General features: G+C 35.4%; 106 protein-coding genes, 4 tRNA genes and 11 pseudogenes (2 of these 121 cut by a window edge). 74 read left to right on the top strand and 47 right to left on the bottom strand.

The features are described from left to right. From ACQH3L_RS04585 to ACQH3L_RS04570, 4 genes are all read right to left on the bottom strand, one after another. A protein-coding gene (locus ACQH3L_RS04585) for an EVE domain-containing protein (RefSeq protein ID WP_007549395.1) crosses the window boundary here: on the bottom strand, nucleotides 1-12 show its 5' portion. It extends 387 nt beyond the left edge of the window; only the first 12 of its 399 coding nucleotides appear in the window; it begins with the start codon at nucleotides 10-12; its stop codon lies off the left edge, out of view. After that, nucleotides 12-1,208: a cell division protein FtsZ gene (gene ftsZ / locus ACQH3L_RS04580; protein ID WP_010962790.1), complete on the bottom strand. Its 1,197-nt coding sequence runs from the start codon at nucleotides 1,206-1,208 to the stop codon at nucleotides 12-14. Before ftsZ ends, ACQH3L_RS04585 begins: the two co-directional genes overlap by 1 nt. 248 nt (nucleotides 1,209-1,456) lie before the next feature. Next, nucleotides 1,457-1,906, bottom strand: a complete 450-nt coding sequence (locus tag ACQH3L_RS04575) for a hypothetical protein (RefSeq protein ID WP_425384664.1) — start codon at nucleotides 1,904-1,906, stop codon at nucleotides 1,457-1,459. An 82-nt stretch (nucleotides 1,907-1,988) separates the two neighbouring features. Beyond that, nucleotides 1,989-3,497 (bottom strand): YifB family Mg chelatase-like AAA ATPase, encoded by a 1,509-nt coding sequence (locus ACQH3L_RS04570; RefSeq protein ID WP_425384663.1) that lies wholly within the window; start codon nucleotides 3,495-3,497, stop codon nucleotides 1,989-1,991. A 122-nt stretch (nucleotides 3,498-3,619) separates the two neighbouring features. On the opposite strand from ACQH3L_RS04570, the gene ACQH3L_RS04565 reads away from it, so the two are divergent. The 5 genes from ACQH3L_RS04565 (at nucleotide 3,620) to topA (ending at nucleotide 10,824) form a co-directional block, all read left to right on the top strand. Beyond that, nucleotides 3,620-4,459, top strand: coding sequence for a polysaccharide deacetylase family protein (locus tag ACQH3L_RS04565; protein WP_010962787.1), 840 nt, complete (start codon nucleotides 3,620-3,622; stop codon nucleotides 4,457-4,459). Next, the gene (locus ACQH3L_RS04560; protein ID WP_425384662.1) at nucleotides 4,414-5,988 is read left to right on the top strand and encodes a penicillin-binding transpeptidase domain-containing protein; all 1,575 of its coding nucleotides are present in this window, start codon (nucleotides 4,414-4,416) and stop codon (nucleotides 5,986-5,988) included. The genes ACQH3L_RS04565 and ACQH3L_RS04560 overlap by 46 nt, the downstream gene beginning before the upstream one ends. Before the next feature lie 657 nt (nucleotides 5,989-6,645). Continuing rightward, entirely contained in the window at nucleotides 6,646-8,097 is a 1,452-nt protein-coding gene (gene terL, locus ACQH3L_RS04555; protein ID WP_264374293.1) for a phage terminase large subunit, read from the top strand. Between the two features lie 99 nt (nucleotides 8,098-8,196). Continuing rightward, nucleotides 8,197-8,286, top strand: coding sequence for a hypothetical protein (locus ACQH3L_RS04550; RefSeq protein WP_419198969.1), 90 nt, complete (start codon nucleotides 8,197-8,199; stop codon nucleotides 8,284-8,286). An 87-nt stretch (nucleotides 8,287-8,373) separates the two neighbouring features. Next, a complete protein-coding gene (gene topA, locus ACQH3L_RS04545; protein WP_010963054.1) occupies nucleotides 8,374-10,824 on the top strand; it encodes a type I DNA topoisomerase in 2,451 nt (816 codons plus the stop codon). 164 nt (nucleotides 10,825-10,988) lie between these two features. Here the strand turns inward: topA and ACQH3L_RS04540 are convergent, their stop codons facing one another. After that, a complete protein-coding gene (locus tag ACQH3L_RS04540; protein ID WP_425384661.1) occupies nucleotides 10,989-11,816 on the bottom strand; it encodes a rhodanese-related sulfurtransferase in 828 nt (275 codons plus the stop codon). Nucleotides 11,817-11,945: 129 nt separating this feature from the next. Between ACQH3L_RS04540 and ACQH3L_RS04535 the strand changes: the two genes are divergently transcribed. Further along, complete coding sequence (locus ACQH3L_RS04535) at nucleotides 11,946-13,544, top strand: ABC transporter permease (RefSeq protein ID WP_425384660.1); 1,599 nt, start codon at nucleotides 11,946-11,948, stop codon at nucleotides 13,542-13,544. Nucleotides 13,545-13,546: 2 nt separating this feature from the next. Here the strand turns inward: ACQH3L_RS04535 and ACQH3L_RS04530 are convergent. From ACQH3L_RS04530 to ACQH3L_RS04515, 4 genes and pseudogenes are all read right to left on the bottom strand, one after another. Next, nucleotides 13,547-14,341, bottom strand: a pseudogene (locus ACQH3L_RS04530) (Rpn family recombination-promoting nuclease/putative transposase); the annotation flags it as partial. Beyond that, the gene (ltrA, locus tag ACQH3L_RS04525; RefSeq protein ID WP_006280223.1) at nucleotides 14,338-15,885 is read right to left on the bottom strand and encodes a group II intron reverse transcriptase/maturase; all 1,548 of its coding nucleotides are present in this window, start codon (nucleotides 15,883-15,885) and stop codon (nucleotides 14,338-14,340) included. The gene ltrA and the pseudogene ACQH3L_RS04530, both read right to left, overlap by 4 nt. A gap of 37 nt (nucleotides 15,886-15,922) precedes the next feature. Continuing rightward, nucleotides 15,923-16,066 carry a hypothetical protein gene (locus tag ACQH3L_RS04520; RefSeq protein ID WP_173862902.1) on the bottom strand — a complete coding sequence of 48 codons (144 nt, stop codon included), beginning with the start codon at nucleotides 16,064-16,066 and terminating at the stop codon, nucleotides 15,923-15,925. 438 nt (nucleotides 16,067-16,504) lie between these two features. After that, nucleotides 16,505-16,750: pseudogene (locus tag ACQH3L_RS04515) on the bottom strand (PD-(D/E)XK nuclease family transposase); the annotation flags it as partial. A 210-nt stretch (nucleotides 16,751-16,960) separates the two neighbouring features. Here ACQH3L_RS04515 and ppdK point away from each other — a divergent pair. Next, on the top strand, nucleotides 16,961-19,696 hold the full coding sequence (gene ppdK / locus ACQH3L_RS04510) for a pyruvate, phosphate dikinase (RefSeq protein WP_425384659.1): 2,736 nt from the start codon (nucleotides 16,961-16,963) through the stop codon (nucleotides 19,694-19,696). A gap of 84 nt (nucleotides 19,697-19,780) precedes the next feature. Here ppdK and ACQH3L_RS04505 read toward each other — a convergent pair whose 3' ends face one another. Then, nucleotides 19,781-20,581: an ankyrin repeat domain-containing protein gene (locus ACQH3L_RS04505; RefSeq protein ID WP_245683341.1), complete on the bottom strand. Its 801-nt coding sequence runs from the start codon at nucleotides 20,579-20,581 to the stop codon at nucleotides 19,781-19,783. A gap of 50 nt (nucleotides 20,582-20,631) precedes the next feature. Then, nucleotides 20,632-21,069, bottom strand: a complete 438-nt coding sequence (locus ACQH3L_RS04500; RefSeq protein WP_425384658.1) for a hypothetical protein — start codon at nucleotides 21,067-21,069, stop codon at nucleotides 20,632-20,634. 123 nt (nucleotides 21,070-21,192) lie between these two features. Here ACQH3L_RS04500 and glpX point away from each other — a divergent pair, with 123 nt between their 5' ends. The 3 genes from glpX (at nucleotide 21,193) to ACQH3L_RS04485 (ending at nucleotide 23,565) form a co-directional block, all read left to right on the top strand. After that, nucleotides 21,193-22,110 carry a class II fructose-bisphosphatase gene (glpX, locus tag ACQH3L_RS04495; protein ID WP_425385016.1) on the top strand — a complete coding sequence of 306 codons (918 nt, stop codon included), beginning with the start codon at nucleotides 21,193-21,195 and terminating at the stop codon, nucleotides 22,108-22,110. 81 nt (nucleotides 22,111-22,191) lie between these two features. After that, nucleotides 22,192-22,950, top strand: a complete 759-nt coding sequence (locus ACQH3L_RS04490; protein WP_425384657.1) for a hypothetical protein — start codon at nucleotides 22,192-22,194, stop codon at nucleotides 22,948-22,950. A 123-nt stretch (nucleotides 22,951-23,073) separates the two neighbouring features. Next, nucleotides 23,074-23,565: a hypothetical protein gene (locus ACQH3L_RS04485; protein ID WP_425384656.1), complete on the top strand. Its 492-nt coding sequence runs from the start codon at nucleotides 23,074-23,076 to the stop codon at nucleotides 23,563-23,565. Nucleotides 23,566-23,985: 420 nt separating this feature from the next. On the opposite strand, the gene ACQH3L_RS04480 is transcribed toward ACQH3L_RS04485, so the two are convergent. Then, entirely contained in the window at nucleotides 23,986-24,450 is a 465-nt protein-coding gene (locus tag ACQH3L_RS04480; RefSeq protein ID WP_316659172.1) for a hypothetical protein, read from the bottom strand. Nucleotides 24,451-24,685: 235 nt separating this feature from the next. Between ACQH3L_RS04480 and carA the strand changes: the two genes are divergently transcribed. The 36 genes and pseudogenes from carA to ACQH3L_RS04300 all read left to right on the top strand — a co-directional run bounded on the left by carA (nucleotide 24,686) and on the right by ACQH3L_RS04300 (nucleotide 45,644). Continuing rightward, the gene (gene carA / locus ACQH3L_RS04475) at nucleotides 24,686-25,885 is read left to right on the top strand and encodes a glutamine-hydrolyzing carbamoyl-phosphate synthase small subunit (RefSeq protein ID WP_010962760.1); all 1,200 of its coding nucleotides are present in this window, start codon (nucleotides 24,686-24,688) and stop codon (nucleotides 25,883-25,885) included. A gap of 114 nt (nucleotides 25,886-25,999) precedes the next feature. Further along, a tRNA-Tyr gene (locus tag ACQH3L_RS04470) sits at nucleotides 26,000-26,082 on the top strand. Between the two features lie 4 nt (nucleotides 26,083-26,086). Beyond that, nucleotides 26,087-26,157 (top strand) — tRNA-Gly (locus ACQH3L_RS04465). Between the two features lie 78 nt (nucleotides 26,158-26,235). Beyond that, on the top strand, nucleotides 26,236-27,408 hold the full coding sequence (gene tuf / locus ACQH3L_RS04460) for an elongation factor Tu (protein WP_010962759.1): 1,173 nt from the start codon (nucleotides 26,236-26,238) through the stop codon (nucleotides 27,406-27,408). A gap of 14 nt (nucleotides 27,409-27,422) precedes the next feature. Continuing rightward, nucleotides 27,423-27,743: a 30S ribosomal protein S10 gene (rpsJ, locus tag ACQH3L_RS04455; RefSeq protein WP_012673184.1), complete on the top strand. Its 321-nt coding sequence runs from the start codon at nucleotides 27,423-27,425 to the stop codon at nucleotides 27,741-27,743. A gap of 9 nt (nucleotides 27,744-27,752) precedes the next feature. Next, nucleotides 27,753-28,475 (top strand): 50S ribosomal protein L3, encoded by a 723-nt coding sequence (rplC, locus tag ACQH3L_RS04450; protein ID WP_010962757.1) that lies wholly within the window; start codon nucleotides 27,753-27,755, stop codon nucleotides 28,473-28,475. 2 nt (nucleotides 28,476-28,477) lie between these two features. Continuing rightward, on the top strand, nucleotides 28,478-29,092 hold the full coding sequence (rplD, locus tag ACQH3L_RS04445) for a 50S ribosomal protein L4 (protein WP_012673183.1): 615 nt from the start codon (nucleotides 28,478-28,480) through the stop codon (nucleotides 29,090-29,092). Then, entirely contained in the window at nucleotides 29,089-29,376 is a 288-nt protein-coding gene (locus ACQH3L_RS04440; protein WP_010962755.1) for a 50S ribosomal protein L23, read from the top strand. Before rplD ends, ACQH3L_RS04440 begins: the two co-directional genes overlap by 4 nt. A gap of 1 nt (nucleotide 29,377) precedes the next feature. Next, nucleotides 29,378-30,202 carry a 50S ribosomal protein L2 gene (gene rplB / locus ACQH3L_RS04435; protein WP_015589143.1) on the top strand — a complete coding sequence of 275 codons (825 nt, stop codon included), beginning with the start codon at nucleotides 29,378-29,380 and terminating at the stop codon, nucleotides 30,200-30,202. 3 nt (nucleotides 30,203-30,205) lie between these two features. Beyond that, nucleotides 30,206-30,490, top strand: coding sequence for a 30S ribosomal protein S19 (rpsS, locus tag ACQH3L_RS04430; RefSeq protein WP_006279181.1), 285 nt, complete (start codon nucleotides 30,206-30,208; stop codon nucleotides 30,488-30,490). Nucleotides 30,491-30,495: 5 nt separating this feature from the next. Beyond that, on the top strand, nucleotides 30,496-30,843 hold the full coding sequence (rplV, locus tag ACQH3L_RS04425; protein WP_007549821.1) for a 50S ribosomal protein L22: 348 nt from the start codon (nucleotides 30,496-30,498) through the stop codon (nucleotides 30,841-30,843). Nucleotides 30,844-30,882: 39 nt separating this feature from the next. Next, entirely contained in the window at nucleotides 30,883-31,497 is a 615-nt protein-coding gene (gene rpsC, locus ACQH3L_RS04420) for a 30S ribosomal protein S3 (RefSeq protein WP_010962753.1), read from the top strand. A gap of 14 nt (nucleotides 31,498-31,511) precedes the next feature. Further along, nucleotides 31,512-31,925 (top strand): 50S ribosomal protein L16, encoded by a 414-nt coding sequence (gene rplP, locus ACQH3L_RS04415; RefSeq protein ID WP_010962752.1) that lies wholly within the window; start codon nucleotides 31,512-31,514, stop codon nucleotides 31,923-31,925. An 11-nt stretch (nucleotides 31,926-31,936) separates the two neighbouring features. Next, entirely contained in the window at nucleotides 31,937-32,140 is a 204-nt protein-coding gene (rpmC, locus tag ACQH3L_RS04410) for a 50S ribosomal protein L29 (protein WP_006279350.1), read from the top strand. Beyond that, on the top strand, nucleotides 32,133-32,369 hold the full coding sequence (rpsQ, locus tag ACQH3L_RS04405) for a 30S ribosomal protein S17 (RefSeq protein ID WP_007549925.1): 237 nt from the start codon (nucleotides 32,133-32,135) through the stop codon (nucleotides 32,367-32,369). The genes rpmC and rpsQ overlap by 8 nt, the downstream gene beginning before the upstream one ends. Nucleotides 32,370-32,382: 13 nt before the next feature. Continuing rightward, nucleotides 32,383-32,742 (top strand): 50S ribosomal protein L14, encoded by a 360-nt coding sequence (rplN, locus tag ACQH3L_RS04400; RefSeq protein ID WP_006279348.1) that lies wholly within the window; start codon nucleotides 32,383-32,385, stop codon nucleotides 32,740-32,742. Then, nucleotides 32,742-33,059 (top strand): 50S ribosomal protein L24, encoded by a 318-nt coding sequence (gene rplX / locus ACQH3L_RS04395; protein ID WP_006279347.1) that lies wholly within the window; start codon nucleotides 32,742-32,744, stop codon nucleotides 33,057-33,059. The genes rplN and rplX overlap by 1 nt, the downstream gene beginning before the upstream one ends. Nucleotides 33,060-33,065: 6 nt before the next feature. Then, nucleotides 33,066-33,599, top strand: coding sequence for a 50S ribosomal protein L5 (gene rplE / locus ACQH3L_RS04390; RefSeq protein WP_010962750.1), 534 nt, complete (start codon nucleotides 33,066-33,068; stop codon nucleotides 33,597-33,599). Nucleotides 33,600-33,615: 16 nt separating this feature from the next. Next, nucleotides 33,616-33,924 (top strand): 30S ribosomal protein S14, encoded by a 309-nt coding sequence (gene rpsN / locus ACQH3L_RS04385; RefSeq protein ID WP_006279345.1) that lies wholly within the window; start codon nucleotides 33,616-33,618, stop codon nucleotides 33,922-33,924. 21 nt (nucleotides 33,925-33,945) lie between these two features. Next, on the top strand, nucleotides 33,946-34,341 hold the full coding sequence (gene rpsH, locus ACQH3L_RS04380; protein WP_007551150.1) for a 30S ribosomal protein S8: 396 nt from the start codon (nucleotides 33,946-33,948) through the stop codon (nucleotides 34,339-34,341). Between the two features lie 16 nt (nucleotides 34,342-34,357). Continuing rightward, the gene (gene rplF / locus ACQH3L_RS04375) at nucleotides 34,358-34,903 is read left to right on the top strand and encodes a 50S ribosomal protein L6 (RefSeq protein ID WP_007551152.1); all 546 of its coding nucleotides are present in this window, start codon (nucleotides 34,358-34,360) and stop codon (nucleotides 34,901-34,903) included. Nucleotides 34,904-34,908: 5 nt separating this feature from the next. After that, on the top strand, nucleotides 34,909-35,280 hold the full coding sequence (gene rplR, locus ACQH3L_RS04370; protein WP_006279867.1) for a 50S ribosomal protein L18: 372 nt from the start codon (nucleotides 34,909-34,911) through the stop codon (nucleotides 35,278-35,280). 12 nt (nucleotides 35,281-35,292) lie between these two features. Further along, nucleotides 35,293-35,805 (top strand): 30S ribosomal protein S5, encoded by a 513-nt coding sequence (gene rpsE, locus ACQH3L_RS04365; protein ID WP_010962748.1) that lies wholly within the window; start codon nucleotides 35,293-35,295, stop codon nucleotides 35,803-35,805. A 3-nt stretch (nucleotides 35,806-35,808) separates the two neighbouring features. After that, the gene (gene rplO / locus ACQH3L_RS04360; RefSeq protein ID WP_006279863.1) at nucleotides 35,809-36,279 is read left to right on the top strand and encodes a 50S ribosomal protein L15; all 471 of its coding nucleotides are present in this window, start codon (nucleotides 35,809-35,811) and stop codon (nucleotides 36,277-36,279) included. A gap of 3 nt (nucleotides 36,280-36,282) precedes the next feature. Then, nucleotides 36,283-37,611 (top strand): preprotein translocase subunit SecY, encoded by a 1,329-nt coding sequence (gene secY, locus ACQH3L_RS04355; RefSeq protein WP_425384655.1) that lies wholly within the window; start codon nucleotides 36,283-36,285, stop codon nucleotides 37,609-37,611. Continuing rightward, entirely contained in the window at nucleotides 37,608-38,249 is a 642-nt protein-coding gene (locus ACQH3L_RS04350; protein ID WP_007550178.1) for an adenylate kinase family protein, read from the top strand. Before secY ends, ACQH3L_RS04350 begins: the two co-directional genes overlap by 4 nt. 59 nt (nucleotides 38,250-38,308) lie before the next feature. Further along, on the top strand, nucleotides 38,309-38,677 hold the full coding sequence (gene rpsM, locus ACQH3L_RS04345) for a 30S ribosomal protein S13 (protein ID WP_010962745.1): 369 nt from the start codon (nucleotides 38,309-38,311) through the stop codon (nucleotides 38,675-38,677). A gap of 24 nt (nucleotides 38,678-38,701) precedes the next feature. After that, nucleotides 38,702-39,088 (top strand): 30S ribosomal protein S11, encoded by a 387-nt coding sequence (rpsK, locus tag ACQH3L_RS04340; RefSeq protein WP_015589137.1) that lies wholly within the window; start codon nucleotides 38,702-38,704, stop codon nucleotides 39,086-39,088. Between the two features lie 21 nt (nucleotides 39,089-39,109). Next, on the top strand, nucleotides 39,110-40,177 hold the full coding sequence (locus tag ACQH3L_RS04335; protein ID WP_425384654.1) for a DNA-directed RNA polymerase subunit alpha: 1,068 nt from the start codon (nucleotides 39,110-39,112) through the stop codon (nucleotides 40,175-40,177). A 7-nt stretch (nucleotides 40,178-40,184) separates the two neighbouring features. Further along, nucleotides 40,185-40,613 carry a 50S ribosomal protein L17 gene (gene rplQ / locus ACQH3L_RS04330; RefSeq protein WP_007550873.1) on the top strand — a complete coding sequence of 143 codons (429 nt, stop codon included), beginning with the start codon at nucleotides 40,185-40,187 and terminating at the stop codon, nucleotides 40,611-40,613. Nucleotides 40,614-40,636: 23 nt separating this feature from the next. Beyond that, a pseudogene (locus ACQH3L_RS04325) lies at nucleotides 40,637-40,988 on the top strand (YraN family protein). Nucleotides 40,989-41,029: 41 nt separating this feature from the next. After that, nucleotides 41,030-41,590, top strand: coding sequence for an ATP synthase F1 subunit delta (atpH, locus tag ACQH3L_RS04320; protein ID WP_010962742.1), 561 nt, complete (start codon nucleotides 41,030-41,032; stop codon nucleotides 41,588-41,590). Beyond that, the gene (gene atpA, locus ACQH3L_RS04315) at nucleotides 41,587-43,128 is read left to right on the top strand and encodes a F0F1 ATP synthase subunit alpha (RefSeq protein WP_038198926.1); all 1,542 of its coding nucleotides are present in this window, start codon (nucleotides 41,587-41,589) and stop codon (nucleotides 43,126-43,128) included. Before atpH ends, atpA begins: the two co-directional genes overlap by 4 nt. A 9-nt stretch (nucleotides 43,129-43,137) precedes the next feature. Continuing rightward, nucleotides 43,138-43,632: a transcription elongation factor GreA gene (greA, locus tag ACQH3L_RS04310; protein ID WP_010962740.1), complete on the top strand. Its 495-nt coding sequence runs from the start codon at nucleotides 43,138-43,140 to the stop codon at nucleotides 43,630-43,632. A 6-nt stretch (nucleotides 43,633-43,638) separates the two neighbouring features. Then, a complete protein-coding gene (ribB, locus tag ACQH3L_RS04305; protein ID WP_425384653.1) occupies nucleotides 43,639-44,292 on the top strand; it encodes a 3,4-dihydroxy-2-butanone-4-phosphate synthase in 654 nt (217 codons plus the stop codon). Between the two features lie 71 nt (nucleotides 44,293-44,363). Then, nucleotides 44,364-45,644 carry a M48 family metalloprotease gene (locus tag ACQH3L_RS04300; protein ID WP_182282544.1) on the top strand — a complete coding sequence of 427 codons (1,281 nt, stop codon included), beginning with the start codon at nucleotides 44,364-44,366 and terminating at the stop codon, nucleotides 45,642-45,644. A gap of 21 nt (nucleotides 45,645-45,665) precedes the next feature. Here ACQH3L_RS04300 and ACQH3L_RS04295 read toward each other — a convergent pair whose 3' ends face one another. Both ACQH3L_RS04295 and fabG read right to left on the bottom strand, forming a co-directional pair. Next, entirely contained in the window at nucleotides 45,666-46,001 is a 336-nt protein-coding gene (locus ACQH3L_RS04295; protein WP_425384652.1) for a TrbC/VirB2 family protein, read from the bottom strand. 95 nt (nucleotides 46,002-46,096) lie between these two features. Next, on the bottom strand, nucleotides 46,097-46,831 hold the full coding sequence (gene fabG / locus ACQH3L_RS04290) for a 3-oxoacyl-[acyl-carrier-protein] reductase (RefSeq protein ID WP_010962736.1): 735 nt from the start codon (nucleotides 46,829-46,831) through the stop codon (nucleotides 46,097-46,099). 265 nt (nucleotides 46,832-47,096) lie between these two features. Between fabG and ACQH3L_RS04285 the strand changes: the two genes are divergently transcribed. The 8 genes and pseudogenes from ACQH3L_RS04285 to ACQH3L_RS04250 all read left to right on the top strand — a co-directional run bounded on the left by ACQH3L_RS04285 (nucleotide 47,097) and on the right by ACQH3L_RS04250 (nucleotide 57,786). Further along, entirely contained in the window at nucleotides 47,097-48,617 is a 1,521-nt protein-coding gene (locus ACQH3L_RS04285; RefSeq protein ID WP_010962735.1) for an HlyD family type I secretion periplasmic adaptor subunit, read from the top strand. Between the two features lie 142 nt (nucleotides 48,618-48,759). Beyond that, nucleotides 48,760-49,845, top strand: a pseudogene (locus tag ACQH3L_RS04280) (IS3 family transposase). A gap of 654 nt (nucleotides 49,846-50,499) precedes the next feature. Continuing rightward, on the top strand, nucleotides 50,500-51,264 hold the full coding sequence (gene coxB, locus ACQH3L_RS04275) for a cytochrome c oxidase subunit II (protein ID WP_425384651.1): 765 nt from the start codon (nucleotides 50,500-50,502) through the stop codon (nucleotides 51,262-51,264). A gap of 15 nt (nucleotides 51,265-51,279) precedes the next feature. Further along, nucleotides 51,280-52,830, top strand: coding sequence for a cytochrome c oxidase subunit I (gene ctaD, locus ACQH3L_RS04270; protein ID WP_010962499.1), 1,551 nt, complete (start codon nucleotides 51,280-51,282; stop codon nucleotides 52,828-52,830). Between the two features lies 1 nt (nucleotide 52,831). Then, on the top strand, nucleotides 52,832-53,719 hold the full coding sequence (locus tag ACQH3L_RS04265) for a heme o synthase (protein ID WP_425384650.1): 888 nt from the start codon (nucleotides 52,832-52,834) through the stop codon (nucleotides 53,717-53,719). Nucleotides 53,720-53,894: 175 nt separating this feature from the next. Then, complete coding sequence (gene rnhA, locus ACQH3L_RS04260) at nucleotides 53,895-54,332, top strand: ribonuclease HI (protein ID WP_010082655.1); 438 nt, start codon at nucleotides 53,895-53,897, stop codon at nucleotides 54,330-54,332. Beyond that, the gene (locus tag ACQH3L_RS04255) at nucleotides 54,325-57,447 is read left to right on the top strand and encodes an AsmA-like C-terminal domain-containing protein (protein ID WP_425384649.1); all 3,123 of its coding nucleotides are present in this window, start codon (nucleotides 54,325-54,327) and stop codon (nucleotides 57,445-57,447) included. Before rnhA ends, ACQH3L_RS04255 begins: the two co-directional genes overlap by 8 nt. A 216-nt stretch (nucleotides 57,448-57,663) precedes the next feature. Beyond that, a complete protein-coding gene (locus ACQH3L_RS04250) occupies nucleotides 57,664-57,786 on the top strand; it encodes a hypothetical protein (protein ID WP_255703183.1) in 123 nt (40 codons plus the stop codon). A gap of 223 nt (nucleotides 57,787-58,009) precedes the next feature. On the opposite strand, the gene groL is transcribed toward ACQH3L_RS04250, so the two are convergent. Beyond that, the gene (gene groL, locus ACQH3L_RS04245; RefSeq protein WP_425384648.1) at nucleotides 58,010-59,659 is read right to left on the bottom strand and encodes a chaperonin GroEL; all 1,650 of its coding nucleotides are present in this window, start codon (nucleotides 59,657-59,659) and stop codon (nucleotides 58,010-58,012) included. Between the two features lie 100 nt (nucleotides 59,660-59,759). After that, nucleotides 59,760-60,041, bottom strand: coding sequence for a co-chaperone GroES (locus ACQH3L_RS04240; RefSeq protein WP_173862895.1), 282 nt, complete (start codon nucleotides 60,039-60,041; stop codon nucleotides 59,760-59,762). A 186-nt stretch (nucleotides 60,042-60,227) separates the two neighbouring features. On the opposite strand from ACQH3L_RS04240, the gene ACQH3L_RS04235 reads away from it, so the two are divergent. Continuing rightward, nucleotides 60,228-61,034, top strand: coding sequence for a YgfZ/GcvT domain-containing protein (locus tag ACQH3L_RS04235; RefSeq protein WP_010962504.1), 807 nt, complete (start codon nucleotides 60,228-60,230; stop codon nucleotides 61,032-61,034). Between the two features lie 892 nt (nucleotides 61,035-61,926). Here the strand turns inward: ACQH3L_RS04235 and recJ are convergent. The 10 genes from recJ to ACQH3L_RS04185 all read right to left on the bottom strand — a co-directional run bounded on the left by recJ (nucleotide 61,927) and on the right by ACQH3L_RS04185 (nucleotide 73,569). After that, nucleotides 61,927-63,666 carry a single-stranded-DNA-specific exonuclease RecJ gene (recJ, locus tag ACQH3L_RS04230; protein WP_425384647.1) on the bottom strand — a complete coding sequence of 580 codons (1,740 nt, stop codon included), beginning with the start codon at nucleotides 63,664-63,666 and terminating at the stop codon, nucleotides 61,927-61,929. Nucleotides 63,667-63,726: 60 nt separating this feature from the next. Then, on the bottom strand, nucleotides 63,727-63,960 hold the full coding sequence (locus tag ACQH3L_RS04225; protein WP_010962507.1) for a hypothetical protein: 234 nt from the start codon (nucleotides 63,958-63,960) through the stop codon (nucleotides 63,727-63,729). Then, nucleotides 63,957-64,079 carry a hypothetical protein gene (locus ACQH3L_RS04220; RefSeq protein ID WP_425384646.1) on the bottom strand — a complete coding sequence of 41 codons (123 nt, stop codon included), beginning with the start codon at nucleotides 64,077-64,079 and terminating at the stop codon, nucleotides 63,957-63,959. The genes ACQH3L_RS04225 and ACQH3L_RS04220 overlap by 4 nt, the downstream gene beginning before the upstream one ends. Before the next feature lie 652 nt (nucleotides 64,080-64,731). Continuing rightward, the gene (locus tag ACQH3L_RS04215; RefSeq protein ID WP_010962509.1) at nucleotides 64,732-65,991 is read right to left on the bottom strand and encodes a cbb3-type cytochrome c oxidase subunit I; all 1,260 of its coding nucleotides are present in this window, start codon (nucleotides 65,989-65,991) and stop codon (nucleotides 64,732-64,734) included. A 34-nt stretch (nucleotides 65,992-66,025) separates the two neighbouring features. Beyond that, nucleotides 66,026-67,321, bottom strand: a complete 1,296-nt coding sequence (locus ACQH3L_RS04210) for a Na+/H+ antiporter NhaC family protein (protein ID WP_425384645.1) — start codon at nucleotides 67,319-67,321, stop codon at nucleotides 66,026-66,028. A gap of 289 nt (nucleotides 67,322-67,610) precedes the next feature. Continuing rightward, nucleotides 67,611-70,064 carry an endopeptidase La gene (gene lon, locus ACQH3L_RS04205; RefSeq protein ID WP_138264758.1) on the bottom strand — a complete coding sequence of 818 codons (2,454 nt, stop codon included), beginning with the start codon at nucleotides 70,062-70,064 and terminating at the stop codon, nucleotides 67,611-67,613. A 15-nt stretch (nucleotides 70,065-70,079) separates the two neighbouring features. After that, a complete protein-coding gene (gene clpX, locus ACQH3L_RS04200; protein WP_425384644.1) occupies nucleotides 70,080-71,357 on the bottom strand; it encodes an ATP-dependent Clp protease ATP-binding subunit ClpX in 1,278 nt (425 codons plus the stop codon). Next, on the bottom strand, nucleotides 71,357-71,983 hold the full coding sequence (gene clpP / locus ACQH3L_RS04195; RefSeq protein ID WP_006280254.1) for an ATP-dependent Clp endopeptidase proteolytic subunit ClpP: 627 nt from the start codon (nucleotides 71,981-71,983) through the stop codon (nucleotides 71,357-71,359). Before clpP ends, clpX begins: the two co-directional genes overlap by 1 nt. Nucleotides 71,984-71,994: 11 nt before the next feature. Continuing rightward, nucleotides 71,995-73,329 (bottom strand): trigger factor, encoded by a 1,335-nt coding sequence (gene tig, locus ACQH3L_RS04190; protein ID WP_010962514.1) that lies wholly within the window; start codon nucleotides 73,327-73,329, stop codon nucleotides 71,995-71,997. A 158-nt stretch (nucleotides 73,330-73,487) separates the two neighbouring features. After that, a tRNA-Leu gene (locus tag ACQH3L_RS04185) sits at nucleotides 73,488-73,569 on the bottom strand. A 140-nt stretch (nucleotides 73,570-73,709) separates the two neighbouring features. Here ACQH3L_RS04185 and ACQH3L_RS04180 point away from each other — a divergent pair. Both ACQH3L_RS04180 and gshB read left to right on the top strand, forming a co-directional pair. Next, nucleotides 73,710-74,306, top strand: a complete 597-nt coding sequence (locus ACQH3L_RS04180) for a BON domain-containing protein (protein WP_010962515.1) — start codon at nucleotides 73,710-73,712, stop codon at nucleotides 74,304-74,306. Nucleotides 74,307-74,366: 60 nt separating this feature from the next. Beyond that, nucleotides 74,367-75,296: a glutathione synthase gene (gshB, locus tag ACQH3L_RS04175; protein WP_038198626.1), complete on the top strand. Its 930-nt coding sequence runs from the start codon at nucleotides 74,367-74,369 to the stop codon at nucleotides 75,294-75,296. Here gshB and murG read toward each other — a convergent pair. Next, on the bottom strand, nucleotides 75,281-76,312 hold the full coding sequence (gene murG, locus ACQH3L_RS04170) for an undecaprenyldiphospho-muramoylpentapeptide beta-N-acetylglucosaminyltransferase (protein ID WP_007549072.1): 1,032 nt from the start codon (nucleotides 76,310-76,312) through the stop codon (nucleotides 75,281-75,283). The genes gshB and murG overlap by 16 nt on opposite strands. Before the next feature lie 69 nt (nucleotides 76,313-76,381). Between murG and ACQH3L_RS04165 the strand changes: the two genes are divergently transcribed. Beyond that, complete coding sequence (locus ACQH3L_RS04165; protein ID WP_006279962.1) at nucleotides 76,382-76,774, top strand: hypothetical protein; 393 nt, start codon at nucleotides 76,382-76,384, stop codon at nucleotides 76,772-76,774. A gap of 5 nt (nucleotides 76,775-76,779) precedes the next feature. Here the strand turns inward: ACQH3L_RS04165 and lpdA are convergent, their stop codons facing one another. From lpdA to ACQH3L_RS04150, 3 genes and pseudogenes are all read right to left on the bottom strand, one after another. Continuing rightward, the gene (lpdA, locus tag ACQH3L_RS04160) at nucleotides 76,780-78,153 is read right to left on the bottom strand and encodes a dihydrolipoyl dehydrogenase (protein WP_010962518.1); all 1,374 of its coding nucleotides are present in this window, start codon (nucleotides 78,151-78,153) and stop codon (nucleotides 76,780-76,782) included. A 75-nt stretch (nucleotides 78,154-78,228) separates the two neighbouring features. Then, nucleotides 78,229-79,142 (bottom strand): annotated as a pseudogene (locus ACQH3L_RS04155) (IS110 family transposase). Nucleotides 79,143-79,626: 484 nt separating this feature from the next. Then, nucleotides 79,627-80,459, bottom strand: a protein-coding gene (locus tag ACQH3L_RS04150) for an IS5-like element ISWpi1 family transposase (RefSeq protein WP_425384643.1) whose coding sequence is annotated in 2 segments (ribosomal slippage) — nucleotides 79,627-80,090 and nucleotides 80,090-80,459 — 834 coding nt in all. Because the reading frame shifts where the segments join, the coding sequence is not laid out codon by codon here. A gap of 57 nt (nucleotides 80,460-80,516) precedes the next feature. Between ACQH3L_RS04150 and ACQH3L_RS04145 the strand changes: the two are divergent. Both ACQH3L_RS04145 and ACQH3L_RS04140 read left to right on the top strand, forming a co-directional pair. Then, nucleotides 80,517-81,117, top strand: a pseudogene (locus ACQH3L_RS04145) (transposase); the annotation flags it as partial. Nucleotides 81,118-81,421: 304 nt separating this feature from the next. Next, the gene (locus ACQH3L_RS04140) at nucleotides 81,422-81,925 is read left to right on the top strand and encodes a protein-disulfide reductase DsbD domain-containing protein (RefSeq protein WP_015589109.1); all 504 of its coding nucleotides are present in this window, start codon (nucleotides 81,422-81,424) and stop codon (nucleotides 81,923-81,925) included. Nucleotides 81,926-82,081: 156 nt separating this feature from the next. Here ACQH3L_RS04140 and ACQH3L_RS04135 read toward each other — a convergent pair. Continuing rightward, nucleotides 82,082-83,042, bottom strand: a pseudogene (locus ACQH3L_RS04135) (IS110 family transposase). 333 nt (nucleotides 83,043-83,375) lie between these two features. Next, nucleotides 83,376-84,308: pseudogene (locus tag ACQH3L_RS04130) on the bottom strand (IS5 family transposase). A 375-nt stretch (nucleotides 84,309-84,683) separates the two neighbouring features. On the opposite strand from ACQH3L_RS04130, the gene ACQH3L_RS04125 reads away from it, so the two are divergent. The 3 genes from ACQH3L_RS04125 to ACQH3L_RS04115 all read left to right on the top strand — a co-directional run bounded on the left by ACQH3L_RS04125 (nucleotide 84,684) and on the right by ACQH3L_RS04115 (nucleotide 89,052). Further along, nucleotides 84,684-86,027, top strand: coding sequence for an alanine:cation symporter family protein (locus ACQH3L_RS04125; protein WP_317585998.1), 1,344 nt, complete (start codon nucleotides 84,684-84,686; stop codon nucleotides 86,025-86,027). 35 nt (nucleotides 86,028-86,062) lie between these two features. Then, nucleotides 86,063-86,221, top strand: a complete 159-nt coding sequence (locus ACQH3L_RS04120; RefSeq protein ID WP_153296804.1) for a hypothetical protein — start codon at nucleotides 86,063-86,065, stop codon at nucleotides 86,219-86,221. A gap of 152 nt (nucleotides 86,222-86,373) precedes the next feature. After that, nucleotides 86,374-89,052, top strand: coding sequence for a hypothetical protein (locus ACQH3L_RS04115; protein ID WP_095742669.1), 2,679 nt, complete (start codon nucleotides 86,374-86,376; stop codon nucleotides 89,050-89,052). On the opposite strand, the gene ACQH3L_RS04110 is transcribed toward ACQH3L_RS04115, so the two are convergent. From ACQH3L_RS04110 to ACQH3L_RS04090, 5 genes and pseudogenes are all read right to left on the bottom strand, one after another. Continuing rightward, the gene (locus ACQH3L_RS04110; protein WP_010082554.1) at nucleotides 89,044-89,640 is read right to left on the bottom strand and encodes a Maf family nucleotide pyrophosphatase; all 597 of its coding nucleotides are present in this window, start codon (nucleotides 89,638-89,640) and stop codon (nucleotides 89,044-89,046) included. The genes ACQH3L_RS04115 and ACQH3L_RS04110 overlap by 9 nt on opposite strands. Continuing rightward, nucleotides 89,618-89,881, bottom strand: a complete 264-nt coding sequence (gene infA / locus ACQH3L_RS04105) for a translation initiation factor IF-1 (protein ID WP_007550159.1) — start codon at nucleotides 89,879-89,881, stop codon at nucleotides 89,618-89,620. Before infA ends, ACQH3L_RS04110 begins: the two co-directional genes overlap by 23 nt. A gap of 112 nt (nucleotides 89,882-89,993) precedes the next feature. Next, nucleotides 89,994-92,471 (bottom strand): hypothetical protein, encoded by a 2,478-nt coding sequence (locus ACQH3L_RS04100; RefSeq protein WP_208571758.1) that lies wholly within the window; start codon nucleotides 92,469-92,471, stop codon nucleotides 89,994-89,996. A gap of 251 nt (nucleotides 92,472-92,722) precedes the next feature. Next, nucleotides 92,723-93,451 (bottom strand): annotated as a pseudogene (locus tag ACQH3L_RS04095) (IS5 family transposase). A gap of 103 nt (nucleotides 93,452-93,554) precedes the next feature. After that, entirely contained in the window at nucleotides 93,555-94,832 is a 1,278-nt protein-coding gene (locus tag ACQH3L_RS04090) for an adenylosuccinate synthase (protein WP_425384642.1), read from the bottom strand. A 180-nt stretch (nucleotides 94,833-95,012) separates the two neighbouring features. Between ACQH3L_RS04090 and ACQH3L_RS04085 the strand changes: the two genes are divergently transcribed. After that, complete coding sequence (locus ACQH3L_RS04085; protein ID WP_174515883.1) at nucleotides 95,013-96,617, top strand: hypothetical protein; 1,605 nt, start codon at nucleotides 95,013-95,015, stop codon at nucleotides 96,615-96,617. A 51-nt stretch (nucleotides 96,618-96,668) separates the two neighbouring features. Here the strand turns inward: ACQH3L_RS04085 and ACQH3L_RS04080 are convergent, their stop codons facing one another. Together ACQH3L_RS04080 and ccmC are read right to left on the bottom strand one after the other, a co-directional pair. After that, nucleotides 96,669-97,085 carry a GNAT family N-acetyltransferase gene (locus tag ACQH3L_RS04080; protein WP_083250453.1) on the bottom strand — a complete coding sequence of 139 codons (417 nt, stop codon included), beginning with the start codon at nucleotides 97,083-97,085 and terminating at the stop codon, nucleotides 96,669-96,671. Between the two features lie 8 nt (nucleotides 97,086-97,093). Then, nucleotides 97,094-97,804, bottom strand: a complete 711-nt coding sequence (gene ccmC / locus ACQH3L_RS04075; protein ID WP_010962525.1) for a heme ABC transporter permease CcmC — start codon at nucleotides 97,802-97,804, stop codon at nucleotides 97,094-97,096. Nucleotides 97,805-97,939: 135 nt separating this feature from the next. Between ccmC and ACQH3L_RS04070 the strand changes: the two genes are divergently transcribed. The 4 genes and pseudogenes from ACQH3L_RS04070 to ACQH3L_RS04055 all read left to right on the top strand — a co-directional run bounded on the left by ACQH3L_RS04070 (nucleotide 97,940) and on the right by ACQH3L_RS04055 (nucleotide 100,478). After that, a complete protein-coding gene (locus tag ACQH3L_RS04070) occupies nucleotides 97,940-98,770 on the top strand; it encodes a pyruvate, water dikinase regulatory protein (protein WP_425384641.1) in 831 nt (276 codons plus the stop codon). Between the two features lie 49 nt (nucleotides 98,771-98,819). Beyond that, on the top strand, nucleotides 98,820-98,948 hold the full coding sequence (gene ykgO / locus ACQH3L_RS04065; protein WP_006279631.1) for a type B 50S ribosomal protein L36: 129 nt from the start codon (nucleotides 98,820-98,822) through the stop codon (nucleotides 98,946-98,948). 49 nt (nucleotides 98,949-98,997) lie between these two features. After that, nucleotides 98,998-99,312 carry an FtsB family cell division protein gene (locus ACQH3L_RS04060; RefSeq protein ID WP_425384640.1) on the top strand — a complete coding sequence of 105 codons (315 nt, stop codon included), beginning with the start codon at nucleotides 98,998-99,000 and terminating at the stop codon, nucleotides 99,310-99,312. 79 nt (nucleotides 99,313-99,391) lie between these two features. Then, nucleotides 99,392-100,478: pseudogene (locus tag ACQH3L_RS04055) on the top strand (IS3 family transposase). Between the two features lie 57 nt (nucleotides 100,479-100,535). Here the strand turns inward: ACQH3L_RS04055 and ACQH3L_RS04050 are convergent. From ACQH3L_RS04050 to ACQH3L_RS04035, 4 genes and pseudogenes are all read right to left on the bottom strand, one after another. Beyond that, complete coding sequence (locus tag ACQH3L_RS04050) at nucleotides 100,536-101,618, bottom strand: efflux RND transporter periplasmic adaptor subunit (protein WP_425384639.1); 1,083 nt, start codon at nucleotides 101,616-101,618, stop codon at nucleotides 100,536-100,538. Nucleotides 101,619-101,819: 201 nt separating this feature from the next. Continuing rightward, the gene (locus ACQH3L_RS04045; RefSeq protein WP_010082532.1) at nucleotides 101,820-102,902 is read right to left on the bottom strand and encodes a Fic family protein; all 1,083 of its coding nucleotides are present in this window, start codon (nucleotides 102,900-102,902) and stop codon (nucleotides 101,820-101,822) included. A gap of 237 nt (nucleotides 102,903-103,139) precedes the next feature. Further along, complete coding sequence (gene dnaG / locus ACQH3L_RS04040) at nucleotides 103,140-104,888, bottom strand: DNA primase (protein ID WP_010082533.1); 1,749 nt, start codon at nucleotides 104,886-104,888, stop codon at nucleotides 103,140-103,142. Between the two features lie 615 nt (nucleotides 104,889-105,503). Continuing rightward, nucleotides 105,504-105,593, bottom strand: a pseudogene (locus ACQH3L_RS04035) (WPE palindromic element domain-containing protein); the annotation flags it as partial. 195 nt (nucleotides 105,594-105,788) lie between these two features. Here ACQH3L_RS04035 and ubiG point away from each other — a divergent pair. Next, a complete protein-coding gene (gene ubiG / locus ACQH3L_RS04030) occupies nucleotides 105,789-106,964 on the top strand; it encodes a bifunctional 2-polyprenyl-6-hydroxyphenol methylase/3-demethylubiquinol 3-O-methyltransferase UbiG (protein WP_425384638.1) in 1,176 nt (391 codons plus the stop codon). A gap of 11 nt (nucleotides 106,965-106,975) precedes the next feature. Here ubiG and ACQH3L_RS04025 read toward each other — a convergent pair whose 3' ends face one another. After that, the gene (locus ACQH3L_RS04025) at nucleotides 106,976-107,398 is read right to left on the bottom strand and encodes a TrbC/VirB2 family protein (RefSeq protein ID WP_233395601.1); all 423 of its coding nucleotides are present in this window, start codon (nucleotides 107,396-107,398) and stop codon (nucleotides 106,976-106,978) included. A 157-nt stretch (nucleotides 107,399-107,555) separates the two neighbouring features. On the opposite strand from ACQH3L_RS04025, the gene metG reads away from it, so the two are divergent. Continuing rightward, nucleotides 107,556-109,193: a methionine--tRNA ligase gene (gene metG / locus ACQH3L_RS04020; RefSeq protein ID WP_425384637.1), complete on the top strand. Its 1,638-nt coding sequence runs from the start codon at nucleotides 107,556-107,558 to the stop codon at nucleotides 109,191-109,193. Nucleotides 109,194-109,266: 73 nt separating this feature from the next. Here metG and ACQH3L_RS04015 read toward each other — a convergent pair whose 3' ends face one another. Both ACQH3L_RS04015 and ACQH3L_RS04010 read right to left on the bottom strand, forming a co-directional pair. Next, nucleotides 109,267-110,451, bottom strand: coding sequence for a hypothetical protein (locus tag ACQH3L_RS04015; RefSeq protein ID WP_425384636.1), 1,185 nt, complete (start codon nucleotides 110,449-110,451; stop codon nucleotides 109,267-109,269). Nucleotides 110,452-110,537: 86 nt separating this feature from the next. Beyond that, complete coding sequence (locus ACQH3L_RS04010; protein ID WP_010962532.1) at nucleotides 110,538-111,989, bottom strand: replicative DNA helicase; 1,452 nt, start codon at nucleotides 111,987-111,989, stop codon at nucleotides 110,538-110,540. A gap of 114 nt (nucleotides 111,990-112,103) precedes the next feature. Here ACQH3L_RS04010 and ACQH3L_RS04005 point away from each other — a divergent pair. The 4 genes from ACQH3L_RS04005 (at nucleotide 112,104) to ACQH3L_RS03990 (ending at nucleotide 114,860) form a co-directional block, all read left to right on the top strand. Then, nucleotides 112,104-112,186: transfer RNA gene (locus ACQH3L_RS04005), tRNA-Leu, on the top strand. Nucleotides 112,187-112,210: 24 nt separating this feature from the next. Further along, nucleotides 112,211-112,807, top strand: a complete 597-nt coding sequence (locus ACQH3L_RS04000; protein ID WP_190321214.1) for an RDD family protein — start codon at nucleotides 112,211-112,213, stop codon at nucleotides 112,805-112,807. Nucleotides 112,808-113,617: 810 nt separating this feature from the next. Next, on the top strand, nucleotides 113,618-114,292 hold the full coding sequence (radC, locus tag ACQH3L_RS03995) for a RadC family protein (RefSeq protein WP_425385015.1): 675 nt from the start codon (nucleotides 113,618-113,620) through the stop codon (nucleotides 114,290-114,292). Between the two features lie 277 nt (nucleotides 114,293-114,569). After that, nucleotides 114,570-114,860 (top strand): GIY-YIG nuclease family protein, encoded by a 291-nt coding sequence (locus ACQH3L_RS03990; protein WP_010082530.1) that lies wholly within the window; start codon nucleotides 114,570-114,572, stop codon nucleotides 114,858-114,860. Nucleotides 114,861-115,120: 260 nt separating this feature from the next. Here ACQH3L_RS03990 and ACQH3L_RS03985 read toward each other — a convergent pair whose 3' ends face one another. Then, a protein-coding gene (locus ACQH3L_RS03985; RefSeq protein ID WP_425384635.1) for a UvrD-helicase domain-containing protein crosses the window boundary here: on the bottom strand, nucleotides 115,121-115,343 show its 3' end. The gene runs 3,041 nt beyond the window's last position; only the last 223 of its 3,264 coding nucleotides appear in the window; its start codon lies beyond the right edge, outside the window — the gene reads right to left on this strand; it ends in the stop codon at nucleotides 115,121-115,123.

The raw sequence follows: 115,343 nt of genomic DNA, 5'->3' as shown, positions 1-115,343 counted from the left end.
CCAAAATTGCATTATTTTTTTCTTCTTAAGTAAGCTGGTATATCATAGATATTGCTGCCCCACTTAGCTCCTTCGCTTACCTGTTCAGCTGGTTTTGTTTCCAGTGTTTTGTCTTGTGTACTTTCACTTTGACTATATGGCCACTTAAATTTCTCTTTCTCTGAGTCTTCGCTCTGACTTATAGGTGAAGTTTCTGATTTATTATTGCGACCATCAATGCCAGTTGCAAGAACAGAAACTCTAACTCTTCCCTCCATCGCTTGATCAAAAGTAGCACCAAATATTATATTTGCATTTTCATCTACTTCTTCACGCACTCTATTGGCTGCAGCATCAACTTCAAACAGAGTCATATCTCCGCCACCAGTAATGTTAATTAATATTCCTTGCGCACCTTTCATTGATACATTATCAAGCAATGGATTAGATATTGCAGCCTCTGCAGCACTAATTGCTCTATCTTCTCCTTCTGCCTCTCCGGTGCCGATCATCGCTTTGCCCATCTCGCTCATTACTGTTTCTATATCAGCGAAGTCAAGATTGATAAGCCCTGGCATGACCATCAAGTCAGTTACTCCTCTGATGCCAATGTGCAGAACATTATCAGCAAGTTTAAATGCATCAGAAAATGTAGTTTTTTCATTTGCAATTCTAAATAAATTCTGATTTGGAATGACAATAAGTGTATCCACGTATTTTTGCAGTTCTTCAAGTCCAAGCTCTGCAATGCGCATACGGCGCACACCTTCAAAACCGAACGGTTTAGTTACAACTCCAACAGTCAATATCTTTTTTTCTTTTGGCGCTCTATCCTTAACTGCGGCTCTTGCTTCTCTGGCTGCTTTTGCAATTACCGGTGCTGCACCGGTTCCAGTACCACCGCCCATTCCTGCTGTGATGAAAAGCATATGACTATCTTTTATATGCTCCATAATCTCATCAATTGACTCTTCTGCTGCACCTTTGCCAACATCAGGCAAAGCACCAGCACCAAGCCCCTTAGTTAAATTAATGCCAAGCTGAATTTTTTTATCACATAACGACTTTTCTAGTGCTTGAGCATCGGTATTTGCGACAACAAAATTCACTCCTTGCAAATTAGATTGGATCATGTTATTCACAGCATTTCCACCAGCACCACCCACTCCCACAACGGTAATCCTTGGGTGTAATATAGGCAACTCCGGCAGACTAAGATCAATAGACATTTAAATTACTCAAATTTAGCGAATTCACTTGATAATAAGTTACCGCTTTTTTAATAATATGCAAATACTTTTCACTTCTATAGGCGTAAATAGTAAACGGGATTTACTTATTCTTAACATTTATACTAATAAGTGCCGTTAATTATAATAACTAGATTCTTAGATGACATCACTTAACCGATGCAAAAAATAGAAAACGTTTATAAAAAGGGATAGGAACCTATCCCTTTTTATTTTGTTGAAGATTATTATATTGTCTGATTTTTCCCTTTCAATGCTTCAACTGCAACATCTTTTAATTTTGAGGCAACTTGATATGTTCCATAAACAGCAGCAACTGCAGCAATTGCCATTATGGCACCCGCAACTATCTGACCAGCAACACCTGTTCCGATAAATCCAGGTAATGAAGCAGCTATTGCTTGATTTGTTCCAACAAAGTAACTGGCAGTCTTAGCAAGAAACCCAGAAGCTTCTGCTGCACTAACAAAGCCTGCTTTCATATGCATTGCTGTAAAGACAACACTTGCAACTGCAAGCGGAAATAATGCTGTTCTCCCTTTATTATGCATAGCGTACTGACCAGCTCCACCAGCAGCACCAGGAATTCCCCAGTATTTTTCAGCTTGTATATATCCTTCTGAAATAGCATGAAAAATGCCATCCTCTTTTCTATACTCATAATTTGTTAATGCCATAACTCTACTCCTTAAATAGAATGTTAAAATTTCATTAAGGAAGCATATAGTAAAAAAATTGCCTGTCAAGTAAACTAATTTTTTAATATACCTTTATTCTGTAATTGAGCGCTTCAGCAATGTGTGCTCTTTTTACTTCTTCACTTTTTGCAAGATCTGCAATAGTTCTTGCAACTTTTAATACGCGTGTGTAGCCTCGATTGGAAATGTAATTTTCTTTCAGTACGTATTTTAGCAATTCTAACCCTGCCTGATCCGGTTCAGTAAATTTATTAAATGCTTCACCGCTTACTTCTGAATTGCAACGAATATTTAATTCACTATAGCGCTCAGGTTGAACTTTTCTTGCTGCTATCACTCTTTCTCTTATAATTTTAGTACTTTCTCCCTCCACAGAGATTTCAGGAGAGAGTATGCTAACGTTTGGCATTTCAATGCATATGTCTATTCTATCAAGCAATGGGCCTGATATTTTGTTTTTGTAATCTGTGCCACACTTTGAAGCTTTGTTGCACGATCTGCTTGCATCACCTAAATAACCGCACCTGCAAGGGTTCATTGCAGCTATCAGTTGAAAATTGGCAGGGTAGGTTATGTGAGCATTTGCCCTTGCAACGGTAACTTTTCTATCTTCAAGTGGTTGGCGCAGAGAATCAAGCACGAGTCTTGGAAATTCAGGTAGCTCATCAAGAAATAACACGCCATTGTGAGCCATGGTAATTTCTCCGGGTTTTGCATTCTTTCCTCCTCCTATCATTGCTGGCATGGAACATGAGTGATGAGGTTCACGAAAGGGGCGAGTTACTTTGAATATTTCATTACCAGTTTTTGTTATGCTGGAAATAATATTAACATCAATCATCTCCTGTTCGGTTAAATCAGGCAGCAATCCTATAAAGCGCTTAGCAAGCATTGATTTTCCAGTACCAGGAGGGCCAACAAGAAGCATATTATGCCCACCTGCTGCTGCAATTTCAGCTGCTCTTTTTGCAACAACTTGGCCTTTAATATCCTTCATATCGGGAACCAATCTTTTTTCTTTGGGTGCATCACTATATTTAAAAATTACTGGCTGAATTAATTGCTCACCCTTAAAGTGTCTGATAATATCAGTTAATTTCTCTATAGCTAGAATTGAAACATTCTTTACCCATGAAGCCTCTACTCCATTTCCCCTTGGGCAAATTACTCCTTTATTTGCCTGTTTTGCATTGATCGCTGTTGGCAGCACTCCTGAAACTGGAATAACTCTGCCATCAAGGGCAAGCTCACCCATAATGATATAAGACTGAACTTTTTCAACTGGTATCACATTCATTACAACAAGTAGTCCAATAGCAATAGCCAAGTCATAATGACTACCTTCTTTCAGTAAATCCGCAGGGGAGAGATTAACTGTAATTCTTTTTGGAGGTAGTAGTAGATTGATTGAATTTAACGCTGCTCTGATGCGTTCTTTGGATTCCGCAACAGTTTTATCTGGCAATCCAACAATATTAAAAGCTGGAATACCATTTGCCATATGAATTTGTGCATTGACATTTACTGTGCTAATTCCCTGAAGCGCAACGGTATTTATATTTGCAATCATAATATATTATATAAAATTGTTAATACAATATATTAAAGAAGCGATGAAGTAAAGGCTACAGCAATTAAAGATGGCTTAACTTAGCAAAAAAGTGTAGTATTCTATCACTTTGCTGATTACAAATGTTTATAAGGATAATCACTTTTTTCTTACTATATTCAAGTACGGCTTTTTGTAGTGATTGTAATTTTAATTTACCATACTGTGGGCTAAGTTGTAATCTAGATCTATCATATAGAAATTTAAGTAATATAAAAAAATTATTGAATAACGACGATAAGTTTGTTGCGCTTACGTTTGATGATGGACCGTCTAACAATAGAGTAAACGATATTATTAATGTTCTGGAAAGCTATGAAGCAAAAGCAACATTTTTTGTGCTTGGTGAACGTATAAATGAAAAAACGTCTGAAATAGTAAAGAAAATTCATGAATCAGGTCATGAGTTAGGCAATCACTCTTGGTCGCATAGGAAGTTGACATCACTTTCAAGTGAGGAACAATTGCAAGAATTGGAAAAGACAAATACAGCAATTAAAAATGCAATAAAACAAGATGTAAAATGGTTTCGTCCGCCATATGGATGTTATGACGATAATCTGATTGAAAATACTGATCAATTAAATATGTATTCAATATTATGGACAGTTGATTCGCTAGATTGGCAAGGTGATAAGCCAGAAACTTTAGTTGAAAGAGTTTTAAGTAATGTACATAATGGAGCAGTTATACTGTTTCATGATCACAATAACAGGTCAAACACAATTGAAGCTTTACCTCATATTATTAAAATACTAAAAAAATCAGGTTATAAGTTTGTGACCTTAAGTGAGTGGGAAAAAAGGGTTTGTAATACGGTAAAAGCCAGAAGTGTAACAATAAAAGAGGGGAAAAAAGTGTGTTTTGAAGGAATGTTATGTGGACAAAAAACAAAGTCTTTAACCGCAGAGCATTCATATTAGGTGGTATTCAGCTTACCATTTCTGCGGTTTTTAGTTGCAGGTTATATAATTTACAAATACGAAACAGACAAAAGTACGAAGCACTATCTAATAGTAATAGAATAAGAGTTGCTACTATTATGCCTAAGCGGGGCAAAATTTTAGATAGGAATAGCATTGAACTTGCGGTAAACAAAATTTCGTATGTTGTTTTGTTTGATGGTTCTGGTAAGGAAGTTGATTTGCAGACATTATCAGAAGTCGAGTCTAAAATAGCAAAATCGTCAGAAAAAATAACTGCTCTTTATAAACGTTATTACCCGTTTGGTTCAATGTGTTCTCATGTAATCGGATATACAAAAAGACAGCAAGGCATAAGCGAAGTAGGAATCAGCGGTATTGAATATACATATGATCATATATTGAAAGGCAAGTCAGGAAAATCTGAGCAGGAAATAAATTCTAAAAAACGCGTCATAAAAGAATTATCAAGCATACCACAACAAGACGGACAAGATGTACAACTGACAATTGATATTAATCTGCAAGAGAAAACCGCAGAGGTATTTAAAGATCACCAAGGCTCCGCAGTGGTAATTGATGTAAATAATGGAGAAATTTTAGCATTATATAATTCACCTTCTTACGATAATAATCTTTTTGCTAGCAGGCTATCAAATGAGACTTGGGAGAGCTTGAATGCTCCTTCATTGCCGCTCGTGAATCGTGCATTATCATATCAAATTCCACCTGGTTCAATATTTAAAGTAATAGTTGCGCTTGCGGGTTTAAAAGACGGGATAATAACACCAGAAGAGAAATTCTCGTGCAAGGGCTATATGAAAATAGGTGAGCGGAAATTTCGTTGTCTGAAAAGCAAAGTCCATGGGTATGTATCTTTAAATGAGGCAATGGCATTATCATGCAACACTTACTTTTATAATATAGGGAAAAAAATAAGTGTAGACTCTCTAGTAGAAATGGCCAGAAAATTTGGTATTGGAAGTGGGCCACTGATTGGAACGTTTAAAGAAGAAGCTCCAGGGTTGTTGCCAGATAGAGATTGGCGTACACGAAAGCTATATTCGCAGTGGTATTTAGGTGACACTATCAACTTAGTTATAGGACAAGGGTATATGCTTACAACACCACTACAGCTTGCAGTTCTTGCAGCGAGGATTGCAACAGGAAAAGAGGTAATTCCCCGCATTAAGATGAATGAAACGATACAAGATTTTCCCGATATTGATGTGGATTGTGAGCATCTTAGCATAGTTCGAAAAGCTATGTTTGACGTGGTGAATTCTAAAACTGGAACCTATAAGAAAGGGCTAAGCGGTATACAAATTGCTGGCAAAACCGGTACACCAGAAATAAACTCTAAGGACGAAAGTCATAAGGTATTTATCGCCTATGGCCCTTACCATAACCCGCGCTATGCAATCTCTGTGTTTATAGAACACGGCAAAGCCCCACGCCAAGATGTTGCTATAGCTAATGAAATATTTCAGTATATGCTTGAAACTATGAGTATTAAACTTCTTGCATAACCATATAACAAACTTTTATTGGGAATAGAAACGAAAAAACTTACTTGACACCCTTCGCCAGCGCCCTTATCATGATAGTGAAGCTATTGTATTTGCTTTTGCCAATCTGCAGATTAAAAGGTAAGGATTACTTAATGTATCGGCGTCTTATGTTCAATTTTTTGCAGTATATAGATACTGTATGTCTTTACAAAACTTCATCTACATCTAGATTTTTATCTAAATAAGCTGAACGCGCTTATAAAGCGTTACAAGACATCAAAAAATGCCAATACTCGACAGAGATAGTAAAAGACTAGCTAACTCGGGGATTCTTTGTCTTTTTTTCTGCTTAGTAAATTTCTTAAACATTTGCAGCGTAGGTTAGTTGCAATTAAAAGCAGCTGAATTTCGCTTGTCAAGCGTTTAAAACATAAAAAACGCCAATATTTTAAAGCAGATAATAACCACGGGGCTTCTTTTGCCTTTTTTTCATTTGGTAAATTTCTTAATATTTATGGCTAAACGACAATCGTCATCCCGCTGCTTGTTAGCGGGATCTCTTGTTAGCGGCTGAGATACCGCGAATGAATCGCGGTATGACGGTTAAGTAGGGTGTCATTCCAGTGCTCCTTTTTTTGTCATCCCAGCGTCACGCGTTGGTTTCAACATTATATCATGAACTTTCTAAAATTCATTGAACTGTGCTTTCAAACGGTAGTGCCGGGGTGTGAGTATAACGATTATCAGTATATAAAAGTCATAGCAGACAGGCTGGAAGCAGCGAGCGCTGGTGAAGTGAAACGAATAATATTCAATATGCCTCCGCGCTCGATGAAGTCCATGTGCATAAGCGTTGCGTGGCCCGCATGGATACTGGGAAACCAACCAACTGCGAGAATAATAGTTGCAAGTTATTCTCAGCGGCTCAGCGAAAAGCACTCGCTCGACACCAGGTGCGTGATGCAGTCTAGTTGGTATAGAGCGCTATTTCCAGAGATAGAACTATCCAAAGACCAGAATACCAAATATAAATTTCAAACAGTGCAGAGAGGATACAGAATCGCAACATCAGTTGGTGGAACACTAACTGGTGAAGGTGGTGATTTTATCATTGTGGACGATCCGCTCAGTTCTGCTCAAGCTTTGAGTGAAACGCTTAGAAAGCGTGCCACAAACTGGTTTGATCAGACTTTAGTAACCAGGCTGAACGATAGAAAAAAAGGAGTCATCGTTCTTGTAATGCACAGGCTACACCAGGAGGACTTAACTGGACACCTTCTCTCCAAGCCAAAAAACATATGGCATCATATTTGTTTGCCAATGATTTCTGAAAATAAGCAGGTTATTTATTCAATCAAAAAGCCAATGCCTCCCGTTCCTGTCATCCGAGTAGCTCAGCACTGTGCGACCAGGCGATTATATAATAAACCAGCGTCACCTGTAAGGATATTATATTCAAGAGAAGAAGGTCAGTTGTTATATCCCCTCGATGGAGGAAAAGAAGAAGTTGAGATAATAAAAGCTGAACTTGGGAGTTACGCTTTTGCTGCTCAATATCAACAAAACCCTCTGCCGCTTTCAAGTGGTATAATTAAACCAGAGTGGTTGAAACGCTATAAAAAATTTCCTGATAATCTCTCGCATATAACACAAAGTTGGGATACTGCGGTTTCAACAAGTAACATGAGCAACTTTAGTGTCTGCACCACCTGGGCAAAAATAGATAATAAATTCTATTTACTCGACGTATATCGCGCAAAGCTTGAGTATCCAAAGCTTAAAGAACAGGTTTTGTCACTAGCTGCAAGATGGACGCCACACGCAATTTTAATCGAAGCAAAAACAAGTGGTCAACAATTGGTGCAAGAGCTAAAGACAAACAGTGATTTACCGATTATTGAAATAGTGCCACATGATGACAAGCTCACTCGATTTCATCAAATTGTTCCGATTATAGAGTCTGGCAAGGTTTTTCTGCCACATCAAGCAGTATGGCTGAACGATTTTGAGTATGAGATTTTAATGTTTCCTGAAACGCGCCACGACGACCAAGTGGACAGTACCGTGCAATATTTGCAGTGGGTGAGAAACAGTACCTCTAGGGTTACGGCTGTACGGGCATTGTGATTTGAGAGCAATTTCCACAAGGGAGGATGTCATCCCAGCGCTCCTTTTTTTGTCATGCAAGTAGCTGACACTGGAATCTAGCTTCTCGTTGCTGCTGCGATCATATACTATTGTAATGAGCCTTCAAAGTCACTTAAAAATAGCAACGTCCAAGGGTTTTCTGAAAAGGTCCCACAACCCGGTTCGTAAAATTCACAAGAACCATTAAAATATTTTTTTACTTTTCATTGTATATTTCTCAACATATTATCTTTAAGTACTAAAATAATTAACAATATGGCATTATTAATAGTTGAATCACCTGCGAAAGCAAAGACAATAGGTAAATATTTGAGTAAAGAGTTCAAAGTAGCTGCATCCTTTGGACATGTGAGGGATCTTCCAGCAAAAAACGGTTCTGTCGATCCGGATAATGATTTTACTATAAAGTATGAAACCATTGAAAAAGCAGAAAAGTATATAAAAGAGCTAGTAAAAGCCGCAAGCAAAACATCAGATATATATCTTGCAACAGACCCAGACAGAGAAGGGGAAGCAATGGCTTGGCATGTGATAGAGACATTAAAAGAAAAGAAAGCAATCAGTAATGAAAACAACATTTATAGAGTAGTCTTTAATGAGATAACAAAAAGAGCAGTACAAGAAGCAATAAAAAATCCACGTGAAATTAATATGGATTTAGTGCGTGCACAACAAGCACGTAGAGCTTTGGATTATCTAGTTGGATTTAGTTTGTCACCACTGCTGTGGACAAAATTGTCGGGAAGCAAGTCTGCAGGGCGAGTGCAGTCTGTTGCATTAAAGATTATATGCGAACGAGAAGATGAAATTAGTAAATTTATAACACAGGAGTATTGGAGCATAAAAGCAGAAATGCAAAATAGCAAAGATGAGGCTTTTTTTGCTATGCTAAGCCACTATGACAATAAAAAGCTAGAAAAATTTGATATTAAGAATGAAGAAGAAGCAAAGAACTTAGTCAGGGAGATTGAATCAAGGCAATATGCTGTAAGCACAGTAGAACGCAAGCAAGTTAAGAGAAACCCGCTTCCTCCGTTTATTACTTCAAGTCTTCAGCAAGATGCAGTGAATAAACTGTATTTTAATGTGAAAAGTGTTATGCGCATAGCGCAAAATTTATATGAAGGTATCGATATTGGTGGTGAAACTGTAGGGTTGATAACTTACATGCGTACAGATGGGTTTCATATTGCAGATGAGGCTATAAACTCAATTAGAGGGTCAATTAAGTCATTATATGGTGATAAATATTTACCGCAGTCTCCTCGTAAATATGTAAAAAAGGTCAAAAATGCTCAAGAAGCACATGAAGCAATTCGTCCAACTGATATCAATAGAACGCCGGGTAGTATTAAGGATTACTTAACGCCAGAGCAATTTAAATTGTATGATTTAATCTGGAAAAGGACCATTGCAAGTCAAATGGAGTCGGCGATTCTTGATCAAGTGGTAGTCGAAATTAGTTCTACTGACCAGAAAGTAATTCTGCGAGCAAGTGGATCAAGTATATTCTTTGATGGTTTTTATAGAGTCTACCAAGATAACATAGAAGCCGAAAATGAAGGCCTGCTACCTGCCATGAAGGAAGGGGAAGCGTGTAAGCTGATTTCAGTTGAGCCAAAACAACATTTCACTCAACCGCCACCTCGTTATAGTGAAGCAAGTATCGTAAAAAAAATGGAAGAAATCGGTATAGGTCGACCATCAACTTATGCAACAATTATTTCGGTATTACAAGATCGTGAGTACGTTTCATTGGATAGCAAAAGGTTTATTCCAAGCAGCCGCGGTAAAATCGTTACTATATTTTTAGAAACTTTTTTTCAGCGTTGTGTAGAGTATGATTTCACAGCACAAATGGAAGAGAAGCTTGATTTAATTTCAAATGGACATGCAGATTGGAAAAAAGAATTAGGCCACTTTTGGGTGCCATTTTTTGGTCATGTAAACTCTGTCAAGCAAATGACGCATGATGAAGTTTTCAGCGGCATTCACGATTTGGTAATCGATTGGTTTTGTTCAGAAGAAGGAAGAAAAGAGGTGAATACGAAATGCCCTGCTTGCTTAGGTGGCATATTGAAATTGAACTTTGGAAAAGCCGGGGTGTTCCTTGGATGTTCTAACTATCCTGAATGCAACCATACAAAAGAAATTACAGGTAGTAACGACAATTCAGAATATCCAAAAAGTTTAGGTATAGATGATATAACAAACCAAGAAGTGATGATCAAAAAGGGTCCTTTTGGACTTTATCTGGAGTTTAATAACGAGTTAAAAAAGAAAAAAACGGTTTCCATACCAAAAGATATAAATGTTAATGAGATTGATCTGAGCACCGCTACTCAGTTACTTTCCTTGCCAAAAGTAATCGGAGAACACCCTGAAACCGGAAAGGAAGTAAAAATAGGCCTTGGGCGATTTGGGTACTATATTTTCTATGATGGTAGATACTTTTCTCTTAAGAAAAGCTCCAAAGAGGTGCTGAATACAGAATTGAGCGAAGCTGTACAAATTATTGCAAACAGTCCACGCAAAGAGTTAAAATCTCTCGGGGTTAATGAAAAGGGAAAAGAAGTTTTTATCTGCAACGGTAGGTACGGATTCTATATAAAATGCGGTAAAACAAACGTTGCTTTGGGCAAGAGTGCAGATATTGAGAGTATAGATCTGGAGAAGGCTTTAGAGTTGATTAAGGGTAAGAAATAGACTTCTTGCATAACCATATGCTCTTTATTGTCATTCCAGCGCGTGACGCTGGAATCTAGAAAAAAAGAACCTGGATGCCAGTGTCTGGGCACTGGCATGACAACCTTTCTGGTAGAGGTTGCTCTCAAATCACAACGTGCATACAACTGCAGCAGTATGATGTTTTATTTATTATAGCTATAACACTGAAGTTTACAATCAGAACAAACCACTTGGCCACGTGGAACTGGTTTCAGTTTATCAGTTGAAACTTGATTTGAGCAGAATATGCATTTTATTGTGTTGCTTGGAGTAAGTGAGTTATCAACAGCAATTCTATCATCAAAAACAAAACATTCTCCTTTCCAATTACCATTTTTATTATAAGTTTTTTCAAGGTAAGAAAGAATGCCGCCTTTAAGATGGTAAACATCACTAAATCCAAGGCTTTTCATATATGCTGTAGATTTTTCGCATCTAATCCCACCAGTGCAGTACATAGCCACTTTCAGGTCTTTACTCTCAGAAAATGACTCTGTCCACTGAGGAAACTCACGGAAACATTGTGTGTGTGGATTAATTGCATTCTTAAACTTGCCTAATTTCACTTCATACTCGTTTCGTGTATCTATTACTAAAACGTCAGGTTGAGAAGTAAAATCATCCCAATGCTCTGGATCAACATATTTACCCCTAAGGGAAATATCAAGATTGCTTACACCAAGATTCACAATCTCTCTTTTTAATTTTACCTTCATCTTGCTAAATGGTTGATATTCTGCTGCACTCTCTTTCCATGTAAGGTCCCTTAGCCTATAATCAGAACGTAGAAAATCGAATATTTTATCAATTGCGTTTCTTTCACCAGATATTGTTGCATTAACACCCTCTTCTGCAAGGAGTATAGTGCCCTTTAACTCAACGTTGTTGCATGCAGCTTTTATTTCGTCTTTCATGTCATAATAATTAGAGAGTTCTACAAAGTGATAGAAAGTTGCAATGACGAAGCTCATGATTATTCACTTATCAACTAAAAACATGATATACAAAATTATAAAGATATTCAATAGTACGGCTGTTAATTACTGGATATCTTCAGTTTTTACATATAACATTTTAATATAAAATATAGATTCAAATTAATGTTTTTAAGAGTATTTAAAAATATATTCTTATTTTTAGTAAGCATATTATTCGTCTGCCCAATATTATCATTAATATCAATCTTATTTACAGATTCAGCGAATTCCGAATGGGTAATCAGTACACTTTTTCCTGAATATATACTGAGTACGTTAATTTTGATGGTAGGAGTAGGGGGAATATCTTTCATATTTGGAGTAATTCCAGCTTGGCTCACCACATTTTTTTCATTTCCTGGAAGTAAAATTTTTGAGATTGCTTTGTTCTTTCCGATATCGATTCCTGGATATATAGTAGCGTTCGTCTATGTAAATACGCTAGAGTTTTCAGGTCCGGTGCAGAGCTTATTAAGAGACATTTTAGATTGGAGCAAAGGTGACTATTGGTTTCCTGAAATAAAATCCCTAGGTGGTGGAATATTAGTAATGGGATTCAGCCTATATCCATACGTTTATATGTTAGTTCGCTCAAGTCTAAAGAATGTTAGCAACTCAGTCACTATTGCGTCAACGCTTGGGTTCTCCTCATTGAAGAGCCTGTTTTCTGTTATCATACCCTCCATACGCCCATCAATTATAGCTGGGTTGTCTTTGGTACTAATGGAAGTAATTACAGATTTCGGCACACCACAGTTTCTTGCTATCGATACTTTTACGACAGGAATATATCGCACCTGGTTTTTACTGCATGACAAATATTCAACTACTGTTTTAGCAGTTGCAGAATTAATTTTCGTTGTGATACTAATAGCTATCGAAAAAAAACTACAAAAAAAAGGAATATCTTACTCTTCAATCAATACCAATTCGGACTATCACAACAAACGGAGTATAAGTGGCGCTATGCCGTTGATCTTTGCTTATCTTATGTGTGTATTGCCGATCTTAATAGGTTTTATTTTGCCAATGATTCCGCTCATATATTGGAGCATAGAGAAGGGGTTTTTCATATACGAAGCAAGATTCTATAACATAATAGCAAATAGCATTAGTTTATCATTTATCACCGCATTAATCTCAATTAGCATTGCAATAATGATTGGATATACGGCGCGTAAAAATAAGGTAATCAACAATATAGCGCGTCTCATTTCTTTAGGCTACGCAATTCCAAATGCAATTATCGCAATTAGTATAATAATATTTTTAAGCAGAATATCCTCTTTCATTACTCAATATGTTGTGGAAATTAGCTTGGTAGGAACTATTGGCGCATTAGTTTACTCATATTTATTTCGTTTTTTTGCTATATCTTTCAAGGCGGTAGAGTCAGGGCTCAAAAAAACACCAAATGAAATTGAGTGGACTGCATATACTATGGGTCATGGACCTATTTCCACATGTTTGAATGTTCATATCCCTCTCATCAAGAAGAATATATTATCGGGATTTTTGCTCGTATTTATGGATACTATCAAAGAGCTCACAGCAACACTCATTATAAGACCATTTAATTTTGAAACTATATCAACTAGAATATATGAACTTGTAAGCGATGAGCGCTATAGAGAAGCTGCCCCATTTTCGTTAATAATAGTTATAATAGGCTTAATCTCTACAATAACCTTATTTACACTTGATGATAAGGATAAAAAATAAACGTAACCGTTCACACTTAATTCTTCAATCTCACTAATAGAAAGGCCAGTAAATTTGACAATAGTGTTGACATCAACATTGTTAGCCAGCATTGCTTTTGCGACTTCGATTTTTCCTTCAATTTTCCCTTCCTCTTTACCGATTTTGATGCCTCTTTCTTCGCCAATTTGGATGCCTTTTTCAGTAGCAAGATCAAGTCTGTATTCAAGAATGGCTTCTTCTTTGCGCAGATCCATTATTCTTTCTTCATAAGTTATTAGATCTTTTTCATTCCAGTGAAACTTATCTAATTCATCATATGCTAGCTTTATTATTGGTGATTTTTCCGCAATTTTTCTGAGATCTTCGTCCGTTGTTTCATCTGCATATTTGAAAAAAAATAGCCAACGGTCTACTACACTTTCTAGTTGTTCTTCTCTACTCTTAGGAAATTTTGGCAGCTCTATGAAGATAAATTGAAAATCTTTTAAGTCATGCTCATTGGTTTTTTCATCTCTTATGGTATGGCTAGATATATAGTCAAGCTTATCAGGGAATAAGGTACAATTTGAAATCGCGATAAAGAAAATCTTCTTTAAATCAACGTATTTACCAGATTTATCAGCTTGTCTTGAGTAAGCCTTAGCAGCATAAAGTTGTGCGCGTTTTTCAAAGCCTTTAGTTTTGGCAACTTGGTTAGGTAAGGAAGTAGTATTGCTACTACTCCCTCCCTTAGAAACGCAGCATGCAGGTTTCCCCACACTACGCTTGAGCCCCTTATCTAAGTCCTTCTTTTCTCGAACCGGCTTGTCCTTCATGATTCCTCAGAAAACATCATTCTTAATGGTGACACCAACAGTAGAGAACCTTCTCTTGAGAAAGAGCTTGCTAACATTTTTGTTTGTTTCACTCTTTCATCAAAATACTTTTTCCATTTTAAGTCAAGTGGATTTGCATCCGCCCTGATTTTAACATGTCGTCTGATAGGTATATCAATCAACCTAAGCAGTCTTAAATACCTTATCTCTTTCGGTTTGTTCTTGCATATGGGTGCAGCAAAGACCCATTGGCGTTGTTTCATTACCTTGAAGTAACGATTCTTTATCCAACGTAATCCTTTACGAGGATGTCTTTTCTTTGCCCATTTCCATAGAGCACACATAATTTCATGGTCTATTTTGTTAAAAGCTCTTTTCGCACACACATGGCTGTAGTAATTTCCCCATCCCCTTAATAGGGAATTGAGCAACTTGATTAGTACGGCCTGAGTGTTCGCTATGTTTGCCTTTATCAATGTACGTGCTTTATTAAGAAGTTTCTTAATACTTTCTTTTGAAGGTTTTATAATTAACTTCTTATTATACCTGCGTACATTACAACCAAGAAAGTCAAACCCTGTTGTAATAGATGTAATTTTTGTTTTCTCTTCGGAAAGGATAAGACCTCTCTCCTGAAGAAAGGACGATACTAGAGGTTTTACTTCATTTTCCAGTACTTCACGTGTGATTCCTGAAATGATAAAGTCATCTGCGTACCTGATTACATTTACTCCACTTCTGATTTTGCTTCTTCTTTTACTGCCAAGTTTACCAAATTGACTTTCCAATGATTTTTCAAGTCCATTTAGGGCTAGATTTGCTAGTATTGGAGAGATGATACTACCTTGTGGGGTACCTGCAGTTGTGGAATACAGAGTTTTTGATTCTAGGAAGCCAGCTTTTAACCAGCTATGAAGAATTTTCTTCTCCATAGGAATATGCTTCATGAGCCATTCATGGTTAATGTTATCAAAACACCCTTTAATATCACCTTCGAGTATCCATTGTAGTTGGTTACGGCTTGCCAGTAACAAGTGACAAGCCACAGTAGCGTCTGCGCAGGATCTTTTTGGTCTAAAACCATAAGAGTGACGATCACTGATCGTTTCAGCTATCGGTTCCAAAGCAAACAAGTATAATGCTTGCATGGCTCTATCTTTTATCGTAGGGATTCCAAGAGGTCTTCTTTTGCCATTAGACTTACTGATGTATATCCGTTTTAGCGGAGAAGGTTTGTATCCTCTTTGTTTTAATAGCTTTATTCCTTGAAATTTTGTGTTGCAAGTTGACCATATTTGACGATCTACACCTGCTGTGTTTTTTCCTTGGTTTTCAGTTACTCTCTTAACCGCCAAAGCTTTGCCGCTAAAAGAGCGTGTGAGAAGGTGTTGTAAAGTTTTCACCTTACCCCATCTGCCTTGTTGGACAGCCTTAACAATACGCCTCTGTAGCCTCATAACAACTTTTTGGCATTTCTTCCAGGGTAACTGGTTCCATGCTTCGGAGTTATTGGTAGGTGCACTTACAGTTGTACTTGTAATCATCTGCTTTCCTACCTTAAGTGGTTAACAAAGTTTCTTGTCATGAGGGACCAAATGGAAGTCTGCTCGTTTTCACGCGAATTAATGTTACAAATTCTATCCATTTCGTTACAAAATGGCATTCGCTTTCTCCATTATCCTTTACCTGCACATCCATCAGCATTCCTTGCGGGTTGCCTGCCATATAGGCGAAAATACAGGCTTATCCTGTTCCTTTTGTCATACAATAGTGGGTTAGGTGGCTTCTCTATACCGGTGATTTGCGTACATCCAGAAATGAAAAATGTCACATTACCTTTTGGTCGGAGCTTATCAGCATCTTTAGCTCTTTAATCGTTACGATACTTATGAAGCTTCACTTACGTTCACCATACCACTAAGCCTAGCCCTCCAACCACATGATGCTTGTAGTTTATGCTTTCTCTCACGATTGAGCATCTTCTTTATCAAGAGGAGGTTCATTGTCCGCGTCGCTCGGCACCAACTGGTTACCCAATTCGCACTGATGCGTAGACTCAGATGGCAAAACATCTGGTTCAATAAGCTTTAGAATCCTTTCAGTTTCTTTCTGAATGAATTCCTCTCCTTTTAAACAATATGACCGAAGGCTTTCAGGTCGCACCATTTCTGCTATATATCTATTTCCGTGAGAATCCTTGCAGAGAACATCAACAATACTTTGTTTATCAGAGGCAACTTCGGGATCCATAATAGTGCTAAGAAACTCAACTTCTTGTATTGCATTTATCTCAGTAAACCCTAAAATATCGTTCAAAAAGTGGATCAGGATATTCTTATTTTTTTCCGTTCCAAAGATTTTTTTGAAACACAAATCATTGCGAGGATCGAGAAATTTTGAAAGAGCCATAAAAAAATTTTTAAATGTATCTTTATATTATATATTCTTATTAATAATAATTCAATAATTTGTCGTCTTTTTTGTTAACTTTACTGATGTTGTTGTAAGGAACGTTGTTGCAAAATTTTGTAAAATTTATTATCCTAAGGTTTCAAGTTCTCACAGGTTTATTGGAGCTATATGTACAATGTGTTTATCAGTGAAAATCCGGAGAAAATGATGGGGGAAAAGTTAATACATTACTTTAGCCAGGGTAAATGCGAAGGCAATGCAGAAATGAAAAATCTGCTGGGAGGAAAGGGGGCAAATTTAGCAGAAATGTGCAATGTTGGCATTCCTGTTCCACCTGGTTTCACAATTTCCACCTCTGCTTGCAAAGTCTATTATCAAGACAATAGATCTTCTGTTATCCAAGTAGCTGACTACTCGGATCCAGAAAAAAATGTGGTCACGCACTGGAATGACATATGTAGTGGAATCAAAAACTACATGGCGATGCTCGAAAATGACATCGGTTGTAAATTTGGGGATTTAAATAATCCCTTATTAGTTTCCATACGCTCTGGTAGTGTTAGTTCAATGCCGGGCATGCTTGATACTATTTTAAATGTTGGTCTAAATGATGAAACCGTTGTTGGGCTTGCAAAAAAAAGTGGCGAACGTTTTGCTTACGATAGCTACTGCCGTTTCATCATGATGTACTCCAATGTTGTACTACAGCTTGATCATCACCTATTTCAAGATGGTGTTGATAATAAGCAGCAAAAGAGTGGAGCAAAAAGCTTAGCTGATCTTGATGTTGATGTTTTAAAAGAAATTGTTAACAATTTCAAAAGGATAGTACATGAAAAAACAGGAAAACATTTTCCGCAGAACGTTGAAGAGCAATTGCTCAGCTCAGTGAATGCAGTATTTGCTTCTTGGAAAAATGATAGGGCTGTTTCCTATAGAAAAATACATAATATTCCTGAAAACCTTGGAACAGCGGTCAACGTGCAAGCAATGGTTTTTGGTAATTTAAATGATAATTCTGCAACTGGTGTGATATTTACACGAAATCCTTCAACTGGAGAAAAAAAATACTTTGGTGAATTTCTGATTAATGCTCAGGGTGAGGATGTGGTTTCTGGTGTTTATACTCCTATGCCAATTGACGGAGAGCAAAAAAACACCATGGAGAAGTTGCTGCCAAGTGTCTACCGAGAATTATGCGTGGTATGTGAAAAACTTGAAAGGCATTATAAAGACATGCAGGATATCGAATTTACTGTGCAGGACGGTAAGTTATGGATTTTGCAGACTAGATCTGGCAAGCGCACGGCTGAAGCTGCTATTCGCATAATAGTTGATATGGTAAACGAAGGAACGATTACAAAAGAAGAAGGAATATTGAGAATTGATCCAAAAACCTTTGACAATTTATTGCATCCAGTTCTTGACGTTAAGAGTGACCAAAAAGTAATAGGGAAGGGGCTGCCGGCTTCTCCAGGGGTTGCTTCTGGATATGTAGTGTTTAGTGCAAGTGATGCTGAAAAAGCTGCAGAGCAGGGCAAAAAAGTGATTTTAGTAAGGTCAGAAACGAGTCCTGAAGATATTAATGGAATGAATGCTGCAAGTGGCATAGTAACAGCACGGGGAGGGATGACCTCGCATGCTGCTGTTGTAACCCGTGGAATGGGTAAGCCATGCATTTGCAGTGTGAGTGGACTTTATATCGATAAAGATGGAACTTTCTTTTCTGTAGGGGATACAAAAGTAAATAAAGGTGAACCAATTACCATCAACGGAGGAACAGGGGAGGTTATGCTTGGCATTCTCCCTACAATTTTACCTGAATTATCGCAAGAATTCAAAACGGTAATCAACTGGATAGATGAAATCAAAACGGTCAAAGTGAGAGCGAACGCTGATACTCCAAAAGACGCAAAAATTGCAAAAGAATTCGGTGCAGAAGGTATAGGCTTATGTCGCACAGAACATATGTTTTTCGCTAGTGATAGAATCGAATTCATTCAAAAGTTGATAATAGCTGACGATGAAAATGAAAGGGCAAATGCGCTCATTAAACTAGAAGAAATGCAAAAGTCTGATTTCAAAGAAATATTTTCTATTATGGAGGGCAGGGAAGTCACTATACGGTTGCTTGATCCACCTTTGCATGAATTTTTACCCAATGATCAGTCTACTATAGAAAAAATTGCCAAATCACTTAGTAAGTCAGTTGAGTCAGTAAAAAATAAAATAGCACAGTTATCAGAAAAGAACCCAATGCTTGGCCATCGAGGTTGTAGACTTGCTATTTCTCATCCTGAAATATATAGCATGCAGATTAGGGCAATACTTAGTGCTGCAAGTGAATTAAAGAAAGAAAAGAAGATAGAAGTGGTGCCTGAAATCATGATTCCTTTTATCATGAGCGAGAAAGAATTTATTCTGATATGCGAGCTAGCAAAGAAAGAATCCTCTGTTATCTCAGCTGGGATCCAGACGCAGATTCCAGCTTCACGCGCTGGAATGACATCAGACAAGGCTTATTCAATTGGAACGATGATAGAACTACCAAGAGCAGCACTGATTGCTGATAAGTTAGCAAAACATGCAGAGTTCTTTAGTTTTGGCACTAATGATTTAACGCAAACAACCATGGGACTTTCAAGAGATGATTCAGTTAATTTCCTCGATTCTTATAAGGAAAGCAACATATTCGAAAACGACCCATTTGAAGTGCTGGACATCGAAGGGGTAGGGGAGTTAATCAAGATGGCCATTGAAAGAGGCAAAAAAACCCGAAAAGAAATAAAACTGGGTATATGTGGAGAGCATGGAGCAGATCCAAAATCTATAGAGTTTCTCATCGAATCAGGGGTGGATTATGTTTCATGCTCACCCTATAGAGTACCGATTGCAAAGTTAGTGGCAGCACAGTTTAGTGTTAGATCTAAATTTGCTAGGTAAGTATAGTGGCAGTGTTGGCTACTCATATGGTTTGAGCCCACCAGAGGGTGTCATTCCAGCGCGTGACGCTGGATCTAGTTTTTATTATGGCTTTCTGGATCCCAGTGTCTGGGCACTGGGATGACATCCTGTTACACGTTCAACTTCATTCTCTCTCATCTCCCTATAACTTGGTAATGTAGAATTTTTTACATGCAACCCGGTGTATATTGCAACCAAAGCAGCTATGACACTGCAAACTACTGCACCAGCTACAAATGGAACCATTACAGCAGCAGTAATGAATAATCCTGTAATAACAACTCCAACAACATCTTTTGTCAATGAGGTGTAAAAATCCTTTTTGCTCTCTTTATATTTAGTTTCTTGTTCATTTGGCATAGAAAATTGAGCATCTACGAAGCCGTTAGCTTTATTATCATTATTTGGTGTGGCAGTTTGCTTAGTATTTGTTTCCTCTGGTATTACAGGCGTTTTGTTTTTGTTATTATGATTATCACCATTGGTACTGGTTAGAGGAACTGTTGCTATAGGTCTACTACCAATGTTCCCATTACTGCTGCAAGGTTTTGCTCTGTTTTCTTCATTAAGCTTACCACTATTCAAGAACGCATTAACAATTTCAGTTTTACCTACCTGTATGGCCACTTCTAAAGCCTCTTTCCTGTTTGCAGGACTCACGTAACCTAAAATTAGCTCAACTTCTTGGACATTACCTTGAACAATAGCAGAATTCAAGGCATGCAATTTTTCTTCTTCATTAAATTTGCCACTATCCAAAAGTACCTTAACAACGTCAGCTTGTTTTGTTATTGCAGCTATATCCAATATAGTCCTGGAAGCAGTATCTGTAAGATGGATTACAGCATCTAAATCTGTAAACAATTTTACAACATCTAGAAATACGCTACGATCGCCGGTAATATTGGACTCTCTTACAGCATTTGCAAACGAGTCAAAAATTGCCGAATTTGTTTTTTTCCTTGTATTAGTTGCCCGTAAAGTACTTCAGCAGTCATACCAGGGTTTATGGAGTTACTAGAATCTACTTCATTACTGTCTGCTCTATTCTCTTCCACATTAGGTGCCTCTTCTTCCTTGTTTATCGCTGCGGTTATTTGCTCTTGTTGAAGGGGTTTACACCCATTTTGGAGGAGAAAATCCTTAACGCGTGTGTTGTTATTTTCGGTTGCATGTTTTAGAAGTAAGTCTTCTAATGCATTGTCTCCTTCACATTTATCTTGGAAATTAACTTCTTTCCACTTTGGTTCCTTTTGCAAATCTTTAAGACTAGCAACTCCCTTATCATCATATTTTACAATTGTAGCTATCTTTCGATACAACTCTCTAATATCATCATTACTATATACCATAACTAAACCTACTACTATATGTTAGTTTATTACAGCAACTTTCCCACAACCAGTCAAGACATATTGCAGTCTAAAGTTGCATGATATATATTGGATTCTTTATTTATGATTCTCGAGCAAATGATGGAAGATTTAGCTTATAAATTAGTTAAAGTGACCGAAGCTGCAGCACTTGCTGCATATAAACTAGTAGGCTTCGGCGATGAAAAAAAGGCTGATCAGGTTGCAGTTGATGCAATGCGTACAGTATTAAATTCAATGGAAATAAATGGTACTATCGTAATTGGTGAAGGTGAGAGAGATGAAGCGCCGATGCTATATATTGGCGAGAAGGTTGGCACTGGAAATGGTCCTGAAATCGACATTGCCGTTGACCCACTTGAAGGCACTACGATTTGTGCTCATTACAAATCAGGGGCAATGTCCGTTCTTGCTGCAACGAAAAAAGGTAATTTTTTACATGCACCTGATGTTTATATGGAAAAGATAGCAGTAGGAAAAAATCTTCCAGAGGGTGTAGTCTCACTAAAAAATAGCATTGAAAAGAATCTAGACAATTTAGCCAAGGCAAAAAAATGCAAAGTGAATGATCTCGTGGTAACTGTACTTAAACGTGAAAGGCACAATGAATTAATAGAGAAAATCAGGAAATTAGGAGCAAAAATTAAACTAATAGATGATGGCGATGTTGCAGCCGTAGTTTCACTAGTAAATGGCAATCATGATATGTATATCGGAATAGGAGGGGCACCAGAAGGGGTACTTGCGGCTGCAGCGCTGAGTTCAATCGGTGTGCAGATGGAGGGAAGATTAATATTTGACACGGATCAATTAAAAGAAAGAGCAAAAAATTTAAATATCCATGACCCAGAAAAAATCTACACCGTAAAAGATATGGCAAGAGGTGAATCAGTGTTTATTGCAACTGGAGTAACAAGCGGAGAACTTGTGGATGGAGTTGATAACATATGTTCAACTAGTTCTTTAATAATTCTACCTAATAAGCTGATAAAGCTGCAAATAATGCAGAACTTATGTTAGCTTTTTTAGTTTCTAATTTTAGCTTTACAACATTTAGCATTAAGATATAATCAAGTTTACTTATAACAATAGAGGTGTGAAATGTTTTCTAGTATTGTAAATCTATTGAATGGTTTTTACAAAAATTCGAGTACCAAGGAAAGTGAAGAAAAGTTGACTCTTCTATCTCCTCAAGCAAATCTTCAATTCGATGAGACTCAGGTACAAAGTGTGCTCTCAGATTTTGAGAAATTGGAGTTTAAGGATAATAAGTGTTTTGACAAAATAGCAGACGATTATGAAAAGAAGGGGAAGAGTTCCCTCTTTAATTACGTGATATTGAATAAGCGGAAAGAAATAATCGATATATTAGATAGGAATCTTCCTCTTCTCGAAGAACAGGAGGAGTTTAGAAAGAAATATAGTCAATATGTTTTTCAAATTGACAAAGGAATGAGTTATGGAAAAGAACTTCAAGATAGACTTCAGTCTTTTAAAGATAGGGCAGAAGAAGTGTTATCAGATTTTGAAAAATTGAATTTCAATTTTAAGGATAATAAATGTCAAGATTCTTCTGATTCTGTAAATTATAATAACTGCCGGCCAGCGGATCCATTTGACAAAATAGCAAACTATTATCGACGGGAGAAGGAGAGCATTTTCCTTTTTAACTATGTGGTATTAAGTAAGCAAAGAGAAATAATGGATATATTGGATAAGAAGCTTACTTCTAAAGATCAGGAGGAGTTAAAAGAAAATTTTAAAAAGAGGTTGGGTAGATATCTTCTTCGAATTGACGAAGGAATGAATGATGCAAAAGAATTTCTAAACAAAGATGATCTAATTGGTTTCTTTGATTGATGTTATTGGCCAGACAAAAAGGCAGGACATCTTGTTAATCATTATGATAATCTTAGTATCAACATTACTAAACCTGGACAGAGTTTAGAAACTAGTCGTCTTTTTAGCGAAAAGATTAAAAGGATGGAAACAATTAAAAATGAGATACAAAGAGTAAAAATATACAGTAATGATAAAAGAATAGTAACAATTGAGAAGAATGAGAAACAACAGAGGAACTACTCCTTTACAAAATTTGCAATATGTGACATCGAAATTAGTTGGGATGCAAAAGATGAATCTGGAAAAGACCTTAACTGTACTGTTGTTCTAAATATAAATTTAGGTCAAGTTAGTATTAAAAAATCAACTATTGACGGTAAAGATGTTGAACCAAAGAAAATTTTAGAGTTAGCTAAGCAAAACGAGGCTGTGCTTATAAAAGGTAAAGCTTTACATGAAGTTTTAGCAGCACATTTCATTAAGCAAACACCATGTGAGGAAAAGAAGGATATGCAATCGCACGAGAATATCGTTGTACCTGGTTCCGGTGCACCTCGCTCTATTAATGAGGAAATAACTGTAGAGCATCCGTTCGGGAAAGCGGCAAATAAAGATAATCATAGAGAAATGTGAGTTTACAACAAATGGTGCCATGAAAGTAGCTGATACATAACTGTACGAACGTTTGTTTGCGAAGAAATGTTATAGCAGGTTTTGCCTCAAACACAAAGGTGTCGTTCCAGTGCTTGACACTGGAATCCAGCCCTTTTACGCAGTCCCATTAAAAACGTTGTATTTTAACGTAGGATTAGCTACTTTTATACTCACCAATTTAATCTCTAATCAAAATTCCTGGATCCCAGTTTCTGGGCACTGGGATGACATCCTCCCTAGTGGATTCAAATCACAATATTCGTATAGTAAGCACTGACCACTTTTGCTTCAATATTTGCGATGCCCCTGAACAGATACAATTATTCTATTATCAGGAGGATGCCATTAATCGCTTTATATAATGCTACTTGTAACACTTATGCCCTGAACGGAGACAGTTTAGGCTGTTATGCCTGGCGGCTTTGTTGGAATAAGTTTTTCAACACTGCTAACAATAAAATTGATTGTATCGTCAGCTACCTTATCGAATTTATCATTTATCTCTTTTCCTATTTCTTGATTTTTAACATATTCGTGTAGAGCTAAAGCAGTTATAGCTGCACATGCTGCAATTAAGCCAGTTTGTGCTATAATGAATAGTGATAATCCTCCTACGAATATAGATGTTAATCCAATAGCCAGGTTTATAATTTTACTTTGTGTTGTTTGTTGCGTCGCTTGGCTTTGATCTGCCTGTTTATCCTCTAAAGCATTCGATATTGTTTTTAAGGCAACTTTTATCGCTATTGCTGCAACTGAAACCATAATTAGCCCTATAGCTATTTTTGCTAAAAGAAGAATCGACGGTAGCATCATTACAAATAATAGCGCGCCAATTCCTCCAGCTAACCACTTCTCATTTATTTTTTTTGATTAATTTGTACCAGTGTTCATTATTACCCTCCACTTTACTTATGATTTACCTATATCTAATACGAAATATGAAGGTAGTCAACTATATATTTTATATGAAAGATTGTATTAAAAGTTTTTCATGTTATTTTTTGCTGCTTCGTGGTTAAATTTGGAATTTTAGAAAGAGTTACGTATTATTTGAAATTCTTGTATACTGTTTTGAATCAGTTAAATAGATAATGAAGTGCAGGACGCAGTTTTAATTTTACAAGATGGCAAGTGCTTTTGGGGAAAATCAGTAGGTAAAAAAGGCAAGTGCATAGGCGAGGTTTGTTTTACCACTGGTATGACCGGTTATCAGCATACTATAACTGATCCTTCTTTTGCTGATCAAATTATAACGTTCACTTTTCCTCATATTGGTAACATTGGAATAAATCATAAAGATAATGAAGGAAAGAAAATTTTTGCAAGTGGTGTGGTTATGCGTGAACTTTCTTCTATGTCCCACCCTTCTTCATATATCAGTTTAAATGATTGGTTAGAGAAAAATAACGTGATTGGGATATCAGGAGTTGATACTAGAGCTTTAACAAGACATTTGAGAGAACATGGATCTCAAAATGGAATGATATGCTCATCGAGTAAGGCGCATGCATTAGACAAATTGAAGGAATACAAACCTGTAAATGGGATAGAAATAACTAATAAGGTTAGTTTAAATAACAGTTTTGAAAATAATAGACTAGCGGAGCACTTTGTCATCCAAGTAGCTGACTACTCGGATCCAGCAAAAAATATATGGATTCCAGTGTCACGCACTGGAATGACATCAGATAGAGCTATTGACCTTAATGCAAAATATAGGATTGTAATCGTTGATTTTGGCGTAAAAATCAGTATAGTTTCACGCTTAATAGAACTTGGTTGTACAGTTGAATTAATCAGACCAAGCACAGGTTTTGCTCAAAAAGTGTTGAGTATGAATCCAGATGGTATAGTGCTTTCAAATGGTCCTGGTGATCCGCAAGAAATAGGAGAAAGTGTAGTTTCAGAAATAGACATTATTATAAAATCTAAAATACCAATTTTTGGCATATGCATGGGCCATCAATTACTTGCGATTACTTTGGGGGCAAAGACCATCAAGATGGATATAGGTCACCGAGGGAGTAACCATCCAGTTTATGATGTAATTAGTGGAAAAGTTGAGATCACTAGCCAAAATCATGGTTTTGTTGTTGATTCAGCTTCTCTTCCAAGTAATGTTGAAATTACTCACATTTCTCTATTTGATAATAGTGTAGAGGGAATAATGATGAAAGATTACCTAGTCTTTTCTGTGCAATATCATCCAGAAGAAGCGCCAGGTACGCATGATTCGCATTATTTGTTTAGGCGTTTTATTGGCAATATTGTGTTATATAAAATGAAATCTGCATGATTTTAATCAGGGTAGGTTTTATTGCTTGATTTTTTAATTTTAGGCGTTTAGTATTAAATACAATAAGAGCTTAAGTTAAGATGCTAAAATAGTATTCTCTTAACAAATTTTTGCGGAGGAGTGACCGAGTGGTTAAAGGTAACAGACTGTAAATCTGTCCGCGTGAGCGTACGTAGGTTCGAATCCTACCTCCTCCATTGTGCGGGTATAGCTCAATGGTAGAGCTCTAGCCTTCCAAGCTAGTGACGTGGGTTCGATTCCCACTATCCGCTCTTTTTTTTGTTGTATTTTTATAAAATCAACATATTATTTATTGATGTATTTGTATTTTAGGTAGAAAAGTTTAAATTATGACAGCAATAGTGGAAGCATTTGGAAAGCCGCATGTAAATGTGGGAACAATAGGACATGTGGATCATGGGAAGACGACGTTAACAGCGGCGATAACGAAGCATTATGGAAATTTTGTAGCGTACGATCAGATAGATAAAGCGCCAGAAGAAAGGAAGAGGGGGATAACGATAGCAACAGCGCATGTTGAGTATCAGACAGAGAAAAGGCATTATGCACACGTTGATTGTCCTGGACACGCTGACTATGTAAAGAACATGATAGTAGGTGCAGCACAGATGGATGCGGCGATATTGGTAGTGTCGGGGGTTGATGGGCCAATGCCACAAACGAGAGAGCATATATTGCTGGCGAAGCAGGTAGGTGTTGGATATATCGTGGTGTATATAAATAAAGCTGATGTTGCTGATGCTGATATGATAGATTTAGTAGAAATGGAAGTGAGGGAATTACTGAGTAAATACGGATTTCCAGGGGATGAAGTGCCTGTGGTGGTTGGTTCAGCGCTCAAGGCGCTGGAGGATGACAGCAGCGAATATGGAAAGAAATCAATAGATAAATTGATGGAAAAGTTAGATGAATATGTAGCGGTTCCACCAAGGCCTGTGGATTTACCATTTTTATTGCCAATCGAAGATGTATTTTCGATATCGGGGCGAGGAACAGTGGTAACAGGAAGAATAGAGAAGGGAGAGATAAAGACGGGAGAAGAGATAGAGATAATAGGTCTGAAAGCGACGCAAAAGACGATATGCACAGGTGTTGAGATGTTTAAGAAGTTGCTGGATAAGGGAAGTGCAGGACTCAATGTAGGAATATTGTTAAGAGGAACAAAAAGAGAAGAAGTGGAGAGAGGGCAAGTATTAGCGAAACCGGGGACGATAACACCGCATAGAAAGTTTAAGGCGGAGGTTTATATATTAAAGAAAGAGGAAGGAGGAAGGCACACACCATTTTTTGCGAATTACCAGCCACAGTTTTATTTAAGGACAACGGATGTAACTGGGAGCATAAAATTGCTAGATGGGAAGGAGATGGTAATGCCAGGAGATAATGTGAGTGTAGAAGTAGAATTGCAAGTACCGATAGCAATGGATAAGGGATTGCGTTTTGCGATAAGAGAAGGCGGTAGAACTGTTGGTTCTGGTGTTGTTTCTGAAATTTTGGAGTGAGTGTAGTAACTAAGATGAAGCAAGATATATATATTAACATTAAGGCTTTCGATTGTTCTTTATTGGAGGAGTGTGTTCGAAAATTTGTTGATGAATTAAAGCGGTCCAGTGCAAAATTATCTGGTCCGATTGCGTTGCCAAGGAAAGATTCTAAATTTATTGTTAATAGATCTCCTCACGTTGATAAAAAATCTCGTGAACAGTTTGAAATGAGAACTTCTAGGCGTTTGATTGTTTTACATGATCTTACTCCTACTATGATGCAGATGCTTACAGGTTTATCTTTTTCTGCTGGCGTAGAAGTGGATTTAAAAGTCAAGGAAGTTAAGGTTTAGGAGAAGGAAATGAAGAGAATAAATTCGCTGAGGAGAATTGGTTTACTAATGATGAATATTGGTCATACTGCTATGTATTCTGACAATAGTCGCATGGCTGTAACTTTATTGCATCTCAGCGAAACTCATATTATTGATATAAAAGGACAAGATAAATGTGGCTATAATTCAGTCATTTTAGGCACAGGAGATTTTAAAAATATAGCAAAACCTCAGTTGGAATATTTAAAGAAAAAGGGTATAAATAATAAATGTAAGTTATACGAAAGTAGATTAAATGACCTGTCGGGAATAGAATGTGGTAAAAAAGTGGGAATCAATCATTTTGTGGTTGGTCAATATCTTGATATTACGGGTTATTCTATAGGTAAAGGATTTGCTGGTGTGATGAAGCGGCATAATTTCAGTGGGCTTAGGGCATCTCATGGTGTTTCTATTGCTCACAGATCACAAGGTTCCACTGGCCAATGTCAGGATCCTGGTAGAGTATTCAAAGGAAAGAAAATGGCTGGTCATTTAGGTAACAGCAGGATAACTGCACAAAATATGAAGATATTATCCATTGATCATGAAAATAGTATAATTGCTGTGAAGGGTAATAATGTTCCTGGGTTTAAAAATTCCTATGTTTTTGTAAGAGATGCAGTTAAAAAATCTTTACATAAAGATGTTCCTTTTCCGGTAGGTTTACTGTTAGATGTAAATGATGATGCTAGTAATTTGGTAAGTTAGTTATGGAATGTAATTTAGTTAATCTATCTAATGATAATGTAGGTACTGCTCAGCTCAATCCTTTGATATTTTCTGCTAAGCAAAAATTGAGTATTTTGCATGATATAGTGAGATGGCAATTAGCGAAGAGAAGAGCTGGTACTCATAAAACAAAAGGTATTAGTGATGTCTCTGGTACAACAGCTAAACCTTATGGTCAAAAACGTACCGGTAGGGCAAGACAAGGGAGCTTGCGATCTCCTCAATTTAGAGGTGGTGGGATTATTTTCGGCCCTGTTGTGAGGAGTCATACTTATTCTCTTAATAAGAAGGTACGCAAATTTGGTTTAAAAATTGCTTTATCTCTAAAGTATTTAAATAATCAAGTAATTATTCTGGATAATTTAAATATTGATGTGAAGAAAACGTCTGAAATGTGTAAATGTATTAAAAATTTTAAATTTTCTTCCTTTTTGATAGTTGGTGATTATGGAGATGATTTGTTGCGTGCGGCTAAAAACTTGCACTATGTAGACTTAATCAAACCTATTGGGTTAAATGTTTTTGATATATTGAATCACGAATGCGTGATGTTGACAAAGGATACTTTAAAGCATCTTGAAGGTAGATTGTTATGATCAAATATAATAATATAATAAAATCTTCTATAATTACAGAAAAGGCCTCTTTTTTGAGGGAGAAGTTTAATAAATATTCTTTGTATGTTTTTGTAAATGTAAATAAGCGTCAAATAAAGTTGGCAATAGAGTCTCTATTTGATGTTAAAATTTCTTCTATAAATGTTGTTAGAATTAAGCCTAAATATAGGCGTTTTAGGGGTGTGGTTGGTTGTGAAAAACAGAAAAAGAAAGTTTATTTTTCTTTGATGGATGGTCAAAAATTAGATATAATGAGCGTTTAGTATGGGTATGAAATTTTTTAATCCTGTTACTCCGTCTTCTCGTGGGACTGTGTTAGTAAGTAAAGTTGGTTTATCAAAAGATGAGCCAGAAAAGTCTCTTACATCCGGTAAAAAGTCCAGTGGTGGAAGAAATAATCATGGTAGAATTACAACTCGTCATAGGGGTGGTGGTCACAAAAAGAAGTATAGAGTGATAGATTTTAAGCGTAATAGAAGTGGTCAAGGTATAGTTGAAAAAATAGAGTATGACCCAAATAGAAGTGGGTTTTTGGCGTTAATATCATATAAGGAAGATGATATTAAGTCTTATATATTAGCTCCTCAAGGTATGAAGCCAGGTGATGTTGTTACAGCTGGGAATGATGCTGATATTTTGCCAGGGAATTGTTTACTACTCAAGCATATACCTGTTGGTTCTTTCGTTCATAATGTTGAGCTGAAGCCAGGTAATGGTGCTGCGATTGCTAGAGCTGCTGGTTGTTATGCACAAATCGTTGGTCGTGATGGCCAATATGTTTTATTACGACTCAGGTCTGGTCAAATTAGGTTGATTTTATCTTCTTGCAAGGCTACTATTGGTGTAGTATCTAACCCTGACCATAAGAATAGAAAGTTGGGTAAAGCTGGGAGAAGTAGGTGGCTTGGGATTAGACCTACTGTACGTGGAGTTGCAATGAATCCAGTTGACCATCCTCATGGAGGCGGGGAAGGAAAAACCTCTGGTGGTCGTCATCCTGTTACTCCTTGGGGTGTTGCAACAAAAGGAAAGAAAACTCGAAGGAGAAATAAATCTAGTGATAAGTATATAAAACAATTGAAAGGTTAGTTTATGAGTAGATCTGCATGGAAGCCTCCTTTTTGTCATCCTTCTATATTAAAGTCGGTGAATAATGCTTTAAACAAGGGGTTTGTTAACATGGCTATAAAAGTTCATTCCAGGGCTTCTGTAATTCTTCCTAATTGTTTAGGTTTAAAGTTTGCTGTTTATAATGGTAAGGATTACATTCCTGTGAATGTTAATGATCAGAATATGATAGGTCATAAGTTTGGTGAGTTTTCACCCACTCGTAAATTTACTGGGCATAGTGGTGATAAAAAGGCGACAAGAAGGTAATTGATATGAAAAACAGAGATGTAATAGTTAAAGCTGGTTCTAGGGTTTTAAAATCAACTCCTCGTAAATTGAATTTGGTTGCTGGTTTAGTACGTAATAAAAAAGTTTCTTTTGCCACTGTGCAATTAAGATTTTGTGAAAAGAAAGCTGCAGGTCTTATAAGGAAGGTATTAAATTCTGCGATTGCTAATGCTCAAAATTATGGATTGGATATCGATAATTTATATATAAAAGAAATTTTAATAGGTAAGTCTCTTACTTTGCGTAGGGTATGTCCAAAAGCTATGGGTAGAGCTAATAGAGTTAGTAAACGTTATAGTAATATAACTGTAAAATTGGGGGAAATTATATGATTCATAAAAATAGAAAATTAATAAGGAAAGTGCAAAAATATGGGAAACGTTAATCCTAAAGGATTTAGGTTAAAAATAATTAATACTTGGTCATCTATTTGGTATGCTGAGAAGGGTTATAAACAAGGGTTGCATCAAGATTTATCTATTCGCAGTTATATAAATGAATCTTTTAAGCATGCTGGTGTTTCTAAAGTAATTATAGAGCGTACGATCGATTTGGTATCTGTAATAATACATTCTTCTAGACCTGGAGTGATAATAGGTAAGAAAGGCTCGGATATTGAGAAGATAAAGCAAAAGATAGCTGAAAAAGTAAAAAATAATGTGGAAGTGAATGTAGTAGGGGTTAAAAGGTCTGAAATAGATGCAGTTTTAATATCAAACAGCATTGCACAGCAGTTAGAAAAAAGGGTTTCATTTAGAAGAGCGATGAAAAAAGCTATTCAAAGTTGTTTGAGGATGGGTGCTAGAGGTATTAAAGTAAGTTGTTCTGGGCGCCTTGGCGGAGCTGAGATAGCTCGTACTGAGTGGTATAAAGAAGGCCGTTTGCCTTTGCATACTTTACGTGCTAATATAGATTATGCTTTTGCTGAAGCAAAAACTATATATGGCATCATAGGAGTTAAGGTCTGGGTTTATATTGGTAACTAATTAGGTATATTGAAATGTTTATTCCTAAAAAAAGTAAATATAAAAAAGTATTTAAAGGACGAATTAAGGGTAACACGAAAGGTGGTAGCACATTATCTTTTGGAGATTATGGTCTAAAGGCTATGGAAGCAGGTAGGATTCAATCTAAGCATATTGAAACTGCAAGGCGTGTAATATCTAGAACATTAAAACGCTCTGGTAAAGTGTGGATAAGAATTTTTCCTGATACCCCTGTTAGTAAAAAGCCGGCGGATGTGCGTATGGGTAAAGGGAAAGGTAGTGTTGAGTTTTGGGTATTTAAAGCTAAGCCCGGTAGAATGTTGTTTGAAATTAGCAGTGATGTTCCCATGCATTTAGCAAGATTGGCGCTTGAAAAGGCAACTGCTAAGCTTCCTATGAAGTGTAAATTTGTATCTAATCATAATTAAATGGAGTTGCAATGGATATAGCTGACATTGAATCGAGGTCCTCGCAAGAATTGCATGAAATTCTTGTGAATTTGAGAAAAGAGTTTGTTAATTTGGTTTTTCAAAAGAAGCTGGGCCAGTGCAACAATATTTCGCGTTTTAGCTTAATAAGAAAGAGCATAGCTCGTATTTTAACTACATTAAATAAAAGAAGAAGAGAGGAAAAGAATGCCTAAAAAGGTTTTTTGTGGTACTGTAACTAAGGCTAAGTGTGATAAGACTGTAAAGGTTTCGGTATTACAAGTGTATAAGGATGAGCTGTATAAAAAGGTTATAAAAAAATACAAGAAGTATACAGCACATGATGAGAATAATAGTTGTAAAGAAGGGGACAAGGTTTTAATACAAGAACACAAGCCTATTTCTACTACTAAAAAATGGGTTATTGTTAATAGCTCACATTGAATAGGATATTTATATGATTCAAAAAAATACATTGTTGGAAGTAGCTGATAATTCTGGCGCGCGTGCAGTGCTTTGTATTGGTTTATTGGGTGGTAGAAAGTCTGCATCTATAGGTGACACAGTTATTGTATCTACTAAATCTATTACTCCAAGAGGGAAAGTTGAGAAGGGAAAAGTATATAGAGCAGTTGTGGTGAGGGTGAAAAGCCCTATTAGGAAATCTGATGGTTCTGTAATTCGTTTTTCTAGCAATGCTGTAGTTTTGATTAACGATCAAGGTGAACCACTTGGCACTCGGGTGTTTGGTCCGGTAAAAAAGTTATCATCTGGTTCTTTTATGAAGATAATGTCATTAGCTGTTGAGGTTTTATAATGAGTGCTAAAATAAAAAGTGGTGACGACGTTATAGTTTTAACTGGTAAAGATAAGGGAAAAATTGGTAAGGTAATCAAAGTTATAGCACGTGATGCTAAAAAGAAAGTAATTGTTTCTGGAGTGAATGTGCATAAGAGACATACTAAACCAAAAGCTGGTAGTAGTGGTGGTATATTAAATAAAGAGTTAGCTATTGATATATCCAACGTTGCAACATTGGACCCTAAATATAAAACTCCAACTAGAGTGGGGTTTAAGGTTATAGACGGTAGAAAAGTGCGTTTTGCAAAAGTTTCTGGAGAAGTGATAGATTAGGTTGATATGTTTAAAGAATTGTATAAAGATAGCATAGTAAAGTCCTTGAAGGATAAGTTTAATTACGGCAATATAATGCAAGTGCCTAAACTTGTCAAGGTGTGTATCAATATGGGCGTTGGAGATGCTGCTACAGATAGTAAAGCAATAAATGAACCACTTGATAGCCTATATTTGATTGCTGGGCAGAAGCCTTTATCAACTTTTGCAAAAAAATCTATTTCTGGCTTCAAGATCAGAAAAGGTGCTACAGTAGGTTGCAAAGTAACTTTGCGTAGAGATAAAATGTATGAGTTTTTAGAAAGATTGATATATATTGCTTTGCCAAGGGAAAAAGATTTTAGAGGATTTAGTGTGAAGCAATTTGACGGTAATGGTAATTTTTCCTTTGGTATAAAGGAACATATCTCGTTTTTAGAAATAGACTATGATAAAATAAGTAAAATTAGAGGTATGGATATTAATATTATAACAAGTGCAGTTAGTGATAAGGAAGCAAAGGAATTATTACTGGCTCTTAAATTTCCTTTTTTTGATTAATTGAGAGGAGAAATATATGGCAAAAAAATCTATGATAGAAAGAAATCTTCGCAGAATAAAGTTGTGCGATCAATATAAAGAAAAAAGAGAAAAATTGAAATCTATAATAAATAATAAGAATTTGTCTATTGTAGAAAGGTTTACAGCTCAAAATAAATTAATTAAAAAATTGCCTAGAAATTCTTCTAAAACCAAAATTAGAAATAGGTGTGCTTTAACTGGGAGACCAAGAGGAGTATATAGAAAATTTGGTTTATGTAGAATTGTTTTGCGTGATTTATGTTCTTTTGGGCAAATTCCAGGAGTTACAAAGTCTAGTTGGTAAATATAATATAAGGAGTATATTGTGGCGTTATCTGATAGTATTGGTGATTTTTTAACAAGGATACGTAATGCTCAATTGGCAATGCATAGGGCAACAAGGGTACTATTTTCTAAGATGAATTCTTCTATATTGGAGATTTTAAAAGAGGAAGGGTATATCCTTGATTATGAAAAGCAAGTTGTAGATAACTTACCTTCTTTCATTGTAAAATTGAAGTATTATGAGAAGTCACCTGTAATTAGTGACATAGTTAGGGTGTCAAAGCCTGGTTGTCGTCGTTATTCTAAGTATAAGGACATTTCTAAAGCATATAATGGTCTTGGTATTTTTATTATATCGACACCCAAAGGAGTGATGACTGATTATAATGCACATAAATTAAAGGTTGGTGGAGAAGTTTTGTGTCGTGTGTTTTAAATAATAGGAGAAATTCATGTCTCGTATAGGTGCTGCTCCTATCAATATTCCTGCTGGTGTTTCAGTTGAATATAATAATGGTAGTATGTTAATAAAGAGTGCTAAGGCTGAAAAGGAAGTTAGCTTGATCAGGGATGTTGTGTGTCAGATTATTGATAATCAGCTATTGCTTTCTGTTGATCAAGATAAAGATAATTATGATAAAATAAAGCCTATGTGGGGCACTTATAGGAGTAATATTAATAATATCATTAACGGCATGGTTGATGGTTTTTCTGTTAATCTTGAGATTAACGGTGTGGGATATAAGGCAGAGTGTGATGGTAAGTATTTGACTTTATATCTTGGTTATAGCCATAATGTTAAATATAAAGTGCCTAAAGATGTTGAGATTAAGTGCATAAAGCCAACTCACTTAGTAGTTAGTGGTATGGATAAGCAGAAGGTCTATATGGTGGCGTCTGATATATGCAAAATTAGAAAATATGATCCTTATAAAGGTAAGGGTGTTGTAATAAAAGGCAAATTTATGCTGCGTAAGGTTGTAAGTAAAAAGAAGTAATAAAAATGAAAAGATCGTATAATTTTTTAAGTAATTCTGAAAAAAGGAAGTTACGTAATAGAGCGAAGCTTGACAAGAGCGCTGAACGTTTACGTATATCCATATTTAAATCTAATAGGCATTTTTATGTCCAGTTAATTAATGATGTAAAAGGAATAACTCTCACTTCAGCTTCTACTTTGGATGCTAAAATTAAGGATGTATGTAAAGGGAAAGTCAACGCTGAAACTATAAAACAGGTTTCTTCTTTAATGGTTGAGCGTCTGTCTGGCATGAAATTAGAGCAGCAGCTTACGTTTGATCGTGGAGCGTATAAATACACAGGATTAGTTTCTCAATTTGCTGAGGCTTTAAGAAGTTCTGGATTTGAATTTTAGAAGGTTTTGAATATGGCTATAAAGAATTTACAAAATAATAATGATTTATCAGAGCTTTTAGTTTCGGTACGAAGAGTGACAACGGTTACCAAAGGTGGTAGAAGATTTTCATTTTCAATTTTGGTTGTTGTTGGCGATGAGAAGGGTAGGGTAGGGTGTGGAATAGGTAAGCACGCAGAAGTTGCTGAAGCAAGAGTCAAAGCTGTAAATGCTGCAAAGAAATCAATGATTAGAGTGTACTTGCGTGAAGGTAGAACTTTGCATCATGATATTAAAGCTAAATTTTGTTCTGGTGAGATAGTTTTAAGAACCGCAAGAGCCGGAACAGGTATTATTGCTGGTGGAGCGATTAGATCAGTTTTTGAGGTGTTAGGTATAAAGGATGTGGTAGCTAAATCCACTAGATCAAATAATCCTCATAACGTTATATGTGCGGTGTTTAAGGCTTTTGATAGTATGTTATCTCCTCGTCAGGTAGCAAGCAAAAGAGGCAAAAAGATTAGCGAGATAGTTGGAAACAGGTAAAGTATGAATAATGCTGTAAAATTAAACTCTATATTTACTAAATTATCTAAGAAAAAGAAGCCTAAGTTGCTGGGTAGAGGTATCGGTTGTGGTAAAGGTAAAACATCCGGTAGAGGGCATAAAGGGCAGAAGGCTAGAAGTGGAGTTTCTATAAATGGTTTTGAGGGTGGACAACAGTCTATATATACTCGTTTGCCTAAAAGAGGTTTTAAGCCTATACGTAGGAGCATATACTCTATAATTAATGTTGGCGATATACAGCGCTTAATGGAAGCTAAAAAAATAGTGAAAGACTCTGTTATAGATAAGGAGAGGCTGTATAAATTAGGTTTTATAAAGTCTATTAAGGATAAAATTAAACTTCTTAATAAAGGTAAGTTGAGCGAAAAATTTGTGTTTCATGTTGATTTTGCGTCAGAAGCTGCAAAAAAATCTGTAGCTTCAGTTGGTGGTAGTGTGGAAATACTATCGTAAGTCATGGGCAATAAATCAGCATTTAATAGCTTGGATACTACGTTGTTATATAAAGGCGATTTATTAAAGCGTATATTTTTTACGCTAATAGCTTTAATTTGCTATCGCTTGGGTACTTATGTGCCTATTCCTGGAATTAATCTTGATGTAATTAATGATATATTTCCCAAAGATGGCTCAGGCGTTTTTGGAGTATTTAATTTATTTTCTGGTGGTGCATTGGCTAGAATGACAATTCTAGCATTGAACGTTATGCCATATATAATGGCTTCTATCATTATTCAGTTACTTTCTTCTGCGATTAAAGGAATGAAGGAAGTTAAGAATGATGGAGAGTCAGGCCGTAGAAAGATGAATTCTTATATACGCTATCTGACCATAGTAATTTGTGTATTTCAATCAATTCCAATTTTGGTTGGATTGGAAGGGATGAATAGGGAAGGGGTATTGGTTGTAATCGAACCTGGTGTTATGTTTCGTACAATAGGTGTTTTCAGCCTTTTAGGTGGAACTATGCTTTTAATATGGCTTGGTGAACGAATCAGCGCTAGCGGTATAGGCAATGGTATCTCATTAATCATTTTCACGGGTATAATATCAGAGTTACACAGCGCTTTGTCATCTTTGTTAACGTTAAATAAAAACGGTAGCGTATCGTTATTTATTATCCTTTTTGTTTTGGTATTGTTTTTTTTGCTGCTACTCTTAGTCATTTTTGTAGAGTCTTCTTATAGAAAGGTTATTGTTCAACATCCTAAAAAGCAATTTAAAAGATTACATAATGACGATTTTACTTATATTCCATTGAAGATTAATTTATCTGGTGTAGTACCAACCATTTTTGCTAATGCAATTTTATTGACACCTATTTCAATTGCAAATTTCTATAAGGGGCACGCTTTTTCTGATTTTATTTTGAATTACTTTATGGCAAATAAAGTAGTATATATTGTAGCCTATTTGGTGCTGATAGTATTTTTTAATTTTTTCTATACCAATTTTATATTTAATCCAGAGGAAAACGCAGATTTTCTTAAAAAAAATGGTGGTTTTATACCTGGTAGAAGGCCTGGGAAACATACTTCTGATTACCTTCAAGATATAGTTTTTAAGTTGACATTCATTGGCTCTGCGTATTTGGTAGTCATATGTACTGTACCTGAAGTTATGAGATATTATTATGATATACCATTTATTTTTGGTGGGACGAGCTTACTGATTATAGTGAACGTTATTACTGATACTATTATGCAAATACAATCTTATATTTTTTCAAATAGGTACGACAACTGGATAAAGAAATATGAGTCTAAAACGAGGAAAGTAAGATGATCATTACGATTTTTGGTCCTCCAGGTTCTGGTAAAGGTACTCAGTCAAGCTTGTTAATAGCAAAATATAATTTAAAATTAATTTCAGTAGGGGATTTATTAAGGAATATTATATCTAGCAGTAGTGAGTTAGGTAAAAAAATAAAGGGTACCGTGGAATCTGGTAATTTAATTCAAGATGAAATTATATGTGGATTATTACGTGACCAGCTTGCATTAGTGGATGATAATTGCTTATTAGATGGTTTTCCGAGAAATTTAAACCAGGCTCATTTTTTGACTCAAGTTTTGCAAGAAAAATATAATAGGGATGTTGACATTGTAGTTGAGCTGCAGCTTGACGATAATATTGCAATCGATAGGTTAAAAAATCGTCTCGCGTGTTTGGACTGTAAAAGCATATATAGTGTATCTTCTTTTAAGAGTACTACTTGTGCTAAATGTAAAAGTACGAGGTTAGAGAAAAGAATTGATGATGCTGATATGTCTGCAATTAATAAGAGAATAAGTGAATATCACCTTCAAATGAAAGGTTTACGCGAGTATTATAAAGGCAAATTATTAACAATTGACGCTAATTTGAGTGTTGATGAGGTAACGCAAGAGATTGAAAGTAAAATTTCTTGTAATTTGGTTTGACTCTGAGTTGTTTTATGGTATAAATTAAGAGTTGTTATTAATAAAGTATCGAGGTACCAGTGGCACGTATTGCAGGCATAAATATTCCAGTGAGGAAATGTGTTCCTTTTGCATTAACTTATATATATGGTATAGGTATTGCTACTGCGAATGTAATTTGTCACGCTTGCGAAGTTGATAAGCGCAAACGTGTTTCAGAATTACGAGATGAAGATATAGAAAAGATCAGCGGTTTCATTAGACAAAATTATGTTATAGAAGGTGAGCTCAGAAAAGAAGTGGCTATGAACATAAAATCTTTAGTGGAAATGGGATGCTATAGAGGGGTGAGACATAGAAAAGGTTTACCTGTGAGAGGGCAAAGGACTCATACTAATGCTAAGACTCGTAAAGGTAGATCTCGGTTGCCTATTGCTGGGAAAAAATAAAATTTATTATTATTGTGAGTTTTAATGAAAAAAGTCAAAACGGTTAGTAAGAGTAAGAAGGAGTTTATTACTGGTGTTGTCCATATTCGTGCAACTTTTAATAATACTTTTGTAAATGTAACTGATGTTCATGGTAATACGCTATGTCAAACTTCTGTGGGTGCATGTGGTTTTTCAGGTTCGAGAAAATCCACACCTTATGCTGCAGGTAAGGCTGCGGAGTCTGCTGCGAAGAACGCAATGGAGAGATTTGGTATGAAGGTTGTCTCTGTAATAATTCGCGGCCCTGGCTTTGGTACCGAAGCTGCGGTTAAAGCACTTCAGAGCTGTGGGTTGACTGTGACTTCAATTGCAGATAAAACCGCAATTCCTCATAATGGGTGCAGGTTAAGAAAAAAAAGAAGAGTATAGGATATTTGAAAAGGTTGTTTTATGTATTATAATAATGATGTTTCTCTCTGTAGCAATTTAGATAAATTGATTAAACCTAGTTCAGTTAAGGTAATATCAGATGATTCAAGTGAAAAAAGTGATATAGTGCTAGAACCGTTGGAAAGTGGTTTTGCTTTAACATTAGGCAATGCATTAAGACGTGTAATGTTATCTTCTCTTAAAGGTAGTGCTGTTTATGGAATAAAAATTGAAGGTGTAACTCATGAGTTCACTTCAATTCAAGGGGTGAGAGAAGACGTAACTGATATAGTATTAAATATGGGTATGTTGAGGTGTAAATTAAATGGTGCTTCTAATAAATGCTTAAATTTAAACGCTAAAGGGCCTTGCCAGGTATTAGCTGGGATGATAGAAACTGATGATCAATGCTCTATTGTTAATAAAGATTTGTTAATATGTACGCTGGGGCAAGATGTGGAGCTTAACATGACCATATATGTGGCTAGCGGAAAAGGTTATCTTCCTGTAACTAAATATAAAGAAAATGAACTTTTGAAGCTTATGAGTGAACAGGATTTAATTGGTTTTATTCCAGTTAATGCTTTGTATAGCCCTGTCAACAGGGTTTCGTACAGGGTAGAGAACAGTCGTGTTGGCCAAGTGACTGATAAGGATAAGCTGATATTGTCAATTGAAACTGATGGTACAATTTCTCCGAGTCAAGCTGTTGACTCTGCTGCAAGAATATTACAGGAGCAACTTCAGCCCTTTATTAGTTCTGATGTAAGTTATAAAAAATCGCAGGTTTCTTCGTCTAGTGGGGCTAAAGATTTGGGTTATGACCCTGTCTTATTGCGTAAGGTAGATGAAATGGAATTATCTGTCAGGTCTCATAACTGTCTGAAAAACGAAAACATCACTTATATAGGTGATCTTGTACAAAAGACAGAAGGTGAAATGTTAAGAACTGCTAATTTTGGCAGAAAGTCTTTGAATGAGATTAAGGCAGTTTTGACTAATTTTGGCTTGTCTTTGGGTATGAATGTGCTAAACTGGCCACCTAAGGATATAGATGAGTTGGCTAAACAACATACTGATGAAGATTAGGTGATATATGAAACATGGAATAAAAAAACGTAAACTATCTCGTTGTACTGAACATAGATTATCGACGTTAAAGAATCTATCTATCTCATTAATTAACCATGAGCAGATTGTAACTACTTTACCAAAAGCTAAGGAACTTCGTCCATATGTCGAAAAGTTTATTACAATTGCTAAGAATAAGAATACTTTACATGGTAGAAGACTTTTGCTTTCACGCCTTCATAATAGTAAGTTAGCAGTTGATAAGTTATTAAACGTCTTAGCCAGCCGTTATCAAGATCGTAAAGGTGGGTATTCTAGAATAATAAAATTTAGCACTCGAAAGGGTGATTGCGCTTCAATGGCAGTGATAGAACTGGTTGATAGGGATATTGCAGCAAGAGGTAAGGTTTATAGTAAAAATAAAGAAGGAGGCAAAGTAGTTACACAAAGTTAATTGTTATCATAATTGTTCTTCTTGTGGTAAGTAGGTTACGCTACTTTGTAGGTTACTTTGGCGAGTTATTAGTTTTAGTATATTTAAAACTGAAATGGTATAATGTTATAAAACGCCGTTACCGTTGTAAGTTCGGTGAAATTGACTTAATTGTATCTAAAAAAAAAGGAGCTGATTTTTATAGAAGTTAAAACAAGTTTACTTGGAAAAGAAATACCGATATCTCATCTTCAATGTCAGTCTATTATAAATTCTTCTAAGTATTTCTTAAGTAAAAACCTTAGTTTTTTAGATTATTCAGTCAGATATGATTTATATTTTCTTTCCTTAAAGAGAAGACCTGTTTATATAAAAAATGCTTGGATTGAAGAATGAAAGATTTGTAGCTGAATTAATTTAGATTTACTGGATTTAATATGAAAAAGACCCAATACAATAATTTAGTTTCATCTTACGCTAGAGTGCTATTTCATGTCTCAGGAAGCAGGTTAGGTATTATAAGGAAAGAAGTAGAATTTTTGTTGGCTTTTTTTAAGGATCAACGTGATGTTTTTGTGTACCTATCTCATCCTATGATTTCTTTTGCACACAAAAAAGAAGTGATGCTTTCTATAAATGAGCACTTGAGTGAGAATTTAGTAAAATTTATTATGGTTATATTTGCAAATAAACGCTCTAGTTTATTGATCCTTATATTAGAAAAATTCTTAAGTCTTGCAAGAGAAAATGAAAATGAATTCGAAATTACTATAAAGTCAGCAGAAACTTTAAAGGAATCTGATATAAAAATAATTACTGAATCTTTGAGCTTTCTTGGTAAAATAATAAAAGTAAGCAATGTGGTTGACCCTTCTATACTAGGTGGCTTCGTAGTTAGGTATGGTTTTAATTTAATCGATGCTTCGCTAAAAAGTTACTTGGATAGGTTAGTTGACTTAAGTAAAATGGAAATATTAAAAGTAAGGAATTTTGTATGAAGAACAGTATGAATGTTTCTGAGATAGCAAGTATAATAAGAGAAAAGGTTGAGACGTTTGATAATCCTATAAAGCGGGAAAATATAGGTGAAGTAATTTCAGTAACAGATGGTATCGCATTGGTTTATGGGCTGGAAAAAGCAAAATTCGGTGAAAAGGTATTTTTTGCAAGTGGTGTAGAAGGAATAGTTCTCGATTTAGATCATAATACGGCTGGAATAGTTGTGCTTGGTAATGACCGTGATGTGAAAGAAGGGGACGTTGTAAAATGTAGTGGTGATGTTGTGCAGGTGCCTGTAGGGCATGAATTGTTAGGGAGAGTTGTAAATGCGTTGGGCCATCCTATGGACGACGGTGGGGAAATTAGAGCCAAAAACAGAATGGATATAGAATCTAAAGCGCCAGGCATTATTGATCGTAAGTCTGTGCATGAGCCACTGCAAACAGGAATTAAAATTATAGATTTGCTAATTCCAATAGGTAGAGGGCAGCGTGAATTAATTATTGGTGATAGACAAATTGGTAAAACTACTATTGCGCTTGATACTATTATCAATCAGAAGAAGATTAACGATGAGGTAAACGAAAATCAAAAAGTTTACTGTGTTTATGTTGCTATTGGGCAAAAAATTTCAACAGTAGCAAAAGTGGTAAATAAGCTGAAAGAAAGCGGAGCATTAGAGTATACAACTGTAGTTGTGGCTAGTGCATCTGACTGCGCGCCTATGCAATTTTTAGCACCTTATGCTGGTTGCACTATTGGGGAATTTTTCCGTGACAATGGAATGCATTGTTTGATTATATATGATGATTTATCTAAGCATGCTGTGGCATATAGGCAGATGTCTTTATTGCTCAGACGTCCTCCTGGTCGTGAAGCTTACCCTGGAGATATATTCTATGTACATTCTCGCTTGCTTGAAAGAGCTGCTAAAATGTCTGATAAAAAAGGGCAGGGTTCTTTAACTGCTTTGCCAATTGTCGAAACTCAAGCTGGTGATGTATCCGCATATGTGCCAACAAATGTTATTTCAATTACCGATGGGCAGATCTTTCTTGAGTCTGAATTATTTTATAAAGGATTTCGACCTGCAGTAAATATAGGTTTGTCGGTTTCACGGGTTGGTTCTGCTGCACAATTAAAGTCTGTGAAAAAAGTTGCTGGTTCTATAAAGCTAAGCTTAGCTCAGTATAGAGAATTAGAAGATTTTGCAAAATTTGGTTCTGATCTTGATGCTAGTGTTCAATTATCCTTGAATAAGGGTAAATATCTTGTTGAGTTATTAAAGCAAAAACAACATTTACCTATGTCAATAGAAGAGCAAGTAGTGCTGATGTATATTTTTTCTAACCTGTATAATCAGTTAAGTAAAATACAAATAAGTAACGTTAATAAATTTGAACATGATCTTGTTAATTATTTTCGTACTGTACACCCTGGGGTTTTAAAAAAGTTGTCAAATGACATGAATGGTGATATAAAAGGTGATATTTTTAATATTGTGAGTAATTTTGTTACTCAATTTAATTGCGTTTAGGTGGTAATTATGGCTTCATCTATTATTAATAAATTTCCTATGACGAGGGAAGGTTTTGAGAATATGCAAGCCGAACTTGAAAAATTAAAGGAAGAAAAGCCTTCTGTTATACAAGCTATTTCTGATGCTCGTGATCAAGGTGATTTGTCTGAAAACGCAGAGTATCATGCTGCACGGGAAAGGTTAGGTTTTATTGAAGGCCGTATAATGGAGATAGAAAGTAAGCTCTCACATGCGGAAGTAATAGAAGTAAAAAATTTGTCTGGTGATTCAGTAATATTTGGTGCAACTGTGACATTAAGAATGTTAAGTGATAATAACGGTGAAGTGGAATATGTTTATAAGGTTGTAGGCGAATATGAAGCTGATGTTTCAAAGCAGTTAATATCTACTAGTTCACCACTCGGGAGTGCCTTAATCGGCAAAAAAGTCGGTGAGTATGTGGAAGTGACAGTGCCAAATGGAGAGAAATTGTATAAAATAGTTAAGATTGAATTTAAGTAAATTATTATGGTACAGGCCACTTATGCTTCAATGAGTCTACCCGGTATTTCTTCTGTGGAAGATGTATTAGAGGATGCTCGTTCCGGTAAATTGTTCATTTTAGTTGATGATGAAAGTAGAGAGAATGAAGGTGATTTGGTTGTCTTAGCTGAAAAAGTAAAACCAGAACATATGGCTTTTATGGTTAGATACGGTACTGGTATTGTATTTTTAGCTATGACAAAGCTTCATATGAGTAAACTAAATCTTGAGTTTATGAGGAAGAGCAATGTAGATGAAAAGCTTACTCCTCATACTGCATTTACTACGTCAATTGATGCGCGTTATGGCATTACAACAGGTGTTTCTGCTCATGATAGAACGCATACGATACTTACTGCCATTGATGAAAAGAGTACTAAGGACGATATTATTACTCCAGGGCATGTTTTCCCTATTATTGCAAATGAAGGCGGGGTTTTAGCACGCAATGGTCACACTGAAGCAAGTGTTGAAATAGCAAAGTTGGTTGGTCTTAATCATGCAGCTGTAGGGTGTGAATTAGTGAATGATGATGGCTCTATGATGCGCTTACCTCAGTTGCTTAAATTTGCTGAACAACATAAAATTAAGTTAACTACCATCGACAAACTTATCAGTTACGTTCAAAAATTAAACTAGCGTTTATAAATTTGTATAATTTAAGTGTTAAAATATAAAATTCCTGTAAATTATACAAGCACAGAATTTTCATGTTTAGAATTGCTAAGTTTTTGACCTTATTGTTCTTTCTTGCATATTATAATAATGCTTACTCTATTAACATTATTAGAGATAGTGAGGTGGAAGCAATAGTGAAAGAGCTAGCGCAACCTTTATTTTCTGCTGCAGATATTGATCATGATCAAGTGAAAGTTTTTGTAATTAATGACAGTTCGATTAATGCTTTTGTAATTAACAATAACAGTATCTTCATTCATTTAGGGCTTTTACGATATTCGGCTAAACCTTATGTCTTGCTTGGTATATTAGCACATGAGATTGCTCACATATCTGCTGGTCATATATTGCAAATGAGTAGTGCTATGGGTTATTTTCAATCGATAGCAATGATTAGTTATATGGTAGGATTAGTTTCTAGTATTATCATTAACCCTCAGGTTGCTGGTGCAATTTTGCTTAGTGGTGTAGCACTCAGTTCAAGGCTATTTTTTAACTATTCTCAAGAGCAAGAAAGTGTAGCAGATAGCTATGCTTTAAGGTACCTTGATGAATCTGGCTATGATAATTCAGGTATGAAAGAGATTTTTGATTATTTTAAAAGTATTGAGCATGAGAATACCGAGGAATATTTCCGTACTCACCCACTTAGTGAGAAACGTATATTTGCTGTACAGAATTATAAGGTCAAAAACAACGTAAAACCAATTTTTGCGGATAAGTTACTAAAGTTTGAGCGTGTGGTTGCAAAGCTAGACTCTTTCTTTGCTCCTATTCATGTGTTATCTAATAAATATGAAGATAATTCTGAGTATGTAAATGCTATAGTTTGCTATAGGCAAGGAAAGATAGAGGAGGCTATTGCTAAAGTTAATTCATTGATTCAAGAGTCACGCAATGACCCATACCTATATGAATTAAAAGCAGAAATGCTATACAAGGCTGGAAATTTAAGTGAAGCAATAAAAATGTATGAGGAATCGCTTAGGTATTTATCTGAGAAAAACAGTTATTTAGTGAAACTTGCATTATCTCATACTTTATTATTACACGGTGATGCAAAAAAGGCAATTTTTTACCTGGAGCAGATTTTGAATGTAGAACCAAATAACGCTTTTGTCTGGAAATATTTAAGCGTTGCATATAAATGTGACGCTGATACGGCAATGCATTATTTTGCTTTGACAAAAAAGGCTTGTATTGAAGGTGATTTAAAGCAATTTACAAAATATGCTGAGCTAGCTGTTAAAACTTTACCAAAAGATAGCCCTTATTTGTTGCAAGTTGAAGATATGAAGCGATTTAATGGATAACAAAAAAGCATTTCTGTACTTTTATGGGTTTCTCTTTCCACAATTTTCCAACATAGCTTTTGCTTCATCGCTTACATTGGGCATAATTTTCGTTATGATAGTTTTAGCGCCAAAAAATACACCACAGAACATGCCAAGAGCAAAGAGGGCTGGCCACGGCATCCTGCCAAATATTGCAAGCAAAGCTGCACCAATTATTACTACCGTCATAAGTGGACCGCCTATCCCCCAAACATAACCAATAATATTGCATATTACTTTAGTTGTGTCATCCATATCAGGGTCAGCTGCATAACCTGAGAAAGAGAAAAGGAATACTACGCAAAAAACACTAAAAAATTCCATTATAGAGCTCATTTTTTTGCCTATAAATAATAAATTAACGTAAACCTACACCTACACATATTTTTATTTTAAAGTAAAAATTATAATTTGTCCATACATAAATGTTGCTACATAAATAACCCACCATTAATGTTAAGCACATGCCCTGTTATATATTTTGCTTCATCACTTGCTAAAAATAAGACCCCTGCTGCTATTTCTTCCCCTGTTCCCATTCTTTTCATTGGAATATTATCTAATATTTTTCCCTTTTGCACTTCATTTAAAACTTCAGTCATTTTAGTATCTATAAACCCAGGAGCAATACAATTTACTGTTATATTACGACTTGCAACTTCTTTTGCTATAGATTTGCTCATAGCTATTATTCCAGCTTTAGACGCTGCATAATTTGCTTGCCCGGCGTTTCCTGTCAGCCCTATTATTGAGGAAATATTTATAATTCTTCCCCAATTATTCTTAATTAGTTTCCTGCATGCTTCTCTACTCAGCTTAAATGTAGAACTCAAGTTAATATCAATTACTTTTTGCCATGTTTCATCTGTCATTCTCAATAATAAACTGTCTTGCGTAATGCCCGCGTTGCATACAAGCCCGTCAAAGCCTTCCATCAACTCACTTGCTCTGTTTACTAGTTGATTTACTTCCTCAGCATTTGATAAATCACAAGGGAGTACGTGCATATTTTTTTCATATTGTTTAGCAACTTCTTCGAGCACTTCTTTTTTTGTGCCAGAAACACATAAAGTTGCTCCGGCTTTGTGCATAATTTTTACAATTGCTTGCCCTATCCCGCCTGATGCACCAGTAATCAGGAACTTTCTGCTTTCCAATCCAAACATAATAACTTTATATTATCTTAATTCCTAACAGAATATTGACTAGTTGGCAATAGATTTCTTACATAATATAAGTAACTCAGATATTCACAAAATAAAGGAAAAGTTATAATAAAGTTAAACGTCAAAAAATTTTAAAAACATAGTTATGCAGGAATTGTTACTAAATAGTTTATTCTGGTGCTCTACAGTCTAAATGGAATGCTTAAATTATAGATTCTTTGTTTTTGTGTGTTATCTTGAGTTAACACAAATTCACAGTAGTATTATGATCAGTAAGTTAAAAAAGCTTAGCACTGGATTTTCTTTGACAGGCTTGATTGGCCATAGTGATAATATAAATATGCAAGGAGCAAAAAATAAAAAGAAGAAGTACCCAAAATTTTTGGATAAGACGTTCGCATTGATTGATGCGATGATAAATTTTATTTTAAAACGTGAAAGTAATAACGTAAATGAAGTTCTGAGAGTAACATGGGGACCACTATTTTTTGGTCTGGTAGTAATACTTATCTTTTTTGGGATAGGTGGTATTTGGTCGGCTATAGCTCCAATTGACGGTGCGGTGCATGCAAGTGGAGAAGTTATTGTATCTTCAAATAGGAAAATAGTTCAACACTTGGGTGGAGGAATAATAAGCAAAATTTTAGTCAAAGAGAGCCAAGCAGTTAAAAAAGATGAGCCTCTAGTTTTGTTGAGTGATGTTAACGAGAAGGCGAATTTAAGTATTATCAAAGAGAAGCTCTTATCATTTTTAGCAACAGAAGCAAGGCTTCTTGCAATCAGAGTAGATTTGGACACGCTCGAGTTTCCTGATGAGGTTAAAAAATTATCTCACGATGAACTTGTAAATAAAGCGATAAAGAATCAAGTAAAGTTGTTCAACTCTCAGAGAAAGAGCATATTGGGAAAAACAGACATACTGCAACAACGTATAAAGCAGTTAAATGATGAATTAGCGGGGCTAAACTTTCAACTAAATGCAGCTCATAAGCAATATGACTTGATAACTGAGGAGTTGGAAACAAAAAGACAATTACTTGATAGTGGCCATATAAGCAAACCACACATTTTAGCTTTAGAAAAGCAGTTTGCTGAAATTGAAGGCAGAGTTGGACATTACCGTTCTGCAATATCTCAAGTGCAGCAAAAAATTGGAGAGAACGAATTAGAAATTATAAACGTGAGAAACGATTCTCAAGAAAGAGCAAACGCTGAACTTAAGGAAGTTAGTACGTCTATTGCAGACTTGAAAGAGAGGCTGATGGTTGCTGAAGATTCATTAGCACGTACAATAATTAAATCGCCTCAAGATGGGATAGTCACAGATATAAGATACCATACTGAAGGTGGTGTTATACAATCTGGAGTTCCGATCATGAGCGTAGTGCCATCGGATGATGACCTAATAATAGATGCTAAAATTCAGACCAGAAACATAGAAGAGGTACTGTCGGCACAAAAGAAAGATAGCAACATAGTCTCTATTGATGGGCTAGAAGGGCTAAAGGTTAAAGTCCGGTTAAGTGCTTACAGTGCACGTCGTTTAAGTTTAATTAGTGGTATAGTAAGCCATATTTCTCCTGACGCTCTTGATGATCCAAGACTAGGGCGTTATTATTCAGTACGTGTAGTGATACCAAAACCAGAGCTTGCTCAGTTTAAAAACGTATACCTATACCCTGGTATGCCAGCAGAAGTGTACATAGTTACTCAATCTCGTACTCTTTTATCATTCTTGTTTACGCCTATAATTGCAACAGTCGATAGGTCTTTTATAGAAAGGTAGCTTACTCGTTAAAGTAGTAGTGAAAGTGCCGTAATAAAATTTAGGTACATAATTAGACAATAGGCTTCTTGACCTTACCCAGAAAAAGTGGAGAGAAAGAAAGGAGTTTTTTCGGGTAAAATAAAATTTTGGAGGATTAGAAATGGCAAGAGAATATACAGCAGAATTCAAATTGGAAGCTGTTAAGCTGGCAAATGAACAAAGAAAGGTAGGTCAACCAGTTGCAAAAGTAGCAAGAGATCTAGGAATAAGGGATAGTGTATTAGGAAAATGGATGAAGAAATATAACGAAAAAAAGTCAGCGGCAAATGCATTTCCAGATGTAGCACCTTATGACAAAGAGAGATTTGATTTACAAAGCAAGAGTAACAAGAGAAAGAGACATTTAAAAAAAAGCCCTGGCCAGTCAAAAAGAGTAAAATATTTTTTTATATAGTAACTGCTATAAAGTACAGGAATTATGTAGGATTTTCTGCTAGTGGCTACTATAAGTGGACCACAAGAAAAATAAGCAGTAGAGAATCAGCAAATAAAGAGTTATTAGCAGATATTCAAAAAATATATCAAGCTTCTAAATGTAGATATGGAGCTCCTAAAATTCATGCTGAATTGAAGGCTTTGGGTAAAAGTTGCAATTTGAAAACGGTGCAAAGTATTATGCAGAAAAATGACATCAGGGCTATACTGAAAAGAAAGTTTAAAATTAAAAAACAACAAACAGATAATAGAGCTGTAGCTCCCAATATACTAGATCAAAACTTTATTGTTGATCAACCAAATAAAGTATGGGATTACTTATATAAAAACCAAAGAAGGATGGCTATATTTGGCAACAATAATCGATCTATATTCACGCATGGTAGTTAATGAGCAGTTCAATAAATAAACAATTGGTTATGGACTCTTTATTAATGGCCGTTAACAAGCGTAAACCTGCCAAAAATCTACTATTACATAGTGATCAAGGTTCACAATATACTTCGCAAGGTTATCAATATCTCTTATCCATAAAAAACATAGATGAGTCATAAAGGTTGTTGTTACGACAATTCTGTTGTGGAAAGCTTCTTTAGCTCATTGAAAAGAGAAATACTTATTGATACTTCACAACACTCTGCTCAACAAACTAGAACTGCAATATTTGAATACATAGAAATTTTTTATAACAAACAACGTCACTATTAACTATTGCATTCCTGAGCATTTTGATTCATCATTCTTTTTGTGAAAAACATTCCAAACTTTCTCTCCACTTTTTCTGGATAAGGTCAAAAAAAACGCCGATATTTTAGTACATAGTAAATAGCCAACCACCACGGGGCTTCTTTTGCCTTTTTTTTTATTTGGTAAATTTCTTAATGTTTATGGCTAAACGACAATCGTCATCCCGCTACGTGTTAGCGGGATCTATGCTTTGAGATACTGCGAATGAATCGCGGTATGATGGTTAAGTAAGGGATCTATGCTAAGAGATGCCAAAGACCTTCATGAAACTTTGCCCATTTGGCTTCTCTAAAGATTTCGTTGTATAATGAAATAAAGAAACTTGTAAGACTTTGATCTTACAGATTATAAACTTGTCATAAAGTTTAATAGTGTCTGTTACTGCTTTTAGGTGTGAGGCTAGAGGGTTATTAGCAGTAACAGACACTATTAAACTTATTATAGAATTTACTTAAAGTAAATACTTAATTTAAAATATTATAATATTTTTACTTACAATAGATTTATGTAAATGCTTTTTTCCTCAATTAGTATTGTACTATTATACTTGTTGAATGCTAAAAAATTATTAACCATCACTAATCTCTATTTGCATAGTAAGTTTATATATACTATTATACAGTATATCACTTAGTTTTATAGCAAACAAACAAAAGATATGGTGAAGTTATTTGCACTATTGATAATATTTTACTCAAATATATCTGTTGCCTCTGCTCCTACTTCCTGGCAATTTGGATTTCCTGCTCCTGCAACTGAAGTAATGGAGGCTGTAGTTAGGTCACATTCGTTTGTGATGCTTGTGATGGTTACAATAATGCTTTTTGTGTGGGCGCTGCTTGCTTATGTAGCGTTTCGCTTTCGTAAAAGCAAAGTAACAAACATAAGTAAAACTACCCATAGTGTTCCTTTAGAAATTATTTGGTTTGTTATACCAACTATCATTGTTGGAATATTAGCCTTTGAAAACGCTAAATTACTGAAGCTACAGGAAGAAATACCGAAAGCTGATATAACACTGAAAGTTATTGGCCATCAATGGTATTGGAGTTACCAATATCCAGAATATCAAGGTGTGTCATTTGATAGTTATATTAAGGGAAAAGAAGACTTTATCGAAGGAGATTTAAAGCTATTCTCTGTTGATAACAACATCATTTTACCCGTTAATACTAACGTTCGTTTACAAGTTACAGCAGGAGATGTGATACACAGTTGGGGAGTACCGGCTTTCGGTGTAAAAATTGATGCGATACCAGGTAGGCTGAATGAGGCGTGGTTTAATATCAAAAAGCCTGGTGTTTATTATGGGCAGTGCTACGAATTGTGTGGTCAAGGCCATGGATTTATGCCAATTGTTGTTGAAGCAGTAAGCAAAGAAGATTTTAATAAGTGGATTGAAAATAGAAAATTAGTGAGTTAAATTTGGAGTATAGATATGAGTGACGTACCAAAGGGCATAAAGCGTTGGTTGTTTTCCACCAATCATAAAGATATAGGGACACTGTACATTATTTTTTCCATATTAGCTGGAATTATTGGTGGATTATTATCGGTGATTATTCGCACTCAGCTAATGCACATTAATATACTTAACAATAACTATCAATTATATAACGTAATGGTTACAGGGCATGCGTTGATAATGGTGTTTTTTATGATAATGCCAGCCCTCATGGGAGGATTTGGTAACTGGTTTGTACCTCTCATGATTGGCGCACCAGATATGGCATTTCCTCGTATGAATAATTTAAGTTTTTGGTTATTAGTGTCATCTTTTATTTTGCTCATTCTCTCAGTGTTTATTGGTGAAGGTCCAGGTACAGGTTGGACTTTATATCCACCTCTATCACAGGTAATGTCCCATCCAAGTGCAGGAGTTGACATTGCTATACTTGCACTTCATGTTGCTGGTATGTCGTCAATTGTTGGGGCGATCAACTTTATAGTTACTATATTTAACATGCGCACAAAAGGAATGTCATTAACTAAGATGCCACTGTTTGTTTGGTCTGTCTTGCTAACAGCATTTATGTTGATTGTTGCCTTACCAGTGCTTGCCGGTGCTATAACTATGCTTCTTACTGATCGCAATATTGGTACTTCCTTTTTTGATCCTGCCGGTGGCGGCGATCCTGTGTTATTTCAACATCTATTTTGGTTTTTTGGTCATCCAGAAGTTTACGTAATTATTTTTCCTGCATTTGGCATCATAAGTCAGGTTGTATCAACTTTTTCTCACAGACCTGTATTTGGTTACATAGGGATGGTTTATGCAATGATAGGTATAGCAGTATTTGGCTTTATGGTTTGGGCTCACCATATGTTCACTGTTGGGCTTAGTGCTGACGCTGCTGCATTTTTTAGCACTACCACAATTTTTATCGGTGTTATAACTGGTGTAAAAGTCTTTAGCTGGATTGCAACTATGTGGGGTGGAGCAATTGAGTTTAAGACCCCTATGCTATTTGCACTAGGTTTTATTTTCATGTTTGTTGGCGGTGGCATAACGGGAATAATTCTTTCTCATGGTGGAATAGATAAGCTCCTGCACGACACCTATTATGTTGTTGCTCACTTCCATTATGTCATGTCACTTGCTGCATTATTTGGAGCTTTTGCTGGCTTTTATTATTGGATTGGTAAAATGTCGGGTAAACAATATAATGAGCGCTTAGGTCAAATCCACTTTTGGCTTACTTTTATTAGCACCAATATCACTTTTTTACCTCAACATTTCTTAGGATTAGCTGGTATGCCAAGGCGTATACCTGATTATCCTGATGCGTTTATCCCTTGGAATTATATATCCTCAATTGGTTCGTATATGTCCTTTGTTTCAGTTATGTTTTTTGTGTTTATAGTTATACATCTTTTTAAATGGGGCAAGAAAGCTGGAGATAATCCTTGGGAAGGTGACACCTTGGAATGGACGGTATCTTCACCACCGCCTTTTCATACTTTCGAAAAGCCACCAGTGGTAAAATAGAATGTACACAAGTGTTTTGCTAAATGTTGAATCAACAATACTGGATTTTTGGCGTTTGCTGAAGTCAAGGATAATGTATCTTGTGGTATTTACTGCAGTTGCTGGTATGGTTACTGCACCAGGTAGTATGCACCCTTTTCTAGCACTAATATCTCTTATATGTGTTGCTCTTGGCTCAGGATCTGCAGGTGCTATAAATATGTGGTATGACAGAGACATAGATCTGCTCATGGAAAGGACAAAAAACCGCCCTATACCCTCAGGTAGAGTTTCTGCAGAAAGTGCGCTTGAATTTGGTATAACTCTTGGAATATTGTCAGTATTTATCATGGCAATAGCAGTAAACTATATTTCTGCTGCTTTGCTTGCTGTTAGCATATTATTTTACGTTTTCATATATACAATTTGGCTAAAAAGGCGTACTCCGCAGAATATCGTTATCGGTGGTGCAGCAGGTGCTTTCCCTCCAATGATTGGCTGGGCAGCTGTGACTAATTCTGTCAGTTGGGAAAGTTTCATTTTATTTTTAGTAATTTTTATGTGGACTCCACCACACTTTTGGGTCCTATCTTTAAATAAGTCTGAAGACTATGCAAAGGCATCGATTCCAATGTTCAATATTGTTTATGGTCCGGAAAAAACAAGAAAATATATATTAATTTATAGTGTTTTGCTGGTGCTAACTAGCTTGCTTCCGGCTCTATTTTTGAAAAAGGCTTTACTTTATCTAAGCATGGCAACCTTTGAAGGTTGCGTTTTTATTTGGTACGCTGTATCTGTTATGAAGTTCAAGAATCACAGCTCACAGAAAAAAATGTTTTCTTATTCAATTTCTTATCTATTTTCCCTATTCGCCAGTATTATTTTTTGTTCTATTGATTTATTTTAGTTATGAAAGAACGGCAGAAGCATAAAAACTATTTTTTACTTTTCCTTTTGGTAATGCTCGTTGTCACACTTTTTTTTGTTTCTATAATAAAATTTAAAGGTGCAGCTTAAACTACCTTTAGAAATTGTGCTTTCATAAAAGCAACTATATACTTTGTTAACCGATATAAACAAAGATGAGTAAAAAAGAAGTGATAATATATACGGATGGGGCGTGTTCTGGTAATCCTGGAGCGGGAGGATGGGCAGCTATCATATTATTTCAAGATTACAGAAAAGACATTTATGGTAGAGAAGAAAATACCACAAACAATAAAATGGAGTTAACAGCGGTGATCAATGGGCTGAAAGTATTGAAATTTTCTTGTAATATTAATTTATATACGGATAGTCTTTATGTTAAGCATGGCATAACAGAATGGATAAATAAGTGGAAAATGAATGGCTGGAAAACAAGTAATAAAAAATCAGTAAAAAATATGGAATTGTGGAAAGAGCTAGACAACGTTGCTTCACAACACGAAATTGATTGGAAGTGGGTTAAAGCACACAGTGGCGATAAGTATAATGAGGAGGCTGATAGTTTAGCAAGAAAAGCAATAATCGATGCTTAAAAAAATTACTATATTATTTTCCGTAGCTTTATTATTCATATTGTGCTTCTTTATTTTTTTTAAGCCTTTAGAAATCAATATTAATTATATTGATTTTTATGTTAAACATAAAATATCAAAAATATTTGTTGGCTCAAGCGTTAATATGGAGAATACCTTAGTTGTTTGGCAGAAAGATGGCAAAGATCCGTATTTAGTCATTACGGATTTGGCAATAGCAAACCCTAATTTTACTATAAAAGTTCCTGAGCTTTTTGTACATTTTAAGTTAAGTTCCTTATTTAAAGCTAGCACAAATCTCTCTCAGGTTTCAGCTGATAATGTGCATGTATGTATCAAGAGAGAAGAAACTAATGTTAATCCGCAAAACTCATTAGACCTTTTGGATAATCATTATTTAAGTAGTAACCGCCTTCCTTCGGTGTCATTCCAGCGCGTGACGCTGGAATCTAGAAAAAAAGAAACAAGTAGTCAAGCTACTTGGATGACAAGGACGAGTGCTGGGATGACAGGAAAAAAAGATACTGGGATGACAGGGAAGAATTTCAAGATGACAGAAAGTAGTGCAAAAAATCTATTAAAAACAATAAGGGAATTTTTTTTTGACTTAAATGCGGATTCAAAAATTGAATTTACTAACATCGCTATTGATAAAAGCACAGAAGATGAATTTTTTATTGATAAATTATATATAGGGAAGGGGGAAGATTTTAATGTTTTAGATATTCATGTGAATACAAAAGATGGAAAGGGATTTTTGGATGATTTATCAATTACGATAAAAAATCGCAACAATTTGCTAAATGTGTACGGGACATTTTATGATCTAAAATTGGGACTATTGAGCAAGTTTTCTACATTAGTTAAAAGCTACAATTTGGACAAAAATATAGGATTCAAAGGAAGCTTCTCAGTGAAAATTAATAAAAAGGATGAAATTGTAGATGGAAATATATACGTATTGAATACAGAAAATTATTTGAACAAAAATTTGGCCTTAACTAATGTAAATATAAATTTAACATATAGTGATGGAATTATTAGTGTAAAAAACTTCCATTTTAAGTTAAATGACACGTATCTCTCTTTGATAGGCAAAATGAACTTTAGTACAAGTCATGCTTTGCTTAGAATTAATATTAGTAAGTTTGCTGCAAAGGATTTATGTACTTATATACCAGATAGTGTAGTAAATAGTAAATTTAAAAGCTGGTATTGTGATAATATTGATGGGGATGTTTTAAATACCATTGTAAGTTTCAATGGCAAAATTAACAATTTGGTTGATGACGATCTGTCAGACATTGTAATTGTTGCTGATATAGAAAACGGTAGCGTAAAATTTGATGAAGATTTTGAGCAAGTAAAGGAATTAAAGGGTGGTTTGATCATCAAGAATAACGATCTTGAAATTACTGTAAATAGCGCTAAGTTTCAGAATTTCACTGTTAATGGTGGTGATATTGAAATGAAATCTCTAAATAAGGAAGATTCAGTTCTAACCATTAATGGCAAAGCTGTAAGTGATGCGTATGGTTTATATGAGCCTATAAGATTTAAGCTGGATGATGTGGTGAAGGTTGAAAGGGATAAAGTAAGTGGAATGGCAAAATCCGTATTTAATTTTCGCATTTTTAATCTAAATGCTGATGACAAAAAAGTAGACTTCTCAGCAAATTTTCATTCTGAAATTGACAATTTGGCCGTCTATAATGCAAGTCTTGGTAAATATGAGATTAAGCTTAGTTTTGGCAGTGACTTTATAGATTTAAATGGTAGTGGTATGGTGAATAACACACAGCTATTATTTGACCTGAAAAGTAGCAATAGGAATGAAAGTTTCGCCTGGAATTTGACCGGAGATTTACCCGCTCAAATATTTAATTTTGATAGTGGCTATGTCAGTGCAAAATTAGAGTCAGTGATAAATCAAGATAAGACGGGGTATGTTAATGGTGATATAGATTTATCAGAATTTGAATCACATTCAAGCTACTTAGGGTGGAAAAATCGCTTTGAAGATCACAATAAAATTTTGTTTTCTACAAGGTTAAAAGGAGCAGGTGAATTGTTAGTAGATAAATTAGACATTGTAGGAAATGACCTAGATATAAAATTCAGCGGAAGAGTAGAAAATGGAAATTTATATTTAAATTCTAGTAGCTTTAAATTGCCTGATAATGATTTTAGTATAGAAATTGAATCAGGTAAGGAGAAAAATGCCATAACTATTTATGGTGAGGAAATTAACTTAAGTGATATTTTAGGCTTGCTTGGCAAAAACAGTAATGGATTAAATAAAGATATAGAGATTAGTATGAATGTTGACAATGTAATTATGAAAGAAGGCATCGTTATCAAAAATGCTAAGCTGAATGTAACCTGTACTAAAGGTAATTGCAATGGAAGTCAATTTACAGGGCAGTTTCTGGAAGATAGCAGCAACATACTAGCAGAATACAGTGGAATAGGGCTCGAAATATATGCGGATAATTCAGGTATGCTTTTGCGTTCCTTAGGCATTAGTAAATCAATTAAAAACGGCAAATTGTCTTTTTATCTCTCTCCTCAGAGAGAAAGTGGAGAACATTATGGTACGTTATCCATTAGCAATTTCTACATCAAAGATGCTCCACTACTTACTACTTTATTGTCGATGTCTTCATTGCCTGGCATTGTAAATGCCATAAAAAATGAAGGTGTATACTTTTACAAATGTAATGCACCTTTTTCATACAAAGATGGCACTATTGAAATTGAAGAATCTTGGCTTGAAGGGGCGGAGTTAGGTATTAGCACTGGTGGTAAGCTCGATATTAGAAATTATAAATTCCAGGTTGCAGGACAAGTAATACCAGCATATTTAATTAATAAATCTTTGTTAAAAATTCCTATAATTGGAAAACTTCTTACTGGTGGGAAAAGTAGGGGAATCCTTTCAATAGACTATAAAGCAAGTGGTGATGACAAAAACAATAACGTATCTGTTGATCTTATCTCTTCGCTAACTCCAAACCTATTAAAGAGGTTATTGGGAGTGTCTGATCGCATTATGACAAAAACTAACGAAAGTGGCTTAAAAGGTGGTGTGAAAAAGAAATTTGGTTCGATATGACCAAAAGGGAAGTTATTTAACAAAATTATGGACAAAAATGCAAGAATTTCAGAATGATCTACCTGGTTTTTTATTTAGTTGTTTAAGTAATACCACTCCCTTTAACCTCTCTATATTTGCTGAACAACTAAAAAGGGTAGGGGGGTGGTTGTAAATTGTATCTGTTCAGCAGAGTGGCAAAATAAGGTAGACGAGAAAAGACAACTATAGGAACAAATGGGTGTCATGCCAGTGCGTGACACTGGTTTCCATCCAAAAGGGTGTCATTCCAGTGTCAGCTACTTTCATGACATCGTTTACTATGTGCCATATTGTAATGTTCGTACAGTTGTGGAATGAATCGCGGTATGACGTGTTGCTTGGGTCAGCTATAGTATAAATATACTAGGGGTTATAGTTTTCTTATGCTGCCTTTTTGTTATTAGACAACCACAATATAAAGGAGTGAAACGGATGCAAACAGTAGTGCATTTCTGCACCAAACGTATTACCTTTAACGAATAGTAAAATGTGAGATTTTTTGGAACTACCGTGGAGCAATTGCTCCACGGTTTCATTCTACTTAGAATCCACCCATGCCACTCATTTCTCCTGCACCCATAGGAGATGAAGCATTTTCTTTGCTTGGTACATCAACTATCATAGATTCAGTAGTTATCAGCACACTCGCAACAGATACCGCTGTTTCAAAAGCAATACGCACCACTTTTGCTGGATCAATCACACCAGCTGTAAATGCATTAGCGTAATTCATAGCCTCAACGTTGTATATAAGCTCTTTATCATTCTGCTTAATCAAATAGTCAATTATAACAGCAGATTCAAGACCAGCATTTTTGACTAACCTTCTAATTGGAGCACTGAGAACTTTCTTGATAATGTTTATGCCTATTTGTTCCTCGTCACTTGCACCTTTTAATTTGTCGAGAACAGATGAAGCATAAAGAAGCGCAACCCCACCACCTGGAACTATACCTTCTTCAATTGCAGCTCTTGTTGCATGCAGCGCATCTTCGACTCTATCTCTACGTTCTTTAACTTCCACTTCAGTTGCTCCACCAACTTTGAGCACAGCAACGCCACCTGATAATTTCGCTAAACGTTCTCTTAGCTTTTCTTTATCATAATCAGAAGTTGAAGTTTCAATTTGAGATTTAATCTGCTCGATTCTAGCTTTCACACTGTCAGAATCGCTATTTTCGCTGACAACTGTGGTATTATCTTTAGTAATTTTAACATTTTTAGCCGTACCAAGATCATCAAGCGTGAGATCTTCCATCTTGATTCCAAGTTCATCTTTTATGACGTACTTAGCACCAGTTAAAGTTGCTATGTCTTCGAGCATCTCCTTTCTTCTGTCACCAAAACCTGGAGCTTTTACTGCAGCAACTTTTAAACCACCACGCAATTTATTGATAACTAAAGTGCTTAATGCTTCACCTTCGATATCCTCTGCAATAATAACCAAAGGTTTACCAGATTTAACAATAGCTTCAAGAATAGGAAGTAAAGGTTGAATAATATTTAATTTTTTCTCTGTAATTAATAGATAAGGATTATCAAGCTCCACGATCATTTTTTCATTATTTGTAATAAAATACGGAGAGAGATAACCGCGATCAAATTGCATGCCAGTAGTCAGCTCAACTTCTAACTCTTTTGAACCTTTACTCTCTTCAACAGTTATTACACCCTCTTTTCCAACTTTTTTCACGGAATCAGCGATACTGTTACCTATATCCTTATCACCATTTGCAGAGATTATTGCAACTTGTGCCACTTCGTCTATTTTCTCTAGAAAAATTGTACGAGACATTGACGCAATTTCCTTTAATATTACATCTTTTGCCTTCTGTATTCCGTTTTTAATACCAACACGATCGTTTCCAGCAGCAATTGATTTTGAAGCTTCCATTATCATGTTGCTAGTTAGTATTGAGCACGTTGTTGTACCATCACCAACTTTATCGTTACATTGAGAACAACTCTGTGCAAAGATGCTTGCTATCGCAGCGTTTAATGGTTTTTCAGGCTTGATACCCTTCATCACCTTATAACCATCTTTTGTAATTTCTGGTGCTCCATAGGGCTTATTAATCCCTACTGTTTTTCCTCTAGGTCCTGAAGTTATTGCTACCGTTGAATCCACTATTGCTGCAACTTCACGAAAGGCTTCTTGCAACTGCTCACCTGATACTACTACATTAGTCATTTTTATCACCTCTTGTTAATAAAAAATTTAGAAAACTATAATAAAATCATTTACAATGCGCTATGTTGCGCTTTGTTTCAGTTTAGTAAAATAAAGACTGCTACTTAATGACAGCAAGTATATCGGACTCTTTCATCACGATAAGCTTCTCATTATTATGTTCTATTTCTGTACCAGCCCATTGGCGATAGAACACTTTATCACCAGCTTTCACAGTTAAAGTTACGCGTTCGCCACTTGAATTGCGTGAACCTTCACCAATTGCTATAACTTCACCTTTAGTAGGTTTCTTTTCAGCACTTGATGGAAGCACAATTCCACCTTGCTTTTCTTCGCTAATAGGCTTGATCAGCACGCTATCATCTAATACATTTAAACTTATACTTGACATTTGTTTTTCCTCATCAACAAATTAACTTATGAGTTTATATATATATACTCGTAAGTTAGATTTCAAGGGCTGGAGCTTGTAAAATATGCACGCCATTATAAAATATGCACGCCAAAAGCAGTTTCTAAAAGAGCCTAATGTTATATAATAAAATTTAGATTTATTTATAGAGATTTCATGAGTTATATACCATTTTTAAGTCGTGGTGTGATAGTGCTATATGGGCCTGACACTAGAGATTTTCTGCAGGGTATTATAACCAATGATATTAATAAGTTGGATAGCCAAAAAGCCATTTACTCTTTATTGCTTAGCCCTCAGGGAAAATATCTATATGATTTTTTTCTTATTGAATATGGTAAATACACCCTCTTGGAGTGCGAAAACATGCACTTGCAGCAAATAATCGAGAAACTAGATTTACTTAAAACTTATTTGAGGGTAAAGATTAAAGACGTTAGTGCACTATATAAGGTTGGGGTTTTGTTTAATACTAAGTTGGCGGAGTGTAGTAGTAAGTCACAAGTTATTTTTCAAGATCCAAGGCACAAGCTGCTAGGAATGAGGATCATACATAAAGATGAAATGAAAGAGCCGGTTGGGGATTTTACTCAGTATGAAAAAGTCAGAATTCAAAATCTCGTTCCAGATGGAGCGAAAGATATGGTGCAGAATTCATCGTTTCCGCTGCAATTTTTAATCGATAAAGTAAACGGTATAAGCTTTAATAAGGGGTGTTATATAGGTCAGGAAGTTGTAAATCGAATGAGCAGACAAGAAATATTCAGAAGAAAACTTTACCTTGTTGAGGGGGATAACGCACTTCCAGATATTGGCACTAAAGTGACAAATGAAAACAATGAGGAAATAGGGGAACTGCGCTCTAGTGTAGACAACATTGGATTTGCATTGCTTAATACTGGAAAGAGCCATGCAAATTTATATGCTGGTGGGGTCAAGTGCGTTAAGACGTTGAAGTCTTAAGGTAGCCCATATAGAAACGAAAAACTTGCTTGACAAACTCCGCCAGCCCCCTTATCATGGTATTGAAGGTATTCAGTTATCTTCATCTGTGCAGATTAAACAGCAAGAAAACAACGTAGTTGGCGTCTTATTTTTAATTTTTTGCACTATGTGCACCTTATGTCTTCACAACATTTCTGGGTTTTTACCTATATAAGCTGAAACGCGCTTATAAGTCGTTTAAGACAGTATAGTACGCCAATTTGCAGGATTAGAGAGTGACAACTAGCTAACACGGGGTTTCTTTTGCCTTTTTTTCTGCTTAGTAAATTTCTTAAACATTTGCAGCGTAGGTTAGTTGCATTCAAAAGCAGCTAAATTGCAGTATTTAAGACTTAAAAACGCCAATACTGAAAATAGACAATGACTAGGGTTTCTTTTGCCTTTTTTTTCATTTGGTAAATTTTTTAATGTTTATGGCTAAACGACAACCGTCATCCCGCTGCTTGTTAGCGGGATCTCTTGTTAGCGCCGCGGCGGTATGACGGTTCGTGGCGGCGTGACGATAAGCTCGTCATCCCGCTGCGGCGCTAACAAGAGATACCGCGAATGAATCGCGGTATGACGGTTCGCGGCGGTATGACGGTTCGCAGTGGCATGACGATAAGCTCGTCATCCCGCTACTTGTTAGCGGCTAAGAGATACCGCGAATGAATCGCGGTATGACGGTTAAGTAGGGTGTCATCCCAGTGTCACGCACTGGGATGACATTATAGGAGCACTGGGATGACACCCTCTTGGATGGAAATCAGTGTCAGATAATTTCATGACACCAGTTGTTGTAAACTCACTTTTTCTCGATTTTTTGGTTTATCTTGTCTACCTATTTTGCCACTCTGCTGAACAGATACACTCAACTTATGGTCAATACATCTTCTATTAAAAATTGTACAAATTCATTGCCATTCCAGTAATTCATAGAGATTTTACCCAAAATAGCTTTAACATTACCCTGCATGATAGCAGAGCCAAGATGAGTATTTGCAGAACGAAATGCAATAGCTCTTACCATAACATTATCATCAGCAATAAAACATTTTATATGGTCAACTCCTATAACTTCAGGCTTTCTTATCTTTGCTCCTTGGATAATAAACCTTGGTTTAGGATTTCCAACTCCAAATGGTCCCAAGCGTTGCAGTTGGTTCCACAGAGATAAGTTTATTGCTTTAGCAGTTACTATACTATCAGCTTTTAAAGTTTTCTCATTTATAGAGTTTGAAAATCTTTCAGTAAAAAAATCATGCAAATCATTTATTTTGTCTTCTTTAATTGAAAATCCTGCCGCCATACTATGGCCACCACCTTCAATAATCAAATTTATAAACTTTGCGGAAAGGACTGCAGCACCGATATCAACTCCCAAAATTGATCTACAGCTTGCTTTTCCTATTCCATTATTTAAAGATATCACTACTGTTGGCAAGTGAAACTGCTCCTTTAGCCTTGATGCAATTATACCAATTATTCCCTGGTGCCAATTGCCACTTATCATTATAAAATTCGCACCTGATTGGGCAGACTTTTCCGCTTGTGCTGTAGCTTCCAAGAGAGCCTCATTTTCTAACACTTTTCTTGCATTATTCAAATCTATTAATTTTAGCGCGATTGAATGTGCCTCTTCATCATCATCGGTGGAAAGCAACCTTGCACCAAGCGATGCTTCTCCAATTCTTCCTCCAGCATTTATGCATGGCCCAATACTAAACCCTAATCGAGAAACACTTGGTTTTTCAAGGATTCCCAAAGCATCAAATAAAACACGCAAGCCAACGTTTTTTCTTGTTGACATAACTTTTAATCCTTGTGAGACAAGTGCTCTATTGAGGCCTGTGATCTGCATAACATCACAGACAGTTCCCAGGGCAACCAAATCCAACAGATCAAATAAATCTGGTTCTTTTTTGTTGGTAAAAAATCCTTGCTCACGTAGGCTTTTATTAAGAGCAACAATTAGCAGAAATGACACTCCAACTGCTGCTAGGTTATTATAAGGAGAGCTCTCATCAAGGCGGTTTGGATTCACAACTGCTACGGCGCTTGGTAATTTTTCCGTACCAAGGTGATGGTCAACAACTATAATATCAAGACCAAAAGCCTTTGCATCTTCTATTGGTTGATATGCAAGCGTACCACAATCAACGGAAATACATAAATCAATTCCATTCTTTTTAAGTTGTAATAAAGCATCTGTGTTTAATCCATAACCCTCATCAACACGATCTGGAATGTAGATTATAGAGTGTATATCGATTGCTCTCAGGTACCTGTTAATCAATGCTGACGACGTTGCACCATCAACATCATAGTCACCAAATATTGCAAGGTTTTCATCATTTTTTATTGCCCGTATTATACGAGAAACAGCTTTATCCATATCAAGAAGGTGAAAGGGATCTGGTAATAGCGATCTGATTAGTGGATATAAGAAGTCGCTTGCATTTTCTATGTTAACACCACGAGTAACCAATATTCTTGCTAATATTTCTGGTAACTCAAATCTCTGTGTAAGAGTTAAGATTTGCCTTTGATCTGCTTCTTGCAACTTCCACAATGCATTTGTTATGCTGCGCTTTTCAATTTCAAGTAGCATATTCTTTCTTTGTAAATAAAACTACTTTACCAGAATTTTTAAGCTTGTTCTATAATTGTATTAGACTTCTGCATAACCTAAACTAAGTAGAAAAAAGGTATCATCTAAGTAGCTGACACTGGTCTCCATCCAAGAGGGCAGTAGCCCCTTCGGTGTCATTCCAGCGCGTGACCAGGTCTTTTTAGCTATCATAGGATGACAGAAGCAGACACTCCACTTTGTCGTTCCAGTGCCTCCTTTTTTTGTCATTCCAGTGCCTTGACTATTTGGATCCAGGAAAAAGAATGGTGTCATCCCAGTGCCCCTATGATGTCATCCAAGTAGTCTCCCTCTCCTGTCATCCCAGTGCTCCTTTTTTTGTCATCCGAGTAGCTGACACTGGGATCCAGGAATTTTATTAAGTTGGTAAGCATAAAAGTGTTATGTAAAATACAACGTTCTTGATGGGATTGCGTGAAATGCTGGATCCCAGTGTCTGGGCACTGGGATGACAAAGGAGGACAGTGTCAGCTACTCGGATGACAAAAAAAGGAGCACTGGGATGACATCATCCTTTTTTTGGGGTTCCAGCGTCACGCGCTACCTTCCGTATAAATATTAAAAAATTTACCAAATGAAAAAAAAGGCAAAAGAAGCCCCGTGGTTGGCTAATTACTTACATTATACTTTCAAGTATGGCGTTTTTTTATTCTAAACGCTTAATAACCGCGATTTAGTTGCTTTTAAGCCGCAACTAATCTAAATTATAAACATTAAGAAATTTACTAAACAGAAAAAAAGGCAAAAGAAACCCTAGGGTAGCTAGTTATTCACTATCCATTTTTTAAATCGGCGTTTTTTGATGTTTTAAATGCTTTATAAGCGCATTTCAGCTTATATTAGGTAAAAACTTAGAAATTTTATAAAGACATAAGGTGCACATAGTGCAAAAAATTAAACATGGGACGCCAGATACGTGAGTTTTTTTGTCATTTAATCTGTACAGAGAAGATAAATAAATAGCTTCAGTTTCATGATAAGGGGGCTGGCGGAGTTTGTCAAGGAAGTTTTTTTTGTTTCTATGGGTCAGTTGGTACGCGCTTTGCCTTTTAACAGATGTAAAAGCACAATTATTACGAACAACATTCCACCAACAACTGATATAGCGCCACCTATAATGAAGCACGTGCGTGCTAACATTGACGAAATACTTGGCAGATCTGCAACCTTCCTTAAAGCACCATATCCACCAAGCCACACAAGGCCAGTGATATGGAGAAAATGCCCTATACTGTAGGCATAAATCTGTAATCTTACCATGGAACTTTTTATCTCTTTAAAGTTTAATTTAGGTAACATCCAGTAGACAAAATTCATAAAAGCTATAGTGATACCAACTACAGAACCGTGATAATGAGCAGGAATCGTGACATTACCTTCAATAGTCAACACTCCGAGCACATCTCCATAAGTGAACAACAAAAATGAATGTAATAAATAGTTGCTTTTATCATTAATAAAAGTTCTGATGTTGTAGCACACTAATATTATCAAAAAGCACGGCAAAACTGCTCCAGCAATCCTCATATGCCAAGTAAAAAACTGTATTAACTTGGCACTATCAACTGGATAAACAAAATATACAAACGGTGCGCCTACAGCTAAAATCGTGTTTATAAATAGTGGTAAAATAGTAATTTTATTGTTTGAAGCTAAACTAATATCATTGGAACTTAGCATTATTAAATAGACTAAAAACATTCCTTGAGTAAAAGCAAACTGCAATAAATGTCCGCCTCCCCAAAAGAGATATTCGTAAAATAAATTATTATCTGAGTGATATAGACCTGGAGGCATATTATTATATGCTAAAACAAAGCAAAGAAATGACGATACAAGTATAATAACTAGCCCAATTTGCCCAACAGAGAGAAATGAAACCTCTTTTTTTGATGTGTATGCTAGCATTGTATTTACTAATATACTGGCAATAAATAAACTGAGTCCAAGTAAAAATAATTTGTTTTGTAATACGGGAATATAGTTACTTTTGATAACTTCAGTGTTTGGAACGAATGCGGATATAAACATGAGCAGCATCGAAAGGGTTGATAGAACCCATGAAAAGTTAAACCAACTATTGGTATTTTGTAGGTTTATGATAAAGAGCAGAGATATTATAGAGCACATCCACACTAAAATTGACAAGTTCACGTGTATTACCAGCGCATTATCAAAAATATATTGTGCAGAAGGAACAAGAGAGGAGATAAAAGGCAATCGTAGAAAAATAACAATTATTGACAGTAACCCAGAGCAAGCAAGAGCACATACTGCCAAGAACATCCATTTTCTACAGAGCGGAGCGTTGTCTTGTATATTAAGCACAATCTTTTTTCTCAATTTTGTTCAATACAATATATAACACTGCAATAATACCTAAAACATAGCAATAGTATACGTGTGGCACGACTGCCAAAGGTGAAACTCCAGCAATAGTGCTAGCCAAAAGCAATTGAGCGCCATACGGTATTAATCCTTGAAATACACAAGAAAATATGCCTAGCCATGCTGCACTATAGTGAGGCGGTATTTCATATTTCTTAGCAATATCTCTAGCAATTTCACCACTAAAAATTATAGCGATGGTGTTATTTGCAAGTAAAATATCAAATATGCTGACTATTTTTGCAATAAATAATTGCGCAGTTTTTTGTCCACCACGTTGTATCATAACCCAAGATGAAAGTTTATCTGCAAGCTCCTTAGAATTTTTACCTACCAGTCCTGAAAGCCCGCCAACCATCAATGACAGTAGCATAATTTCATGCATACTCATAAACCCTTTGGTGATGTTTTGGCTTAAAAACAATAAACCATGATTGTTGTTATTTATAAATCCAATGATTCCAGCAAAAGTTATGCTTAAAACCAATGCCGTAAATGCATTTATTCCAAAGTTTGCAAGCAATATAAGTATTATGTAAGGAGTCACAAGCAATAAAGAATACTCCTTAACTGAAATAGCAGCACTATTGCTTGAGCTATAAAATAATATAATTATTGTGAATATAGAAGCAATTAGTGCCACTTTTGCATTCAGTTTTAATTTTTTCTTTATATCAGCCTTTTGAGACATCACAGATGCAATTGTAGTATCAGAGATAATAGATAAATTGTCGCCAAACATTGCTCCTCCTACAACGGTTGCAACTCCTAAGGAAGGAGAAATCCCAGCTTGTGTCAGTTCAACTGCAATAGGAGCAATTGTTGCAATGGTGCCCATTGATGTACCAATAGCAGTGGAGATGAAAGCTGCTACAAAAAATAATCCTATGAGTAAAAATTGTGTTGGTATAAATGAAAGAGCCAAATTAACTGTGGCATCAGCACTACCGATTGCTTTAGTTACTTCACTGAATGCACCTGCAAGTAAGAAAATGATACACATAGTGATAATATTACGATCTCTTACCCCATCTAGAAAGGCATACATTTTTTCTTCAGTATTGCCCTTGTATAAAACCCAACCCAGAGCTATGGCAGGAACAATGGCTACCAGTGGAGATAACTGATAAAAAGCATTTGACACGCCAAGAATAGTAAAATATATACCACTTCCTACAAAAAGAAATAGGAACAGTAAAATAGGCAAAAAATTTGTAAGATAAAACATACCTCTACTCCAGCTCTGATAAACGCAAATCAACTATGATATGATTTATATTATTATAAACCACAGTTAGCACCTTGACCAAGGTTTTTCTAGAAAGCAATCTACCAGAAAAGGTTTCCATGAAAAGGACTATTATAATATATCATCTACTTGAATAAAACTGGGAGATAGAATAAGTAAAAAATATGAATGACATAACAACAAAGCAAGTCATATCCTTATGGAATGCACAAGTTGGTAGATTCTTGCCGGATAAAAGAGAAATGGAGATTGATAATATTTTCTTAATCTAATGCTTCAATGTTTCCGATATAGGAAAAGTATCATCTTTATTTTCTATAGAGGAAGGCACACTATTTTGATTATCATCACCATTAATTGGAGTAGTAGGGTGCATTAAAGCAACTTTCATAACTTCATCAATATTCTTAGCAAAAACTACGTTGATCCCTTCTTTGATGCTTGCCGGAATTTCTTGCATATCTTTCTCATTTTCACTTGGTATAATCACAGTTTTGATTGATCCTCTGAGCGCTGCAAGCAATTTTTCTCTCAAGCCCCCGATAGCTAAAACTCTACCACGCAATGTCACTTCGCCTGTCATAGCAACATTTTTGTTAACTGGTATATTTGTCATAAGAGAAACAATAGACGTACATACCGCGCCGCCAGCAGAAGGGCCATCTTTTGGTACAGCACCCTCAGGTACATGCAAATGTATATCATTATTTTGGAATTTTTCGGGCTTTATACCAAAAAACAAACAATTTGATCGAATATAACTATACGCAGCTTTTATAGATTCTTGCATAACCTCTCCAAGCTTTCCTGTGTATTTTATTTCTCCCTTGCCCGGAATTAGGACTGATTCTATCATCAAAATATCACCACCTGTTTCAGTATAGGCGAGCCCAGTTACTATTCCTACTAAACTCTCATTTTCCGCAATGCCAAAGGTATATTTACGTACCCCTAAATAATCTTGTAAATTGTCAACCCCTACGGATATTTTCTTATTTTTATCAGTCAATATTTCTTTAACTGCCTTTCTCATGAGCTTTGCAAGCTCCCTTTCCATACTCCGCACACCACTTTCACGTGTATATAAACGTATCAACTCGTATAACGCCTCATTAGTTATGTCCCATTCCTTCTGATACAAACCATGCTCCTTCTTTAACTTCGGAATAAGGTGGTGTGTAGCAATACTGATTTTTTCATCTTCAGTATACCCGGACAATTGTATAATTTCCATCCTATCACGCAAAGGATGTGGTAAATTTAAGCTGTTTGCCGTAGCTACAAACATTACACTTGAAAGATCAAACTCAACTTCCAAGTAATGATCCGTAAAGTGTTTATTGTGCTCAGTATCTAAAACCTCAAGTAATGCAGACGCAGGATCGCCACGCGAATCAGAACCCATCTTATCTATTTCATCAAGCAGAAAAAGCGGGTTGCATGAATTAGCTTTTTTCATGTGTTGAATGATTTTACCAGGCATTGAGCCAATATAAGTTTTCCTATGCCCTCGTATCTCAGACTCATCACGCACACCACCAAGAGCTATGCGAACAAAATCTCTTCCTACTGCTCTTGCCATAGACTTAGCTAAAGAAGTTTTACCAACACCTGGCGGTCCAACTAAGCAAAGTATAGGACCTTTTATCTCTTTTACTCTTTTTAATACCGCTAAAAATTCTATTATTCTATCTTTTACTTTCTCTATGCCATAATGATTTTCATCTAAGATTTTCTTAGCTGCATTTAAGTTAATTTTTGCATCTTTGTACTTTCCCCATGGCAACTCAAGCAACCAATGCAAGTAACTAGATATAACTGTAGCTTCAGGAGAAATGGGATTCATTTTCTTGTATCTCTTCAAATCAGTTATAGCTTTCTCTCTTGCTTCCTGAGAAAGCTTTGTTTCATTTATCTTTTTTTCAAATTCATTGAGTATATTCCCTTCATCACCATTCTCAAATTCGCCTAATTCTTTCTGTATAGCTTTCAATTGCTCGTTAAGGTAGTAAACTTTCTGAGTGCTTTCAACTTGCGATTTAATTGTCTTATATAAACGGTTTTGTGCGTTCAAAATACTCATTTCTCTCTCAATAAAAGCAAAAGCTTTTTTTAAACGCTCTTCTGGGTCATAAGCCTCAAGTATACTTTGTTTATCTGATACTTTTATATTTAAATGTGAAGCTACCGTGTCTACAAGTTGATCAACTTCTTTGATTTGATCAATGGAGTTAATGGCAACCTCGGGTTGATTTTTCTTGTTTAGCTTACACCAGCTATCGAACGCGTCTACAACAGACCGCCTTAAAGCTTCTAAATCAATATTGTCTTCATCTTCTTTATAATAATTGTCTAACTCTACCCTGGCTTGTAATAAAGTATGAGAGCTAATATATTCTACAACTCTTCCCCTTCTTATCCCCCGGATTATAACTTTTACTGCATTGTCAGGTAATTTTATTAACGGTTGTACAATGCTTGCTAACACACCTACTTCATAAAGATCTTCAGGCTCTGGATTATCAACAGAGCCATCTTTCTGTGCTACAAGAAAAATCTCATTTTGGTGATTACTACTACTTATTGCATACTCTAGTGCATTAACAGATTTTTCTCTGCCTATGAATAAAGGCACCATTATATTTGGAAAAATTACTACATCTCTTAAAGGTAATACTGGCAATGCAGTAAAACTAGAGCTTACAGCACGTTCAATGTTCATAATATATGCCTCAAATTAATCATTAACCGTTATAACATTGCCATTGTTATTATGATTAACCGTTGCTTTTCCTAATTCTACCATTTTCTTAGTGATTACTATAGTGCTACCTTCAAAGCCTCCGTTTCCAGATGTATACATAATGTCAAGCAAAAGTGACTCCAAGATAGCACGTAACATTCTTGCACCTGTTTTGTAGCTTATAGCCTTTTTAGCAATAGCTGATATTGCTTCATCTGAAAACTCAAGGTTTACTTTGCTAAACGCAAGCAATGCTTTGTACTGTTTTATTAGTGCATTCCTTGGCTCTGTCAACACATGTATTAAATCTTCATGATCCAGCTCATCTAAAACAGCAGTTATTGGAACCCGCCCTACAAATTCGGGTATTAAACCGAATTTGATTAAATCTTCAGGTTGAACATCATGTAAAGCATTCTTTTTCTTTTGCTCTTTAGACTGACTTATATCTGCTCCAAAGCCAACTGACGTTCCCTTTTTTCTCGCTTCAATAATTTTATCGAGGCCTTCAAAAGCTCCTCCACAAATAAACAGTATGTTACTAGTATCCACTTGTATAAGCTCTTGTTGTGGGTGTTTTCGCCCTCCTTGTGGCGGAACATAAGCAACTGTACCCTCCATAATCTTAAGCAGAGCTTGCTGGACCCCTTCACCTGAAACGTCACGGGTTATTGAAGTGCTTTCAGATTTTCTTGTAATTTTGTCTATTTCATCTATAAACACTATACCACGCTGTGCTTTTACAACGTCATAATTTGCAGCTTGTAATAAACGCGACAACACGCTTTCTACATCATCACCCACATAACCTGCCTCAGTTAAAGTTGTCGCATCAGCCATAGCAAATGGCACATCTGAAACTTTAGCAAGTGTTTTGGCTAGCAAAGTCTTACCAGAACCAGTGGGACCAATAAGCATTATATTTGACTTCTCGATTTCAATATCACTTATAGCATGAAATTGTACCATGGATTGACAATGGTTATACATAGCTACAGATAAAACGTGTTGCGCGTGTTCTTGACCTACAACATGCTTGCTGAGAAAGTTTTTTATATCCTCAGGTTTCTTTAGTAATAGCTTCATATCAGATATACGATCTGAATTAAAAGATCTATCTTTCTTTTGACTTATTGCTTTATGGGATAATTCTATGCACTCATTACAAATAAACACCTTTAAACCATCCGAAGAGTTAGTAATCAATTTATCTACTTCATCTTGCGCCTTGTTGCAAAAAGAACAGTAGTGTAAATCATTATTGTTATCCATTAACCCACCTTTTGTTTAACTTTAATATTTTCAATTTCAATATCTGTACGCTCAGCTATCACCCTGTCAATTAAGCCAATTTTCCTTGCTTCTTCAGGATCCATGAATTTATCTCTTTCCATCATTCCTTCAATTTTCTTCAGTGAATTTCCAGTATGTTTTTCATAAATTTGATTTAGTTTTTTCTTAACCCGCAAAATTTCATTAGCATGTATTTCTATATCAGTTGCTTGACCATGATAACCACCAGATGGCTGATGTATCATAATTCTTGAATGAGGTAGAGAGTAGCGCTTACCTTTTGTACCAGCTGCAAGCAATAAAGAACCCATAGACGCAGCTTGACCTATACATAAAGTTGAAACGTCTGGGTTTATATACTGCATTGTATCGTAGATCGACAAACCAGCAGTTACAACACCACCTGGTGAGTTGATGTACATACAAATGTCTTTATCGGGATTTTCCGATTCTAAAAATAAAAGCTGTGCTACTATTACACTGGCCATATTGTCTTCAATAGGACCTGTTACAAAAATTATTCTTTCTTTCACTAGTCTTGAATATATGTCATAAGCGCGCTCACCGCGACTAGTTTGTTCAACTACAATTGGTATAAGAGTCATACCTTTCCCTATTAAATATTATCAAATAATTCCTTTAATTCTTTCACAGAAACAATCTGCTCTTCTTTACTAACTTTTTCTATTATATAATCTGTCACTTTATACTCAAGCGCTTGCCCTCTAACTAATTCTTGAAATTGTTTATTTGATTCAAAATGCTTAAGTACTCTGTCAAATTGCACATCTTTACTGACATATTGATTTACAATAACACTCAAAACATCATTTTGAGTTAATGATATTTTATGTTCTGCACTAAATTTCATAAATAACATAGCAAGCTTTACACGTTTTTCAGCTTCTTTACGAGAATCATTTTGAGCACCCAATTCTCCTTCCATTCTTTGTTGCTCCTGTTTTACTATGTCTGTGGGTAAATCAAAACTATAATTAGCATCCAAATAATCAAACAGCTCCTTTTTAATTAAGAGATTTCTCATTTCGGTGCACTGATCACCAATCATTTTTTTTGCATGATTTATTAGCAAAGAATAATCTTTAAACCCAATACTCTTAGCTATTTCATCATCATTTTCAAAATCTTTGGCAATTTGAATCTCATTAACTCGCACAGAAAAATCAGCTTCCTGTCCTGCAAGGGAAATGGCTTGGTAATTTTCAGGAAATTTCAACTTAAAGTTCTTTGTTTCTCCCTTTTTCATACCAGTTAATTGATCTTCAAAACCATTAATAAATGTGCCAGACCCTAAATTAACGGCAAAATTTTTGCTACTTCCACCTTGAAAGAGCTTATTCCTAATCCGCCCTTCAAAATCAATTATCAATTTATCCCCATCTTTCGCTTGATAAGAAGCATCATCAACAGAGGCGAAATTGGGGAACTTTGTTTTAATAGAATCAATAAATTCTTTTATATCTTCCTCTTCAATCTTTGCTTCAATTTTCTTTAAGTTTATTTTGTCAAGATCTATCACTGGTACTTCAGGCATCGACTCAAAAGATAGCTTGTATACAAAATTGCCCTCCTCATTTTCTTTGCCCAGATCTGGTAATGATATAACATCAACCTTAGGATAAATGTGAGACTTGACTTCAATTTTTTTCATCAAATCACTTGAGCAATAATCAATTGTATTATTTATCACATATTCCAAAGCCTCGTTTTTATAATTTGCAACAACAAGGTCATAGGGCATCTTTCCAGCCCTAAATCCAGGTGATTTTGCATTTTCTGCTATCTCTTGCAACCTGGAATTTACCTTTTGTTTTATATAATCACTACCAACTGTGATTTCATACTCATACTTTAGTTTATCTATACTAAGCTCTTTGTAGGTATATACGCTACTTACTTCGACTGTATTTTGAGGTATATTATTAGACATCATAATTCATTTATTAACATTTTAATTCATATCTTAATAGAGTCATTTTACCAGAATTTAAGTTAAACACAATCCTTAAGAATAGGTTTTTACACAAACAAAAGTGTATTTAGTGATTATAAATTTTCCCTTAAAACCTAAGTTACATGACTTTAAAGTGCGGATAGAGGGACTTGAACCCCCACGAGCAAGCTCACCAGGACCTAAACCTGGCACGTCTACCAATTCCGCCATATCCGCAAGAAATTTTTAGTACCCTATTATAGGTATTCCATTAAAAATATTCAAGGTTTAAAGTCTTACTTAATTTATGGTATTTACACAATCAAAAAAGCTTATTAACATTTCTTAATGAAAGCTCTAAACCCTGAAAATCAATAATGAGATTAATAACAAGCTTCTTACTCGCAATTTTTTTGATTACACAAAGTGGTTGCACAACCCTTATAATAGGTGGTGTGGTGGCTACAGCGGCAGCAACAGCAATAACAATGCAGGACAAATCCTTGGGAAATATCATTGATGATACGACTATGGTCATCAGAATTAATAAGGGGCTCTTAAAACATGGGCTATTTTCATCCATAAAGGTTAAAGTAAGTGAAGGAAGAGTATTGCTCATTGGAAGTGTTGACACTCCTGAAAAACAACTTACAGCAGAAAAAATAGCTTGGCAGCAAAAAGAAATTAAAGAAGTGATAAATGAAATAAGAGTAATACCAATTCAAATGGCTTCCATGCTAGACACCACTGTAGATGGCATGATAACAGCGGAAATAAGAACAAGACTCCTGGGAAAAAGAAATATTAAGTCAATTAATTATAGCGTTAATACGGTTGATAGAGTTGTTTATTTGATGGGTATAGCCCAAAATAAAGCGGAATTAAAAGCTGTAATAGCAATTGCAAGAAAAGTAAAGGGAGTAAAACAAGTTGTAAGTTATGTACGATACAGGTACAGTAAGTTACGCCATTAGGCAAAAATCGCTTTCAAATTATAACATTTGTACAGTTGTGACAATAGGTAGAGAACATAAATGAAAATTGCCTTTCAGATGGATGAAAATATAAATTTTGAAACTGATACTACATTTGCGCTAATAAAAGAAGCACAAAGGAGGGGGTATGAAATTTTTGTTTATACTCCTGATAATTTAGCACTAAAGCTAAACTATCCAATTGCTTTTGCTCAGAAAGTCAGCGTTGATGATTTTAGTTTTATCTCCAAAAAAGATGTAGCTATCAACTTGAATGAAATGAACATCATATTTATCAGACAGGATCCACCTTTTGATATGCGTTACATTACAACAACATATATCTTAGAAAAAACTAGCGCATTGGTAATTAACAATCCAACAGAAATAAGAAATTGTCCTGAAAAATTGATAACTTCATTATTTCCAGAACTAATTCCGCCAACTTTGATTACTGAAAATATATCAATGATTAGAGATTTCTACTACAACTATCAAGATATTATTCTGAAGCCATTGTATAGTTATGGAGGAAACGATGTGATAAGAATACAAGATGAGAATAGTATTCAAGTAGTAGTGGATCTCATGATAGCAAAATACGAATGCCCTGTGATTGCACAATCATTTTGTAAAAACATAGATAAAGATAAAAGAATATTGCTACTTTATGGCCAACCAATTGGTGTAATGAAACGAATTCCAAAAATCAGTGGAGAGATCAGAACAAACATGCGACTTGGAGCAAGTTTTGAGCCCGCTCAAATGAACGATAGAAACAATGAAATATGTAACAAAATTGGTCCTGAATTAAAGAAAAGAGGGCTAATATTTGTTGGTATTGATATTATAGATGACTTCCTGCTCGAAATTAACACAACTTCACCCACGGGAGTAGTTTATATCAATAAATTGTATAATATATCGCTAGAAAAGGATCTTTGGGACGTGTTTGAAGAAAAAGCAAGCAGCCATCAACTAAACCTGTGAACAATCACCTTAACAAACTCAGTAGTCCCATTCTTTATCCCTGTTTTTTCTGTACTATTGGTCATATCACGCAATTTTTGAGAATTATTTAATAGATCAAATAGTACCTCTGTTAGATTTTTTTTTGCTTCACTATTCTGCTTAACTATTATAGCTGCTCTCGAGTCTTCAATATATTTTGCGTTATAAAATTGGTGATTATCTTTTGAGTAAGGGTAAGGAATATATATAGCAGAACGCCTAGCAAGAGTGATCTCTGCTATTGAAGTTGCTCCTGCTCTGCTAATTACCAAGTGAGCATTGGCCAGTCTATTCTCCATATCATCAAAAAATTCACTCAATTCACAATCGATCTTTTCACTTTTGTATAGACTTTTGACCTTGTTTACATTTTTCTTCGTACATTGCTGCGTCACTCTAATTTTCTTTTTCATTTTAATAGGTAAATCACAAATTACGCTGCTTACTACATCATCAAAAAAATTTGCACCTTGGCTGCCTGCTATGACCAATATATTTAGGATTTTCTCAGTGCTAGAATGGCTCTGTGCTTTTATATCAACAAAATTTCCTGTAAAAATACATTTATTGCCCTCTGCATATTTAGTCTCCGGAAAGCTGGTTGCAATTAATTTTGCACTCTTGAAAAAGAATCTATTTACTCTCCCTAAAACTGTGTTTTGTTCATGTAAAATTATAGGTATAGAAAGAACTCTTGCTGCAAGAAGAGTTGGAAAAGAAGCATAGCTACCAAAACCAATGACCGATTTTGGTTTTAATTTTCTTACTTGATACAGTGCTAACATAGAGCTGTATATCAAGAAAAGGAAAAACTTAAATTTGTTGCTGCTTGGTCTACGTAATGGTAAGGTGTAGCTTTCTATGTCGGTATTTTTATTTGTTTTTTTATCAGTGAATAATATGCAATTGTATCCTTGTGTCTTTAGTGCTTTTGCTAAAGCTATGGCCGGAAAGATATGCCCACCTGTGCCACCTGTTGCTAAAATAATATCCATCTGTAAATAATAAATCCTAGATTGTTAACTGTTATTTAACAATTTGCACGTAGAATTTTATTAAGCGTTATGATAGTTGAGTTAAAAATGCCTAAAAGTAATAGTAAAAAAGAACCTAATGAGAAAAATAAACCTCAAGAACAAAGAGAAGGCAGAAGCGGAGGTTTTTTAGAACTGCTAAAAAATATAATAAAAATTCTTTTCAATTCGGTCGTTGACCTACCTGAGCACGAGCAGCATAATAAAATGAAAAGCACTAATCTACAACAAGGTTTGGATACTAAAGGAAAAGGCCCAGAAGATCTTCATCCAAAGGCAAAGCTTGAAGTTAAAGAAGCAGCTAAGGGATTGAAAGAAGAGTTACAGAATTCTGATGCTGGTGGTAATCAATCTATTGAAACTAAAGTGCCTAATCAAACTACTACTCAAGACATTGACAACTCTAAAACGATGGAACGTTAGTTCAACTATTTAACATCTGCAGCAAGCACTGATTCATGTATCATCTCTGAAATGGTTGGATGAGGAAAAATCGTAGATTTTATGTCGAAGTCTGTTCCTTCTAGTTGCTTTGCAAGAGCAAAATTGCTAATTAACTCCGTTACTTCTGCACCTATCATGTGGCTACCCAGAATTTCTCCGGTTTTTTTATCTATAATCGTTTTCACTAACCCTTCAGTTTCACTGAGTGCAACAGATTTACCATTAAAGTTAGAGTGAAATTTTCCTATTTTTATATCATACCCACCTTTTATTGCCTGTTCCTCAGTAAGGCCGATGCTCGCTATTTGTGGATGAGAATAAGTGCAATTTGGTATGCATTCTTTTTTTAACGCATGAGCATTTTTACCAGCAATCTTTTCAATGCAGATCACGGCTTCATGGCTCGCTTTATGTGCTAAACATGGTGGGCCAGCTACATCACCTATTGCATACACATTTGATTCACTAGTTTCATACCATTCATTCGTTTCAATAAAGCCAGAAGGGCTTAATTTAATTTTTGTATTTTCTAAACCTATATTTTCAATATTTGCTTGAATTCCAACCGCAACAATCACCCTCTCAAATTCTTTGCTCTCACCACTACTTAGTAGCACTTGAGCAGAGTCTTTACTTTTAGTAAGAGCTTTTACGCTACTGTTTGTATATATTTTTATCCCCTGTTTTGTGAATATTTCTTGTGCTAAATCTGAAATGTCCTTATCCTCCAGCGGCAAAATAGTGCTCTTTATCTCTATGATTGTTACATCAACCCCCAAAGTACTATAAAAACTTGCAAATTCTATTCCAATTGCACCAGACCCTATAATTAGTAGCGATTTTGGTAATCTCTCTGGAGTCATAGCGTGCTGCGCATTCCATATTAAATCTCCATCTGCCTCTATTCCAGGCAGATTCCGTGCCCTCACGCCTGTTGCTAAAATGATATGCTTGGAAACAATTTCTTGTTCTTCCTTATCGCTAACGACTTTTATAGTACCATTGCCTGCAAGTTTACCAAAACCTTGATGAACTTTGATATTATTTTTTTTCATCAAATATGCAACACCGCTTGACAATTTATCAACAACGTTTCTTGAGTATTTCACTATTGATTGTATATCAAAATTCGCTCCCTTTACTTCTATACCAAACTCTTTTGATCTTTTTATTAGCCTATAAACCTCAGATGCTCTAAGCAGTGATTTTGTTGGTATACATCCCCAATTTAAGCATATACCGCCTAAATTTTTTTCTTTTTCCACAATTGCAGTTTTAAACCCAAGCTGTGCCGCCCTAATTGCCGCTATATAACCACCAGGACCGCTACCTATAACCGTAATATCATACTCATTCATCAGTTTTCTTCGTATTCAAAAAGATTATATATAACAGATGGAACCCATACAATCAATGGTCTGTCATCTACCGTCTTAAGAGTCAAGATAAAAGTTGTTATTTTTTATCATGGCATTTAAACAAACGATAATTTTTCTCATGACAGCAACTAATGCAACCTTAGCAGCTTTGCCAGAATCAACCAAACGCTGATAAAACGCTTTCATTTTTCTGTTGTGGCGCATAGCAACAAGAGCTGACATGTATAGTGCTTTCCTTGCATAAAACCTGCCTCCTTTGATTTGAGCTTTGCCAACTTTTCTTCCACTTTCACTAGTTTTAGGTGCAACTCCAACTAAGCATGCAATTTCTCTATTCTCTAATCTACCAAGCTCAGGCACCTCTGTCAGTAGAACGCTCGCCGTCTTTGATCCAATACCTTTATAGCTGATTAAAAGCTCATTTTTTCCTTTCAATTCAGCTATTGCGTCTTCTATGTCTTGCCTAATTTCTTTCAATTGTTTTTCAGCAAACCCTATCTGTCTTTCTATGTATTCTCTAGCTTTTCCCGTCGCACTTTGCAGGCGACACTTGTTTGCATGAATTGCATCATTTAAATTACGCTCAACTGCCCCCAGCTCCTTTAATTCCTCTTGCTTTTGTGAAATTATACATCCTTTTACTTCACCGTCTTTACTGACAAATTCAGCGTATTTTTCCAGTAATTTAGCATCTAACTTGTCAGTTTTTGCAAAATGATTGCAAGCTTTGGCAAATGCATATACCCGATTCGGGTGAGCTTTATGGACAGTTATCTTGCAACAATTTTATAATGAGCTTTTCATAGCCACCAGCTTACACATAACTTGATGGGTAAATCGACTATATTTGTTTCTATAAACTTAGATATAGCATCACTCACGTTTGCTATGCGCTTATGCTTGCCATTAATTGAGATGTCCAATGCTTCCTTGGAAACATCTACTCCCATGAAAATTATTCTAGCCATTTTTGTACCTATAAATATAATCAAACAATAATGCAAAATGCTGTATACAGGATTGTAATTCGATCTTTTAGATCCACCTACCGTTCGTACTACATTTTGCTTTAAGCCTTACTATTACCCACAAATAAAAACATAGTATTGTATTTACTCAAATAATTTAATTTTATTAACCTGAAAGCTTATTAGATTAAAATTATTAAACTAAGAGTTATAATTTTAGCAACTAAAAGCTGTAAATTGCACCATATAAACAGTTATTTCAAGCAAAAGTTATGCCATTAAGAGCTATGCAACAAACATTTATATTTGTGGGTAATAGTAAGATCTAAATCCGATAGAGCATTGTTGGCACACCATCAAAAGTCGCCTCAGACCTCTAATGCATCAATGTACAAACTTACACCTTTTAGTTGGTAATACCATTTTAGACGTTTATCATTCGTTTTAGAAAATACTATAGGAGGTTGTCCGGAAACTAGTAAATTCAAGCATATTCCCTCTTTAACATAACCCTACTCATAGCTAGGTATATGAAATTCTCAGTGGATGTTGTGAGTAAATCATACTCCTTCGATAGCCTTCTATTCCTATTAACCCAAGCAAAAGTCCTTTCTACAACCCATCTTCTTGGCTGTACTTTAAACCCTTGTTCTCTTGTTGGTAGTAGCTCAGGTGGCGTATCTTTGTGCACCCAAAATCTACATGGAGGCCTTTTAACAATTTCAATATCTATGTCATATTCTTCCTTTGTGTGATTCTTTAAATTTCTTCCTTGGTATCCCATGTCAGCCCACATTTTTTTAACTTTAGTATATTTTGTTCTCATATTGTTTAATGCTATTTTAATACCATCTCTATCATTTTCGTTAGCAGCGCCTACGTAACAACCTAGTATAAAACCCTGAGTGTCTGTAATTATATGCCTTTTTCTACCCTTTACTTTTTTACTTCCATCATAGCCTTTGATCCCCCCTTTTCTGTAGTCTTTACAGATTGACTATCTACTATACAGGCACTCGGCTGCTCATTCCTTCCTATTTTTCTTCTACTATATTTTGTAATTTCATAATTCATTTTCTCAAAAATTCCCTGCTTCTTCCATTGCCTGAACTGCTCATACACAGTCTTCCATAGCGGAAAATCATTTGGTAAATACCGCCATTGACACCCTGTACGCAATACATAGAAAATTGCTTCTAATATTTCTTTTTTGCTATACTTTGGCAGCCTTCCTCCTTTCTTGTATGATACTCTGAAGTGTTTTTCTATTCTTGCCCATTCCCTTTCGCTTAGATCTGTTGGATACTTTTTTCTCATCTTTACCCCGTACTAAAATTTCAGATATTATAGCCTTTTACTTGTTTCCGGACAACCTCTAATATGGAAGATATCGAAATTGCTATAGACAGTACAGGAATTAGTATATACAACAACACACAGCAAGGAAAATAGCACTGACAGAAAATATCGTGGCTATGAGCAAACGAGAAAATTGCACGTAATGTTGAATATAAACAACAAAAAAGCCATAGCTGTAAAATACAGTAACGGCTGATCACTATGGAGCTTGTGATTTGCTAAAAGAAGTTGATTTTCAGCATGCCATAAAAGCACTATATGCAGATAGAGCATGTGATAGGCACAAGTTTTATAAGTTGTGTAACGAATATGATATAAAGACAAAAATTCCACCAATAAACAATGCGGCAGAACATCCAGAAATAGATTATATGTCTGACAGGAATGCTGCTATTAGGTTAATAAAATTATACGGTGAAGATGGCATGAAAGAATGGAAAAAAGAAGTAAATTATGGGAAAAGATCTTATATTGAAGGGTTTTTCTCAAGATTAAAGCAAATATTCGGATTTAGTTTTAGGAATAAATCTGAGATAAATCGAGAAAAAGAACTAAATGCTATTTGCTTAATAAATTCACTGATATTGGTATGGCTAAATTTGAGATAGTTACATGAATTTACCATAAATCACCATCTCATAAAGTGTGATGCAACAAAGCCATCCCAGTGTCAAGCACTGGGATGACACCCTCCTTATGGGCCAAAATCACAATGTTCGTACAGTTGTGGATTCATTCGCGGTATCTCGGCATAGATTCCGCTAACAAGTAGCGGAATGACGAATTTGTCGTTTTTCAGATTGTCGTAAGTCAGTTTAGCTATAGCATAATGCTATATTAATAAATAATCTATATAATACTATTAAATATAATAATTAAAATCTAAATTACTTTCTCTATAAAAGGAGAAATTTACCTTAATGAAAATATATATATATTTAATATTATTTTTATTTTTTTCTTGCGCTCAACTATATGCTGACGAGGAAATTGCAAAATTTGATTTACTTATTGGCGAGATAAATGAAGCAAGCTTCACTCTTAAAGGTGCAATAAAGGTTACAGTAGAACCAGGCTGGCACATATATTATAAAGATCCTGGAGATTTTGGCCTTCCCACGTCTATTAGTTACAAAGGTAATGCATCAGATATAAATATTCACTGGCCTATTCCAAAGGAACATAAAGATAAAGTAGGGAGAGAGACGTTTGTAAGTAACGTATATGAGGATATGGTATTATTTCCCTTTAAGATGAATATATTTTTAAATCAAGGGTATATTGACCTTAACTTCCATATAAATTATGCGATATGTAAAGATAGGTGCATCCCTAAAAATGTTGAGATAAAAATCAGGCAACCATTAAAGGATTTTATAGATTCTGATATCAATAAACTTATAAATGAGTGGTATGAAAAATAGAGTTCTCATGGGGTAGGTGTCATTCCAGCGCGTGACACTGGAATCTCATTTACTTTTTTGTTCACTATGTGAGGAACTTGGGCCTACAAGTATATAAACATAATGGTTTCGCATAAAAAATTTAGATCCCAGATACTGTTTCTGCTGTCAAACAAATTATCCAACAAAATTACAATTAAATGGTTGATTATTTTTAAGAATACCAAAAAAGACATGCATTAATTTTCGCATTAACGCAAGAACTATGACTTTTGGACATTTGCCTTTACTTGCTAGACGCTGACAAAACTTTTGAAAATGATTATTATGGTTTTTGACTACTATAGCTGGCATATAAAGAGCTTTTCGAATACGCTCAGATCCTATTTTGCATATGCAACTTCTCTTACTTACTGACGATCCCGATTGATAATGTCCTGGATTTAGACCAGCAAAAGCTGTAAATTGTTTAGCATTGTCAAAGTTATCAACTGATGGCATTTCTGCGACAACAGCAACAGCAGTAAGATATCCTATACCTTTTATAGTCTTAAGGTTTTCCACCATATTTTTTAGATGTGGATAGTTATTTATATGCTCATTAATTTCTTTTTCGAGAACAATAATTTGCTCCTCTATTGCCAAAATTACTTTAGATATAGCTTCTTTGCAACTGGAATGCATATTTTTGTTTTCCAAGCGATTTGTCTGTTGCACCTTATCATCTTTTAGCGATTGCATGCAACGGTAAAGCTCCCTCAAATGCCTCATTTCAGGTGCAATGGGCTTCCAAAGAGCAGGTTTGTTGGCGATACAAAATCTAGCTATCATAGCTGCATCTGATTTATCTGTCTTATTTCTGAGCAGCTCACTTTTGCCAAAAGCTTTCTGGGTTTACTATACTGACATTATGTCCTAAATCGTGCATAAAAGTAGCCAAATCTTCTCCATACCAACTAGTTGCTTCAAGACATAAATGAGTAAGATTTGCTCCATGGCCGTTGCACCAAACTACAAGTTTTGCAAAACCATCTTGATTATTTTGAAAGACTTTGTGTCGTTTTTTACTGTCCACTAACAAACAAACATCAAATTTCTTTTTTGAAATATCCACACCCAAAATAGCATTTACTTGCATAAAATTGCCTCCAAGACTATAAATAAACTGAGAGTTTAGACTAACCTTGTAATACGGGATATAATTCCAAAAGATACTGTTCAGTCTTTAACTCTATGGGAGGGAAGCAAAATCTGGCTTAATGGCATTAGTGTCGCATCAGCTTCATCCTCCCTGTGAGGTATTTTAGCTCTAATGCCTCACATCATAAAGATACAAGTGTCACGCACTAACTGTACGAACATTGAGATATAAGAGTAATTTGTACCAAGAAAAAAGATGTCATCCCAGTGCCCAGACACTGGGATGGCTTTGTTGCATCGCTCTTCGGATAGTAGGTAACGCACAATAAATTTATGAAGCTATCTCAAATTTAGCCATGCCTATTTCAGTAAATTTGTTAAGCAAATAACATTTGAGTAGCAGTTCCCTCTCACGATTCATTTCAGATTTGTTCCTAAAACTAAATCCAAATGTCTTTTTTAATCGCGAGAAAAAACCTTCTATATAAGATCTTTTTCCATAACTCATCTCTTTTTTCCACTTCTTTATACCATCTTCATCATATGACTTTATGAGCTTGACTGCAGAATTTCTCTCAGCCATATAGTCTAACTTTGGATGCTCTGTTGCGTTGTTTTTCGGAGGAATTTTCGTTTTTATACCATATTGATTACACAGCTTATAGAGCTTTTCTCTGTCATATGCCCTATCTGCATATAGTACTTTTATGACATACTGAAAATCGACTTCTTTTAGCAAATCACAAGCTCCATAGTGATCAGCCGTTACTGTATTTTACAGCTATGGCTTTTTTGCTGTTTGTATTCAACATTACATGCAATTTTCTTGTCTGTTCATAGCTGCGATACTTTCTATCTTCGCTATTTTCTTTGCTATGACCAGGAGTGTTGTTGTATATACTAATTCCTGTACTGTCTATAGCAATTTCGATATCTTCCATATTATTTTCTGCAATCATTTATCTTAATATTAAGTTTCTTTTGATGATTGTGAATAGCTGATAACTTGCAAATTTTTCCCAATTTGCTCAAGGTATCCTGCTATAAACCCAACTGTTTGCCTCAGGCCTATTCTAAATAAACAAGTTATTATGTGCACCAAAATTACAACTTTATCGCTATAAATATTGTTGCCACCTGGTATTTTTGGACCATTCTCGTACCACTTTTCTATGGCTTCGTTGATATAATGAAAAATATTTCCTCTTTTTTCTAGAAATTTGTTATATTCGCTATGGTTACTGACCCTCATTTTTTGTGGCATATTTTTTCTTCAACAGTTAAATCGCTATTTATAATGAATTTTGTCAGTAATCACTAATTTTTCTGCTGCTATGCAACAAAGCTCACTGGGATCCAGATTGGACACTAAGTTGGTGAGTATAAAAGTAGCTAACCTTATGTTAAAACACAATATTTTTGGTGAGGGGTTGCATTAAAAGCTGGATTCCAGTGTCAAGCACTGGAATGACATCGTCTTAACATTGTACCATATTACAATGTTCGTACAGTTATGTGTCACGCTACTTGGATGACAAGAAAAGGTTTCTAGAATGACGGAAACGAAGTCATACATAGAAAATAGGTTAGGTATTTTCAATTTTTGTTGTATACTCAAATAAAAATCTCACTTTTACAGATGGATACAGTAAAGTTTGTTTTATTACTGCCAACAATATTACTCATGCTAGTTGCTGGTGTTTACCTATCGATTAAACTAAAATGGCTACAGGTATTTAGATTACCATACGCCCTTTCACTCCTTGGAGCTAAAAAAGGAGAAAATAAATTTTCTTCTATAGCCGCTCTGTTTACAATTTTAGGGGGAAATTTAGGAGTAGGAAATATTTCAGGAACTGCTGTTGCTCTAAAAACCGGAGGACCGGGCTCTATTTTATGGATGGCAATAATTATTGTTATCACTTCTGTGATAAAATATGTCACTTGTTATCTAAGTATAAAAACCAGAAAGGAAAAGAACGAACGGTTTATAGGTGGCCCTGTAGCCTACATGACTGATGCGTTTAACTCTAGGAAGGCCACAATTGTCTTTCTAGTTATCATGATGATGGTTTCAATAACAGTTGGTAACCTTGTTCAGGTAAATTCTCTATCAATACCACTTAATATGATAGATGTGCCTGTAGTTGTTGGTGGCATTGTAATGGCCATAATATTTTTTGTTGTTGCAGCTCTCAGCTTAAAAAAAATTAAAATTTTTATATCGGCTATGATACCGATAATGACGGTAAGTTACCTCACACTTTGCGGTATCATATTATTTAAATTTAGTGAAAATATTCTTCCTTCTCTAAAACTAATAACAAGCAGTTTTTTTACAACTAGTAGCTTTAACTCTGGTTTATCTCTAGGTTTGATTTTAGAAATGTTGACTATTATTCAAGTTGGAACTTTGCGAGGTATTTTTGCAACAGATATAGGGCTTGGCCTCGAAGGAATCGTACATTCTTCAATTGTTCCTAAGAAAAATAATAATAAATTTATTATTGAACAGAGCCTAATCACAATAATATCGCCTTTTATAGTTGCATTCATAGTGTTTATTACAACAATGGTACTGCTTGTCACAGATTCTTGGGTCACTGATTTAGAGAGTACTAACATGTGCATATTTGCTTTTAGAAAAGCTATGAATTGGCCCTATATTGACTATTTAATTATGGCCATAATGTTTTGTTTTGCCTTTACTACTATTTTTACTTGGTTTTTTTGCTCAAAACAGACAATACGCTATGTGTCTATGGATAATAAATACACTAAAATCTGGATTGTAATTTTTACCATGATCATTCCGCTTGGTGCGATAGGTAAAGTCCAGTTGCTATGGGATGTTGCTGATATCTCGATTGCTGCTTTGTTGTTTATCAACATACTCGCTATACTCAAGCTAACCTCTCAAGATCCAGAAGTGTTTACTATGAGTAGCAGATATTTGAAGTTGCAAAAACAGAGCTATAGCTAAAGCAATTTAGGCTATGCAGCTGTTGTGATATAAGAGTGATTTCCGCCAAGAAGGATGTCATCCCAGTGCCCAGACACTGGGATCCAGGAATCTTGATTGGCACTAAGTTAGTGAGCATAAAAGTAGCTAATCTTATGTTAAAACACAACATTTTTGATGGGGTTCGTGAAAGGCTGGATTCCAGACTGGAATGACAACTTAAATCGTTTGATGTTACCATAAAATAGCTTGTGTCATCACATTAGTAACACAACCTTCCTTAATAAAAATTCAACCAATGCTTGTGATAATTATATTAGCTAGTATTAGCTAGAACTAAAGGCAGAGGGTTATTAGTGAGGGATATATGGGCACTAACGATACACAACAAGAACACATTTATAATGAGCGCATTCAAGAAATTTTTCCTTTATTTGATAAAATAAAAAAGGAAGACGACCCAATTTATAATGCTAGAGTTGATTTTAACACAGTAAAGTTTTTAACAAAACACGCCAACTGGAATTGGGACGAAGAAGAAAACAAAGATAAAGCATATGGAGTTATTCTTCAGAAATGCGACAAGACAAAGAAAGCTGGACAAGACCTTGAAAGTGAAGTTAAAGAAAGGTTGAAAGAGTATGTTGATGATGTTGCAGGAGTTTCAATATACGGTAATCACGCAAGTATTACGCTGGGAAATAACAAAAAAGAGTTTAAAATCAGCGAATTTTTAAACAGTGATTTTTGTGAGAAGAATGAAATCTCGGGATTTTCAACATTGCATAGTGATGGAAAGAGCGGAATGCATGGTTTTGTTGCCGAGGAAGAAGGGAAAAAAATAAGACATTATGTCGTAACTGATGGTTCATATGAAATGACTTTAAAGTGGTATGCGGAGGGGAAGGAATGTAAGATCAAAATTAAGATTGATGCTAACGGTGTAGACCTTGTTAAAGGTGATGATTTTTCTCTAGAACGGTTAGAAGTAAACAGAGATGTAAAAATAGGTGGTTTATTCTTGCATGAAATACAATTCAGGGAGAAAGGACAAGGAAAAGCGAATGAGATGCAACATAATAAAGACAGTAACGAGCTATCATCTGAAACTACAACAAGAATTGATGTTAATAGAGGTGTTAGCGTTCAAGCTACTGATATAACTCAAAAAAAAGAAGACCACCATTCACATTTTGGACTACAATCTAACAGCAGAAGGCAGTCTTACGATAGCGGAATTGGAAAAGATTTTGACGATAAAATTAATTCTCAGGAGGCTAAAGAAAAGCGTGAGCTTAGACAAGCAGCACGAGAAGCAAATTCGGGAGGTCAAGTTTATAACCTACAATCGCTTTTTGAGGAGAATCCTCAGAACAAAAAAACTCCTCCGCCACTTCCACCTAGAACTAGTTCACTACCACCTAAAAAAGGTGTTTTCGATGAGCAAGGGGGAGCCAAATCTGGAAGCCAAAAACCAGATGACTTGCGCGAAAATGAGCAAACACCTAATAATCAGCAAAAAGGTGCAACTTCTGATTCTTCAGATAGTTCTACTTTCACCAAGTCTGTAAGCCACAATCAAGATAATAGGCAAGAAGATGAACGGTATGACAATCCTACATTTGGACATGCTGTACCTGGAAGCCAAAAACCAGATAGAAGTGAGCAAACACCTAATGATCAGCAACAACCTAAAACCCAGCAACAAGAAGGAAATAGCAAAGGCGATCTGTTACAAGACATCAGAAATTTCAAGAAAAACAACTTACGGCACATTGATGTTGATGATAGAAAAGCATCAATTGCAGGAAGTAGAAAAAATAACCCATCACCGTTAGAGACATTAAAGGACATAATTCCTTATTCATCTTCTCCAGATAACAGTGATAACCAAGATGCTAGTGATGCTAAGTGGAAAGAAAGTGAACAGCCGCTCTCTGCTACAGCACTCAATAATAAAAGTGACTCGGGCTATTCATCTCCAACTCATGACAATAATGAACAATCTCAAGTAAATCCTGAACAGTTAAAGAAGAGCTTAGAGAACATTGAACAAAGTGATCAAACTCCACCTGAAAATCTTCTTAAAGAAATCAGAGATAGATCACAGCAGGATAATAGAGGATTAAGGCAAGTTGATCCTACTGATAAACTGTCACAAGATAAAGAAGATGGATTGCAAAAAGACGATTTAGCAGATGTAAAAATAGTGGAAGGTCCAACTATTAGTGTCTCTGCTTCAACACCAAATAGTATAAGTGATTCAGGCTATATATCTCCAACTAATAGTGATAGTAAATCTCAAACAGATTTAAAACAGGTAGGAAGGAAATTAGAAGAACATATTAGACAAAGTAATCTAACTCTATTTGAAGAACTTAAAAATACATTAGGTCAAGAAAATCTCGGGTTAAAATCAGCTGATCAGAGTCAGATTAGCGAAGAAACTAAAAAACGCTTGAGAGAAGTTGGGTTGCTAAAAGACAGCTCAACAGACATAAAAGCAAACGATTCGGGCTATTCATCTCCAACTCATGACAATAATGAACAATCTCAAGTAAATCCTGAACAGTTAAAGAAGAGCTTAGAAAACATTGAACCAAAAGAAATCGGAGATACGAGTGAGTTAAAAGGAGCATTGGGAAACCCGGATAAAGGGTTAAGAGAACCGGCACAACAGGCTACTAAAGAAAATATTCCTAAAGATTCATTCTCAGAAAACATTTTAGAAAAGATAGGAGAAGGTAAACAATATGACCCTATACGTAAGTGGTTAGAAAAAACAGTGGCAGAACGAGAAAATAATGACACTAATCCAACTGTAGATAAAAATAGCGAACTATATAAATTACTAGAGAAAGATGAAGCACAACTGAAAGCTGGAGTAATAGAAGAAGAAAGAGGAGATACTTTAACAGAACACACTGATGGTTATGATCGCAATAGAATTGCATTAGCTAACAGAAATAAAAGACCACTAGATTGGGCTAAACAGGTTGCTGAGTCACAACAAAAAAAAGATACTAATAAAGGTATTTCAATATAAATTGAAGTTAAAATAATTGCTTAGCAAACAATAGGTTTCATGTAATGGTAACCCTATAACGGAAGAGTAGGAGCCGCGTAAGAACAATACGAACACTCCAGCTAGGCCTTGTATATTGCATCCCCCCGCCCTATTTTTCCACTCTTCTGATGCTAAATAATACTTAATTTCTTGTTCACTGAGACGTTTAAATTTCACTATTGTAACCACAGTCCTGATATGTTGTTTAGATTGATCGGGAGTTAATAGACATACACTGGTGTATACTCTATGCCTTCTTCCTGATAACAAGCGGATACATTTTTCTGCTTGCTCAACGTTTTCAGCTTTGAGCAATATCCTTCTACCACAAGCAACAACTGTATCAACACCAAGCACAAAATAATTTGGATTTAAACTTTGTATTTTCTCAGCTTTACTTTTTGCCATACGGATTGAGTAATCCTTCGGAAGTTCCTTTTTTAAAGGGGCTTCATCTATATCTGCTGGCAAAATTAAACCTGGCTCAATGTTTATTTGTTTTAGTAAAGCTATACGCCTTTTCGATGATGAAGCAAGAATAAGATTATTTAGAGATCGTTCTGTCACTTGTACCTTTAAGCCTTCTAATGATCCTACCCTTTCTCGCATTCCTATCGTAAATGCTCATCTCAACTAACACCCTATCCCCTATAATGATGCGTATTTTACTTCTTCTCACTTTCCCTGATACATGACAGATAATCTCATGTTCATTGTCCAGTTTCACTCTAAATTCTGCTGCAGGTAGTAAAGCAGTTACTGCCCCTTCCACTTCAAAAATTGTTTTCGATTTCTCGTCTTTTATCATATGTTATATTATAATTTAATAATCTTTTTTAGTCTACTATAGATTTTAAATTATTATCAACACAAAAGACCTTTTGCGCCCCACTTAAGTTGCAACTTAACCCCAACCATCTTCACAATGATACCCTACCTACGTTTCTACTCTCTGCCACCTTCTCAATAGAACTTATAGGACTTATGTTGAAAGATAAATCATTATCACAATTTTCTTCATCGCTATCAAGTCCACTATCAACGCTTAAAGATCTGAGTAATGTTGTCTTCTCTCTCAGTGGAACATAAGACTCATTATCAACGCTTGAAGATTTGGATAACCTTTTCTTCTGTCGTGGAGCATTACCAGACTCATTAGAAATTTCTCCCGTTAATTGATTGTTGAAGCTCCTTTGTTCATCAGCACGAATTTTTTCTTCCAGTCCATCAAGCATTCCTACCAATTCATCACCCCATTCATTTTCTTCTTCTAATAATTGTTTACACTTTTCTTTCTCACGCTCTAGCTCGTTTCTTAACTCTTCGACTTTATCTTCATCTTTAGTGAGTTCAAGTGTAAGCACCTTATCTCCTGGAAATTCCTCGTACTCGTTTTCTAGTTCTTCAATGTTGAGTTTTAGTCTCTCTTCTCCAAGTGTATCTTGTAAATCGCTATCCTGCCTATCTGATTCTTTAATCTTTTGCTCAATTTCTACTTGTACCTTATATTCCTGATCTAATTCTCTTAGCTGATCTTTCAAGCGCTCTTTCTGCTGGCGTCGTTCAACCATTATCTGTTCCGCATCTTCTCGTGCTTGATTTAGCTCTTTTTCCAAATTCTTCTTTCCTGCATTAACAATTTTCAGCTCTTCCTTTAGCTTTCTTTTTTCTTCATATACACCTTTAAGTTCTTGTGCTTTCCCTTGTAGCTCTTTTAACACACCTGCTAATTCTTCATTTTTTTGTGCCAGTTCAGTTTGCAATTCCGTGTTTTTTTGCTCCTCTTTTTCAAACCTGTCTTGTAAATTGCTATTCTGCTTCTCTAACTTTACAATTGTTTGATTAGCTTCTGCTTGGGTTGTTTCTAGTTTCTCCTGTAGTCGCTGATTTTCTTGTATTAATTCATGGTGCTTTTTATTTATCACTTGCAACCCTGCTTCTATTTTTTGCTTCAATTCAACAGCTTCTTTTTTCAAATTTGACATTTCTTGCTTCAATTCAACGTTTTTTTCGGACAGCATCTGATTATTTAAAATCAATTCATCCATTTGTTGTGAAGCAAATTCTGTCTGAGTTCCAGTGTGCTGTAAATTGACTTCCGTTTTAGTTTCGATTTGTTGTGAAGCAACTTCTGTTTGAGTTTCAGTGTGTTGTAAATTGACTTCCGTTTGAGTTGATGCATTGCTATTAATAGAAGGAGGAAGGCTATTGTCAGCATCAACTTTAGGGTCTAATTCCCCTTCTGGTTCCTCGCGATAGGCCGCTATAGACTCATTTTGAAAATTATTATTAGCAGTAGGTACAACATCAGCAGCCTTACCTTTTTCTAGTACAGCATCATATAAGGAGAGACCTTGAATATATAATTCATCGTTTTGCTTTATTAATTCTAAGATCTCATCCGATAGCACAAAATCTTCATCATTAAATTTTAGTACTTCAGTTATGCCATCGCTACTCACATTCATAATCATGGTACACATTTCGGATCCATCCTTTACAGGCCAAGTGCTTTTCATTTCATAATATGCGCCCTCTTTAAATTCATAATATCTTTCCTTACCTTTCCGATGAGAGTGTATTTCATGTTTTTTATTGCAATAGATATTCAGCTCTTTAATATCTTTCTCTTGCTGTAAAATGTCACTAATCCTGGTTTGCTCACTTCTATTGTAATTAATAAGATTGATATTCAAAACTCTATGAGTGTTATCAGTTTCTGTGTAATAAGCTCGAAACTCTACGCCTTTCTCTCCAAGATATTTACTTGCAGCTTCTTTTCCCTGCTCTGCCAACTTTATGCATTTATCTATATCTTCCTTAAAGCTCTTATTAGCAGACTCTGTTACTGCTTTATCTATGTACGTTTTTTTAAAATCTCCATCATTTATTAGGTCATAAAAACTCCACTTATCCCCAAAAGCCCTCTGCACGTAAGTGAAATTCTTTTTTTCCTTTAGTTTTCCTAAGAACCACACCTTTTCTTTCAGATTTTTTAGTTGAAAGCTTACCCTTGCCTTTACACTAGAGTTTTTGGCAGGAATACTAACTTCTTCTAATTCTTTAAGTAATTTGTTATTTTTTATAATTGAGGAGCAAAACTTTACAATAGCAGAATTTGCAAACGAAGGATCTTTTTTTATATCTTCATCAATAATTTCTTTAAAACGTGCAAATTGAGGTAGAACATAAAAATTGATTATTTCTTTTTCTGATCTTGTTTTATTAGCATAAGAGATATCACCTAATTGTGAATATAACTCTTTTAATGTATAGTAGATAAGCGTAGAGTAATAAACCTCCCTATTCAGTGAAGTTGGTCCAATACACTTTTCAAGTTGATCACCTGTTTTTCCTGCCTCTGCTGTTTTTTCTTCTTTAGCCAAACTTCCAATCATAATACACCTCCTTAACTATATTTATATTATACCAATTAACATATATTAAAAGAAATCAAACTGTATAACCTCGCCCTACACTAACTTTTATGATTACTTAATTGTGTAAAAATAACTGCAAGTGTTAAACTTGAGCTTTTATTTTTCATTATACATTTCTTACTACATGTTTATACTGTTGTCTTGCATAATAGACTATTCGAAGTTACACAAGTATTTTTTTTATTAGATAAGAGTTAGTAAGAGCCTGTTCATAATTTTTTCAGAAGTAAGGCAGTGAAAGCCAGAACTACCATTTGTAGGCTAGTATTGAGTTTTCGCTCACAATTTTTCCACAATCTTCTACATTTTTCTAACCAAGCAAAAGATCGCTCCACAACCCATCTTTTGGGCAATACAACAAAGGAACGTAATTCATTTCTTTTGATCACTTCAACGGTTGCACCAATAATCGTTTTTATTTGAGTTACAAAATTCTCTCCAGTATAGCCTGCATCAACCAGTACATTTTTAACTCCCGAGAGGTTTTCTTTTGCATTTTCGACCATTCTCACAGCACTGCTACGGTCAGTTATCTCTGCTGTTGTTGTATAAATTGCATGCTTGCGTATCTACTGCAATACGGCCCTGAAATCTTCTTGCCTGCATCATAGCTTCAGCAGTATCTGCATTTTTTATACTCTGTGCATCAATTATGCAGAAGCTTTTCCGACCATTGTTTTGTCGCAATTATTTTTTTTTAATACCAGCTCCAGAACACTTTCTTTATTTACATCTGGTTTTTCACTCCACTTCTTAAAATAGTCGTAACAATTGCGCCATTTTGGGAACTCTTTTGATACCATTCTCCACTGGCAACCACTTTTTAACACGTATAACACTCCACAAAATATATCATGTAAATCAAGTGTCCTTGGTTTTGTCTTCTTTCTGCAAGATTCCAGATCTGCTACAATAATCTCAAACTTTTCTCGACTTATGTCACTTGGTTATAAACTTCGCATATCCTACTTTATATACTTTATCCTCTCACTTTATCTCTTTTTTGAGATTACGTACAGGCTCTAAGATACAAAGACGTTTTCAGAAATCTTTAAGCTTAATAACATCCTCTCTCTTTGGACTAGTTGAGAGTAGATGAATTGGTACACCTATTAATTTTTCTAACCCTTCTATATATTTTATTAAATTGATAGGCAATGTTTCAATCGACCTTTTACCTTGAGTGTTTTCTTTCCAGCCAGGAAACTCTTCATATATTGGCTCTAATTCCCCTTGTATTGAATGCGATGCGGGTAAATAATCATACATTTTTCCGCTATACTTGTAACCAGTGCATATTTTAATTGTATCAAAAGAATTAAGCACATCTAATTTGGTTAATACAATGCTTGAAACTCCAGAGAGTTGTACGGCCTGGCGCACTAAAACTGCATCGAACCATCCGCAACGCCTTCTTCTATTGCTCACTGTTCCAAGTTCCTTACCTATAGTAAACAAGCTATCTCCTACTTCATTTTTCTGCTCAGTAGGAAATGGGCCATTGCCCACTCTTGTTGTATAAGCTTTTACCACACCAATAATGTAAGCATTGGAGGATAACCCTGAGCCTGTTATTGCTTGCGATGCTACAGTATTACTTGAAGTAACAAAAGGGTAAGTTCCGTGGTCGATATCTAAAAATGCGCCTTGGGCACCTTCAAATATTATTTTCTTACCTTCTTTCATCAAGTCATTTAATATCTTCCACACAGGTTTTTTATATGAAAGAATTTTTTCTGAAATCTCTTGAATTTCCTTTAATATTTCTTCTTTTTTAACCACCTGGTAGTTAAGGCCTTTCCTGATAGCATTGTGGTAATTCAAAAGAGTATCCACTCTTTTATTGAGCTCATCTGCGTTTTCTAAGTCACAAAGGCGTATAGCTCTCCTTCCAACTTTATCTTCATAACATGGCCCTATCCCTTTGTTTGTTGTACCAATTTTGTGATTTCCATTTAAATCTTCAAATAGCTTTTCCTTGTCCTTATGTATGCTAAGTATTAATGGACAGCTCTCGGATACCATCAAGTTGTTATAGTTTACGTCTACTCCTTTAACTTTCAATGACTCTATTTCTGAGATTAGAGCGTGTGGATCAAGAGCAACGCCATTTCCTATGATAGATATTTTGCCTGGCCTCAAAACAGCAGAGGGCAGTAAATTTAATTTATAAACCTCATCATCTACTACTATAGTGTGCCCTGCATTATTTCCTCCCTGAAATCTCACAACTACATCTGCATTCTCAGAAAGATAATCTACTATTTTACCCTTGCCTTCGTCACCCCATTGCAGACCAACAATTACAATGTTATTCATCATTATTTTCTAGATTAATACATAAATATTAATGCAGTACGCTACAAATGGAAAGAGAAATCTACGCCTTTCCTACACCCCTTAAATAAAGAAATATACTGTCGATTTTCTTAATATATTACCAAATTATTCATCATTATATGATATAACTTACAGCATATTTACAGTAAGGTGTTATTTATGAAAGAGACAAAAGGAAAAAATAATAAGAGTCCAGTAGTTAGATTAAAGGCCACAGCTAAAGAGTTCAATTTTAGTAAATTAAGAGCAGATCAAGATAATAAATTAGCGAATTCCGGTGAAACAATGTTCTTAGATTTTCAAAGGATGAATTTTATTATTAACGGAAAAGAAATAGATAAAAATCTTATTATTGCATTTAAGGAAGGAGCTAAGCACCGCAAAAGCGAACTTTTTAATAGTGATGATATATATAATGACGAAATATTTAACAAAAAAGGAACAAGAGAAATAGATACGGATCATGGCAAAGCTTTTGTTGCTTCAGTACTCGAAGATATTGAGAAAGAGCTTGTAAGTAATGCATTGGGTGAGCTATGGAAAAATCACTGTGAAAATTCCAAAACTGCCAATCATCAAAAAACCGATTCATATAAGAAAGAATTTGAAGAATTTTACAATGCTGGCCAAAGGTATATCCATCTATTACCAACAGAGAAAGATGAAAACAAGGATTACCGTTCCTTTGCAAAAGAAGTTTTCAAAAAAATGTTCAGATACGCTGGGGCAGAAGTTCCAAGTGATGCTATTTTAGAAGAGCTAGTTACCAATTGTAATCAAGCAGGGTATGAGGCTGCTCCATTTATACAAACCCAACTTGCACTTGGACAGTCGTTCATAGTAGAAAATCCTAAAAAAGTAATAAATATTGATTGTGCTAACCAAAATAATGTGAGAATTAGATCTGATATGAGGCTACCAATACTCTCTGTTAAAAATCAAGTTATGCATGGCGATAAGATATGTAATCTGTCTAGTTCATTGGAATTTACAATTGAATCTCACAATGGTGAAGACTTTGTAACATACAGAGATGGTAAATTGTCACTTACTATTCCTAAAGAGTTAAAAAATTATAAAGATAATGGCAAGAGCTTGTTTGACATTATTAAAGAATATTTTCAGAAATTCTGTGCAAAATTAGGATTTAAACCTGAGACAAAAATACAAATAGAGCATGGCTTCGGTGCTCAAAGTAACTATTTAGATGGTACAATATCAACCACAGGATCAGATGCAAATGAAGAATTTATCAATCTTTTAAGCGAAAATCTCAGAGAGAGGTTATTGGGGTCAGGAGTTGCTCTAGAAGATGAAGATGTTGATGATGTTGTTGAAGTCAGAGTATCTACCGTTATAGATCTATTGAGTGATTATGCTAAATTGGAAGATAATAAAGAACACAGAGAGTTATTAATAAGTAAAGTAGCAGATAATTTAGGACTTTCCACTCAAGATAAAACAGCACCAGAAGTATTGATGGAATTAGGCTCTTTACCTTCTTTGACAAAAGGTCAGGTTAATCATAATCAAGTGCAGTCTGTTGTAAATACTTTTATTAAGTTAATTATTGAAGGGAAAAGCGAAGTATACAAAAAAGGAGGTGCGATTAATGCAATTGATGCAATTCATAAGGAGATAGATAAGGCAATTGTTGAGCAAGAAAAAAAAGCAACCAACAAACAAGATATAGAAAATGATAAATGGACAGATAGAATCAAAAAACAGAATTATTCTGCGGAATCACATGAACATTTACCTTAAAGATATTAGTAGGCTCTTTAAATATTTTAGAGTTCATGGTTACAACGGTTGCTATTTTACAGTGCATCTCACAACACTTTCTTCAAAAATATACATGTTAACATACCCTGGACGTACAAGATCACACTTATACCCAAGCTTTTCATAAAATACTTTCGCTTTTTGAAAATTCATGGTTGCAACGGTTGCTATTTTACAGTGCATCTCACGACCATAATCATGAACTTCTTCCATTAGCTGCTTTCCCATACCTTTTCTTCTATAATCAGAGTGCACCCAAAGCAAGTCAGTGTAAATTGAACCATAGATAACAAAACCGCTACAACCTACAATAATTTGTTCAGTATCATCGCGAATAAAAAAAGCAAATGGGTTACACGTACCTTTATCAACGGTTTCTTCATTAATCTTTTTGAGTAGGAATTCAATGTCTTTGCTACTTGGTGATGTGGTGTGTTCTATTTTCATCTCTCGGCCTAATACCGCATACTGATTTCTCTCTTTATCTTATATAAATTAATTAAGTAAAGTGAATACAGTATCCACACTACTAAAAAAAATGTGGCACAAAACATAAACATTGCAACCAGTGGCAACAGCAGGGAACTTTCTATTGCTATTCCACCTTTTCTCAAAATGCTTGCTGGCTGATGGAGAGTGGACCATAAATTCACGGAAAATTTTACTATAGGAATATTTATAGCACTAAAGATGGCAAATACTGCTGCTGATTTTTCTGCCCTCGCTTCATTATCAAAAGCGCTCCACAATGAAAGGTAGCCAACATATAGGAAAAATAAAATCAGCATTGAAGTAAGCCTTGCATCCCATACCCACCAAGTGCCCCAGGTTCCTTTTCCCCAGATGCTGCCTGTGATTAAGCATATTGCCGAAAAGACTGTCCCTGCAGGAGCAGCAGCATGTGCCAAGACACTAGCAATGCTATTGTTCCATACCAATGAAATGAAACCAAGTGATGCAATTAATCCATATATTCCAAGAGCAAGCCATGCAGAAGGCACATGAATGTACATGATTCGTACAATTTCTCCTTGTTTATAATCTTCTGGAGAGAAGAATAACGCCAAAGACATTCCAATTAAAAAACATGCGAAACAAATAACCCCAAGCCAAGGTAGAGCTTTCTTAGAAAAATAAGAGAAATTTGTAGGCTTTAATAAAAACATTCGTTTTGAGAATAATTGTGTTAAGAATTTACCAATTAGTTTGAGTTTTATCAACAGGATAGTTTTTCTATATTTACGTAGGTCAACAAATTAGCATAATTTCAGTAGCAGATTGCTAGCTATTATTTTTAGTATATGACCCTTAAAAAGCTTAATCTACACTTAGTATCAGATTCAAGTGGTGAAACTGTTATATCAGTTGCAAAATCAGCTCTGAAACACTTTCGTTCTGTAGAAACGATCGAATATGTTTGGTCTTTTGTAAAAGGAGAAGAGCAGATTGACAAAATTCTGGAGGAAATTAATAGGAAAAGTGATGAGCATAATTTTGTTATATGCACTATTACTGATGATGAGCTAAGAAAATATCTAAAAGATAACTGTATAAAGTTGAAAATTCCCTATAGAGCAATATTATCACATATTATTAGAGAAATTTCGTCTTATCTTGAAATTGAAAAAGACGAAAAGCTTGACTTGCATACTGAGATAAATAACGAATATTTTCAGCGCATTGAGTCAATAAACTACACTATTAATCATGATGATGGACAAAATATTCAAGATATTGATAAAGCAGATATAATTTTGGTTGGAGTTTCACGTACATCAAAATCTCCCACCAGTACGTATTTAGCTTACCGAGGCTATAAAGTTGCAAATATTCCTTTTGTTAGTGGAGTACCCTTTTATGTTGACTTGGCAAAATTAAAAAATAAACTAACGATAGGGGTAACAATAGACGTAAGTAGGCTAATAGAAATACGCAAAAATAGACTTACTTCAATTAACAACGAAGATAATAATATATATGCTAACCCTGAGAAAGTAGAAAAGGAAATTAAAGAAGCAGAGGAGCTCTTTAAACAGAATAACTGGCCAATTATCGATGTCACGCAAAAGTCGATCGAAGAAGTATCAGCAACAATTATACAATATTTTAATAAAATGTTATCAATTGACTAACTCTTGATAAGTGATTATAATGTAAAGTAATTTAATTCTTACTATAGATATGAAAGTCAAAGGGTCGCTAAAATCTCATCGTAACAGAGATAAAAATTGTAAAGTTGTGAAAAGGGGTGGTAAGATTTACATTATAAATAAGGTAAAGCCAAGGTGTAAAGCGCGTCAAGGTTCTTAGCTTTTTGTTCACCTTTTCATGTTATATATTTTTTATATGTGAAAGTACGGTGCTTATATCTAAAAAGAAGCAAAAATTACTGTGTTTAAGCGCAGCCTTACTCATTTCTTCCATTACATTATATTTCAGCATTAGCACAATTACAGGTAAACGTGGCTTATTGACGTTAATCGATTTAAAAAAAGAAATCGAGTACAATAAACTTTTGCTAAAGGATGTCTCTTCTGAAAAGGAAAAGTTGGACAACAAAGTATTTGGCTTATATGAAAAAAGCTTAGATTTAGATCTGCTTGATGAGCAAGCAAAAAATGCTTTAGGTTATGTGAACCCTAATGAACTTATGGTTGTTCTTGACGTGGAATAGCAGTAGTGACCTTACCCAGAAAAAGTGGAGAGAAAGAAAAGAGTTTTTTTGGGTAAAATAAAATTTTGGAGGATTAGAAATGGTAAGAGAATATACAGCAGAATTCAAATTGGAAGCTGTTAAACTGGCAAATGAACAAAGAAAGGCAGGTCAAACAATTACAAAAACAGCAAAGGATTTAGGAATAAAGGGTGGTTTATTAGGAAAATGGATAAAGAAACACAACGAAAAAAAGTCGGCAGCAGATGCATTTCCAGGTAGAGGTAACATGGCTCCTTACGACAAAGAGAGGTTTGATTTACAAAGCAAGAGTAACAAGGGAAAGAGACATTTAAAAAAAAGCCCTGGCCAGTCAAAAAGAGTAAAATATTTTTTTATATAGTAACTGCTATAAAGTACAGGAATTATGTAGGATTTTCTGCTAGTGGCTACTATAAGTGGACCACAAGAAAAATAAGCAGTAGAGAATCAGCAAATAAAGAGCTACTCGCAGCTATTCAAAAAATATATCAAGTTTCTAAATGTAGATATGGAGCTCCTAAAATTCATGCTGAATTGAAGGCTTTGGGTAAAAGTTGCAATTTGAAAACGGTGCAAAGTATTATGCAGAAAAATGACATCAGGGCTATACTGAGAAGAAAGTTTAAAATTAAAAAACAACAAACAGATAATAGAGCTGTAGCTCCCAATATACTAGATCAAAACTTTATTGTTGATCAACCAAATAAAGTATGGGATTACTTACATCAAAACCAAGGAGGGATGGCTATATTTGGCAGCAATAATTCTCACGTATGGTAGTTAATGAGTAGTGCAATAAATAAACAATTGGTTATGAACTCTTTATTAATGGCCATTAATAGGCGTAAACCTGTTAAAAATCTACTGCTGCACAGTGACCAAGGTTCACAATATACTGCGCAAGGGTATCAATATCTCTTAGCTGTAAAGAATATAGATGAGTAATAAAGGCTGTTGTTACGACAATTCTGTTGCAGAAAGCTTCTTTAGCTCATTGAAAAGAGAAATACTTATTGATACTTCACAACACTCTGCTCAACAAACTAGAACTGCAATATTTGAATACATAGAAATTTTTTATAACAAACAACGTCACTATTAACTATTGCATTCCAGAACAATTTGATGCATCATTCTTTTTGTAAAAAACATTCCACACTTTCTCTCCACTTTTTCTGGGTAAGGTCAAAGGATCTTATGTCTTAAACCTTATCACCAGGCTTAACAAATAGGTGGCACAATACTATTAACTTTATGGGTTTATCTTCGTTATTTGCTACTATCCAAACCCCATCGCTCTCATGATCAACAATTTCTATTGGTGCAAATACTACATAATTATTGTCATCAACAATCTTTATTCCAAGAGCACCCTCGTCACTTAAGCTCAGGGCTGAAGAAGGAACTTTATATGCAAATCTTTCGCCTGAAGGTAGCCTTACGTTGGCAGTTAGTCCCTGCAAGGATATCATTTTATTATTAGTTACCTTTACTTCTACCCTATAAGACCCAGTTTTAGGCTCAGCAATTTTACTAATAAAACTTACTTCACCTGCCAATTCTTTTCCGTCCAGCAAATTAATTTGAGCTGTGCTGCCTAGCTCTATTTTATTTACTTCATTTTCCGAAACGTATAACACTACAAGAATTTGATCGAAATTAACCACGTCAGCTATTTTTTGCCCAGCATTAACAAAATCCCCTTCGTTTGCATTGATTTTATCAATATAACCATCTATAGGAGATGTGACTGCAGTATTTTCTAAATCCAATTCTAGCCTTTTTAGGTCAGCTTTTGCACTTTGTAACGCAGTAAAAGCTGCTTCTACTTGTATTTGTGCCCCATAGCCTTTTTTATTCAGTTTGTGAGAGGAATCATACTCAATTTCACGCTGCTTTAATAAAGCTTTGGCTTTCTGAGCTTGCTCAATCCTGTCATAATCTTCTATCTTTAACACTACATCATCTCTTTTTACCTTTTCACCATCAGGTAAATAAATAGCAATAATCTTACCACTTATTTTTGAGACAAGGCTAGCTCTATGTAAGGGTTTTACTGTACCAGAAAAATTTAAATATATAGTGCGGTTTTGCGGCGCACATTCTTGAGTTTTTACTGAAAAGCTACTAGTTGCATTATCGCTATGAACCGCCTGATCTTTTTTTAAAAATGCACTGCTGATAAAAAACAGTAGAATAAAAGCAATACTGGAAATGATGATTACTTTATTTCTCATCTTTAAACAATAGAATTTGTTGATCAATCTTGTTAGAAACAACTGCATAAATTTTCGAATCAGAAATGTAAGTATAATACATGTACCATTGTCACTCCATAAATAGTTTTATATGAGAACAAACACAAGATTTTCCTACAATAAGTAAGTTTTTTATTGCTAAAATGCAATTTTTAATCGAATAAAATTGCAAACAAAGTTGTGCATAAGACTGGATTTAAAAAAATCTCGAAAAACATACTAAAACTTTTAAATAATAACTTTATATCTAGTGGCTTTGCCTTCTCCAAGACGCTGTAAGTATTTCATCCCTAGCAGTTTCTTTGTAATTGCCTCTACTGTTCTTGGAGGAAATCCTAGAGCTTCTATAGCATCTTTTCTACTAAATTCTTTATCTGCAAGGCTAAGTGCCCATTCCCAGAAGAACAATTGTTTTCTTGATAATAAATATTCAGTATTCTCCCTCTCAAGAATATAATGCGCCTCATTTGCTTGCGTTTTGAGTACATTAAGAAAAAATATTAACCACGGGGAAATATCTTCTTTGCCACTTTTCCAGCTACTTTGTGTTTTATTAAGCGCTAAATAGTAATCAAGTTTGTTAGTTTCAATTATCTTTTCATGTGATACAATAGATACAAAATCATAACCCTGCTGCAACAGCATTAAATTAGTCATCAATCTACTAGTTCTGCCATTCCCATCTTGAAAAGGGTGTATTGCCAGATACTCAAAAACAAAGTTAGCAATAATAATAAGAGGATGCTTAAATTTATTATTTAAGGACCAGTGATACCAATCAATAAGCTCTTGTACTTCCTTTCTAACAAGGTAAGGTGGTGTGGGATCAAAAATTATACCAACAACTTTTCCATTCTGATCTTTTGCCTCAACTCTATTAGAACTTGCTTTGTATTTTCCTCTATGATACAAATCTTTTTCACTATAAAGTAGCATCTGGTTGTTAATGTGCAATATTGATGACTCACTAATTGGAATATCCGTATAATCATGAAATATTAGTGTAAGCATTTCTAAGTAGCCAGCAATTTCTTGCTCATCTCTATTTTTAAATTTTTTGACACGTAGGTTTTTATATAGATCCTCAACTTCTTTATCGGTTAGACGATTTCCTTCAATACGGTTAGAAGCGCCAGAAGATGTAACAATAACTGAATGAGTTAATCTTTCAATTGTTTGTGGTAGTAGTTTTTTCGTTATCTGCCAGCTATTTTTAACACTATCAACTGCAGTAATTAACTCGTACACTTGCTCAATTACAGGCCCTTCTAGGTTGAGACGCGTACTAAGACGAAAATTCTTCCAGTTCATATTCTTCTCACATGCATATTATGTGAGATAATGTGAGATAATGTGATAAAAGTCAATAGTAAACTTTATATGCACAGCAGAGCTAACTACAAAAATTATACATTTTCAAGTGATCCTAACCATATCAAAAACTACAGGGCAAAGCTGTTAGAGGAAGGCTTAATTAGTTAAAAATTTCAATCTTATGTAAAATATTGTCTTATTTTGTAATTTTCTTGTTGACTAACGAGACGATATCTACTTTTCAATAAACTCCATTTGCATTTCTTGTATACTGCTTTCTATTTGCTTTATTTGTTCTATCAACCTTTCCTCTAAGTCAAGATTACCGCTCAGCCTCGCTTCGGTTCTTTCTTTTCGTAATGCATTTAACTCTTTTAGTAACACTATATTATTCCACACAATTTCTGCAGATTTTCTCTCGTTCAGTTGGCTATTTAGTACACTAGTTTTTTCAAATACATACTTTATAACGTTAAACTGTTTCAATTCTTGTAACAAAGCCTCTTTATCGAGGTTGCTTTTGTTACTTATTACATCAATTATACGCTGTTGTAATCTTTTCATCTCATTAGTAAATTCAAAATGAGAAAATTGCTCAAAAAATATAGGACGGTTCAAGATTTCAGGAAATTCTACGGCTATACGCAAAATTACGGCCTGATTTTGCTCTGCTTCAATTAGCTCTGGAGACTTGTTATGAAGATACTCACCTTTTGTTGCTCTAGTTTTACTATTAAAAATCTGTTTTTTGAAGCTACTTCTTAGTTCACTAGCCTTATTGTAAAAATAATCTCTGTAATACCTTCTAATACTGCTGTTGCTAATAGTATTTACATATTCCATGAACTTGTGCTCAAGAATTGAATATTTTTCCGGAGCAAGTTTTTCATAATTTTGCAAATTGCTATCGATTATGTGATGCCATAAATATTCAGAATGCAGTTTTGTTGAATGGTCAAGAGCAGTCAACACGTCTTCTTTCTTGTATTCCAGTTCGTTACATATATCGTATGGATCTTTATTACTCGGCAAAGTCACAAACTTTAACGTGTATCCAGGCTCTAATATTAGCAGAGCAAGTTCTGCAACTCGAGTAGCAGCATGACGTCCAGCACTATCGCCATCCATACAGATGGAGATTTCTTTAGCAAATCTCCATAGATTTTTTATCTGTTCTGCAGAAATTGCGGTACCAAGCGGAGCAACTGCATTACTAATTCCCGCTTGATGTAGCGCTATAGCGTCCATATATCCTTCAACAACGAGTATGTGCTGTTTTTTACGTATTTCGCTTAAAGCAAAGTTTAATCCGTATAAATTCTCCCTCTTCTTGAAGAGCTGACTCTCTGGACTGTTTAAATATTTCGGCTGTTGCTCAGAACTTAGCGCACGTCCGCCAAAACCAATAACTCTCCCTGCAATGCTCTGTATAGGAAATATCAGCCGGTCATAAAAATAATCATGAAAATTTTTGTTTACTAATCCAATATCAATTAAAATTTTGTCTTCAATACCTGAAGAGTTTAAATACTCTTTCAAACCAGAGCTTGGTGCATAACCTATCTTAAATTTATCTATGATTTTAGGTAAAATCTTACGCTGCTTTAAATAATCTACAACACCTTGATTTTTTTGTGCAAACCAATTTGCAGCTAAATCAAGCGCTAAAAATAGTTTATTGTCCTCTTTTGTAATACTAAGATTTTTGGGCAGTTCAACACCTGTAACCGATGCTAATTTTTCCAATGCTTCTTTAAAGCTTAATCCTTCAGTTTGTGAAATAAATTCAAATGCATCACCACTAGCCAAGCAACCAAAACAGTAATATAACCCCTTAGTATTGCTCACCGAAAAAGATGGGGTTTTTTCGTTATGAAATGGACAGAGCCCAACAAAACTATCTCCTCTTTTTATTAATCTGACTTTTTTACCTACTAGGTCGGATAATAATAATTTTGATTTTATAATATCTATATGATCCATCTTGTTAAATTAGTAGTAGGATAAAAATTATATAGAATTTATACACATCTGACTCGAAATTTATTTCTATAACTAAAGCAATTTGGATTTACCGACAATGTAGCTATACAAATTCAAGAGCAATCCTGTCATCCAGGTAGCCCACAGAAACAAAAAACTTCCTTGACAAACCTCGCCAGCGCCCTTATCATGAAACTGAAGCTATTTATTTATCTTCTCTGTACAGATTAAATGACAAAAAAACTCAACGTATCTGGCGTCTCATGGTTAATTTTTTGCACTATGTGCACCTTATGTCTTTATCAAATTTCCGGGTTTTGACCTACACAAGCTGAAATACGCTTATAAAGCATTTAAAACATTAAAAAACGCCAACTTAAAAAATGGATAGTGAATAACTAGCTACCCTAGGGTTTCTTTTGCCTTTTTTTCTGTTTAGTAAATTTCTTAACGTTTATAATTTAGATTAGTTGCGGCTTAAAAGCAGCTAAATCGCGGTTATTAAGTGTTTAGAATAAAAAAACGCCATACTTGAAAGTATAATGTAAGTAATTAGCCAACCACGGGGCTTCTTTTGCCTTTTTTTTCGTTTGGTAAATTTCTTAATATTTATACAGAAGGTGTCATTCCAGTGCTTGACACTGGAATCCAGTTCTTATTATACAGCTATCTGGTGTACTTATTTAAAATTAAGTTTTCTGGATCTCAGTGCCAAAGCACTGGGATGACACCCTTCCTGGCGGAGATTATTCTCAAATCACAATGTTCGTACAGTTGTGGAATGAATTGCGGTATGACGTAGGAAAACCTTAGCTATAGCTTTAGAACTACCAAAAGGTCAGAAGCATTGAATGACTTGACAGAAAGTTCAAACCCATATAAAATGTCCTTATTTCTTATATGTTAGGTATAGTATCAATTGCCTCAGATCATGCTGGTTATGAATTAAAATCAGAAATAAAACCTTACCTGGAAGCCCTAGGTTACAGAGTAGTAGATCAAGGCTGCACTGCTAAGCAAAAGTGTGTAGATTACCCAAACTATGCTGTTAAAGTTGTAGAAGATATAACAAGCAAAAAAGCAAGTTATGGGATATTAATTTGTGGTACAGGTTTGGGCATGAGTACTGTGGCAAATCGTTTTGAAGGAATCTACGCTGCTTTATGTAACAGTGTTGAGATCGCAAAATTAGCTCGCGAGCATGGCAACGCAAATGTACTGTGTCTTGGTGCAGGATTTACTGCGAGTGGATTAGCAAAAGACATAGTCAAACAATTCCTCGAAACAGAATTTTCAAAAGAAAGCAGACATAAAAAACGCCTTGATAAACTCAGCAATATAACCTCTAAGAAAAAAAAAACAAAAACTTATAACGAAGATGAAATATCAAAATTCGCTAAAATGGCAGGCCAGTGGTGGGATGAGAACGGCAAATTCAAACCATTGCACATAATGAATCCTGTTAGAGTATCTTACATTATTGAGAAAATAAAAGAGTTAAAAAAATGCAATTTGAAAGAATTATCATTGCTTGATGTTGGATGCGGTGGTGGCATTTTGTCAGAGTCAATGGCACGCGTTGGCATTAACGTTGTGGGAATAGATGTATGTGAAGAAAACATAAAAGTAGCGCATTCACATGCAAAAAAAGTAGGGTTAAATATAGAATATATACACACCAGCATTGAAGAGCTAAGCAATGACAAGAAGTACGACGTGGTTCTGCTGATGGAAGTAGTTGAACATGTGGATAATTTAGAGCTTTTCATGAAAAAAGCGATAGAACTGCTAAAACCGGAGGGGTTAATCTTTATATCCACAATAAATAGAACTATTAAATCCTTTTGTCTTGCAATAATTGGTGCAGAGTACATATTAAATTGGCTGCCAAAAGGTACACATAACTGGAATAAATTTCTCAAGCCGTCAGAAATTGCAAATCACTTAAGAGAAAATAATGTAACGCTGCAAAACATGGCTGGCATGGAGTACAACGTAATAAAGCGTGAGTGGAATCTAACTAAAGGCGTGGATGTTAATTATATACTCTGCGGTTTGTTAGATTTAACTCTATAAAAGCACCATTTTCACTTCCAATACTTTGAAGGATCTTGGCCAGCTTTTATACAGTAGCCTTTATTAGTTAGCGCCCAACCGGAACGACAAGCATAACCTGTACCTACACGTTCATATCCAGGAGCAGCAACACACTTTCCATTCTCCAAGGTTTGACCTTTAAAAAGACAACAAACTTCTTTTTCTGTTACCTTTGTTACAATTTGAGGAGCACCAAAAAACACAGCAACAAACATACCCAGTGCGAAAAGTGCAGGCCAAGGCATTCTGCCAAATATTGCAAGTAAGCTTGAACCAATTATTACCACTGTAATCATTGGTCCACCTATTCCATGAACGTAACCTATTACATTACACATTACATCTGTTGCTCCATCAGCGTGTGCATCAAATGCATAGAAAACTATAAATAGAATTACAAGAAAATTTCTCATTGTTCTTTCAATAATCATGCCTGATTGTTTCTTATTTTAATAAAATTTCAGTAAATAGCTTTTTTCAAAAATTATGCTTAACCCAATCAATATTTATTTATTACTGCCTTTTTAATACTATAATTAACTCAGTTGATTTTTATCAAAATGCTAAACCATGGAACAATTCGAGAACTTTTACATCACCACGCCAGTATATTACGTAAACGATAAGCCGCATATTGGTCATGCATACACTTCTCTCTTGTGTGACGTGGTGGCAAGGTTCATGAAACTAGCTGGGAAAAATGTCAAATTTACCACTGGTACAGATGAACATGGACAAAAAATAGAAAAAGCAGCTAAAGCAAAGGAAATGCAGCCAAAAGAATTTACAGATGAAGTGAGCGTTTCATTTAAAGAATTGGCTAAGTTCATGAATTTTGAGTATGACGATTTTATTCGCACTACGGAGGAACGTCACAAAAAAGCAGTTATAGCTTTATGGAATAGACTTGAAGAGAGAGGGCAAATATATTTGGATTCCTATTCGGGTTGGTATTCAGTTCGTGATGAAGCATTTTATCAGGAGTCAGAGCTGATAGATGGCAAAGCACCAACAGGTGCTGAGGTCCAGTGGATAAAAGAAGAGAGTTACTTTTTTCGCTTATCAAACTGGCAAGAAAAATTACTGGAACTCTATAAAAATCAGCCAAGTTTTATCTTTCCTGAGAGCAGAAGAAATGAAGTGATATCGTTTGTAAGATCAGGGCTCATTGACCTCTCAATCTCTCGCACTAGTTTTAACTGGGGAATAAAAGTACCAGGTAATGACAAACACGTAATCTATGTCTGGATAGATGCATTAACCAATTATCTTACATCAATAGGTTTCCCTAGTACTGAAGGTGAGGAATATCAGAGGTTTTGGGCAGAACCAGAAACACAGATTCCAGTGTCAAGCACTGGAATGACACCAAACCAAGGGAAAACGCAGATTCCAGTGTCAAGCGCTGCAAACCTAGCTGACAACTCTTTCAACGTTCATGTAATCGGTAAAGACATATTGCGCTTTCATGCTGTATATTGGCCAGCGATTCTCCTTGCAGCAGACCTGCCACTGCCAAAACAAATTGCAGTTCATGGTTGGTGGTTGAACGAGGGCGAGAAAATATCCAAGTCCCTTGGTAATGTCATAGATCCAATTGGCCTCGCTCAAGAGTTTGGTGTTGATCAGCTACGCTATTTTCTCCTCAGGGAAGCAAGCTTCGGCCAAGATGGCAACTTTAGTAAGAAAAATATGATCAGCCGGATAAATTCAGAACTGGCAAACAACATAGGCAATTTAGTACAAAGAACAATTTCATTTTTACACAAGCAATGTTCTGGAATTGTACCAACAATCGATCAAAGCCTACTTAAAGGTGAAGAAAGTCTTCCAGGTTGCAAAGCTATACTCGATCAAGTGATGAATCACCTATCAAAGTATGAATTTAACCATATCATACTTCTAATCATCAACATCTCTTCTGAAGCAAATGCCTACATAGACAAAAGTGCACCCTGGACACTAAGCAAAACTGACAGAGAGCGCATGAATTTAGTAATTTACAAGTTACTGGAATATATCAGGATAATAGGCATTTTATTGCAGCCAATCGTTCCCAAGTCAGCAGAGATGATACTAAATCAACTGCAAATTCCGAAAGAACAACGAGATTTAAAATCTTTGTGCGACGCGTGCGTAAGTTCAGGCATAACATTGCCTAAACCTACGCCGGTTTTTTTGAGGGTTGATGCTAAAGAGGAGAAATAGTTTAAAAACTATTTCTCCTGGATGGGATTATCTTTAGTTAACGACGGTGCACACCGCTGTCTACATATTCAAGTTAGGTGGCAAGTGCCTTAGTTACTTTAGCACAATATGGTTTAGTAACATCAGCACCTATCACTACTACTTCAGTAATTGCCGACTTAACCTTTCCTAGGCTCCATGCAAACCAGCCTTGACCATTTTCTTCTTTAGTTGGCTGACTTTCTGGGCTAGAAATCTCAGTACCTTTTTCATCACCAGATTCTGCATCATAAAATACATCCTGATCCTCAGAAAGACTCATTAAATAACTTTTAGCAGCATCAACATTTAAATGATCAGGTTGCTTAGGAACGTTATCAATATTTAAATAATCCAAACTATTAGCTCGTTGCTTTTGCTCACTGGAAAGAACCTCAAGATTTAAATAATCCAAACGAGTTAGTTCTTGCATGCTAGGTTTAGATCCATCTTCACGCTTAAACTGCTCTTCCGGACTAGAAACCTTAGTACCATAAATCCTACTGTACAAGCTGCTTCCAACGCTGTTAAGTGCTCCTCTTACAGATGCAATTGACTCATCATAAGTATTTTTCAAGCCACCTCCAATACCACTAAGTGTTCCTTTTGTAGACTCAGTTGATGGCACATAATTATCGTAAGCATATTTGCCAGAATACAAGACACCATTAACTGCTTCTTTTGCAAACCAAACAGCGCTATTAACTGTTCCTTTTGCAAGCTGAACAGTGCCATCAGCAATTGCCACTTTTAATTTGTCTTCTTCTATCTTTTTATTTTTTTCAGCTAGTTGAGTTTTTTGCTCAGAACTTTTCTGCTTTTGAGTGCGTACTTGATCTTTTAACTTAGAATTTTCTTCCTCTTGAGCTTCTACTTTATTTTTTAACTTAGAATTTTCTTCCTCTTTAGCTTTTACTTCCGCTTCTTTTTTAGCTAGTTGAGTTTTTTGCCCAGAAATTGTTTGCTCTTGAGCTTTCATTTTATTTTTTAACTCAGAATTTGTTTTGTTCTCACTAATTGCTTGATACGAAAGTGCAATAGCTACAGCAGAAAATACAGCACCACCAATAATAAATGGAAGGCCAACACTTAATGCTGCAACTGGAGCTAAGAAACCAATATAAGGAGCTGCAGCAAACACTCCAGATGCTAATAAAGTTAAAGCAGCCAGAGTTCCAGCTATATAATAGGGTACATTGTTTTTATTCATCATCTCACGTATTATAAAATATAATACCATTATAAAAGGATTTTTAAGAAGTTGTCAAGCTATCTTTACATAAAAAAATAATTGATAAACTTGGGAACAAGAAGATTGCTGTCAAGCTATGAACTATGCCTTTCCGTGTAATCTTTAAATGCACCTCTGTTAGAGTCAAAATATAGCTTCACACTGCCAATTGGCCCGTTCCTCTGCTTTGCAATAACAAGCTCTGCAATATTTCTAATTTTCTCCATTTTCTCTTGCCATTCCCGATGTTTATTGTTTCCTTCACTTGGTTGCTTTCTCAATTCGTAGTATTCTTCTCTATAGAGAAACATTACTATATCTGCGTCTTGCTCTATGCTCCCTGAATCACGTAAATCAGAAAGTTGTGGTTTTTTATCATCCCTCTGCTCAACAGAACGAGAGAGCTGAGATAGTGCAACAATGGGAATATTTAGCTCCTTTGCAATTGCTTTCAAACCCTGCGTCACTTCCGAGATTTCTTGCACTCTATTTTCATTACTCCTTTTTGTTGTTCCTCTGATTAGCTGCAAATAATCAATGAATACCACTTCTACATTATATAATTGATACAGCAAGCGTATTCTGGTGCGAAGGGCACTAATTGATAGCGCAGGGGTGTCATCTATGATGAAAGGCAGTTCAGATAATTCTGTACTAGTATTGATAAATTCATGCAATTCAAAATCACTAATTCTCCCGGTTAATGCCTTATAATAACTAATCCCTGAATCTATAGTGATCAGCCTTGCAGTTAATTGCTCTGCTGACATTTCAAGCGAGAAAAACGCTACATAGTGTTGCTTATCTGCTCTTTTTTGCAACATCTTACAAGCATTAAGTGCGATGTTTAGCGCCAATGCTGTTTTACCCATAGAAGGCCTTGCAGCTAAAATTAATAAATCAGATTTTTGTAGACCACCAAGAAGCTGATTTAGATCTTGAAGTCCGGTTGTAACGCCTAGCGCTTCTGGATTATTTTTCAGTGTGCTGATCTTCTCAACTACATCTTTAATTGAACTTGCAAGTTTTATATATGTTTTCTCACCTTGTTTTTTTACTGCCAAATTGAACAATTTTGTCATTGCTTGTTCAATTTGCGCCTGTGCAGGATTTTCAATATCGTAGTTGTAGCTATCACCAACTATTTCTTGCCCGAGCTTGATTAAACATCTCCTTAAGTAAGTATCACGGATTATTCTAGTCAAACTATAAATATCAAGTGCAATACTTGCCTTCGCTGCAAGCTTTGCTAAGTACTCTACCCCGCCACACTCGGTAAACGCTTGGTCGTTCTCAAAAAACATTTTGAGGCTCAGTTCATTGGCAACTATACCGTGTTTCCTGGTTTTAGATATTTGCGTAAAAATACTTTGATGCAGTGGATCATAGAAATTTTCTGCTGTAATTGTGTCTTCAACTGCATCACAGATTCTATTATCACGAATCATTGCACCAATAAGCATCTGTTCAGCTTCTAAATTATGCGGTAATTTACATATTTCCTTATCTACACTTCTTGAACTGAGGAGATTGGCTAATTCATTCATTTTAAGTTTTGAGAGTAACTGTTGATTATTGTAGAATATTTAGTCCTCATTTGAAAGATGTAAAGGCAAAAAAATTTGACTAATTCCGTGTTGCCTATAGCATTAAAACTTAATGCCCCTGTGGTGGAATGGTAGACACGGCAGACTCAAAATCTGTTGCTTGCAAAAGCATGCTGGTTCAAGTCCGGCCAGGGGCACGTTAAATATTGGAAAGTATATATATGTTACATAAATTTTTTAATCGTTTATTTTCTATTTTTTCTTCTATAAATGTTATTCAAAAGGTAAAGAAAGATGAAAATGGGATATGTTATGTAACGGGCCTCAGGCGCTATATATCAGTATTGCTTGATTTAATTATTATCGTTTTGTTCTTGCAGTTTTGCAGCCAAGCCTTTAATCAGCTCTTTACAAACTCAGAGGATAGCAAAATATTCAGCCAAGTTGCTGCAAAATCCCCAATGCAAGTGCCACTTTCTATAGAAGAAAAGGCAATGCAGAGTAGACTTGTAAAATTAATGATTCTAAATCAAATAGTCCAGTTTATTATGCTCTTTTGCTATGTAATATATATGTGGGTAAAGTTTGCTACTACACCTGGAAAACTATTATTTGGGCTTAGAGTTGTGGATGCACAAACTTTCGAAAAGATGACCCTAAAACAAGCAACAAAGAGATTTTTTTCCTTTATATTGTCAGTTGCACCATTGTTCTTGGGCTTTTTATGGTCAAATTTCAACAAACGCTGTCAAACTTGGCACGATAAGATCGCAGGCACAGTGGTTGTCACGAGTAAAAGCCTTAGAAGGCAGAGCTAAAAACTACTTGACACCCTTCGCCAGCCCCTTTATCATGATAGTGAAGGTATTCAGTTATCTTCATCTGTGCAGATTAAACAGCAAGAAAACAACGTAGTTGGCGTCTTATTTTTAATTTTTTGCACTATGTGCACCTTATGTCTTCACAACATTTCTGGGTTTTTACCTATATAAGCTGAAACGCGCTTATAAGTCGTTTAAGACAGTATAGTACGCCAATTTGCAGGATTAGAGAGTGACAACTAGCTAACGCGGGGTTTCTTTTGCCTTTTTTTCTGCTTAGTAAATTTCTTAAACATTTAAACTAAGGTGAGTTGCGTTTAAAAGCAGCTAAATCGCAGTGTTTAAGATTTAAAAAACGCCAAATACTGAAAATAGACAATGACTAGGGCTTCTTTTGCCTTTTTTTTCATTTGGTAAATTTCTTAATGTTTGTAGCTAAACGACAACCGTCATCCCTGTAAAGATCAAGTATCCCGCTACTTGTTAGCGGGACCTAGAGATACCGCGAATGAATCGCGGTATGACGGTTCACGGTGGCATGACGGTTAAGTAATTCGTCATCCCGCTACTTGTTAGCGGGATCTCTTGTTAGCGGATGAGATACCGCGAATGAATCGCGGTATGACGGTCTGCGGCGGTATGATGGTCTGCGGCGGTATGACGTAGAGCTCGCGTCAGCTACTTTCATGACACCATTTGCTGTCTTTAAAAATGAATGTTCTTACAATTGTGCGTCATGCGCTTTATTAAATATTTTACTTAAAAATCTAATTTCTTATTATACAAGAGATAAGCAATTCATTGATGATGAAAAATTACAAAAAGGGGCATAGAAAGCGCCTAAGAGAGAAAATTATTTTAGATAATGGACAATCATTACTTGATTATGAAGTTTTAGAGCACATTTTATATTCAGCATATAGTAGAATTGATGTAAAACCGGTGGCAAAGAGTTTGATAGAAAGTTTTGGCAGCTTAAATAAAGTTTTTAATGCTGACCTGGAAGCGCTGCAAAACGTTGATGATGTCAGCAATGCAGCGATATCTGCCATCTTTTGTGTAAAACAAGCCTTTGTTCGTTCTGCAAGAGAAGAAATAAAAAACCTGCCTGTAATCGATAACTGGGAAAAATTGCTTGATTATTTAAGAATAAGTATAGGAAGCCTCAATAAGGAAAATTTTCGTGTCATCTATATGAATAAAAAGTATCGTCTAATAGCGGAAGACTTGCAAAATATTGGTACAGTAGATCAAACTCCTCTTTATGTCAGAGAGATCATCAAGCGCGCACTTTTGATTGGTTCAACATCCATTGTAATATCTCACAATCATCCAAGCGGAGGTACACAACCTTCAAATAGCGATATATCTCTCACTAGACAACTAGCAGAAGCTTGCCAAAGTATAGGAATAGAATTAATAGATCACATTATTATTACATTCAGTAGCTATTTTAGTTTCAAGGAAAATAGGTTGTTGTGAAAGCCTTTATAGCTACAGTAACTTAGATTTACCGACAATCGTCATTCCGCTACGTGTTAACGGCTAAGAGATACCGCGAATGAATCGCGGTATGACGTAGATTGCTGTCATCCCGCTGCTTGTTAGCGGCTGAGATACCGCCGCGGTATAGTAACTCGTCATCCCGCTACGTGTTAGCGGGATCTATCTGCGGCGGCATGACGGTAAGTTTTATTGTGGTATGATGGTGTAGTATAATGTTGGTAAACCTCAGTTACTTTAGCTATAAACGATTAAGATGAAGTTATCATATATCTATATACTTACAAATAAAGCTAATAGCACATTATATATTGGTGTAACTGCAAATTTGATCAAGAGGATTTGGGAACACAAAAACAAAATTGTTTCAGGTTTTACATCAAGATATAATGTAAATAAACTTGTATATTTTGAAGAGTTTGAAGATATAAGTTTAGCTATTGCAAGAGAAAGGCGCCTGAAAGAATGGCCAAGGCAGTGGAAAATTAATTTGATCAATCAAAAGAATCCTAGCTGGATTGACTTATATTACTTAGCTTTAAGATAGCTATGCTGAGATCCCGCTACTTGTTAGTGGCTGAGATACCGCGGCGGTATGACGGTTTGCGGTGGTATGACAGTTAAGTAATTCGTCATCCCGCTACTTGTTAGCGGGATCTATCCGCAGCGGTATGACGTAGGACTGCTGTCATTCCGCTACGTGTTAGCGGCTGAGATACCGCGAATGAATCGCGGTATGACGGTCTGCGGCGGTATGACGGTTCGCGGTGGTATGACGTAGTAGCTATTTCTTGCAATCAAGTTTCGTTAAAAGTCAGATTGAATGGTTAAATCTTCCACCCAAATAACCACGCACTCTACTTGCTTGTTTGGATATATTTCTTGTACTAAGGTTTTATAGATTAACATCTGTTTTTTTATTTCATTTAATAAGGAAACAGAAACGTTACGGTGTGATTTGTAGTCAATTATGATTGCTTTATCTTGCGTTATGCATAGCCTATCTAGTCGTACTAATACTGACTTGCCA

This window comes from Wolbachia endosymbiont (group A) of Sturmia bella (assembly GCF_964030905.1).
In the GTDB taxonomy this organism is placed as follows: Bacteria; Pseudomonadota; Alphaproteobacteria; order Rickettsiales; family Anaplasmataceae; genus Wolbachia; species Wolbachia pipientis.
The sequence above is the reverse complement of the archived record's forward strand: the minus strand, read 5'-3'. Positions and strand labels throughout refer to the sequence as shown.

What these genes read in the sequence shown, in the direction of transcription:
- ftsZ (WP_010962790.1), bottom strand. Translation starts at nt 1,208, where the DNA reads ATGTCTATTGATCTTAGTCTGCCGGAGTTGCCTATATTACACCCAAGG.
- ACQH3L_RS04575 (WP_425384664.1), bottom strand. Translation starts at nt 1,906, where the DNA reads ATGGCATTAACAAATTATGAGTATAGAAAAGAGGATGGCATTTTTCAT.
- ACQH3L_RS04570 (WP_425384663.1), bottom strand. Translation starts at nt 3,497, where the DNA reads ATGATTGCAAATATAAATACCGTTGCGCTTCAGGGAATTAGCACAGTA.
- ACQH3L_RS04565 (WP_010962787.1), top strand. Translation starts at nt 3,620, where the DNA reads ATGTTTATAAGGATAATCACTTTTTTCTTACTATATTCAAGTACGGCT.
- ACQH3L_RS04560 (WP_425384662.1), top strand. Translation starts at nt 4,414, where the DNA reads ATGTGGACAAAAAACAAAGTCTTTAACCGCAGAGCATTCATATTAGGT.
- terL (WP_264374293.1), top strand. Translation starts at nt 6,646, where the DNA reads ATGAACTTTCTAAAATTCATTGAACTGTGCTTTCAAACGGTAGTGCCG.
- topA (WP_010963054.1), top strand. Translation starts at nt 8,374, where the DNA reads ATGGCATTATTAATAGTTGAATCACCTGCGAAAGCAAAGACAATAGGT.
- ACQH3L_RS04540 (WP_425384661.1), bottom strand. Translation starts at nt 11,816, where the DNA reads ATGAGCTTCGTCATTGCAACTTTCTATCACTTTGTAGAACTCTCTAAT.
- ACQH3L_RS04535 (WP_425384660.1), top strand. Translation starts at nt 11,946, where the DNA reads ATGTTTTTAAGAGTATTTAAAAATATATTCTTATTTTTAGTAAGCATA.
- ltrA (WP_006280223.1), bottom strand. Translation starts at nt 15,885, where the DNA reads ATGATTACAAGTACAACTGTAAGTGCACCTACCAATAACTCCGAAGCA.
- ACQH3L_RS04520 (WP_173862902.1), bottom strand. Translation starts at nt 16,066, where the DNA reads ATGGCAGGCAACCCGCAAGGAATGCTGATGGATGTGCAGGTAAAGGAT.
- ppdK (WP_425384659.1), top strand. Translation starts at nt 16,961, where the DNA reads ATGGGGGAAAAGTTAATACATTACTTTAGCCAGGGTAAATGCGAAGGC.
- ACQH3L_RS04500 (WP_425384658.1), bottom strand. Translation starts at nt 21,069, where the DNA reads ATGGTATATAGTAATGATGATATTAGAGAGTTGTATCGAAAGATAGCT.
- glpX (WP_425385016.1), top strand. Translation starts at nt 21,193, where the DNA reads ATGGAAGATTTAGCTTATAAATTAGTTAAAGTGACCGAAGCTGCAGCA.
- ACQH3L_RS04490 (WP_425384657.1), top strand. Translation starts at nt 22,192, where the DNA reads ATGTTTTCTAGTATTGTAAATCTATTGAATGGTTTTTACAAAAATTCG.
- ACQH3L_RS04485 (WP_425384656.1), top strand. Translation starts at nt 23,074, where the DNA reads ATGGAAACAATTAAAAATGAGATACAAAGAGTAAAAATATACAGTAAT.
- tuf (WP_010962759.1), top strand. Translation starts at nt 26,236, where the DNA reads ATGACAGCAATAGTGGAAGCATTTGGAAAGCCGCATGTAAATGTGGGA.
- rpsJ (WP_012673184.1), top strand. Translation starts at nt 27,423, where the DNA reads ATGAAGCAAGATATATATATTAACATTAAGGCTTTCGATTGTTCTTTA.
- rplC (WP_010962757.1), top strand. Translation starts at nt 27,753, where the DNA reads ATGAAGAGAATAAATTCGCTGAGGAGAATTGGTTTACTAATGATGAAT.
- rplD (WP_012673183.1), top strand. Translation starts at nt 28,478, where the DNA reads ATGGAATGTAATTTAGTTAATCTATCTAATGATAATGTAGGTACTGCT.
- ACQH3L_RS04440 (WP_010962755.1), top strand. Translation starts at nt 29,089, where the DNA reads ATGATCAAATATAATAATATAATAAAATCTTCTATAATTACAGAAAAG.
- rplB (WP_015589143.1), top strand. Translation starts at nt 29,378, where the DNA reads ATGGGTATGAAATTTTTTAATCCTGTTACTCCGTCTTCTCGTGGGACT.
- rpsS (WP_006279181.1), top strand. Translation starts at nt 30,206, where the DNA reads ATGAGTAGATCTGCATGGAAGCCTCCTTTTTGTCATCCTTCTATATTA.
- rplV (WP_007549821.1), top strand. Translation starts at nt 30,496, where the DNA reads ATGAAAAACAGAGATGTAATAGTTAAAGCTGGTTCTAGGGTTTTAAAA.
- rpsC (WP_010962753.1), top strand. Translation starts at nt 30,883, where the DNA reads ATGGGAAACGTTAATCCTAAAGGATTTAGGTTAAAAATAATTAATACT.
- rplP (WP_010962752.1), top strand. Translation starts at nt 31,512, where the DNA reads ATGTTTATTCCTAAAAAAAGTAAATATAAAAAAGTATTTAAAGGACGA.
- rpmC (WP_006279350.1), top strand. Translation starts at nt 31,937, where the DNA reads ATGGATATAGCTGACATTGAATCGAGGTCCTCGCAAGAATTGCATGAA.
- rpsQ (WP_007549925.1), top strand. Translation starts at nt 32,133, where the DNA reads ATGCCTAAAAAGGTTTTTTGTGGTACTGTAACTAAGGCTAAGTGTGAT.
- rplN (WP_006279348.1), top strand. Translation starts at nt 32,383, where the DNA reads ATGATTCAAAAAAATACATTGTTGGAAGTAGCTGATAATTCTGGCGCG.
- rplX (WP_006279347.1), top strand. Translation starts at nt 32,742, where the DNA reads ATGAGTGCTAAAATAAAAAGTGGTGACGACGTTATAGTTTTAACTGGT.
- rplE (WP_010962750.1), top strand. Translation starts at nt 33,066, where the DNA reads ATGTTTAAAGAATTGTATAAAGATAGCATAGTAAAGTCCTTGAAGGAT.
- rpsN (WP_006279345.1), top strand. Translation starts at nt 33,616, where the DNA reads ATGGCAAAAAAATCTATGATAGAAAGAAATCTTCGCAGAATAAAGTTG.
- rplF (WP_007551152.1), top strand. Translation starts at nt 34,358, where the DNA reads ATGTCTCGTATAGGTGCTGCTCCTATCAATATTCCTGCTGGTGTTTCA.
- rplR (WP_006279867.1), top strand. Translation starts at nt 34,909, where the DNA reads ATGAAAAGATCGTATAATTTTTTAAGTAATTCTGAAAAAAGGAAGTTA.
- rpsE (WP_010962748.1), top strand. Translation starts at nt 35,293, where the DNA reads ATGGCTATAAAGAATTTACAAAATAATAATGATTTATCAGAGCTTTTA.
- rplO (WP_006279863.1), top strand. Translation starts at nt 35,809, where the DNA reads ATGAATAATGCTGTAAAATTAAACTCTATATTTACTAAATTATCTAAG.
- secY (WP_425384655.1), top strand. Translation starts at nt 36,283, where the DNA reads ATGGGCAATAAATCAGCATTTAATAGCTTGGATACTACGTTGTTATAT.
- ACQH3L_RS04350 (WP_007550178.1), top strand. Translation starts at nt 37,608, where the DNA reads ATGATCATTACGATTTTTGGTCCTCCAGGTTCTGGTAAAGGTACTCAG.
- rpsK (WP_015589137.1), top strand. Translation starts at nt 38,702, where the DNA reads ATGAAAAAAGTCAAAACGGTTAGTAAGAGTAAGAAGGAGTTTATTACT.
- ACQH3L_RS04335 (WP_425384654.1), top strand. Translation starts at nt 39,110, where the DNA reads ATGTATTATAATAATGATGTTTCTCTCTGTAGCAATTTAGATAAATTG.
- rplQ (WP_007550873.1), top strand. Translation starts at nt 40,185, where the DNA reads ATGAAACATGGAATAAAAAAACGTAAACTATCTCGTTGTACTGAACAT.
- atpH (WP_010962742.1), top strand. Translation starts at nt 41,030, where the DNA reads ATGAAAAAGACCCAATACAATAATTTAGTTTCATCTTACGCTAGAGTG.
- atpA (WP_038198926.1), top strand. Translation starts at nt 41,587, where the DNA reads ATGAAGAACAGTATGAATGTTTCTGAGATAGCAAGTATAATAAGAGAA.
- greA (WP_010962740.1), top strand. Translation starts at nt 43,138, where the DNA reads ATGGCTTCATCTATTATTAATAAATTTCCTATGACGAGGGAAGGTTTT.
- ribB (WP_425384653.1), top strand. Translation starts at nt 43,639, where the DNA reads ATGGTACAGGCCACTTATGCTTCAATGAGTCTACCCGGTATTTCTTCT.
- ACQH3L_RS04300 (WP_182282544.1), top strand. Translation starts at nt 44,364, where the DNA reads ATGTTTAGAATTGCTAAGTTTTTGACCTTATTGTTCTTTCTTGCATAT.
- ACQH3L_RS04295 (WP_425384652.1), bottom strand. Translation starts at nt 46,001, where the DNA reads ATGAGCTCTATAATGGAATTTTTTAGTGTTTTTTGCGTAGTATTCCTT.
- fabG (WP_010962736.1), bottom strand. Translation starts at nt 46,831, where the DNA reads ATGTTTGGATTGGAAAGCAGAAAGTTCCTGATTACTGGTGCATCAGGC.
- ACQH3L_RS04285 (WP_010962735.1), top strand. Translation starts at nt 47,097, where the DNA reads ATGATCAGTAAGTTAAAAAAGCTTAGCACTGGATTTTCTTTGACAGGC.
- coxB (WP_425384651.1), top strand. Translation starts at nt 50,500, where the DNA reads ATGGTGAAGTTATTTGCACTATTGATAATATTTTACTCAAATATATCT.
- ctaD (WP_010962499.1), top strand. Translation starts at nt 51,280, where the DNA reads ATGAGTGACGTACCAAAGGGCATAAAGCGTTGGTTGTTTTCCACCAAT.
- ACQH3L_RS04265 (WP_425384650.1), top strand. Translation starts at nt 52,832, where the DNA reads ATGTACACAAGTGTTTTGCTAAATGTTGAATCAACAATACTGGATTTT.
- rnhA (WP_010082655.1), top strand. Translation starts at nt 53,895, where the DNA reads ATGAGTAAAAAAGAAGTGATAATATATACGGATGGGGCGTGTTCTGGT.
- ACQH3L_RS04255 (WP_425384649.1), top strand. Translation starts at nt 54,325, where the DNA reads ATGCTTAAAAAAATTACTATATTATTTTCCGTAGCTTTATTATTCATA.
- ACQH3L_RS04250 (WP_255703183.1), top strand. Translation starts at nt 57,664, where the DNA reads ATGGGTGTCATGCCAGTGCGTGACACTGGTTTCCATCCAAAAGGGTGT.
- groL (WP_425384648.1), bottom strand. Translation starts at nt 59,659, where the DNA reads ATGACTAATGTAGTAGTATCAGGTGAGCAGTTGCAAGAAGCCTTTCGT.
- ACQH3L_RS04235 (WP_010962504.1), top strand. Translation starts at nt 60,228, where the DNA reads ATGAGTTATATACCATTTTTAAGTCGTGGTGTGATAGTGCTATATGGG.
- recJ (WP_425384647.1), bottom strand. Translation starts at nt 63,666, where the DNA reads ATGCTACTTGAAATTGAAAAGCGCAGCATAACAAATGCATTGTGGAAG.
- ACQH3L_RS04225 (WP_010962507.1), bottom strand. Translation starts at nt 63,960, where the DNA reads ATGACACCATTCTTTTTCCTGGATCCAAATAGTCAAGGCACTGGAATG.
- ACQH3L_RS04220 (WP_425384646.1), bottom strand. Translation starts at nt 64,079, where the DNA reads ATGCTTACCAACTTAATAAAATTCCTGGATCCCAGTGTCAGCTACTCG.
- ACQH3L_RS04215 (WP_010962509.1), bottom strand. Translation starts at nt 65,991, where the DNA reads ATGTTCTTGGCAGTATGTGCTCTTGCTTGCTCTGGGTTACTGTCAATA.
- ACQH3L_RS04210 (WP_425384645.1), bottom strand. Translation starts at nt 67,321, where the DNA reads ATGTTTTATCTTACAAATTTTTTGCCTATTTTACTGTTCCTATTTCTT.
- lon (WP_138264758.1), bottom strand. Translation starts at nt 70,064, where the DNA reads ATGAACATTGAACGTGCTGTAAGCTCTAGTTTTACTGCATTGCCAGTA.
- clpX (WP_425384644.1), bottom strand. Translation starts at nt 71,357, where the DNA reads ATGGATAACAATAATGATTTACACTACTGTTCTTTTTGCAACAAGGCG.
- clpP (WP_006280254.1), bottom strand. Translation starts at nt 71,983, where the DNA reads ATGACTCTTATACCAATTGTAGTTGAACAAACTAGTCGCGGTGAGCGC.
- tig (WP_010962514.1), bottom strand. Translation starts at nt 73,329, where the DNA reads ATGTCTAATAATATACCTCAAAATACAGTCGAAGTAAGTAGCGTATAT.
- ACQH3L_RS04180 (WP_010962515.1), top strand. Translation starts at nt 73,710, where the DNA reads ATGAGATTAATAACAAGCTTCTTACTCGCAATTTTTTTGATTACACAA.
- gshB (WP_038198626.1), top strand. Translation starts at nt 74,367, where the DNA reads ATGAAAATTGCCTTTCAGATGGATGAAAATATAAATTTTGAAACTGAT.
- murG (WP_007549072.1), bottom strand. Translation starts at nt 76,312, where the DNA reads ATGGATATTATTTTAGCAACAGGTGGCACAGGTGGGCATATCTTTCCG.
- ACQH3L_RS04165 (WP_006279962.1), top strand. Translation starts at nt 76,382, where the DNA reads ATGATAGTTGAGTTAAAAATGCCTAAAAGTAATAGTAAAAAAGAACCT.
- lpdA (WP_010962518.1), bottom strand. Translation starts at nt 78,153, where the DNA reads ATGAATGAGTATGATATTACGGTTATAGGTAGCGGTCCTGGTGGTTAT.
- ACQH3L_RS04140 (WP_015589109.1), top strand. Translation starts at nt 81,422, where the DNA reads ATGAAAATATATATATATTTAATATTATTTTTATTTTTTTCTTGCGCT.
- ACQH3L_RS04125 (WP_317585998.1), top strand. Translation starts at nt 84,684, where the DNA reads ATGGATACAGTAAAGTTTGTTTTATTACTGCCAACAATATTACTCATG.
- ACQH3L_RS04115 (WP_095742669.1), top strand. Translation starts at nt 86,374, where the DNA reads ATGGGCACTAACGATACACAACAAGAACACATTTATAATGAGCGCATT.
- infA (WP_007550159.1), bottom strand. Translation starts at nt 89,881, where the DNA reads ATGATAAAAGACGAGAAATCGAAAACAATTTTTGAAGTGGAAGGGGCA.
- ACQH3L_RS04100 (WP_208571758.1), bottom strand. Translation starts at nt 92,471, where the DNA reads ATGATTGGAAGTTTGGCTAAAGAAGAAAAAACAGCAGAGGCAGGAAAA.
- ACQH3L_RS04090 (WP_425384642.1), bottom strand. Translation starts at nt 94,832, where the DNA reads ATGAATAACATTGTAATTGTTGGTCTGCAATGGGGTGACGAAGGCAAG.
- ACQH3L_RS04085 (WP_174515883.1), top strand. Translation starts at nt 95,013, where the DNA reads ATGAAAGAGACAAAAGGAAAAAATAATAAGAGTCCAGTAGTTAGATTA.
- ACQH3L_RS04080 (WP_083250453.1), bottom strand. Translation starts at nt 97,085, where the DNA reads ATGAAAATAGAACACACCACATCACCAAGTAGCAAAGACATTGAATTC.
- ccmC (WP_010962525.1), bottom strand. Translation starts at nt 97,804, where the DNA reads ATGTTTTTATTAAAGCCTACAAATTTCTCTTATTTTTCTAAGAAAGCT.
- ACQH3L_RS04070 (WP_425384641.1), top strand. Translation starts at nt 97,940, where the DNA reads ATGACCCTTAAAAAGCTTAATCTACACTTAGTATCAGATTCAAGTGGT.
- ykgO (WP_006279631.1), top strand. Translation starts at nt 98,820, where the DNA reads ATGAAAGTCAAAGGGTCGCTAAAATCTCATCGTAACAGAGATAAAAAT.
- ACQH3L_RS04050 (WP_425384639.1), bottom strand. Translation starts at nt 101,618, where the DNA reads ATGCAGTTGTTTCTAACAAGATTGATCAACAAATTCTATTGTTTAAAG.
- ACQH3L_RS04045 (WP_010082532.1), bottom strand. Translation starts at nt 102,902, where the DNA reads ATGAACTGGAAGAATTTTCGTCTTAGTACGCGTCTCAACCTAGAAGGG.
- dnaG (WP_010082533.1), bottom strand. Translation starts at nt 104,888, where the DNA reads ATGGATCATATAGATATTATAAAATCAAAATTATTATTATCCGACCTA.
- ubiG (WP_425384638.1), top strand. Translation starts at nt 105,789, where the DNA reads ATGTTAGGTATAGTATCAATTGCCTCAGATCATGCTGGTTATGAATTA.
- ACQH3L_RS04025 (WP_233395601.1), bottom strand. Translation starts at nt 107,398, where the DNA reads ATGAGAAATTTTCTTGTAATTCTATTTATAGTTTTCTATGCATTTGAT.
- metG (WP_425384637.1), top strand. Translation starts at nt 107,556, where the DNA reads ATGGAACAATTCGAGAACTTTTACATCACCACGCCAGTATATTACGTA.
- ACQH3L_RS04015 (WP_425384636.1), bottom strand. Translation starts at nt 110,451, where the DNA reads ATGGTATTATATTTTATAATACGTGAGATGATGAATAAAAACAATGTA.
- ACQH3L_RS04010 (WP_010962532.1), bottom strand. Translation starts at nt 111,989, where the DNA reads ATGAATGAATTAGCCAATCTCCTCAGTTCAAGAAGTGTAGATAAGGAA.
- ACQH3L_RS04000 (WP_190321214.1), top strand. Translation starts at nt 112,211, where the DNA reads ATGTTACATAAATTTTTTAATCGTTTATTTTCTATTTTTTCTTCTATA.
- radC (WP_425385015.1), top strand. Translation starts at nt 113,618, where the DNA reads ATGAAAAATTACAAAAAGGGGCATAGAAAGCGCCTAAGAGAGAAAATT.
- ACQH3L_RS03990 (WP_010082530.1), top strand. Translation starts at nt 114,570, where the DNA reads ATGAAGTTATCATATATCTATATACTTACAAATAAAGCTAATAGCACA.